Source organism: Rhodanobacter sp. UC4437_H4 (assembly GCF_052978425.1).
Genome location: NZ_CM129673.1, coordinates 3,617,890 through 3,730,690, shown reverse-complemented (window position 1 = coordinate 3,730,690; position 112,801 = coordinate 3,617,890). Strand labels below are relative to the sequence as shown.

The window sequence follows — 112,801 nt, the reverse complement described above, 5'->3', positions numbered from 1 at the left end:
CTCGCGGCTCCACTCGAACCAGTGCGCCACGATCGCGCGCAGCCGCGGCAGGCCGCGCGGCTGCTTCAGCGCGGGCAGCAGCACCCGGGTCACGAAGCGCTGGCGGCCGGTGTCGAGCACGGCCAGTTGCAGGTCTTCGCGCGAGCCGAAGTGGGCGAACACGCCGCTCTTGGACATGCCCACGTCGCTGGCCAGGCCGCCGATCGACAGGCCTTCCAGCCCGTCGCGACGGGCCAGCGCGTAGGCGTGGTCGAGGATGGTGTCGCGGGTGGCCGCGCGCTTGCCGGGGCGGGTTGCGAGTGTCATGGCGGAAAAATAGCACGACCGTTCGTTCTATATCAAATGACACTCACACAGTCTCGGCGGACCTTGCGGCTATGCTTCACCACTGCACGCCATGGAGGATTCCGCATGAAAATCCGCAACCTGGGCATTCCGCTCGCCACTGCCCTGCTGGCCGCCTGTGTCACCTCGCCGACCGGCCGCTCGCAGCTGATGGTGGTGTCGGACAGCCAGATGAGCCAGATGGGGCTGGCCGCTTTCAACGACATGCGCAAGCAGGGCAAGTTCGTCGACGCGCCGCGCGAGCGCGCGTATGCCACCTGCGTGTCCCGCGCGCTGGTCGCGGTGCTGCCGCCGCCGTGGAATACCCAGCAGTGGGAAGTGCAGATCGTTGGTGACGACACCGCCAACGCGTTCGCCCTGCCCGGTGGCCGGATCGGCGTGAACAAGGGCATGTTCAAGCTCGCCGACAACCAGGACCAGCTGGCCGTGGTGCTCGGCCACGAGCTGTCGCACGTGGTGGCACGCCACGGCGCGGAGCGCGTGTCCGACAACATGGCGGCGCAGGCGGCGGTGGCCGCCGGCACGGTGTACGCGGGCAGTCGCGGCGGCGACGCCAACACCGCGGCGGCGCTGCTCGGCGCCGGGGCGGAACTGAGCATCCTGCTGCCGTTCTCGCGCACGCAGGAAAGCGAGGCCGATACCTTGGGCCAGCGCTACATGGCGCAGGCCGGTTTCGATCCGCGCGCGGCGGTGGTGCTGTGGCAGAAAATGGGCGCGCAGGGCGGCAGCAAGCCGCCGGCATTTCTTTCCACGCATCCCGCGCCGGGCAACCGCGCCGAGGCGCTGGGTCGGCAGGCGCAGCAGTTGCTGCCGGTCTATCAACACGCACGCGCCAGCGGCCACGCACCGGACTGCCACTTGTGAACGGCGCTTGATCGCCGCCTGAACGAGCCACGCGCGGCGGGTCAACTGCCCGCCGCGCATCCCGTTTTCCATCCTGCCTGCCGCCTGACGCGGCGCCGACGGAGAACGCGATGTTGCGCAGCCCACTCAAGTTTGCCCTGCTGGCCGGTTTCGGCCTGAGCCTTGCCGGCGCGCTGTATGCGCCGCCCGCCACCGCGCACACGCGGGTCGCGGTGGGCGTGAGCATCGGCGTGGCGCCGCCGCCGGCCCGCTTCGAACGCGTCCCGCCGCCACGCCGCGGCTACGTCTGGGCGCCCGGTTACTGGCGCTGGAACGCGCCCGCGCATCGTCATGTCTGGGTCGGCGGCTACTGGGTGCGGATGCGTCCGGGCTACCACTACCGACCGGCGCATTGGGTCCGTCACGGCCACGATTGGCGCTTCCGGCGCGGCTACTGGGGCCGCTGAGGGCGGCGGCCCGCGGCGCTCCATCCGCAGCCGGCTTGACGCGCCGCACCATCGCCGCCGGGGACGACGTACTAAACTTGGCGTTTTGACTGATCGCCCCGGCCCTGGTCGGGGCGATCGATTTCGTCCCTTACCACCATCGAGCGGGCCGCGTGCCTGCACCTTAGTCGGCGAGGCCTGCGGGCAACGTCAATCCATGGAGTCACCGTCGCAATGATTTTTGAAACCATCGCCAAGACCGGCCACGAAGAAGTCGTGTTCTGCCACAACGCCGACGCCGGCCTGAAGGCCATCGTCGCGATCCACAACACGGTGCTGGGCCCCGCGCTCGGCGGCCTGCGCATGTGGCCGTACAAGTCCGAGGCCGAAGCGGTGAACGACGTGCTGCGCCTGTCGCGCGGCATGACCTACAAGAACGCCGTGGCCGGCCTGAACCTGGGCGGCGGCAAGGCGGTGATCATCGGCGATCCGAGCAAGGACAAGTCCGAGGCGCTGTTCCGCTCCTTCGGCCGCTTCATCAACTCGTTGAACGGCCGCTACATCACCGCCGAGGACGTCGGCATCGACGTCAACGACATGGAATACGTGTTCCGCGAAACCGAGTACGTCACCGGCGTGCACCAGGTGCACGGCGGCTCGGGCGATCCCTCGCCGTTCACCGCCTACGGCACGCTGCAGGGCCTGATGGCCACGCTGCAGTTCAAGCACGGCAACGAGGACGTGGGCAAGTACAGCTTCGCGGTGCAGGGCTGCGGCCACGTCGGCGGCGAGTACATCAAGCTGCTGCGCGAACAGGGCGCCAAGGTGTTCGTCACCGACATCAACAAGGAAGCGGTGCAGCGCTGCGTCGACGAACTCGGTTGCGAAGCGGTGGGCCTGGACGAGATCTACGACGTGGACGCCGACGTGTACTCGCCGTGCGCGCTGGGCGGCACGCTGAACGAGCAGACCATCAACCGCATCAAGGCGAAGATCATCTGCGGCCCGGCCAACAACCAGCTGGCCACCGACGAGATCGGCGACGAGCTGAACCGCCGCGGCGTGCTGTATGCGCCGGACTACGCGGTCAACGCCGGCGGCGTGATGAACGTGTCGCTGGAGATCGACGGCTACAACCGCGAGCGCGCGATGCGCATGATGCGCACGATCTACTACAACCTGGGCCGCATCTTCGAGATCAGCAAGTCGCAGGGCGTGCCGACCTACCTGGCCGCCGACCGCATGGCCGAGGAGCGCATCGCCGCGATCGGCAAGATCAAGCTGCCGCACATGGGCAATGGCGGCACCCGCTTCCAGGGCCGCATGCGCGGGCAGTGATCCCGACGGTTGCGCAAGACAAGGGCCGCGTCGCGAGGCGCGGCCTTTTTCATGGCAATCACGCCAGGCAGACGCCGTTGCGGCCGGCGTGCTTGGCCGCGTACATCTGCTGGTCGGCGCGGGCGACGGCTTCCATGAAACCCTCGCCGCGGCGATATTGGGTCACGCCGGCGGAAAAGCTGAAGGGCTGGCCCTCCGCTGCCCGCAATCCGCGCACGCCCCGGAGCAGACGATCGACCGTGGCGAGCGCGTCGACCCCGGCGCTGTCCGGCATCAGCACGAGAAACTCCTCGCCGCCCCAGCGGGCCACCATGTCCGAGCCGCGCAGCAGGTCGCGCACCGTATCCGCGAATGCGCGCAGAACGCGGTCGCCGCCAGCGTGGCCGAGCGTGTCGTTGATTTCCTTGAAGTGATCCAGATCGATCAGCGCCACCGAGAAGATCGTGCCGCTGCGCTCGGCGCGTGCCTGCTCCTGGGCCAGGCGATCCTGCGCGTGGCGGCGGTTGGCGAGTCCGGTGAGTTCGTCGTAGGCGGCGAGCCGCTGCACTTGCTCCAGTGCGCTGGCCAGCGCCACGCGCTGTTCGCGCAGGTTGGAGCGCAGGCGCGAGAGTCGCGACGCCACGTACGAAATCACCGGCAGCACGATCAGCAGCATGCCAAGGGCGGAAATGTCGTCGAGCATTTCCGGCGAGTCCAGCGACCACCCGATGGCGGGGGCGCGCTGCCACTCCATCACCGCGATGCTGACCAGAAAGCTTGCCAGCGCGAAGATGGTGAGCCGGGCGATGCGCTGCCACGGCAGCGAGAACGCGCCGAAGGTGAATACCAGCAGCAGCGGGCACAATGCCAGGTGGCGCGCGCTGCCGGCGGACATGTAGGCGTAATCCACGGCCACGATCGCCAGCACGGTCTGCCATTCGGTGAGCGCCGGATCGGCAAAGCGCAAGCTGAAGCCGCTGCGCAACGCGGCGTAGATGAGCCCCTGCCCGATCGCTTCGATCACGCCCAGGATCAGCAGGTTTTCCCAGCTCATCCAGCCCAGGAAAACGCCGCCTGCAAAGAACAGCGCGCAGCCCGCGGTGGCCACGCAGGCGATCAGCCACTGGCGCAGCCGGATGCGCTGGTGTCGCTCCGACCCCAGGATGATCTTGTCCAACCGCTGCATCAACGTTGTCACGTGGGCCTTGCCACCTCTTGTCGCCGGGGCAGACATGGGGTGCACCATGGGCAACTGTGCCCATGGACAACCTGCAAGGCGGCCCGAACTCTGACGGTTGCCCGCCGTCGTCTTGCGACACGGCAACGGCCGGGGCGGCGAAAACTTTAGCCGGTCCCCGCGCAGCACTCGGTGAAGGCCGCCTGGCGGCACTCCCGCGGCCATTGCGTGGGCACGCCAGACTGTCCATCCCCCTTCCGGCTTTGCGTATGCGCGGCGGTCAACGAATAATCGGGTACGGGAGGTGCCACGGATGCGCAGGATGATGATCTGGCTGGGTTGCGGCATGTTCGCGCTGGTGCTGCTGATGATCAGCGGGCTGTTGCTCGCCGATCGGCTGACCCCGCGCGCCACCGGTGCCCCGAGCAGCGCGTTGCCGATGCAGCCGGCGCAGACCCCGATCGATCGCGAACTGGCCCCGTACCTGGCCGCGCACCCCGGCGAGACCGCGGCGACCCTGCTGCCCGACGGCCTGGACGCGTTCGCCGCGCGCGCCGCCTCCGCGCGCCTGGCCGGGCGCAGCCTGGACCTGCAGTACTACATGTGGCACGACGACCTGGTCGGCCACCTGCTGGCGCGCGAGGTGTACGCCGCGGCCGAGCGCGGCGTGCGCGTGCGCCTGCTGCTCGACGACATCAACACCAAGGGGCTCGACCCGGCGCTGCTGGCGCTGGACGCGCACCCGAACATCGAGGTGCGCCTGTACAACCCGTTCCGCAACCGCAGCGGCGTGTGGCGCCTGCTGGAGATGGTGCAGCGTTTCTTCAGCGTCAACCACCGCATGCACAACAAGGCGTGGATCGCCGACGGCCGCGTCGCGCTGGTCGGGGGGCGCAACATCGGCGACGAGTACTTCGACGCCAATCGCAGCGTGAATTTCCGCGACCTCGACATGCTGTTGCTCGGTCCGGCCGTGGCCGACGCCAGCGCGATCTTCGACGACTTCTGGAACTCCAGCGCCGCGGTGCCGATCGAGGCGCTGAACCCGCAGACACCGGAAAACCTGCACAGGCTGGTGGCCGCGCTCGCCCACGAGTCCGCCGACGCGGCCGCGCAGGTCTACCTTGGCCGCGTCGCCGCCTCGCCTTCGGCGCAGCGCCTGACCAACCACGAGCTGGTGCCGCACTGGAGCGCGAACATCACCGTGGCATCCGATCCGCCGCAGAAGACAAAAGGCGCCGACCGCCGCGGCTGGCTGCAGCCGCGGCTGGCCGCGCATCTCGACGGCATGCATCGCGAGGTACTGCTGATCTCGCCCTACTTCGTCCCCGGCAAGCAAGGCACGGCGACCCTGCTCGGGCTGGCACGCGGCGGCACCCGCGTCGGCGTGGTCACCAACTCGCTGGCCGCCAACGACGTGCCGGCCGTACACAGCGGCTACGAGCGCTATCGCGATCGGTTGCTGGATGGCGGCGTGAGCCTGTTCGAGATCCGTCGCCACGGCCCGGTCGCCACCCACGGCCTGTTCGGCAGCAGCGGCGCCAGCCTGCACACCAAGGCATTCGTGATCGACGGCGCGCGCGGCTTCGTCGGATCGTTCAACCTCGACCCGCGCTCGGCCAACCTCAACACCGAGATGGGCGTGCTGTTCGACGACCCCGGCCTGGCCCGCGACCTGCGCCAGGAATACCTGCGGCTGGCCGCGCCGGTGCTCAGCTACGCGGTGCGCCGCGGCGCGGATGGCTCGACACAGTGGCTGGACCGCAGCACGCAGCCGCCGCAGGTGCTGGAGCACGAGCCCGACACCAGCTGGTGGCTGCGCACGACCACCCGCGCGATCAGCTGGCTGCCGATCGAATCGCAGCTGTAGGGACGCACGGGCCAGGCGGCGCCGCGTGCGCTAAAATCAGCAGCTCGCACCCAAGGAACCACCATGCGCCCGTTCCCGCTCGGAGAGGACATCGACCTGTTGCGCGAATCCGTGCATGCGTTCGCGGAGAAGGAGATCGCCCCGCGCGCCGACCGCATCGACCGCGACAACCTGTTCCCCGCCGACCTGTGGAAGAAGTTCGGCGAGATGGGGCTGCTCGGCGTGACCATTCCTGCCGAATACGGCGGCAGCGGCATGGGGTTCCTCGCGCACATGGTGGCGATGGAGGAGATCTCGCGCGCTTCCGGTTCGGTGGGCCTGTCCTACGGCGCGCACTCCAATCTCGCCGTGCAGAACATCTTCCACAACGGCAACGAGGCGCAGCGGCGCAAGTACATCCCGAAACTGTGTTCGGGCGAGTACGTCGGCGCGCTGGCGATGAGCGAGCCGGGCGCCGGCTCGGACGTGGTCGGTTCGATGAGCTGCAAGGCCGAGAAGAAGGGCGACGCCTGGGTCGCCAACGGCAACAAGATGTGGATCACCAACGGCCCGGACGCCGACGTGCTGCTGGTCTACATGCGCACCGCGCCGCGCGTCGCCGGCAGCCGCTGCATGACCGCCTTCATCGTCGAGAAAGGCATGAAGGGCTTCCACACCGCGCAGAAGCTGGACAAGCTGGGCATGCGCGGCTCCAACACCTGCGAGCTGGTGTTCGAGGATTGCGCGATCCCCGAGGAGAACATCGTCGGCGAGGTCAACGAGGGTGTACGCGTGCTGATGAGCGGCCTGGACACCGAGCGGCTGGTGCTCTCCGGCGGCCCGATCGGATTGATGCAGGCATCGCTGGACCTTGCCCTGCCCTACGTGCGCGAGCGCAAGCAGTTCAACGCGCCGATCGGCACGTTCGGCGTGATGCAGGCGAAGATCGCCGACATGTACACGCGGCTGCAGTCCTCGCGCGGCTTTGCCTACATGGTCGCGCAGCAGTTCGACAACGGCGTCAAGTCGCGCATCGACCCGGCCGCGTGCCTGCTCAACGCCTCGGTCAACGCGGTGCAGGTGGCGCTGGAGGCCATCCAGACCCTCGGCGGCAACGGCTACATCAACGAGTTCCCCGCCGGGCGCCTGCTGCGCGACGCCAAGCTGTACGAGATCGGCGCCGGCACCAACGAGATCCGCCGCATGCTGATCGGCCGCGAACTCTTCCACGGCAAGGCATGAACCACATGCGCCGACAAAGGCATCGGCGCCGGCACATCGAACCGAATTCCGCCGCATGTTGATCGGCCGCGAACTCTTCCACGGCAAGGCATGAAGCAAGGCGCCGAGGGAAGGCGCCAGACATGAAAAGGCCCGCACGACGCGGGCCTTTTCATCACGCATGACTCGCGCGTTTCAGAACGTCCAGTTGAAGCTGATGGTGCCGGTCTGACCCTGCTGGTGCTGGCCGGCGTAGCGGTCGTAACCCAACTGCAGGCTGGCCGCCGGGCTCATTTGCCAGTCCAGCGTGGTGCCAAGCACGCTGCCGTAGCGCGCCAGCCCGATGCCGCCGACCGGGGCAAACTGGTTGACGCCGCTGAAGCTGGCGTCGACCCACTCGCCACGCAGGCCGAAACTCTGCTGCCACAGCAGGCGCGTGCGCAGGCTGAGGCTGCCGCCATGCGCCAGCGCCCACGTGCGCGTGGCGCGCACGCCCAGGCCGGCCTGCCACAGGGCGGTGGTCTGCGCTCCCGACTTCAGTCCGAAGCCATAGGCGCCGACCTCATTGAAGCCATCGCGTTGCAGCTGGGCGTACTGCATGTCGACGTACGGCGTCAGCTCGGTGCGACCCAGCGCAAGGCGGTAACCGCTCTCGCCATAAGCCACGCCGTAGCGGCCATTGACGTTGCTGGCCACGCCGGTGACCTGGTTGCCCAGTTGCACCTGGCGACGCATCATCTCGCGATAGCTGCCAAGCCCGAAGCGGCCCATGGTGTACCACGAGCCGTGGATGATGCCGCCGTACAGCATGCCTTCCAGCGCGTGGCTGCGGCCCTGGTCGGCACTGCCGGCCAGCCGGCCCAGCCCCTCGCTCTGGCTGATCGCGTAACCAGCCACCGCATTGCCGCCGCCGAACCGGTAATCCTGGCCGACCAGCCAGCCACTGAGATCGACGCCGACGTTGCTGTAGCCGCTGCGCGACAGGTCGCCGTGATAGCCGAGGTTCTGCGTCCAGCCACCGGGCTGAGGGTTGTCGACCAGCGTATCGAAACGATCCGACAACGCGCGCGTGCCGGCGTTGATCGCCTCCAGCGTCATCGCGGCACTGGCCGCGTGCAGTTGGCCGGACAGGCTCTCCAGCGAATTCTGCAGCGCCGGGATGCCCTGCGTGTGCTGCAGGTTGCCGGCGCCCTCGATGAAGCCCAGCGATGCCGGCGCGATCCCCGACGGCGCCGCCGGACCCAGTTGGGTGTTGATCTGGTCGAATGCCGTCTGCACGCGCTGGGCCGCACCGTAGGACGCGGCGGTATAGCCCATCCCCTGCACGGCCGTGGCTTGCACCTGGGTCACGTTGAGCCAGGCGTTGTTGCCGTCGTAATTGAGCGTGGCGGTGAGCAAGGTGACGTTGGATGCCTTGTTCAGCGCACTGAACGTCCCGGTGAGGCCGCCGGTCGCGGTGAGCACGTCGGTGTGCGTGTTGACCGTGTAGCCGGAGTCGTAGCCGGTGACGTACAGGTCGCCGCCGTTGAGCGTGGCGGTGCCGGTCACGCGCAATGCCGAACCCAGCGAAAGCGCCAGTCGCCCGCTGCTCTGCTGGGTGTAGTTCCCAGCCACGTTGACGTCGCCGCCGGCCACGGCCAGCACGCCGGCATTGCCCACGTTGCCGCCGATATCGTGGGTCTGGCTCAGCGTGCCGGCGGTGCCGATGTTGACGCTGCCGCCCAGCGACTTCGCCGTGAGCGTGCCGCCCAGCACCTGGGTCATGCCGGTGTAGCTGGCCGCCTGGGTCAGGTTGAGCGTGCCGGTGCCTTGCTTGATCAGGCCGCCCGCGCCGGAGATCGGGTTGTTCCAGTTGGAGCTGCCGGTAAAGCTGACGGTGACGTCGCCCCAGTTGAACTTCGCCGGGCCGTCGACCGCCCGCCCGACGTTCAACGCGCCGTAGCCGAAGACCGGGTCCGGGCCGGCGGCGCCGAGATCGTCGGCGGTGCCGAGCAGGGTCTGCCGCACCAGATCATTGGTGAAGTACGGGAACGCCTGCCACACCACGGCTGCGGCGCCGGAGATTTCCGGTGCAGCGAACGAGGTGCCCTTGACGATCCAGTAATCCGGGCTCGTCGTGCTGGCCGTTGCATCCTTGTCCAGCACGATCACGTCGCCCGGCGCGGCCAGGCAGTAGTCCATCGCCTTGCCGCAGGCGTTGGAATAACTGGCCAGCTGAGTCGGGTGCAGGCTGTCCAGCGCCACCGCGACCAGCCAGCCCTGCTCCAGATCGGGCGACAGCGTGGGCAAGGCGGCGATGTCGCTGGGATCAGTCCTGGATTCGTTGCCCGCGGCGAACACCACCAGGCCGCCGTGCTGCACCACGAAGGGTCGATAGGCGGCAGCGAAAGCCTGGTTGATCGAGGCGTCGGTGGTATCCCAGTAGATGCCGCCCCATGAATTGTTCATCACCTGCACGCCGGCATTGATCAGCGCCGGGTTCAGGGTCTGCGCGAAAAAGTCCGCGTCGGCGGCGGTGACCTTGTTGCCCTGGCCCGAACCGTCGTCGGTCGGCTCGGTGTCGCTGATGATGCGCGCCGATACCAGTTTGGCCCCGGGGGCGATGCCGCCCGGGAACTTGTCGAAAGCCGCGCCGGCGGCAATCTCCGATACCCAGGTGCCGTGCCCGACCACGTCGTCGATGGAGGTGTTGTTGAGCGTCGGGTCGACGTAGATCAGCTCCTGCGTGACCCGACCGGCCACGGTCGGATTGCTGCGCATGATGCCGCTGTCGACGATGCCCAAGGTGATGCCGGCGCCGGTGAAGCCCTTGCTGTGTGCGGCGTAGGTGTTGGTGAGACCGAGCTGGGCGTCGATCGGCGGCTGATCGGCCGGCGGCGGTGCCGGTGGTGGTGCCGGCGGCGGAGCGGGTGGTGGCCCGGATGGAGTGACCGGCGGCGCCTTGACCATGCCGCCGCCACCGCCGCAAGCACCCAGTGCAAACGCCAAGGCCGTCACCAAGGCGACGTTGCGTCGACGCATTCCCGCCACAGTCCTGCTCATGTTCCTTCTCCCGTCTCGTTCAGCACGCCGACCGCCAACGCTCGATCGCGGCAGTAGTATCCCCCCGGATCGGCGTATCTTCGCACAACAAATGTCATGAAAAACGCGCCGATATGTGCGCTTCGTCTACTGCCGGGGCCATTTGCCGTTGCCGGGAGCGCACTGCGATAATCCAGAGGTTCATTCCGGGCATTTGGCCCGTCGATTGCCACCTTTCAGTACCCCAGCGGAGTGTCATCATGTCGGACGTAAGCATCGTCATCACCGGTTCCAGGCGCACCGCCATCGGCTCCTTCCTCGGCCAGTTCACCGGCGTGCCCACCCCGAAGCTCGGCGCCACCGCGATCCGCGCGGCGCTGAAGCAGTCCGGCGTGGCGCCGGCCGAGGTCAGCGAGGTGATCATGGGCTGCGTGCTGCCGGCCAACCTGGGCCAGGCCCCCGCGCGCCAGGCGGCGCTGGCCGCCGATCTGCCGGCCGGCACCGGCTGCACCACGATCAACAAGGTGTGCGGCTCGGGCATGAAGGCGATCATGCTCGGCCACGACCTGATCAAGGCCGGCTCGGCCAGCGTGGTGGTGGCCGGCGGCATGGAGTCGATGACCAACGCACCACACATGGTGCAGGCGCGTACCGGCATCCGCTACGGCGATGGCCAGCTGGTCGACCACATGGCCTGGGACGGCCTGACCAACCCCTACGACGGCAAGTCGATGGGGGTGTTCGCCGAATCCTGCGCCGACAAGTACCACTTCACCCGCGAGGAACAGGACGCCTACGCGATCGAATCGGTCAATCGCGCCAAGGCAGCCCAGGCGAGCGGTGCGTTCGCCGACGAAATCGTCCCGGTCACGGTCAGCGGTCGCAAGGGTGACGTGCTGGTCGACACCGACGAGCAGCCCGGCCGCTCCGACATCGCCAAGGTGCCCACGCTCAAGCCCGCGTTCCGCAAGGAGAACGGCACCGTCACCGCCGCCAGCTCGTCCAGCATCTCCGACGGCGCTGCCGCGGTGGTGCTGATGTCCGCCGACGACGCGGCCAGCCGCGGGTTGAAACCGCTGGCCCGCATCGTGGCCCATGCCACCCATTCGCAGGAGCCGGAATGGTTCACCACCGCGCCGGTCGGTGCGATCCGCAAGGTGCTTGAAAAAGCCGGCTGGAAGGTCGAGGACGTCGACCTGTGGGAGATCAACGAGGCATTCGCGGTAGTGGCGATGACGCCGATGAAGGAGCTGGGCATTGCGCACGACAAGCTCAACGTCAACGGCGGCGCCTGCGCGCTCGGCCACCCGATCGGCGCCAGCGGTGCGCGACTGGTGGTGACGTTGATCAACGCCTTGAAAACGCGGGGATTGCGTCGCGGCGTCGCCTCGCTGTGCATCGGCGGCGGCGAGGCGACGGCGATTGCGGTGGAGTGCACCGACTGACACGACAAGGCGCCGTCCATCCCGCCGCCTTCACCTGACGCTTGCGTAAATCGTTTTGCCGGCAAGGCCCGCAGCACCATGAAAGATGTGGCGCAATGCCGGCGAAAGCGCTATTAATACACGGCCAAACGGCATTCCACGGCAAAGGAGATCACCCATGAAGTTTACGCGTACCCTACTCGCCGCCGCGCTCGTCGCGCTGTTGGCGGCATGCAGCAACGGCGCGCAGGATTCCGCGCAGGACGCCCAGAAGTCGGCGGACACGGCGCAGCAGGCGGCAGACCAGGCGCAGCAGGCTGCTTCGGAGGCCCCGAACACGGCCACCGAACAGGCTGCCGGCCAGGCCGCCACCGCCGCTTCCGCTGCGGGCGAGGCGGCCACCCAGGCTGCCGGCGCCGCCAGCGCCGCTTCCGCGATGGCTCCGGCCGCTGCCGGCACCTCGCATGACGCGATGTCCATGGCTAAGGATGCCGCCAGCAATGCGGCCGACGCGGCCAGCAACGCTGCCGACGCCGCCAAGAGCGCTGCCAGCAACGCGAAGGACGCAGCCGAGAAAGCCAAGGACGCCGCGAAGGGTCACTGATCCCCAGCTGGCTCTCGGCAACAGAAAAAACGGTCGCCTCGTGCGGCCGTTTTTTTTGCCCTTGATATCCAGCCGCCTTGCCTTGCGCCGGCCACCTTCCGTTTTGGGTGGCACGCCACCGCCGGTTATGATCCAGAGTTTGGCAACCCGCCGTTTCCCGCTTCCCGTGAATCCCTCCATGAATGTTTTCGCGACCCAGATCGACCCCCGCTCACCCGAGTTCCAGGGCAGCACGACCCAGTTGCGCGCCATGGTCGACGACCTGCACCGCGAACTGGCGCGCAACGCCGAGGGCGGCGGCGCGAAGGCACGCGAGAGGCACGTCGCCCGCGGCAAGCTGCTGCCGCGCGAGCGCATCCGCGCCCTGCTTGATCCCGGTTCGCCCTTCCTCGAACTGTCGCCGCTGGCCGCACACGGCATGTACGACGACGCCGCGCCCGGCGCAGGCATCGTCACCGGCATCGGCCGCGTGCACGGCGCCGAGGTGGTGGTGGTCGCCAATGACGCCACCGTCAAGGGCGGCACCTATTTCCCGATGACGGTGAAGAAGCACCTGCGCGCGCAGGAAGTGGCTCTGGAAAACCGCCTGCCCTGCATCTACCTGGTCGACTCCGGCGGTGCGTTCCTGCCGCTGCAGGACGAGGTGTTCCCGGACAAGGAGCACTTCGGGCGGATCTTCTACAACCAGGCGCGGATGTCCTCGCTCAACATCCCGCAGATCGCGGTGGTGATGGGCTCATGCACCGCCGGCGGCGCCTACGTGCCGGCAATGAGCGACGAGACGATCATCGTGCGCGAGCAGGGCACCATCTTCCTCGGCGGCCCGCCGCTGGTGAAGGCGGCCACCGGCGAGGTGGTGGACGCCGAGACGCTGGGTGGCGCGGACGTCCATACGTCCATTTCCGGCGTGGCCGACCACTTTGCCGAGAACGACGCGCACGCGCTGTCGATTGCACGCGACATCGTGGCCCACCTCAACCGGAAGAAGGACATGCCGCTGGCGCTGCGCACACCGGTCGAGCCGAAGTATCCGGCCGAGGAACTGTACGGCGTGATCCCGCAGGACACCCGCCGCCCGTTCGACATCCGCGAGGTGATCGCGCGCATCGTCGACGGCTCGGAGTTCCACGAGTTCAAGGCGCGCTACGGCAAGACCCTGGTGTGCGGCTTCGCGCACATCCACGGCTACCCGGTGGGCATCGTCGCCAACAACGGCATCCTGTTCGCCGAGAGCGCGCTGAAGGGCGCGCACTTCATCGAGCTGTGCAACCAGCGCAACGTGCCGCTGGTGTTTTTGCAGAACATCACCGGCTTCATGGTCGGCAAGAAATACGAGCAAGCCGGCATCGCCAAGGACGGCGCCAAGATGGTCACCGCGGTCGCCTGCTCGCACGTGCCGAAATTCACCGTGGTGATCGGCGGCAGCTTCGGCGCCGGCAACTATGCGATGTGCGGTCGGGCCTATGGCGCCCGCTTCCTGTGGATGTGGCCGAACGCGCGCATCTCGGTGATGGGCGGCGAGCAGGCCGCGAGCGTGCTGGCCACGGTCAAGCGCGACGGCATCGAGGCCAAGGGCGGCGAGTGGTCGGCCGAGGAGGAGGAAGCGTTCAAGGCACCGTTGCGCGAGCAGTACGAACGCCAAGGCCACCCGTATTACGCCAGCGCGCGGCTGTGGGACGACGGCATCATCGACCCGGCCGATACCCGGCGGGTGCTGGGACTGGCGATCTCCGCCTCGATGAATGCACCGATCGAGCCGCAGCGCTATGGCGTGTTCCGCATGTAGCCAGGCGGACCGCCCTCAATCGCCGGCTTTTTCGCCGCGCAGGCGCACGTCGTCGGCAAGCATCTCGGTGCGTTCGGCTTCGGCTTCGCGTTGCGACTCGAAGAAGCGCTGCACCTGCTGGCACACTGCCATGGTGTTTTCACGCGCGATCGCCGAGACCAGGAACCACGGTTGGGTCCAGCCCAGTTTGTCGACGATGCCTTGCGCCACGGCCTGGCGTTCGCCCTCCGGCAGCACGTCGGCCTTGTTGAGCACCAGCCAGCGCGGGCGCTCGAGCAACTCCGGATTGAACTTCTGCAGCTCCTGCTCGATCGCGCGGACCTGATCGGCCACGTCGGTGCCGTCGATCGGCGCGATGTCGACGATGTGCAGCAGCAGGCTGGTGCGCGCCACGTGGCGCAGGAACTGGATGCCCAGCCCCGCCCCCTCTGATGCGCCCTCGATCAGGCCGGGGATGTCGGCGATCACGAAGCTCTGGTCGGTGCCCAGGCTGACCACGCCAAGATTCGGGTGCAAGGTGGTGAACGGATAGTCTGCCACCCGCGGGGTCGCTGCCGACACCGCGCGGATGAAGGTGGATTTGCCCGCATTGGGGAACCCCAGCAGGCCCACGTCGGCCAGCAGGCGCAGTTCGAGTTTCAGCTCGCGCACCTCGCCCGGCGTCCCTGGCGTGGCCTTGCGCGGGGCGCGGTTCACCGAACTCTTGAAATGGATGTTGCCCAGCCCGCCCTTGCCGCCTTGCGCCACCAGCATGCGCTGGCCGTGGGCGGTCAGGTCGCCGATCACCTCGTCGGTGTCGACGTTGGTGACCATGGTGCCCACCGGCACGCGGATCGTAGTGTCCTCGCCGCCCTTGCCGTACATCTGGCTGCCCATGCCGTTCTCGCCGCGATGCGCCTTGAAGCTGCGCTGGTGGCGGAAATCGACCAGCGTGTTCAGGCCCTCGTCGGCCACCAGCCACACCGACCCGCCCGAGCCGCCGTCGCCGCCGTCGGGGCCGCCGAACGGAATGAACTTCTCCCGCCGGAAACTGATGCAGCCATTGCCACCGTCACCGGCCAGGACCTTGATTTGCGCTTCGTCGACGAATTTCATTGTTGAGGGCCGGGAATAGGGAATGGGGAATCGGGAATAGGAAAAGCTGGCGCTCTGGGTAGGGTACGGGAGTTGCAGAAACCTCGCTCTTGCCATTCCCTATTCCCTATTCCCTGCTCCAAAAACAAAAACCCCGCCGAAGCGGGGCCTTCGTTGCCGCGTCGCGAAGAGCTTACGCCTGCACGACGTCGACGAAACGGCGGTTCTTGTCGCCGCGGACAGCGAACTGGACCTTGCCGTCGACCAGCGCGAACAGCGTATGGTCGCGACCCAGGCCGACGCCATTGCCCGGATGGAACTGGGTGCCGCGCTGGCGCACGATGATGTTGCCGGCTTCGATGGCCTGGCCACCGTAGACCTTGACGCCGAGGTATTTCGGGTTCGAATCGCGACCGTTGCGGCTGGAACCTACGCCTTTTTTATGTGCCATGACTCAATGCTCCAGGTGCTCAGGCGTTGATGCCCGTGATCTCGATTTCGGTGAAATGCTGCCGATGGCCCTGCTGACGCTTGTAGTGCTTGCGGCGGCGGAACTTGATGATGCGGATCTTGTCGGCACGGCCGTGCTTGCGCACGGTGGCGCTGACGGTGGCGCCCTCGACGACCGGCGCACCGATGGTGACCGACTCGCCGGTGCCGACCAGCAACACCTGGTCGAAGCTCACGCTGGCGCCTTCATCGGCAGTCAACAGCTCCACGCGCAGCACGTCACCCTGCTGCACACGGTACTGCTTGCCACCGGTCTTGATGACTGCATAACTCATGGGAATGCCCTTCTGTCGTTATTCTCTTGGGTATCGCCAAGGCCCTGCGGGTCTGGCGAACCGCGGATTATAGCGATGGCAACACGGCCTGGTCAAATAGTGAGCAGACCCTCGAAACGCCCGCCCGGCGCTCAGTGGGCCACGGCCGGCGACGGCGCGGTGCCGCTGGCGGCGGGGCTGGCCGGGCAGCGGCCGGTGGCGTCCAGCGTACCCTTCTGCTGCAACTCCCGGATCATCTGTTCGCCGCGCTCGTGCCCCCATTGCTGGCCGACCTTCATGCCCTCGGCCATCGTCTGCGGCATCTGGGTGATCACCTTCTGGCCCAGCGCGGACTTGTAGAACTTCAGCAGGCCGGCCACATCGGCGGCGGTGAAGTGCTGCTGGTAGACCGGAACCATCCTGTCCAGCAGCTGCTCGGTGCCGGCCGCGTCGATGAAGCCCTGCCAGTAGGACGCCGGCACGCAGGGCACGGCCTGGCCCATCACGCCGGCCATCTGCGTGTTCATCTGGCTGAACATCTGGCTCAGGTGCATCACCTCGAACAGCTGGCGTACCTGCCTGGCGCTGGGTTGCGCCGCCATCGCCACGCCGCTCGCGCCCCATGCCAACACGGCCGCAGCCGCCATTCCCGCCCATCGGTGCATGCCGGTTCCCGGTCGAGTGAAACCGCCATTTAGCCACAGCCGCCGCGTCGGGGGAAAGCACGGCGCGGCTCCTGTCGAGTGAACTATCCAAACTACTTGGTATAGTAATGAGTCCCCCCCATATACGGCGTCCATGGACACCATTCGCATCCGCGGCGCACGCACGCACAACCTCAAGAACATCGACCTCGACCTGCCGCGCGACCAGTTGATCGTGATTACCGGCCTGTCCGGCTCGGGCAAATCCTCGCTGGCGTTCGACACCATCTATGCCGAAGGCCAGCGCCGCTACGTGGAGTCGCTCTCCGCGTACGCACGACAGTTCCTGTCGATGATGGAAAAGCCCGACGTCGACCACATCGAAGGCCTGTCGCCGGCGATCTCGATCGAGCAGAAATCCACCTCGCACAACCCGCGCTCCACCGTGGGCACGATCACCGAGGTGTACGACTACCTGCGCCTGCTGTACGCCCGCGTGGGCACGCCGCGCTGCCCCGACCACGGCATCCCGCTGGAGGCGCAGACGGTAAGCCAGATGGTCGACGCCACGCTCGCGCTCGACCCCGGGCAGCGCTACATGCTGCTGGCGCCGGTGGTGCGCGAGCGCAAGGGCGAGCATGTGCAGGTGTTCGAGCAGCTGCGCGCACAGGGTTTCGTGCGCGCCCGCGTCGACGGCGCGGTGTACGACCTCGATGCGGTACCGCCGCTGGGGCTGCGCATCAAGCACACCATCGAGGTGGTGGTGGATCGCTTCCGCCCGCGCGAGGACATCAAGCAGCGCCTGGCCGAATCGTTCGAGACCGCGCTGCGGCTCGGGGACGGGCTGGTAATCCTGGCCAACATGGATGCAACCGACGCCCCCGAGCAGCTGCTGTCCTCGCGCTATTCCTGCCCGGTCTGCGACTACTCGCTGCCGGAACTGGAGCCGCGGCTGTTCTCGTTCAACTCGCCCATCGGCGCCTGCCCGGCCTGCGACGGCCTGGGCGTGACCCAGGTGTTCGACGCCGCGCGCGTGGTCGGCCACCCGGAGCTGTCGCTGGCCAACGGCGCGGTGCGCGGCTGGGACCGGCGCAACGCACACTATTTCCAGCTGCTCATGTCGCTGGCCGCGCACTACGGCTTCGACGTCGACGCGCCGTGGCAGAAGCTTCCCGCGGACGTCCAGAAGGCCATTCTCTACGGCAGCGGCAAGGAACAGATTGCCTTCCGCTACATCACCGAGCGCGGCGGCAAGGTCACCCGCGAGCACGCGTTCGAGGGCATCGTGCCGAACCTGGAACGACGCTACAAGGAAACCGAATCCGCCGCCGTGCGCGAGGAGCTGGCCAAGTACATCAGCGACCAGCCCTGCCCCGCCTGCGAAGGCCAGCGGCTGAACCGCTCGGCGCGCAACGTGTTCGTCGCCGACCACGCGCTGCCCTCGCTCACCGCGCGCTCGATCGATGATGCGCTGGCGTTCTTCCAGGAGTTGAAGCTCAGCGGCTGGCGCGGCGAGATCGCGGTGAAGATCGTCAAGGAGATCCGCGAGCGGCTCACCTTCCTCAACGACGTGGGCCTGAACTACCTCACGCTCGATCGCCAGGCCGATTCGCTCTCCGGCGGCGAGGCGCAACGCATCCGCCTCGCCTCGCAGATCGGCGCCGGCCTGGTCGGCGTGATGTACGTGCTGGACGAACCGTCGATCGGCCTGCACCAGCGCGACAACGAGCGCCTGCTCGGCACGCTCACGCGCCTGCGCGACCTCGGCAACACGGTGATCGTGGTCGAGCACGACGAGGACGCCATCCGCATGGCCGACCACGTGCTCGACATCGGCCCCGGCGCCGGCGTGCACGGCGGCGAGATCGTGGCGCAGGGCACGGTGCAGGACATGCTCGACTCGCCGCGCTCGGTGACCGGCCAGTTCCTCTCCGGCGTGCGCGCGATCGAGGTACCGAAGGAACGCCGCCAGCCTGTCGACGACGCGTGGCTGCATCTGAACGGCGCCAGCGGCAACAACCTCAAGCAGGTCGACTTGGCGATCCCGGCCGGCCTGTTCACCTGCGTCACCGGCGTGTCGGGTTCGGGCAAGTCGACCCTGGTCAACGACACCCTGTTCCGCCTCGCCGCGATCGAGCTCAACGGCGCCAGCGCTCAGCCGGCGCCGTTCAAGTCGGTCACCGGACTGGAACTGTTCGACAAGGTGGTCGACATCGACCAGTCGCCGATCGGCCGCACGCCACGCTCCAACCCCGCCACCTACACCGGCCTGTTCACCCCGCTGCGCGACATGTTTTCGCAGGTACCGGAGGCGCGCTCGCGCGGCTACACGCCGGGCCGCTTCAGCTTCAACGTGCGCGGCGGCCGCTGCGAGGCGTGCGAAGGCGACGGCATGATCAAGGTGGAGATGCACTTCCTGCCCGACGTCTACGTGCCTTGCGACGTCTGCCACGGCAAGCGCTACAACCGCGAGACGCTGGAGATCCTGTACAAGGGCCACACCATCGCCGACGTGCTCGACATGACGGTGGAGGACGCGTTGAAGCTGTTCGAGAACGTGCCGACCATCGCGCGCAAGCTCGACACCCTGCGTGCGGTCGGCCTCGACTACATCAAGCTCGGCCAGAGCGCGACCACGCTGTCCGGCGGCGAGGCGCAGCGTGTGAAGCTGTCCAAGGAGTTGAGCAAGCGCGACACCGGCAACACCCTGTACATCCTCGACGAGCCCACCACCGGATTGCACTTCCACGACATCGAGCAGCTGCTCGACGTGCTGCACCAGCTGGTCGACCAGGGCAACACCGTGGTGGTGATCGAGCACAACCTGGATGTGATCAAGACCGCCGACTGGGTGGTCGACCTCGGCCCCGAAGGCGGCGCCGGCGGCGGTCGCATCCTGGTCGCCGGCACGCCGGAGACCGTGGCGGCCACAACCGGGTCGCACACCGGCCACTTCCTCGCACCGCACCTGAAACCGGTCAAGCCGAAAAAGCCGGGTACCACCACGCGGGTCAAGGCCGCCACCAAACACATTGCCTCGGCCGACAAGTACAAGCCGATGCGCGGACGAAAGAAGAAGCCCACATGAGTACTCGCACCCCCAACCCGTCGCCAGCCGACACGGACACCGGCGCGGGCAAGCCGCTGTTCGTCGCCGCCATCGGCGTGCGCTGGCGCGATCTCGACGCGTTCAATCACGTCAACAATTCCAACTACCTCACCTACCTGGAAGAGGCGCGTCTGCAATGGCTCAGCCATGTGCCGGGCCCGTGGTTCGACGAGCACGCCATGCCGGTGATGGCCGCCAGCCAGGTCAACTACCGCCGCCCGATCGCGTGGCCCGCGCAGTTGCAGGTGCAGCTGTTCTGCGAGCGCATGGGCAACAGCTCGATGACGATCGCGCACCGGGTGATCGACGCCGAACGGGCCGACACCCTTTACTGCGACGGCAACGTGGTGATGGTCTGGATGGACCCGGCCACCGGCAAGCCGGTGCCGCTGCCAGAGGCGATCCGCCGCGCGGTGGAGTAAACGGCCCGTGCATGCCGCCGCCCGCACCTTCTTCACGGTCAGCGCAACCGGCGCCCATCGGATCGAAACGATCGCCGGCGCGCGCCATGCCTGGCGCTTCCGGCTGCATTTTCATGCCGGCGACGAAGTCGTGCGGATGTTGGCGGGACGGGCACGACTGCGCTTCCCCGATACCTGCAGAGACGTGGTCGCCGGCGATACCGTCGTGGTGCCGGCGGGTGTGATCCACCGCTTCGAACCGGTGGATGGCGGTGGCTGGGCCTTTGTCTCGCGCTTCGAGCAGCCCGCCGCGAACAGCGACGAGGGCCGCGAAGCGCTCGTCGCGCGGGTCGCGGCCTTGCTGGCCGAACGACCTTCGCTGCACACCGACGTGGAGATGATCGCGCGCACGTGCGCGATTTCCGCCGGCCACCTGTCGCGCACGTTCCACCGCGAGACCGGCACCAGCCTGCACAACTTTCACGTCCTGCTGGCCTTGCACAAGGCCAAGGCCCTCTTGCGGAACCAGGTGCCGATCATCGACGCGGCGCTCGACGCAGGCTTCTGCGACCAGGCTCATCTCAACCGCGAATTCGCGCGGACATTCGGCATGACTCCCGCCGCATTCCGGGCGGCCTGGGCCACTTGCGGATCGATGTCCAGGGCCATGTACAAGGTTCCGGGCAGCGGGTTGTCGTAATACGGCGCCACCGGATGAAAACCCAGCGCGACATAAAGCTGCCGCGCCGCCGCCATCGACGCCAGCGTATCCAGCAGCATGCACGCATAGCCGGCTCGCGCGGCCCACGCGATTGCCGCTTCGGCCAGTTGCCGCCCCAGCGCCTGCCCGCGCGCCGCCGGGCGCACGTAGAGGCGCTTGATCTCGCACACGCCAGGCTGCGGCCATGGCCGCAAGGCCACGCAACCCGGCGTAGCTCCCGCACTGTCGCGCGCGAGCAGGATCACGCCTTCTGGTGGCGCGTACTTGCCGGGCAGTTGCGCCAGTTCCGTGGCCACATTCTGAAAGGAAAGATCGACGCCGAGGCTGTCGACATATTCCGTGAACAGTTGGCGCACGCTCCCGATGTCCTCCGGCAGGCGGGCGGGCGCGATGGTGACGGTCGGGGAGGCGGGCATGCTCGGTCACTCGCGGGAAAGCTCCCGACACGATAGGGAATCCGGACCGCCGGTTCTTGAACGGTTCTGATCGCACGCGCACCCCGCCGACGCGCGCTGCACGCGTGATCGTTATGATGGCCGTTCGGTCCCCACCATGGAATGCACCATGACGACAGCCCGCCACCTCCTCGCCTTCGCCTGTTTCACCGCCCTGGCCGGCACTGCCAACGCGCAGACGGCCGACAGCACGGCACTGAGCTTGTACCGCAGCGACAACCCCTCCCTGTATGCCAGCCAGGGCGGCGACGTCGACGCGGGCTACGCGGTAGTGCGCGAACAGCGCGCGCTGACCCTGGCCGCGGGCACCCACGACGTGACCATCGGCAACTTGCCGAATGCGCTGGACGCCGAGGCGCTGGCGCTGGCCTTTCCCGACAACGATGCCACGGTGATCTCGCAGCGGCTGTTGCTGGCGCAAGGCAACGACGGCGCGTTGTCCGGTCTGGTCGGACAGGAGGTCAACGTGCTGGGCAGCAACGGCGAATCGCTGGCCAACGGCACGTTGCTGCGTGCCGGCAACGGCCTGCTGGTCCGCGGCGTCAGCGGCGTCAGCGGCACCACGCTGGTGCGCGATTACGCGGCGGTGCGCAGCAACGGCGGCAGCTTCCCGCTTGGCTCCAGCCTCAGCCTGCGCGTGGACGTCGCGCGCGCCGGCCGGGCTCGCGCCGTGCTCAGCTATCCCACCGCCGGCCTGGGTTGGCGCGCTGCGTATGTGGCGACGCTGCAGCCGGGCAATGCCTGTCGCATGCAGTTCGAATCGCGCGCCAGCATCGCCAACCGCAGCGGGCGCGACTGGCAAGACGCCCAGCTCACCCTGATCGCCGGCGAGCCGAACATGGCCAGGGATTCCGGCCCGCGCCCGATGATGGCGATGGCGCGCGGCTACAGCGCCAAGGCCGAGGCGATGCCGCAGCAGGACAGCCTGGGCGATTACCGCAGCTTCACCCTGCCCGACAAGGTGAGCCTGCCCGACGGCAGCGTCAGCCAGGTGCCGCTGTATGCCACGCGCACGATGGATTGCGAGCGCACCACCTTGCTGGAGAACGGCAATGCCTTCGAGCCGCAGCAGCCTGTCATCCAGCGCGACTTCCAGCAAGGCGTCGGCGCCATGGTCAGCACCCTGCAACTGAAGGCCTTCGACAGCCTGCCTGCCGGTTACCTGCGCGTGCTCCAACACGACCGCCACGGCGTGCCGCAGTTCATCGGTGAAGGCCGCATCAACGACACGCCCAAGGGCAGCGACGCCACGATCACCCTGGGCACGCCGTTCGACCTGCGTGCCGAACGCACGCGCACCAGCTTCCACGTCGACAAGGACGGCCGCACCCTCGACGAGGCCTTCCGCATCGAGCTCAGCAATGCCGGCGACAGCGCGCGTACCGTGACGGTGCGCGAGCATCCCTCGCGCTGGCGCGAGTGGAAGCTGGTCTCCTCCAGCAGCAAGCCCACGCAGCAGGGCGCCGACACGCTCGAGTTCCGGGTAGAAGTGCCCGCCAACGGCAAGGCCACGCTGAGCTATGCCGTGCGCTACAGCTGGACCGCCGACCAACAGCCGCAGTAACCGAACGGAGTCGATCATGCTCAATCTCATCACGCACGACCATGCCATCCGTGAAATCCAGCTCGCCCGCCCGCCGGTCAACGCGCTGAACCTGGAACTGCTGCAGGCGCTGCGCAAGGCGATCGACGACAGCGTGCGCGACGACGTGCCCGGCATCGTGCTGTCCGGTGCGCCCGGCCTGTTCTCCGCCGGCGTCGACGTGCCCGCCCTGCTGCAGCGCGACCGCGCCGGGGTTCGCGAATACTGGCGGGAATTTTTCGCCCTGTGCGGCGCGCTGGCGCGCGCGCCGATCCCGCTGGTCGCGGCGATCACCGGTCACAGCCCGGCCGGCGGCGCGGTGCTGGCGCTGTTCTGCGACTACCGGGTGATGGCCGACGGCCCGTACCGGATCGGCCTCAACGAGGTGCAGGTCGGCCTGATCGTGCCCGAGGCGATCCAGCTGGCGCTGCGTCGCGTGGTCGGCACCTACCGCGCCGAGCGACTGCTGGTGGCCGGCGCCATGATCGAATCGGCCGACGCGCTGGCTTGCGGCTTCGTCGACGAAACCACCGCCGTCGAACAGGTCACCACCCGCGCGCTGCGCTGGCTGGACGAACTGCTGGCGCTGCCGAAGCACGCCATGCTCACCACCCGCCGCCTGGCCCGCGCCGATCTCGCCAACGCCTACGCCGACCTGGACGCGTTGCCGCTGGACGACTTCGTCGAAGCGTTCTTCCACCCGGAGACGCAGGCCACCTTGCAGGCGCTGGTGGCGCGGCTGAAGAGCAAGAGCGAGAAGTGAGTAAAGAGGAGTGAGGAGTGAGGTCGAGCATCCGCTTCCACTCTCTTTGCTCACTCCTCTCCGCTCACGCCTCGCCTGTTGCCACTGGTCGCGACGGGTCGCTGACCCAGCCGCTCCACGATGGCGCGTACAGCCGCGAGCCGTGCAGGCCGGCGTGTTCCATCGCCAGCAGGTTGTGGCAGGCGGTGACCCCGGAGCCGCACATGTGCACCACCTGCGAGGGTTCGGTGGCGCCGAGCACGGCGGTGAACTCGGCACGCAACTGCACCGCCGGCTTGAAGTGGCCATTGGCATCGAGGTTGTCGGCGAACGGGCGGTTCAGCGCGCCGGGGACGTGGCCGGCGGCGCGGTCCAGCGGCTCGGTATCCCCGCGGTAGCGCGGCGCGCCGCGCGCGTCCAGCAGTTGGCCCGAGGCGCCATCGGCGACGGCCCGGTGATCGAGCAGCAGCTGGCTGGCGTCGTAGCGCAGCGAAACATCGCTGGACGGTCGCGGCGCGGGCTCGCCGCGCTCGACGGGCTTCCCCGCCGCCGTCCAGGCGGCCCAGCCGCCATCCAGCACCGCGGCGGGAATACCCGTCAGGCGCAGCAGCCACCAAAGCCGCGCGGCCGCCAGCGCGCCGCCGGCGGCGTCATAGGCCACCACCTGCATGCCGTCGCGCCAGCCCCAGCGCGACAGCAACGCGCTGAACGCCGCCTCCAGCGGCAGCGGGTGGCGGCCCAGACCTTCGGCCTGGCGCGACAGGTCGGACAGGTCGCGATCGAGACTGGCGTAGATTGCGCCGGGCACATGGCCCTGCGCGTAATCACGCGCGCCGCCGGCGGGGTTGGAAAGCTCGAAGCGGCAATCCACGATCAGTACGTCGCGTGGCGTCAGCGCGGCCAACGCGTCGACGTCGATCAGGGTAGTTTTCAGGCTCATGTGCGGTCCATCCTCTCCAGCAGGTTGCAAAGCATCGCGGCGGTGGCGCCCCAGATGCGGTGTCCGGCGTGGACGAATTCCACCATCGGCCGCTGCTGCCCACGGAACTCCATCGTGTAGCGACGCAGGTTGGCCGGGTCGAACAGGAACGTCAGCGGCACCTCGAACACCTCGGCCACTTCATCGGGCGACGGATACAGGCGGGCCTCGGCCGCGATGCTCGCCACTACCGGCGTGACGCTGTAGCCGCTGATTGTCTCGAAGCGATCGAGGAAACCCAGCGGCTTCACCAGCGCGCGACTCAGGCCGATCTCCTCCTCGCTCTCGCGCAGCGCGGTATCCACGGCATCGGCATCCCGCGGCTCGCTGCGCCCGCCCGGAAACGCCACCTGGCCGGCATGGGCCGGCAGGCGCGCGTCGCGCACGGTAAACACCAGCCGCGGCTGCACGCCTTCGCGGATGCCGAGCAGCACGGCGGCCGGCAGGCGCGCCTGGTCGCCGAGCCATTCGTTCACCTCGGCGTGGTTCCAGGCCGGACCTTCGGGCGGCGCGGACAAGGGCCGCAGCGCCTGCACCAGGGTATCCATCATGGCCGGCGACCGGGCAGCAGCACGTCCATCACGTGGCGGCGTTCGGGATCGCTCATCGCGCGCCAGCGGCCGATTTCCTCGCCGCTGCGGCGGCAGCCGATGCAGTAGCCGTGGCTGTCCAGTCGGCACACGCCGGTACAGGGAGTCAGGGGCGGAACTGGCTGCGGCGCGGGATCGTTCGGCATGTCGGCGCATGTTAGCACCGGCCGGATTCAGCCCCTCAGCCCCGCGGCGGCTTGATCTCGATCAGTTCGATCACGAACTGCAGCGCCTCGTTGGGCCCGATGCGCGGCAGCGCGCCCTCCTCGCCGTATGCGAGCCGCGAGGGGATCACCACCTTCCAGCGATCGCCCACGCGCATGCGCGGGAGCACGTCGCGCCAACCGGGAATGACCTGGTCGACCGCGATCGTCGCTGGCGCGCCATGCGCCCAGGTGCTGTCGAACTCGGTACCGTCCACCAGCATGCCGCGGTAGTTCACCACCACCGTGCTGGTCAGGCTCGGGTGCACCTTGCCGCTACCCTGGTGCACCACCGCGTACTGGATGCCGGAAGGCAGCTGCACCACGCCCGGCTTCTTGCGGTTTTCCGCCATGAACGCCGCGCTCTTGCTCGCGTTCGCCGCAGCGATGCGCTTGAACTCGGCCAGGGCGTCGCTGTGCATCTGTTGCTGCAGGCGTTGCAATTGCGCCTGCATCTCGCCAATCGGCACGCGCGGCTGGTGACGCGCGTAGGCGTCCGCGATCGCGCGCTGCAGGGTGGACAGATCCACCTCGGGCGAGCCGCCGGCGAAGCGGCTGCCGATCTGGTAGCCGATCGCATAGGACAACTTGACCTTGTCGGGTTTCGCCGTGCTGGCGGCTTGCGCGGGCGCGCCAGCCTGTGCCGCATGCGCCGGCAGCATGCCACCCGGCAACACGCCGATCAGCAGCCACGCCGCCAGATGTGTCACGCCTTTCGCCATCGAATCCATGCCCGCCATGGTGAGTTATCGCGGCCCCGCACGCGTGCCGCTGATGCATACGCGAGTTGAGAACCCCGCCATCGGCAAAGGTTCCCGCTGCTACCATCGGCGGCCTGCACTCACAGGAACCGGCCATGGCCTATCGCAATCTGGAACTCGGCAACCGCGGTGCGGTGCGCACGATCGTAGTGAACCGCCCCGACAAGCTCAATGCGCTGGATCGGCAGACGCTCAACGAGCTGACGCTGGCCTTTGCCCAGGCCGCGCAGGACGACGCCGTGCGCGTGGTGGTGCTCGCCGGCGCCGGCGAAAAGGCGTTCGTGGCCGGCGCCGACATCAGCGAGATGAGCGGCTGCAGCAGCGTGCAGGCGCAGGCGTTCTCGCGCGCCGGGCAGCGCCTGATGAGCAGCATCGAACGGCTGGGCAAACCGGTGATCGCGCGCGTGCAGGGTTTCGCGCTGGGCGGCGGCATGGAGCTGGCGATGGCCTGTCACCTGCGCGTGGCCAGCGAAAAGGCGAAGTTCGGCCAGCCGGAAATCAACCTCGGCCTGATCCCCGGCTTCGGCGGCACCCAGCGCCTGCTGCGCCTGGCCGGGCGCAGCGCCGCGCTGGAACTGTGCCTCACCGGCAACCCGGTCAACGCGCAACGCGCGTACGAACTGGGCATCGTCAACCGCGTGGTGGCACCCGAGGCGCTGGACGAAACCGTGGAAGCGCTGGCCGACCAGCTCGCCGCCGCCGCGCCGCTGGCCGCCGCCGGCATCCTCGATGCCGTGCTGCGAGGTGGCGAGACGTCGCTCGACCAGGGGCTGGAATTCGAGACGCAGGGTTTCGCGCTGATGTTCTCCACCGAGGACATGCGCGAGGGGACGCGCGCGTTCCTGGAGAAGCGCAAGGCCGCGTTCAAGGGGCAATGAGCCCCCCGACAAAGTTACGGGTCAGTGCCCGCCGCGGTATTTCTTTTCGCCGGCGGTAATGGCGACGTCCAGCCGGTTCTCCGGTGGCGCCAGCGGACAAGTCGCGAACGAGGTGAACGCGCAGGGCGGGTTGTAGGCCTTGTTGAAATCCAGCACTACCTTGCCCGGATGGTCGAGACCGCCGGCAGGCAGCGCGGCGTAGAGGAAACGCGCGGCGCCGTAGGTTTCCTTGCCGGAGGTGCGATCGGCCAGCACGAAGAACAGCTCGCCGCCCGGTTCCTCCTGGTACGGCAACAGCTCGAAGGTGTGGCCGTCGCGCTGGAACACCGCCTTGCCGGGCACCTTGACCGTGTCGATGGTGCCGATCACCGAGCCCATCGCCAGGTCGTGCGGTGGCGTGAACGGGACCCAGTCGGCCTCGATGCGCCAGGCGTCGTCGATCGGGAAATAGTCGATGCCGAGAAAATGCCGGCGCGACTCGGCGTCCTCGTCCTTCACCCGCAATGCCTTGCGGCCATCGCGCTCGATCACGTAGAAGCTGGCCTTGCCGAAACGCACGGTGGTGGGATCGGCATCGGCGGCGGCGTGCATGTCGTCGACCAGCGCGGCTTCGGTCACGGCCTTGCCGTCGACGGTAGCGCCGCTGGCCGGGTCGAGCGCCAGGTGCAAGCCGCCATCCGGCGCCAGCGTCACCGTACCCAGGTGCGCGGGACCGGCCTTCAGCACGATGTCGTTGTCGGCGGCGCTGCCCACGCGGTTGGCGCCCTCGTTCAACCATTCCAGCCCGATCAGGCTGAGCCATCCCGTCGGCGCGGTGAGCCGCGCCACGCGGGCGGCGCGCCATTGCTCGATCTGCTGCGTGTAGGTGGCGCTGGGTGACGGGACATCGGCGGCAGACACGGTGGCAACTCCGGAAAGCATGGCAAGGACGAAGGCGGCGGTACGCAACATGGGGACGATCCCGCATCGGTGAAAGCATCGAGTATGCGCAGCAGCGCGCGCCGTCGGCAAGCCGCCGTCCGAAACGGCCCCGAGCCCCGGCGTGACGCGCAGCGCCCTTGCTCCCGCGAATCCCCAACCCCGGCTCTCACCGCCCCCGCATGAACAACTTGTCCAACTCGCCCAACGACAACTGCGCCCACGTTGGCCGCCCGTGATTGCACTGGCCGGAGCGCTCGGTCTCTTCCATCTCGCGCAGCAGCGCGTTCATTTCCGGCAGGGTCAGGCGGCGCCCCGCGCGCACCGAGCCGTGGCAGGCCATGGTGGAAAGCAGTTCGTTCTCCAGCTCCTGCAGGCGGCGCGAGCTGCCGTGCTGGGCCAGTTCAGCCAGCACGTCGCGGGCCAGTTGCGCCACGTCGGCCCCGTCGAGCAGCGCGGGGATGCGCCGCACCACGACGCCCGACGGGCCGCTGCGCGAAAGCTCCAGGCCCCACTCGGCCAGCGCGTCGGCATGTTCCTCGGCGGCGGCGGCCTCCCTTGCGCTCACCGCGATGCCGAGCGGCACCAGCAGCAACTGCGAACGCAGGTTGCTGCACACGCGACCGGCCTTGAGCTTCTCGTAGGTGATCCGCTCGTGCGCCGCATGCATGTCCACCAGCACCAGCCCGGCAGCGTTCTCGGCGAGGATGTAGATGTTCTTCAGCTGGGCAATCGCGAAACCCAGCGGCGGCGCCTCGCCGGGTTCGGGCTCGGGCATCGGCACCGCGTTGGCGGCGGTGCCAAGCAGCGCGGCGTAATCGGCCAGCGGCTCGTCGCGCACGCCCAGCGACAGCCGGCTCTGGCTCGCGCTGGCCGGCCATGCCGCCGGCATCGGCATCGGCATCGGTGCGGCCGCGGCCATGCGCAGGCCGCCCTCGGCCTCGTGCGCGGGCGACCCCACCTGCCCCGCGCGCGTCTGCGCCAATGCCTCGTGCAGGGTGCGGAACAGGAAATCGTGCACCAGCCGCTGCTCGCGGAAACGCACCTCGTGCTTGGCCGGGTGCACGTTCACGTCGACCCCGGCCGGGTCGAGTTCGAGGTACAGCACGAAGGCGGCGTGGCGACCGTGGAACAGCACGTCGGCATACGCCTGGCGCACGGCGTGGGCGACGATGCGATCACGCACCAGGCGCCCGTTGACGTAGAAATACTGCGCATCGGCCTGCGCCCGCGACGCGGTCGGCAAGCCGACCCAGCCGGACAACTGCAAGCCGGCGGCGGCGTGCTCGACGCGCAGGCTGCGTTGCGGGAATTCCGCGCCGAGCACTTCGGCCACGCGCTGCAGTGCGGCCTGTTCGTCGCGCGCCGCCTTCCACACGCGCACCGGCTTGCCGTTGTGGCTGAGTCGAAACTCCACCGAACTGCGCGCCAGCGACAGCGACTTCAGCAGATCGTCGATGTGCGCGAATTCGGTGCGCTCGGCGCGCATGAATTTCTTGCGCGCCGGCACGTTGTAGAACAGGTCGCGCACCTCCACGCTGGTGCCCGGTGGGTGCTGCGCCGGGCGTGCGGCCTGCAACCGGCCGCCATCGACCTCGATACGGAAGGCGGCCTCCTGGCCGGCGGTGCGCGAGACCAGCGCGAAGCGCGACACCGACGACACCGAGGCCAGCGCCTCGCCGCGAAAACCCATGCTGGCGACGTGTTCGAGATCGTCGAAGCTGCCGATCTTGCTGGTGGCATGCGAGGCCACCGCCAGCGGCAGGTCGTCCAGCGCGATGCCGCCGCCGTCGTCGCGCACGCGGATCAACCGCGCGCCGCCAGCCTCGATGTCCACCTCGATGCGCGTGGCGCCGGCGTCGAGGCTGTTCTCGACCAGTTCCTTGACCACCGAGGACGGCCGCTCGATGACCTCGCCGGCGGCGATCTGATTGATGAGTTCGGGAGGAAGCGCACGGATGTTGGCCATCCGCGGACTTTAGCAGCCTGCCGTCGGAAGGCGGATCAGCCGGACGGGATCGTCAGCACCGCGCCGGCCTGCACGATGTTGCTGCGGATCTGGTTGGCGGTCTTGAGCGCGCCCACGCTGATTCCGTATTGCTGCGCGATGCCGCTGAGGCTTTCGCCGCGTGCGACCTTGTGCGTATCCGCGGCGCCACCCGTCGCCTTGACAGCGCTGCCGGCGGACGTGTCGACGGTTGCCACGCGCACACCGCGGCGCCTGGCCGCCTGCGCGGCGAACCAGGTGCCCGGCGGCGGCGTCGATTCGAAATAATTCCTGACGCCGGACATCACCGCGTTGGCCAGCAGCTTCTGGTGCGACGGGTCGCGCAGCTTGCGCTCTTCGGCCGGGTTGCTGATGAAGGCCGTCTCCACCAGGATCGAAGGCACGTCGGGCGAACGCAGCACCACGAAGTTGGCGCGCTCGACATGGCCACGATGGGTCGGGCCGAGCTTGGCCAGCGCGCGCAACACATTGCCGGCCACCTCGTCGCTGGCCTGGATCGCCCAGCCCTGCTGCAGGTCCAGCAACACCTTGGCGAGGCCGTCGTCCTTGTCGTCCAGGCTGATGCCGCCGATCAGGTCGGCGCGGTTCTGCCCGTCGGCGAGCCAGCGCGCAGCCATGCTGGTCTTGCCGCGCGGCGACAGCACCCACACCGACGAGCCGCGGGCGTCGTCGCTGGTGAAGGAGTCGGCATGGATCGACACGAACAGGTCGGCGTTGTGCTCGCGGGCGATTTCGTAGCGGCGCTTGAGCGGGATGAAGGTATCACCATCGCGAGTCAGCACCGCCTTCATGCCGGGCTGCCGGTTGATCTCGGCAGCGAGGTCGCGCGCCACCGCCAGGGTGACGTTCTTCTCCAGCGTGCCGGCCGGACCGTGGGCGCCCTGGTCCTTGCCGCCATGGCCGGCGTCGATCGCCACCACCACGGCGCGCTGTCCGTTGAGCATCGCCGCAGCCTGCTCGGCGGCGACCCGGCGGCTGCGCGTGGGGTTGCTGTAGTTGACGGTCGGGACCGGCGCGCTGGCAGCGGGCGCCTCGGCGACCGGCGGCTTGGCGCTCGGCGCGCTGCCCGGGTACAGATCCAGCACCAGCCGGTAATTTTCGCCGGCGGTGGGCTTGAGCACGAAACTCTTGAGCGTGCTGGCGGGATCGACCATGGCGATCAGTTGCAGGTCGTCGCCGCGACGCGCATGGCTGATGCCACGAAACAAGCCTTGTGCCGCCGGCGCGGAGAAGCCGCCCGCAGCCTGACTGTCGCGCAGGTCCACCACGATCCGGCCGTCCTTCTGCGCGATCGTGTAGTGCAGCGGACCGTCCGCATCGAGCACTACGCGGGTGTACTGCGAACCTGCCCAGACGCGGGCGTCCTTGACCTGGGCGGCTTGCGCCGCGCACGGCAAAAACGCCGCCAGCATCACTGCGACGCCCCAACCGGCCAGCTTGTTCAGATAACCCCGCATGGGCCGCATTGAAACGCAGTCGCCATCTGAATGCAAGCGGGTTTTCCTTTTAATATCCGCCACCTGCAGTGCATTCATCAGGGGATATCAAGTTATCGGCCGCAAGTGCCACATTTCGAACAGCTCCCTGCCCGATTCGGCGACCGGAGAAAACCCAAGCAGAAATAGTCACTTGGAGTGTCAGGACAGGCGCGAGAGCAACTCGTCGCCACGCACGGTATCGGCACGCAGGACGGCCTGGCGACCGGTCCCGGCGTAATCGAGATGAACGTGGAGATCCGCCGCCGGCAAGGCGCCGGCACCGCGTTCGGGCCACTCCACCAGCACCAGCGCAGCCGGGTCGGCCAGCGTGTCCAGGCCCAGCCACTCCAGCTCGGCGGGGTCGGCAATGCGGTACAGGTCGAGATGCCAGGCCGGTCGCTGCGCGGTCGCATAGCCCTCGACCAGGCTGTAGGTCGGGCTCTTGACCCGCTCGCCCACGCCCAGCGCCAGCAGCAGGGCCCGGGCGAAACTGGTCTTGCCGGCGCCGAGCGGGCCATGCAGGTAGACCACCAGGCCGTGATCCAGCAGGCCGGCCACGCGTTGCGCCAGTGCGGCGGTCGCGGCCTCGTCCGGCAAGCTGCGGGAAAGCTCGTTGGACATGGTCCCGTTCATTCGTCGGTTTCACAGGGAACGGCATTGCCGAGCCGCCGCAGCGGCAGCAGCAGGTCACTGGCCAGCAAGCCGCGCTCGCCCTCGCATGCGGCGAGGTCGCCGGCCCGCGCATGCAGGCCGACGCCGAGGCGTGCCGCCTGCCAGGCGTCGCAGCCTTGCGCGAGCATCGCCGCGACGATGCCGGTGAGCAGGTCGCCCATGCCGCCGGATGCCATGCCGGGGTTGCCCCACGGACAGACGTCCAGACGTCCATTCGGATCGGCCACCAGGCTGCCGGCGCCCTTCAGCACCACGACGGCATCGAAGCGCGCGGCCAGCTCGCGCGCGGCCGCGAAACGGTCACGCTCGACCGCCTCCACGGAACGGCCGAGCAATCGCGCCGCCTCGCCCGGATGCGGTGTCAGCACGGTCGGCGCGGTGAATCGCCGAGGCTCCTTCGCCAGCAGGTTGAGGCCGTCGGCGTCGAGCACCAGCGGCTTGCGGGCATCCAGCGCGGTCAGCCACAGCGCATGCGACCACGCGGACTGGCCGAGCCCCGGGCCGAGCGCCAGCGTGTCGGCACGCTCCAGCAGCGGCCGCAGCGCCTGCGGGCCGTCCACGCCGTGGGCCATCAATTCCGGTCGCGCGGCGTTGAGCGCGCCCACGTGTTCGGCATGCGTGGCGACGCTGACCAGGCCGGCACCGGCGCGCAGTGCCGCCGCGCCGGCCAGGTGCACGGCGCCGGCCATGCCCTGCCCGCCACCGATCACCAGCACATGGCCATAATTGCCCTTGTTGGCATAGCGACGGCGCGGCGGCAGGCTCGCGGCAACAAGCAGATGCGCGTCCGGCGCCACCTGCGCAAACGCACTGGCCGGCACGCCCAGCGTCGCCAGCTCCAGCACGCCCGTGCAGTCGGCCGCGCGACCGGTGTGCAGGCCGCGCTTGTCGGCGATGAAAGTGACCGTGAGATCCGCGCGGATCGCGGCACCGGGGCACTGCCCGCTGTCGGCGTCCAGCCCGGACGGCACGTCGAGCGCCAGGACGGGGATGCCGCTGCCGTTGATGCGTTCGATCAGCGCCGCGGCAGCCGGCTCGGGCGCGCGGTTCAAGCCGATGCCGTACAGCGCATCCACCTGCACGTCGGGCTCCGGCAATTCGTGCAGTGCGTCGACGGCATGCACTGCACCGCCGGCGTCCACCCACGCGGCACGCGCCGATGCGGCATCGCCGCGCGACGTGTCGGCCAGCGCCACCATGTCGACCTGCAGGCCCGCTTCGCGCGCCAGCACGCCAAGCAGGAAGCCATCGCCGCCGTTGTTGCCCGGGCCGCAATGCACGCGAAGCCTGCGCGCCCGCGGCCAGCGCCGGCGCAGGCTGCGCAGGGCATCGCTGGCGGCACGGCGCATCAACTCGCTGCCGGAGATGCCCAGTGCATCCAGCGCGGCGCGATCGATCCGCCGCATGTCGTCGACGGTGTACAGGTCGCGGGGCGAAGGTTCGGACATGCGGCGAATTATAGGGGTGCGACTAGACTATGCGGATGTCCGTGTCGTCCGCTTCCGCCTCAACCGATTACGCCGCGCTCGCCCGCGACATCAAGCGCTGGGCGCGCGAACTGGGGTTTGCCGAGACCGGCATCAGCGGTGTCGACCTCGCCGAGGATGAGCGGCATCTGCAGCGCTGGCTCGATGCCGGCCGGCACGGCGAGATGGAGTACATGGCCAGACACGGCAGCAAGCGCACCCGCCCGGCTGAACTGGAACCGGGCACGCAACGCGTCATCTCGGTGCGCATGGATTACGCCCCACCCGGCACCGCCAACGCCTGGGACGTGCTCGGCGACGGCGAGGCCGGCTACGTCTCGCGTTACGCGCTGGGCCGCGACTATCACAAGCTGATGCGCAACCGCCTGCAGAAATTGGCCGAGCGCATCCGCGCCGCGGTGGGCGAGTTCGGCCATCGCGCCTATGTCGATTCCGCGCCGGTGATGGAAAAAGCGCTGGCGCGCAACTCGGGGCTGGGCTGGATCGGCAAGCACACCGTGCTGATCAACCGTCATGCCGGCTCGTACTTCTTCCTCGGCGAGCTGTACACCGACCTGCCGCTACCGGTGGATGCACCGGCCAGCGCGCACTGCGGCACCTGCACGCGCTGCATCGAGGTGTGCCCGACCCAGGCAATCACCGGGCCGTACCAGCTCGACGCCAAACGCTGCATTTCGTATCTCACGATCGAGCTCAAGGGCAGCATTCCCGAAGAGCTGCGCGCGCCGATGGGCAACCGCATCTTCGGTTGCGACGACTGCCAGCTGGTATGCCCCTGGAACAAATTCGCGCAGGTCGCCACCGAGGCGGATTTCGCGCCGCGGCACAGCCTGGACGGCGCGAAGCTGGTCGAGCTGTTCGGCTGGAGCGAGGAGGAGTTTCTCAAACGTACCGAAGGCATGGCGATCCGCCGCACCGGCTACGAAGGCTGGCTGCGCAACATCGCCGTGGCGCTGGGCAACGCGCCGCCCGGCGATGCCATCGACGCCGCCCTCGCCAGCCGCGCCGAGGATGCCTCGCCCGTGGTCCGCGAACACGTCGCATGGGCACGGGCGCAGCAGGCCAGCCGGCGGCGCGACGGCTGAGCCGCTGTTGTCAGCCGGCGACCCGAAGCTGGCGCATCGACGGTCGCTCACGATAGAGCCGGCAGGCCAGGTCGATCACGACGATCAGCACGACCACGCCCAGTGCCCCGCGCGCGCCATCATCGGTGGCCTTGGCCTGGAACATGCCGCCGACGGCGATCCACCAGAGCAGCAGCGCCACCCAGGCCAGGCTCGAGAGCATGCCCAACCGCCGCAACAAACTCGACCAGCGTCCCTGCCTGTACGCCGACAGTTGCAGCGCGAACGTGGCGCCCCACAGCAACAGCACCGGCCAGGCACGCCGGGACAGGAAGCCGTCATCGAAGGCAAACACCTGCGGCAGGACGCCCGGCAGCATCGGCGCGACCCACGGCAGGCTGACCATCAAGGCCACGCCGAGCACGAACCACACCAGCCCGAACAGCATGACAGGCCGATTGACCCGCTCCGGATCGACCATGCGCGGCCGCCATGCCGGCTGCCAGCCGTGGCTCCGAATCAACGCCGCGACCAGCGCCGACATCACCATCAGCCCGGGCCACCACAACGCTCCCAGGCCGGCACTGAACCACCACGCCACCAGGGGCTGGTCGCCGCCGAACACGCGTGGCAAGGTCAGTGCCCATTGCAGAGCCACGCCACCAAAGGCAAACAGGGCGAACGAACGGGTCTGCATCGCCGGGATGACAACCGCGCCGGCGGGGTGGTAACGCTCGGCCACCTGCGCAGGCGTGCCGAACTCCCGCAGCATCGCCAGCACCATGGCGTCGTCGGCTGGCGTACCGGCCGATTGCGCGCGATCGGCCAGCATCTCGCCAAGCAGGCCGTGCAACTCCAGCCCGACCTCCTGGCGCTCGCGGCCGGGCAGGCGGCGCATCACTTCGGCAACGTAAGTCCGGATCACGTCGTTCGGATTCATGCGGTGTCTCCCTCCAGCAGGCCAGCCATGGTCCCGACAAGGGCGTGCCACGAGGCCGTCAGTTCGGCGAGCAACGCCTCGCCCGCGTCGTTCAAGCGGTAATAGCGCCGCGGCGGGCCATCCTCGATGCGCCATTCCGAGGCCAGCACGCCCTGTTTTTCCAGGCGCCGCAGCAAGGGGTAGAGCGTGCCCTCCTCGATCGGCATGCCGCGCCGGGCCAACGCCTGGCGCAGCGAATAGCCGTACTGCACCTCGCGCAGCTGGGACAGCACGGCGACGACGAGCACGCCACGGCGCAGTTCCAGCTCCAGTTTGGGCAACGGATTGTCGGAGGAGTCAGCCATGCACGGCACCGTAGTGTTTGGCGCACTCTACATAGCAACACACAGTACGTCAACGCCAAAAGCGGACCCGGCGGGACCGCCTTGCGTGGAAAGGAGACAAGGGCGCGACCCCGCCGCCGCTGGATGGTGCGGCGTCAACGCGACGCAGAGGGTGACAGCTGCCGCAGCGGAAGCGTCAGGCGGCGGCCATCTGCTTGGGGATCGAGCGGTTGGTGTGGCTGATGCGGTTGCCTTCGCCAGCGGCGATGTACACGCAGGTGGGCTGGAATTTCTCCAGCTCCGCCTCGTTCAGCTGGGCGAAGGCGGCAATGATGACGATGTCGCCGGGCTTGGCCCGATGCGCGGCGCTGCCGTTCACCGAGATGATCCCCGAGCCTTCCTCGGCGCGCAGCGCGTAGGTGACGAAGCGCTTGCCGTTGTTGACGTTCCACGCGTGGATCTGCTCGTACTCGCGGATGCCCGACGCATCCAGCAGCAAGCCGTCGATCGCGATCGAGCCTTCGTAGTGCAGCTCGGCGTGCGTCACCGTGGCGCGGTGGATCTTGGCCTTGAGCATGTTCAGGTGCATGACGTTGTTCCCGCGGTGCTCCGCAAAGTCGGCGATTATCGAACCGATGGCGCTGCGCTGCAACATCAACGGCCCGCCCACGATATGTGCGGGCGGCTCAGTCCAACAGCAAGTTGTCGATCAGCCGGGTGCCGCCCAGCCGCGCGGCGATCAGCGCCACCAGCCCGTCACGCTGGCCATCGTCCGGCTCGGCGAGATCCCCGGCCCGGCGGATCGCCGCGTAGTGGGGCACGAAGCCGGCGCGGGTCAGCTGGGCTTCGGCCACCTGCTCCACGGCGCGCCAGGCGTGGCCCTGGCCCAGCAAGTCGCGCATTTTCAGCAAGGTGTCGTGTATCAGCGGCGCCCGCGCACGCTCCTGCGCCGAAAGGTACTGGTTGCGCGAACTCAGCGCCAACCCGTCGTCGTCGCGCACGATGGGCGCGGCGATCACCTTCACTGGCAGCGACAGGTCGCGCACCATGCGCTCGATCACCTTGAGCTGCTGGAAATCCTTCTGCCCGAACACGGCCAGGTCCGGATTGACCAGGTTGAACAGCTTGCACACCACGGTGGCCACGCCATCGAAGTGCCCGGGCCGGTGGGCACCTTCCAGCGTGGCGGTGACCTGCGGCACGCGCAGGTTCACGCTGAGCGCGGCGCCGTAGGGATAGATCGTGGCGACCTCGGGTGCAAACAGCAGGTCGCAACCTTCGTCGGCCAGCGCCGCCTGGTCGTGCACCAGGGTGCGCGGGTAGCGCTCGAAATCCTCGCCGGGGCCGAACTGGGTCGGATTGACGAACACGCTCGCCACCACCCGATCGGCACGCGCCCGCGCCAGCCGCACCAGCGACTGGTGGCCGGCGTGCAGATTGCCCATGGTCGGCACGAAGCCGACCGTCTGGCCCTTGCTGCGCCAGCCGCGAACCGCGGCGCGCAACGCCGGCGCATCCTGAACCGTTTGCATGGTGGAAACTCGTCAGCTCAGTTGAAACAATGTTCCGGCGCCGGAAAGGCACCGCTGCGCACGTCGTCCGCATAGGCGCGGATCGCCGCTGCCACAGAATCGCGGCCGGCGAGAAAATCCTTGCTGAACTTGGGGCGCTTGCCGGGCGTGACGCCGAGCATGTCGTGGATCACCAGCACCTGGCCATCGCAATGCGGGCCGGCGCCGATGCCGATCACCGGGATCTCCACCGCCGCGGTCACGCGCCGGCCCAGTTCGACCGGCACGCCCTCCATCACCAGCAATTGCGCGCCCGCCGCCTGCACCGCCAACGCGTCGGCCACCAGTTGATCCGCCGCGGCCTGCTCCCGGCCCTGGACGCGGAAACCGCCGAAGCGGTGCACGGATTGCGGGGTCAGTCCCAGATGCGCGCATACCGGCATGGCCCGCGCGGTCAGCGCGGCGATGCCCTCCAGCACGTGCGCGGCGGCGCCTTCGAGCTTCACCATCGCCGCACCCGCTTCACCGACCAGCCGCGCACCGGCCGCGAGCACGTGGGCGACGTCGCGATCGGCCATGAACGGCAGGTCGGCCACCAGCAAGGTGGCGGACAAGCCGCGCGCCACGGCTGCGGTGTGGTAGACCATCTGGTCGAGTGTCACCGGCAAGGTGCTGGCGTGTCCTTGCACCACCATGCCGAGCGAATCGCCGACCAGCGCCACGTCGATGCCCGCCGCTTCCAGTTGCCAGGCGAAGCTGGCGTCGTAGGCCGTCAGCATGGTGATGCGCTGGCCTTGCGCCTTCATCGCGCGCAGGCCCGGCACGGTCACCGGCTTGCGGTCGGGGAGATTGGCGTTCTGCACGTACACGGGGGTTTCCTGGTCGGCGAGGGTGACTGCCGATTATGGCGCAAGCAGCCGCTCGCAACCGGCCGGGTCGACCCGCACCAGCAGCTCGGCCACGCGCCCCTGGCCGGGCAGGTGCAGATCCGGTACGACATCGTTCAGCGGCAACAGCACGAAGGCACGCTCGGCCAACCGCGGGTGCGGCAGGGTCAATGCCGGATCGTCGCGACGCACGCCCTCGACATGCAGCAGATCCAGGTCGAGCGTGCGTGGCCCGTTGCGTTCGGCGCGGACGCGGCCGGCGCGCTGCTCGATCGCCAGCAGGTGCTGCAGCAGCGCTTCGGGCGACAGCGTCGTCTCCAGCTCGGCCACGGCATTGATGAAGGATGGTTGATCGAGCACGCCCCAGGGCGGCGTGCGGTAAAGCGGCGAACGCTGCAGCACGCGGGTGCCGGGCAGGTCGGCGAGCGCGGCGAACGCGTCGAGCACCTGCTGGCGCGGTTCGCCGAGATTGCTGCCCAGCGCCACGTAGGCCAGGGTCATTCGGAGGCCGGGCTGTCGCTGCGCTTGCGTCGACGCCGTCGCGGGCGCGGCGGCTTGCGTACCGCCGGCGCGGGAGCTGCCTCTGCCGCGGCCGCGCCGCTGAGCACCGGCAAGGCCGCAGCCAGCACGTCCTGCGGCAGGCGCTGAGCGTGCGCCCACCACTGCCCCAGCTCACGCATCGCCGGCGATTCGTCGGCGCGCAACAACAGGAAATCGAACGCCGCGCGGAACCGCGGATGTGCCATCAGGCGGAACACCCGCTTGCGTTGCACCTGCTCGAAACGCGGCTGCAGCGACCAGATCTCTTCCATGGTGAAGGTGAAGCGCCGCGGGATCGCCACCCGCTGGCACTGTTCGCCGACCACCTTGGCAGCCGCGCGCGACCACGCCTCGGCGCTGTCCAGGCCGCGCTCGATGCCGAGTTGGGCCTCGTCGCGCACCTCGCCCCACAGCAGCACCGCGAACAGGAACGCGGGGGTGACCGACTTGCCTTCGCCGATGCGCGCATCGGTGTTGGCCAGGCCCTGCTCCACCAGCGAGCGCAACGCCGCATCGCCACGCTTGAGCGCGCGCGCGGTGGCCGGGAACAGGAACTTCAGCAGGCCGCACTGCTCCAGCATGCGGAAACTCTTCAGGCCGTTGCCGGACAGGAACATCTTCAGCGATTCGTCGAACAGCCGCGCCGGCGCGGCGTCGCCCAGCAGCGGCCCCAGCGATTCGAAAGGCGCCGCCGCCGCCGCGTCGATGCGCATGCCGAGCTTGCCCGCCAGCCGCGCGGCGCGCAGCATCCGCACGGGATCTTCGTGGTAGCGCACCTCGGGGTCGCCGATCAGGCGCAGCACGCGATCGTGCAGGTCCTGCATGCCGCCGACGTAGTCGCGCACGGAGAAATCGCCGATGTCGTAATACAGGGCATTGACGCGAAAATCGCGGCGCAGCGCGTCCTCCTCGATGGTGCCCCAGATGTTGTCGCGCACGATGCGGCCGTCGACGATGTGGCGGTCGCCCTCGCCTTCCTCGCCGGTGCCGCGGAAGGTGGCGACTTCGATGATCTCCGGGCCGAACACCACGTGCGCCAGGCGGAACCGTCGCCCGATCAGGCGGCAGTTGCGGAAGAGCTTCTTGACCTCCTCCGGCGTGGCGTCGGTGGCGACGTCGAAATCCTTCGGACGAAACCCCAGCAACAGGTCGCGCACCGCGCCACCGACGAGGTAGGCGGCATAACCGGCGTCATGCAGCCGGTACAGCACGCGCAGCGCGGCCTTGCTGATGTTCGCCCGCGAAATGATGTGCTGGTCGCGCGGAATGATCCGCAGCGCGGGGGTGGGATCGGTGCCTGGTGTGGGGTTCAAGCGGTTGGAATCCTTGCGGGACGCAGGCGCCCCGTGCTTGCCATGTTCACGATGCCGAGCATCAACAAATAGCCGCGGCAGGACGACGATCTGCGCGCCTGCGCGGCAGGCTTCGACGCGCGTCGACCGGGCGTTGCCGCGCGAAGCAATTCCGCTATACTAGCGCGCTTCGCCGCACAACGCTCCCTTCGTCTAGTGGCCCAGGACACCGCCCTCTCAAGGCGGGAACACGAGTTCGAGTCTCGTAGGGAGCGCCATTTGGTTGTGCAATCTTCCATGATTGCCATGGTCTGGAAGGAGTGCGGTAGCCCAAGGTTACCGGCTATCGGCTGGATCAAAAGCAGCCATCCATGGCCGCACTGTCTGTCACCTGTGCGATCATCCCCGATCGCGGTTGTCCGGGAACATCCGGACAGCAGGGAGTTCCGGGCCTTCGGCCGGATCAGAAGCGGCCATCCATGGCCGCACTTTTCAAAAGAGCCCTCTGCCGAACCCCGCGAGAGCCCTTCGGTGTACTTTGCCGTGGATCTGCGTCGTTTTTCAGAAGAGCGTTCCATCTGCCCCTTCCTACAGCCGAGTTGACTTCATGACTTTCGTCGTCATCGACAACTGCATCAAGTGCAAGTACACCGATTGCGTCGAGGTGTGCCCGGTGGATGCCTTTCACGAAGGCCCGAACTTCCTGGTGATCGACCCGGACGAGTGCATCGACTGCACCCTGTGCGAGCCGGAGTGCCCGATCAACGCGATCTACCCGGAGGACGACGTGCCGGTGGGGCAGGAGCCGCTGGTGGCGCTCAACGCCGAGCTGGCCAAGAGCTGGCCGGTGATCACCGAGCGCAAGGACGCTCCCGCCGACGCCGGCGACTGGGAAGGCAAGCCGGACAAGCTGGCGCTGCTCGAGCGCTGAACCGGCCTGCCGTCACGATGTCGAAACGAAAACGCCGCCCCTCCGGGCGGCGTTTTCGCATGCGTGGCGCGCTTGCGATCAATCCAGCTTCGACTTCAGCCGATCGATCACCTTGGCCACCGCGCCCAGCGAATCGCTCTGCGCGCGGATCTCGCTGCCGGCGTCGCCGCGGCTCTCCACGTTGATCTGTACCTGGTGCATGCCGCCACCGGCGGTGCTAGCAGAATCATCCCGGTGTCGGCCGAACAGTCGCGAGAAGAAACCGCGCTTCTTGCCGGTGGCGGCCGCCGTCACGCTGACCACGTAGGAGTGCGTGGCGTCGTCGTGGCTGACCAGTTGGCCCGCCTTGCCGTCGGCCAGCACCTTGCCCACCTGCTGGTACACGCTGTCGACCGTGCCCTCGTGCACGAAGCCGTCGGAGATCTGCCCTGCCTGGCCCGGCACGCCCGCCACGGAGGCAGTCGCGCCGTCCGCCGTCGGCTGGTTCGCGCCCGGCGGCGGAATCACCAGGGCGTCGCTGGTGGAGGGACGATCCATGCTGGGCGGAATCTCCAGCGGCGCCTCCTGCCGGGCCTTCTGCCAGGCGCTGTGCGAACGGAACATGCCGCAACCGGAGAGCAGCAGGCCGGCGAGCGCGACGGCCGGCAAGGCCACGAGGAGCGAGGTTTTCTTCATCGAATCGGATTCCGTGAGTGAGCCAGGCCCGGATCAGCGGGCACCGGTGTCTAGGATGACAGACTGGACAGCGCCTGGTGCAAGCGGGCGCGATCCGGGCCGTCGGGCAGTTCCACCAGCGGCAACCGCGGCCGGGCCGAGCCCAGCCCCAGCGGCGGCAGTCCAGCCTTGACCGCGATCGGATTGGGCGCGCAGTCCAGCGCGTGCAGCAAGGGTTCCAGTGCATCCCGGCACCGTGCCGTGGCCGCCTCGTCGCCCGCCGTGGCGGCGTCGCACAGGGTGCGGAACGGCCGCGGCACCAGGTTGGCCACCACCGAGACGGTGCCCGCCGCACCGGCAAGCATCGCCACACCGGCGCTGGCGTCGTCACCGGACAGATAGACGAAATCCGCGCGCGCAAGTTCCGCCAGCGCGGCGATCCGCGGCGCATCGCCCCGCGCTTCCTTGATGCCGATGATCGCCGGATGCTCGCTCAGGCGCGCCACCGTCTCCGGCAGCAGGTCGCAACCGGTGCGACCGGGCACGTTGTAGAGCAGCACCGGCAAGCCGCCTGCATCGGCGACCGCGGTGAAGTGTCGCCACAGGCCCTCCTGCGTGGGGCGCACGTAGTACGGCACCACCACCAGTGCCGCATCCGCGCCCAGCTCCTGCGCACGACGCGTGGCAGCGATGGTCTTCGCGGTACCGGCCTCGCCGGTGCCGGCAATCACCGGCACGCGACCTGCCACGCGCTCGATCGCGAACGTCAGCAGGCGGTCGAACTCGCCCGCCTCCAGCATGTGCGCCTCGCCGGTCGAGCCGGCCACCACCAGCGCCTGGGTGCCGCCGGCGATCTGCTGTTCGATCAGGCGGCCGAACGCCGCCAGGTCGAGGCTGTCGTCGGCCGCGAACGGCGTGACCAGCGCACAGATGCTTCCACGAATGTCCACGTGCTCGATTCCGCTGCAACGGCAAGCCCTGCATGTTACTTGCCGCTTCGCAAGACGGGCAAGTAAGCTCGATGGGAGTAACCTGATGCTTCCGCATCGGGCGGAATGCTGCCCACAGGTGGACCTCCTTGAAATCTCCCTCCACTGCCTCGCACGCGGCCGGACGCACGACTGGCGACAGCCAGTTGCTGATCCAGGCGCTCACCCCGGCCGACAAGTCGCCGCTGCTGGCGCTGGCCCGCCGCATTGCCGACGCCGGCTGCAACCTTTCCGAATCGCGCGTCTCCACCATCGGCACCGAGGTCTCGCTGATGCTGCTCGCCAGCGGCGCCTGGGATGCGCTGGCCAAGCTGGAAACCGCACTGACCAAGCTGGCCCGCGACGAAAGCCTGCGCCTGGTGCACTACCGCACCGGCCAGCGCGGCAACAGCGCGCAGCTGCCTTACCTGGTGGAAGTGGTGGCCGCCGATCGCCCCGGCATCGTCGCCCGCATCGTGGAGTTCTTCGCCCAGCACGAAATCAGCGTGGAGCAGTTGAACTCCACCCGCTATCGCGCCATGCAGACCGGCGCGGAGATGTTCCAGGCCCAGTTCACCATCGGCATCCCGGCGGACATCCACATCGCCGCCTTGCGCGACGATTTCCTGGAACTGTGCGACGGCATGAACCTCGACGCGATCATGGACCCGGTGAAGTTCTGAAGTGTTGCCGTCCGCCGAGCATCGCGCGAACGCCTTGCCCTGACAAGACCTGTCATCCGCCACCCCGGGCGCGCTAGTCTGTGGCCGTGGCCCTGCCGGAGGACGTCAGCATTGCAGAACCGCGAGTCGATTCACGCCAGCCGGCCCCGGCTTGCCCGGTCGCCTCGCCGCCGCACTGTCGTCATCCGCGCCACGTCTCCCTTCCATCCCACCGCAAGCACGGCCGCGCAGGCCGCGCAGGATGCCCCATGCCCGCCATCGGCAAGAAACTTCCCGCACTGAAAGGCACCACCGGCGACGGCACCGAGCTGAAGCTTTCCGACTACCGCGGCCAATGGCTGGTCGTGTACTTCTATCCGAAGGATTCGACCCCCGGCTGCACCAACGAGGCCAGGGACTTCCGCGACTTGCACGCGAAGTTCCGCCAACGTCACGCGCAGGTCATCGGCGTGTCACGCGACTCACCGAAATCACACGCCAACTTTGCCGCGAAGCAGGAGCTGCCGTTCCCGCTGATATCCGACGCCGACGAAACCTGGTGCCAGGCCTTCGACGTGATCCACGAGAAGGTGCTCTACGGCAAGCGCCACCTCGGCATCGTGCGCAGCACCTTCCTGATCGACCCCGACGGCAAGCTCGCCGCCGAATGGCGCGGGGTGAAAGTCCCCGGCCACGCGCAGGCCGTGCTTGACGCGATCCCCGCCGCCTGAGTCATTCGCCCTGATGAGTTGTCGCCATCCGCTTTGCCCACCCACCAGCGAGGACACTTCCGCATGACCGGAAGCAAGCGCATCTACGCTCTCGACACCAACGTCCTGCTGCATGACCCGACCTCGCTGTTCCGCTTCGAGGAACACGACGTCTTCATCCCCATGACCGTCCTGGAGGAGCTGGACGAGAAGAAGAAAGGTGCTTCGGAAGTCTCGCGCAACGGCCGCCAGGTCAGTCGCTTCCTCAACGAACTGATCGAGGCCGGCAAGCAGCACGACCTGGCGGAAGGGCTGGAACTGGCCAATCCGCAAGGCGTCAAGCTCAAGCGCGGCGGCTCGGCCGGTCGCCTCTATTTCCAGCATCGCATCACCAGCAACGGCCACACCAAGGCCGACAACCAGATCCTCGCCGCGGTGATCGAGCTGCGCGACCAAAACCAGGATCGCGACGTGATCCTGGTCACCAAGGACATCAACCTGCGCATCAAGGCCGGCATCAACGGCCTGGTTGCGGAGGATTACGAGAACGACCGCGCGCTCGACGATTTCTCCCTGCTCTACACCGGCTCGACCGAACTGCCGGCGAACTTCTGGGAGCTGCACCCGGAAGTGCACTCGTGGACCGATCACGGCCGCACCTATTACCAGCTCGATCGCCGCGAGGACGAGGCGTGGCATCCCAACGAGTGCCTCTACCTGCCCGGCGAGAACGAGATCGAACTGCGCGTGCAGAAACTGGACGACGAGCACGCGACGCTCATGCTTCTGGACGACCACTCGCACGCCAACCATCACGTCTGGGGCATCGGTGCGCGCAACCGCGAGCAGAACTTCGCGCTCAACGCGCTGATGGACCCGGAGATCGACTTCGTCACCCTGCTCGGCAACGCCGGCACCGGCAAGACCCTGCTGGCGCTGGCCGCCGGCCTGGCCCAGGTGATGGACCAGCAGCGCTACCGCGAGATCATCATGACCCGCGCCACTGTTTCCGTCGGCGAGGACATCGGCTTCCTGCCCGGCACCGAGGAAGAAAAGATGACGCCGTGGATGGGCGCGCTCACCGACAACCTCGAAGTGCTCGCCAACCCCGAGGACGGCGGCAGCTGGGGCCGCCAGGCCACCAACGACCTGCTTGCCTCGCGCATCAAGATCCGCTCGCTCAACTTCATGCGTGGGCGCACCTTCCTGTCACGCTACCTGATCATCGACGAGGCCCAGAACCTCACCCCGAAGCAGATGAAGACCCTGATCACCCGCGCAGGCCCCGGCACCAAGATCGTCTGCCTCGGCAACGTCGAACAGATCGATACTCCCTACCTCACCGAAACCACCTCCGGGCTTACCTATGCGGTGGATCGCTTCAAGAGCTGGGAGCATTCGGCGCACATCACGTTGCGGCGGGGAGAGAGGTCGCGGTTGGCGGACTTTGCGGCGGAGATGATGTAGGAGCTGGCTTTCGGTTTTCGGCGTTCGGAAGCCCGGTAGCGGAATACCTGCCAGGCAACACCACTCCTGCCATCATGGTGAACACCCGATGCGCTGCGCGCGGTTGACCAGCCGCGACGCGGAACGCAGGTTGGATTTGCCGGTGTCCAACGATCCATTGCCGGCACGTCCATGGGAAATCGTGCCAAACAGTTGGGGGGCAAGCCTTGAACGCGGTGACCCGTCGAGGCTGGCCAACCTGGCTGCGGAAACGGCGCACGCGCGAATCCGCATCCGGTGGCTGAAGAACGTGATCGCACGTGGTACCGGCCCCGTCACGTAGAATGTGTTGCCGTTGCCAAAGCCAAGACTGAGTTTTCGCCTCTCACGACCAAGCAAGGACCGCCATGTCAACCGCACTTTTGATGCAACTGTTCCAGATCATGCTGGTTCTCGGCCTGGGCACGGCGTTGGCGGTTTCCGCCATACGGTTGATGTGGATTGCCGGCAGTTTCCTCAAGCGCAAATCGCGCCTGTTGCCGTAAAGACAAGTCGCACGAAATGGCGTCCGGCCGGGCCGCCGTCAACTGATGTTGCCATCGGTCGAGTAGAATCACGACATTGCTGGCTCCGTGGTTCCTCTGCCCATGTTCGTGACGCCGCGCCTCATCCTGTTGCTCTTGTTCGCCTTCTTCGCACTGTGCGTGCTGCTGGTGCATTTGCGCGGGCGGGTGCGGTTGCGTTTCGACCGCCAGCTGGTGGATCACTCGGCAGTGTTCGCGCCGTACAACCTGCTGATGTACGCGTTCTCGGCGGTGCCGGCCAAGCCGATACTCGACCGCCGCGGATTTCCCGAGCTGGATTTGCTGCAGGCAAACTGGGAGACGATCCGGGCCGAGGCGCTGCACCTGACGGACCGGGGACACATTCGCGGCACCACGAAGAACGACGACGCCAGTTTCAACAGCTTCATCAAGCAGGGCTGGAAGCGCTTCTACCTCAAGTGGTACGGCGAGCCGCTGGCGTCGGCGCAGGCGTTGTGTCCGAAGACGGTGGAACTGCTCAATGCGATCCCCGGAATCAAGGCGGCGATGTTCGCCACGCTGGCGCCCAACAGCAAGCTCAATCCGCATCGCGATCCGTTTGCCGGTTCGCTGCGCTATCACTTGGGCCTGATCACGCCGAACTCGCGCGACTGCCGCATCTTCGTCGATGGCGAAGAGCACGCCTGGGGCGACGGCAAGGACGTGGTGTTCGACGAGACCTTCGTGCACTGGGTGGAGAACAAGACCGACCAGACCCGGGTGATCCTGTTCGCCGACGTGGAGCGCCCGCTGCGCACGCGCTGGATGAGTGCGATCAACCATCGCGTGGGCGCGTTCATGGGCAAGATCACCGCTTCGCCCAACAGCGACACCGGTACCGAGAAGACCGGCTTCGTCAACCGCCTGTACGCGTGGAGCCAGCGCAAGGGCGCCATGCATCAATGGAAGGCGGCGTTCAAGCGGCGTCACAAGAAGCTGTACAAGGCCGGAAAATACGTCGGCATCCTTGTGCTGTTGTGGCTGATTTTCCTGGCTCCCTGGCCATTGCTCCGCTAGCGGTCACGTTTCGCTCCGTCCATGCGTCCTGGCAGCATCCTTTCCCCGGAGTGCCTCATGGATTCGCAAACCGCCCTGTTCCAGCAACACCGCCAGCGCCTGTTCGGCCTGGCCTACCGCATGCTCGGCACGCCCGCCGACGCCGAGGACGTGCTGCACGATGCCTGGCTGCGCTGGCACGCACAGAATGTCGCCGCGCTGGACGACCCGGAAGCCTGGCTGGTCACCGTGACCACGCGCATCGCGCTGGATCGCCTGCGCCGGGCCAAGACCGAACGTGCGCACTACTCCGGCCCCTGGCTGCCGGAGCCGCTGACCGTGGATGCCGACCAACCCGAGGCGCAACTGGAACGCGCCGAAAGCCTCACCCTCACCTTTCTGCTGTTGCTGGAGCGGCTGAGCCCCGAGGAGCGTGCCGCCTTCCTGCTGCGCGAAGTGTTCGACTACAGCCACGCCGAAACGGCCTCGATGCTGGAAATCAGCGAAGACGCCTGCCGCCAGCGCGTGCACCGGGCGAAGCAGCGGCTGCGCGAGGATCGACCGCGCCAGACGATGCCGAACGCCGACATCCAGCGGCGCCTGCTCGAACGCTTCATGCAGGCGCTGCAGCAGCCGGACATGCCCACGTTGCGTGCCTTGTTTGCCGAAGACGCCATGAGCGTATCCGATGGCGGCGGCCTGGCGCGGGCCACCCTGCACCCGCTGCACGGCGCCGAGCGGCTGGCCCGGCTGTACATGCAGATCGCGCTGCAGCAGCAGCGCCATGGTGGCGTGCGCCACGAAATCCGTCAGCTCAACGGTACGCCGGCCCTGTTCGGCTGGCAGGGCGACACGCTGGTCTCGGCCAGTTGGATCGACGACGACGGCGAACGCATCACCGCCGTGCATGCCCTGCGCCACCCCGGCAAGCTTGCCCGGCTGGCGGCGGTCACGAAATCGACGGCGCCCACGTCCTTGCACTGAACGGCCGGTCCCGGCCGCACACCGCAAGGAGAACCCCATGCCTCGTTTCAACATCAACAAGCGCCTCGACGCCGTGAAGCCCCTGTTCGCCCTGGGCGAATACATCAAGAACTCCGGCATCGAACAAAGTCTGATCGAACTGGTACAGATGCGCGTTTCCCAACTCAACGGTTGCGCCTACTGCCTGGACATGCACAGCAAGGATGCCCGCGCCGCCGGCGAGACCGAGCAGCGCCTGTACGTGCTGCAGGCCTGGCGCGAGGCGCCGTTCTACAGCCCGCGCGAGCGTGCCGCGCTGGCCTGGTGCGAGGCGGTGACCCGGCTCGACCCGGTGCACGGCGTGCCGGACGAGGTCTACGAACAAGCCCGCACCGAATTCAGCGAAGAACAGCTGATCGACCTCAACATGGCAGTGATCGCGATCAACAGCTGGAACCGCATCGCCATTCCCTCTCGCGCGGAACCCGGTCACTACCGGGCGGCGCAACACTGAACCGGCGGCGCCTCGCGCAAACCGTGCACGGCAAGCCTGCCTCGCGATGCGCGCCAACGGCGTATCCCGTCAACGGCATGACACCGGCCGGGGCACCACCATCCCGCGCCGATCCAACGAAAAGGCCGCGGCATGCCGCGGCCTTCATTGCGCCCAGCGGCGTCCCGGATCAGGCCGCGAGGCGCTTCACGATGGCGTCGGCGAAGCTGCCGGTGCTGCCCTTGCCGCCGATGTCCGGCGTCACGCTGTCGCGATCGTTCGTCATGGTGTCGCGGATCGCGGCGCGCAGCTTGTCGCCCTTGGCCACCATGTCCAGGTAGTCGAGCATGTCGGCCGCGGCCAGCAGCAGCGCGCAGGGGTTGGCGATACCCTTGCCCGCGATGTCCGGTGCCGAGCCGTGCACCGCCTCGAAGATCGCCGCGTGCTCGCCGATGTTGTCGCCCGGCGCCAGGCCGAGGCCGCCGACCAGGCCGGCGCACAGGTCCGAGAGGATGTCGCCGAACAGGTTGGTGGTGACGATCACGTCGAACTGGTACGGGTTCATCACCAGCTGCATGCAGGTGTTGTCCACGATCATCTCGTTGAACTCGATCTGCGGGTATTCCTTCGCGATCTCGCGCGCCACGTTGAGGAACAGGCCCGAGCTGGTCTTCAGGATGTTCGCCTTGTGCACCGCGGTGATCTTCTTGCGGCCCTTCTTCACCGCCAGCTCGAACGCGTAGCGCACGATCCGGCTGCTGCCCTTGCGCGTGTTGCGCGCCACCGACTCGGCGATCTCGCCGTCGGCGGACAGGGTTTGCCCCTCGGAGCGGTAGGCGCCCTCGGTGTTCTCGCGCACGGTGATGATGTCGATGTTCTCGTAGCGCGACTTGGTACCGGGGAAGCTCACCGCCGGGCGCACGTTCGCGTACAGGTCGAAGTGGCGGCGCAGGGTCACGTTGACCGAGGTAAAGCCGCCGCCGATCGGCGTGGTCAGCGGGCCCTTCAGCGCGACCTTGTGCTCGGCGATCTTGTCCAGCGTGGCCTTGGGCAGCAGGTCGCCGTGCTTCTCCAGCGCGACCATGCCGGCGTCGACGAAGTCGTATTTCAGGCCGCAGTCCAGCGCGTCGAGCACGCGCAGCGTGGCGGTCATGATCTCCGGGCCGATGCCGTCGCCCGGGATCACGGCGATGGTGTTGTTCATGGGGGGACTCCTTGGGGGCTGATCGCATGCACGGCGCGCAAGGCGCGCGTCAAGACCGCCCATTATCGCTCATGCGCCCCAATGCCGGACACCCGTCCGCCGCGCAAGTCGTTGCAAATCCTCGCATGGAGCGTTGCGGAAAGCCGCATGCGCGCGGGCGTCTCAAGCGTGGTCGGCGCACTCCGGCGCACCGGACTCGCCGTTCTCCAGCTGGTCCAGGAAATCCACCGCGCGGCGCAGATGCGGGATCACGATCGAGCCGCCCACCACCAGGCCCACGCTGAACACCTCGAAGAACTCGTCGCGCTGCACGCCGGCTTCCTTGCACCGGGCCACGTGGTAGCTGATGCAGTCGTCGCAGCGCAGCACCATCGAGGCGACCAGGCCCAGCATCTCCTTGGTCTTCACGTCCAGCGCGCCGGCCTTGTAGGTCTGCGTGTCCAGCGCGAAGAAGCGCCGCACGACCTGGTTGTCCTCGGCCAGGATGCGCTCGTTCATGCGTTGGCGGAACGCGGTGAATTCGGCCAGCTTGTCGCTCATGCGCCCGCCTCCAGCAATTGCGCCAGTTTGCCGCTGCGGTCGGCCGCCGCTAGGTCGTCGAAGCCACCGACGTGGTGATCGTTGATGAAGATCTGCGGCACGGTGCGCGCGCCACCGCTGCGCGTCAGCATCGCCTCGCGCTGGGACGGGTCGGTGTCCACGCGCACCTCGGTCCACTCCAGCCCACGGGCCTTGAGCAGGTTCTTGGCGGCCACGCAGTAAGGACACACCGCGGTGGAATAGACCTCGATCTTCGACATCACGACAACTCCGCAAAACGGGGGAACCGCCTGTAAATGGGGCGTCCGGGACAACAGGCAAGGTGGGAACCGACGCCGCCCGGGGCGGTCACAATGCTATTGTCGCCCAAGAGCGTGGGCGGTAGAAATCTTCCGGGCTGCAAAAGCGTCTGCGCGGTCCATATTTCCGCCGATTCTTGGCCCATGGAACCACCATGGGCCGGCGAATCGCCAAAAATCTGTCCTCACGCAGCCACTTTTTCGCCTCGAAAGTTTCTACCGCCCACGCCCCTAGCCATGGCCATGACACCACGACGACCCGCCCGGCGTGTTCTGACTGCGCTGCTCTGCGCCGGCCTGACCTGCATGGCCAGCGCGCAGGACGACGTACGCCTGCCCGACCTGGGCAGCTCGGCCGACGCGCTGATCTCGCCGCAGGAGGCGCGTGATTACGGCGCCTCCATGCTGCGCCAGATGCGCGCGCTGGACATGGTGGTGGACGACCCGCTGCTGGACGACTACGTCAACGATCTCGGCCATCGCCTGGCATCCAACTCCGACAAGCCCAAGGACCACTTCGCCTTCTTCATCGTGAAGGACCCGGAGATCAACGCCTTCGCCGCGCCGGGCGGCTACATCGCGGTCAACTCCGGGCTGTTCGTCATCACCCGCGACGAGAGCGAACTGGCCGGCGTGATCGCGCACGAGATCGGCCACATCACCCAGAACCACCTGCAGCGGGCATTCGAGGCCTCGCGCAAGGATGCACCGCTGATGGCGCTGGTGCTGCTGGGTGCGGTACTGGCCGGCGCCGGCAGCCACAGCGGCGACGCGCCGATGGCGGTGCTCGCCGGCGGCCAGGGCCTGATCGCGCAGCGTTCGATCAACTTCACCCGCAAGGACGAGATCGAGGCCGACCGCGTCGGCATCCAGACCCTCGCCAAGGCCGGTTTCGACCCGGAAGCGATGGCGGCCTTTTTCCAGCGCATGCAGGACGTGCTCAGCACCGGCGCCGGTGGCGACGACGTGCCCGTCCTGCTGCAGACCCATCCGGTGACAAGCATGCGCATCAGCGACGCCAAGGCGCGTGCCGGCGCACTGGTGGCGGCGCAGAAGCTGCGGCCCTCGGGCACCGTCATGGACGTGCAGCAGTGGCAGCAGCACACCGCGCCGATCGCCTTCGTCAAGGACCCGACCTCGCTGCTGGACACGCCCAGGCCCGGCCCGCTCGACACCTACCAGCTGATGCGCGAACGCGTGCGCGTGCTGGCCGGCGACGCCACCCGCGAAGCGACGTACTACGGCTCCAACCTGCAGGACCGGCCTGCGTTCGACACCCCGGCCAACCATTACGGCTACGCGCTGGCACTTACCCGCAGCGGCCGCGGCGCACAAGCGGTGGCGCAGTTGCAGCCGTTGCTGCGCGACGCGCCGGACAACCTGATCCTCAAGCTCGCGCTGGCCGATGCCAGGTTGCAAGCCGGCCAGCGTGCCGCGGCGCTCGCCATCTACCAGGACCTCAACGAACAATCGCCGCGCAACCGCGCGGTGGCGCTGGCCTACGCCAAGGCGCTCACCGCCGGCGGCGACAAGGCGCAGGCCGGCCTCGCCGCCAGCTTGCTGCGCCCCCTGCTGGACGACGCCAGCGAACCGGAGATCTACAGCGCCTACGCCCGCGCCAGCGACGCAGCCGGCGACAACGTGCGTGCCGGCGAGGCGTTCGCCGATGCCAGCTATTACTCCGGCCGCCCGTTCGACGCGATGGAACAACTGCAGCGTCTGCTCAAGCGCAACGACCTGGATTACTACGCCCGCGCACGCATCCAGGGCCGCATCACCGAACTGACGCCGCTGCTGCTGGAGCTGCGCAAGCGCCGGATCGAGACCAAGGACAACCCGGACAGCCAGCAGCACGCACAACCGTTCGGCCCGTGCATCGAGCCCGCCTGCCGCGGCAGCGCGCCAGTCTCCGCCTGGCGGCAGGATTGATCCGCCGCTGAAGGTCCTTTGCGCGCCGGCGCATCATGCATCGTCCACCGCCATGGGCCAGAATGGGCCATGTCCAGACCTTCCGCCCGCGTACCCGCCATCGACCTTGCCGCCCCGCAGCTGTACTTCAGCCGCGAGCTGGCCGCCCTGGAGTTCAACTTCCGCGTGCTGGCGATGGCCCGCGATGCCGGCGTGCCCCTGCTCGAACGCGTGCGCTACATGAGCATCGTGGCGAACAACCTCGACGAGTTCTTCGAGGTTCGCGTGGCGATGCTCAAGCATCACCACGCCTACGGCTCGGCCGCGCCGGGCCCGGATGGCGTGCCCTCCGGCGAATTGCTGGCGCGCATCCGCAGCCGCGTGCTGGACCTGGTGGCCGAGGTCTACGCCGCCTGGCAGGAACAGATCCGCCCGCAGCTGGAGCAGGAACACATCCATATCCTCACCCGCAAGCAGTGGACGCCGCGCCAGCGACGCTGGCTGCAGGGCTATTTCGAGCACGAGGTGCTGCCGGTGCTGTCGCCGCTGGGGCTGGACCCGGCGCATCCGTTCCCGCGCATCCTCAACAAGACGCTGAACATCGCGGTCGTGCTGAAGGGCCGCGACGCCTTCGGCCATGAAGGCCATCTGGCCTTGGTGCGCGCACCGCGGTCGCTGCCGCGGATCATCCGCGTGCCGGCCGAGGTCAGCGGCCGTGGCCATCACTTCGTGTTCCTGGCGGAGTTGCTGCAGGCTTTCGTCGACCTGATGTTCCCCGGCCTCAAGGTGCTCGGCTCGTACCAGTTCCGCGTCACCCGCAACAGCGAGCTGATCGTCGAGGAGGCGGAGGTCGAGAACCTCGCGCTCGCCCTCAGCGAGGAGTTGCTCGGCCGCGGCTACGCGCGCCCGGTGCGGCTGGAGATCGCCGAGGATTGCCCGCAGGCGATCACCGCGCTTCTGGTGGAGAAATTCCAGCTCGGCGAGGCCGACGTCTACCGCTGCGACGGCCCGGTCAACATCATCCGCGCCGGCCTGATCTACGACTGGCTGGACCGTGCGGAGCTGAAGTTTCCGCGCTTCACCCCGCAGTTGCCGCCGTCGCTGGACAGCAGCCTGAACAAATTCAAGGTGATCGCCAAGGGCGACGTGCTGCTGCACCATCCCTACCAGAGCTTCGCCGCGGTGATCGACCTGCTGCGCCAGGCCGCCGCCGACCCGCAGGTGCTGGCGATCAAGCAGACCCTGTACCGCGCCGGCGAGGACACCCCGCTGGTCGACCTGCTGGTGGAGGCCGCGCGCCACGGCAAGGACGTCACCGTGGTGATCGAACTGCGGGCGCGCTTCGACGAGGAGGCCAACATCCGCCTGGCCACGCGGCTGCAGGAGGCCGGCGTGCAGGTGGTGTACGGCGTGGTGGGTTACAAGACCCACGCCAAGATGATGCTGATCGTTCGCCGCGAGGGCGACACCTTGCGCCGCTACGCGCACCTGTCCACAGGCAACTACCACCAGGCCAACAGCCGCGTGTACACCGACATCGGCCTGATGACCGCCAACCCCGAAATCGGCGAGGACTTGCACAAGGTGTTCCAGCAGCTGTCCGGACTGGGCCCGGTGATCGAGCTGAAGCGCCTGCTGCATTCGCCGTTCACGCTGTATCGCGGCGTGCTGGCCCGGATCGAGCGCGAGACCGAACACGCCCGCGCGGGGCGACCGGCGCGTATCGTGGCCAAGCTCAACGCGCTCAACGAGGCGAAGGTGATCACCGCGCTGTACACCGCCTCGCAGGCCGGCGTGGAGATCGACCTGATCGTGCGCGGCGCCTGCACCTTGCGACCCGGCCTGCCCGGCGTCTCCGAGCGCATCCGGGTGCGCTCGATCGTCGGGCGTTTCCTCGAACACAGCCGGGTGTACTGGTTCGCCAACGATGGCGAGGCGGAAATCTACTGCGCCAGCGCCGACTGGATGGAGCGCAACCTGATGCGGCGGATCGAGATCGCCTTCCCCATCCTCGATCCGCAGCTGGCCGCGCGTGTCTACGACGAGACGCTGGCCAACGGCCTGGCCGACAACACCCAGGCGTGGCTGCTCGACAGCGACGGCCGCTACACCCGCGCCGAGCCCGGCGACAACCCGCCGTACAGCGCGCAGCAGACGCTGCTGGAACGACTGTGCCCGTGAGCCGCCTGCAATGCGCGCACGCGTGCGAGAATCCGCACTTCGCGATTGCCGGAGCGCCGGATTGAGCGCAGTCGAACAAACGCCGATCCGCGATGGCGAACTGATGGCCGCCATCGACATGGGCTCGAACAGCTTCCACATGGTGGTGGCGCGCATGGAGCATGGCGAACCGCGGGTGATCGACCGCCTGCGCGACACCGTGCGCATGGCCGCCGGCCTGCGCGCCGACGGCAGCCTGGATGCCGAACGGCGCGCGCGCGCACTGGCCTGCCTGGCCCGCTTCGGCCAGCGCATCGCCGGCTTGCCCACCGCGCGCGTGCGCGCCGTGGCGACCAATACCGTGCGCCAGCTCGCCTCGCCGCAAACCTTTCTGACCGCGGCGGAAGCCGCGCTGGGCCACCCGATCGAGGTGGTCTCCGGCCGCGAGGAGGGCCGCCTGATCTTCCTCGGCGCCGCGCACGACCTGCCCGCCTCGCGCGAGCCGCGGCTGGTCATCGACGTCGGCGGCGGCAGCACCGAATTCATCATCGGCCGCGGCCTCGCGCCGTTGCACACCGAGAGCGTGCAGGCCGGCTGCATCGCCTCGACCCTGCGTTTCTTCCCCGGCGGCAAGATCACCCGCGCGCGCTGGCAGCGCGGCCTGAGCGAGATCGGCGTGCTGCTGCAGCAGTTCGCGGAGGACTATCGCGAATCGGGCTGGCAGGATGCGTTCGGCTCGTCCGGCACCACCAAGTCGATCGGCGCGGTAGCACTGGCCATGGAGCTTTCCGACGACGGCATCACGCCCGCGGCGCTGGCCGCCCTGCGCGATGCGCTGATCGAGCAGGGCCAGGTCGGCACGCTCAAGCTGCCGGGCCTGGTTCCCGAACGCACGCCGGTGTTCGCCGGCGGCGTGATGATCATGGAAGCGGCCTTCACCGCGCTGGGCATCGAGCGGCTGCGCGTGTGCGAAAGCTCGATGCGCGAAGGACTGCTGTGGGACCTGCTCGGCCGCGCCGGCGGCAGCGACCCGCGCACCGCCAGCATCGACGCGCTGGCGACCCGCTACGGCGTCGACCGCGCGCAGGCACGGCGAGTGGAAGCGACGGCACTGATGCTGTTCGACCAGGTCGCGCGCAACTGGAAGCTCGACGCCGATGCGCGTGAGTGGCTGTCCTGGGCCGCGCGGGTGCACGAGATCGGCTTGGCCATCGCGCACAGCCAACATCATCGCCACGGCGCCTACATCCTGCGTCATGCCGACCTGGCTGGCTTCTCGCGGCAGGAGCAGGAATTGCTGGCCGCGGTGATCGAACTGCACCGGCGCAAGCCGGACAAGTCCATCATCGCCAGCCTGCCGCTGCGTTATCGCGCGCTGGCGAAGCACATCACCGCGCTGTTGCGTCTGGCCGTGCTGTTCCGCCGCGCCCGCCGCGCCGAGTCGCTGCCGCAGATGCAACTGGCAGCCAGCGCCCGCTCGCTGCGCCTGAAACTCCCGCCGGGATGGGGCGAGCAGCACCCGCTCACCGAAGCCGACCTGCAACAGGAAAAGGCGCCGATGACCGAACTTGGGGTGAAACTGGATCTCGCGAACAAGTGATCCGCCTTTTTCGCGGCATGCCGATGCCATGCCGCGTATCATGGACGCCCGCCTCGTGAATGCCGGTCCGGATCGCTCGCTGCCATGCTCAAATCCCTGCTGATCGCCCTGCTCCTGCTCGTTCCGTTCGGCGCCGCCGCGCAGGCGGGCAAACCTGCACCGGCCACATCGAGCGCCGCGCCCGTCGCCGCACCGCCGCACGTGCTGCTGCACACATCGCAGGGCGATCTCACGCTGGAGCTGTATCCGGACAAGGCGCCCAAGAGCGTGGCCAACTTCCTGCAGTATGTGCGCGACGGCTTCTACGACGGCACCCTGCTGCACCGGGTCATCCCCGGCTATCTGGTGCAGGGCGGCCTCTACACCCGCGACCTGCAGCCCAAGCGCACGCGCCCGGCCATCGCCAGCGAGGCGGACAACGGGTTGTCGAACCTGCGCGGCACGATCGCCGTCGCCCGCGGCGCCGATCCCAATTCCGGCACCGCGCAGTTCTTCTTCAACCTGGTCGACAACCGCCGGCTGGATTTCGTCGGCAACCAGAGCGGCCTCACCTGGGGCTTCGCGGTGTTCGGCAAGGTGACCAAGGGCATGGACGTGCTGGACAAGATCGCCGCCCTGCCCACCCGCCCGCTGGGCCCGTTCGCCGGCGACGTACCCGAGCCACTGGTGGTGATCGAGAAGGCCAGCGTGATCGGCGAAGAGGTTCAGGCGCCGGCGAGCAGCGCCAAGGCGCCGGCCAGGGCAGCATCTGTCACCAAGCCGACCAGCAAGCCGGCGGCGAAGCAGTCCGGCGGGAACTGATCGGCATGGCCACGTTGTTCATCGCCGACCTGCACCTCGATCCCGCACGCCCGCAAATCACCCGCCTGTTCGAGAATTACCTCGCCAGCGACGAAGTGCGAAGCGCCGACACGCTGTACATCCTCGGCGACCTGGTGGAAGCCTGGATCGGCGACGACGATGATGCCGAGTTGCCGCAGCGCATCGCCGAGGCCATCCGCGCCGTGCACGATGCCGGTGTGCCGGTGCATTTCATGGTCGGCAACCGCGACTTCCTGCTCGGCGAAACATTCGCCACCCGCGCCGGCATGACCCTGCTCGACGACGGCACCGTGCGCGACATCCAGGGCCGGCCCACCTTGCTGATGCACGGCGACACGCTGTGCACCGATGACCTCGCCTACCAGGCCGTGCGCAAGCAGGTTCGCACGCCCGAATGGCAGGCGCAGATCCTGGCGATGCCGCTGGAGGCGCGCCGCGCGTTTGCCGCCAAGGCCCGCGCCGACAGCAAGGCACACACCGGCAGCACCATGGAAAGCATCATGGACGTCAACGCCGAGGCGGTCGCCGCGGCACTGCGCGGAGCGGGCGTGACGCGGTTGATCCACGGACACACGCATCGGCCAGCCATCCATCGTTTGGAACTGGACGGAAAGCCGGCCGAGCGGATCGTGCTGGGGGACTGGTACGAACAGGGGTCGGTGCTGGTGGTGGACGGCGAGCGCGTGGAGCTGCGTGGATTGGCGACGGGGTGAGGCCCCATGGGCCAGAAACTCGACATCAAGGATTGATTCCCCGAACCGTTCGGGCTGAGCGTAGCGCTGGAGGCCCGCAGTCGAAGCCTCGGCGCGACCTGCCAAGCAAGAGCTCGCTTCGATGGAATGCGTCGTGGCGTAGAGGGCGCGGAGATTGTGAATCCCACCCACGGGACTCACCCCTTCGCGCTGTGCGCTACGGGGCCAGCCTTCGGCTGTCCAAATTCGTTCCAGACGAATTTGTCGCTCGCGGAGGCAGGATGCCGGAGCGAACAGCGGCAAAGCCGCTGGCCCGAAGGGTGAGGCGCAGGATGCGCCGAGTCACCGGAGAGTTCGTCCACTGCCTCTCTCCGCCAGATACGCAAAACGCCCGCTTCGACGGAGCACGTGGTTACTTGGTCGTGCACCAGGGATTGTTCGGCCCATCCATGGGCCTCACCCCTTCGCGCTGCGCGCTACGGGGCCAGCCTGCGGCTGTCCAATTTTGTTCCAGACGAATTTGTCGCTCGCGGAGGCAGGATGCCGGAGCGAACAGCGGCAAAGCCGCTGGCCCGAAGGGTGAGGCGCAGGATGCGCCGAGTCACCGGAGGGTCCGTCCACCACCTCTCTCCGCCAGATACGCAAAACGCCCCTTCGATGGAGCGTCTGATTGCGTGGTTGTGCGCGAGGGATTGTTTGGCCCATCCATGGGCCAAACCCCTACGCGCTGCGCGCTTCGGGGCCAGCCTGCGGCTGTCCAAATTCGTTCCAGACGAATTTGTCGAACGGTTGGTCCGTCCACCATCTCTCTCCGCCAGATACGCAAAACGCCCCGTTCGGGGCGTTTTGCGTATCTGGCGGAGAGAGAGGGATTCGAACCCTCGATCAGGCTTTTGACCCGATACTCCCTTAGCAGGGGAGCCCCTTCGGCCACTCGGGCATCTCTCCGGGGTTTTGCCGCATGACTGCGGAGCCGGCAAGGATACTGATCGGCGCGGCCCAGGTAAAGTCTTGAAACGGTGGTCAGTGGTCGCCGCTGTCGTCCGGAGCGCTGCCGGCGTCGTGTTCACCGCGGATTCGCTGGTAGATTTCCTCGCGATGGACGGCCACGGTTTTCGGCGCGTTGATGCCGATGCGTACCTGATTGCCTTTCACGCCAAGAACGGTGACGGTCACCTCGTCGCCGATCATCAGGGTCTCACCGACCCGGCGGGTCAGAATCAACATGATTGCTACTCCATAAAATGCTGCTGGTCACAGGCTTGCGGATTGACCCTGCCTCACCCCTGAGCGTGAGTCCATCCGCGGCTCGACGTTTTTGATCCGTCGAAGGCCCTACCGCCTTCCCGGCTCACAGCCAAAACACTCCTTAAGCGTCCTGACTGGCGGCTTTGCGCCTTTTGGCGAAAAACCGACCTCCGCGGATACTAACTGAGCACGATTCCCCGGTGCAATCGGCGCTGCAGCAGTCGTTAAGCCGAATCAACGCGAGGAAACCCAGTCGGCAAGACCCGCCAGGATCGCCGGCAAGTCGGCGCTGTCGGAACCGCCGCCCTGGGCCATGTCGGGTCGACCGCCGCCCTTGCCACCGATCTTCGCCGCGACATGGGCGACCACGTCACCGGCCTTGATCCGGCCCAGCGCCTTGCCGTGTACACCGGCGATCAGCGCGACCTTGCCGTCGGCAGCCCCGGCCAGCAGCACCACGCAATCGCCGAGCTGCTGCTTGAGCTGGTCGACGCTGTCGCGCAGCGACTTTGCGTCGAACCCTTCCAGGCGCGCAGCGACCACCTTGATGCCGTCGACGTCTGCAGCCGAGGCAGTCAGGTCGGCAGTGGCGGAACCGGCGGCCTTGCTGCGCAGCGAATCCAGTTCGCGCTCGAGTTTCTTCTGGCGATCGAACAACTGGCGCAGTTTTTCCACGGCGTCGTCGCCGCTGCTGGAGAGCAGACGGGAGAGATCGGCGAGGCGGCGCTCCTCCTCGGCGACATGCGCGAGCGCACCGTCGCCGGTGACCGCCTCGATGCGACGCACGCCGGAGGCGACGCCGGATTCGCCGACGATCTTGAACAGGCCGATGTCGCCGGTGCGGTTGACGTGCGTGCCGCCGCAGAGTTCGGTGGAAAAGTCGCCCATCTTCAGCACGCGCACTTCATCGCCGTACTTTTCGCCGAAGAGTGCCATGGCACCAGTGGCGATCGCCTCGTCGTAACCCATGCGGTGCACCTCGGCGGCCGCGTTGCGGCGCACCTCGGCGTTGACCATCGACTCGACGCGAGCCAATTCCCCATGGCTTACTGGCTTGGGGTGCGAGAAATCGAAACGCAGGCGCTCCGGCGCCACCAGCGAGCCCTTCTGGGTGACGTGGGTGCCGAGCACCTCGCGCAGCGCCGCATGCAGCAGATGCGTGGCCGAGTGGTTGAGCACGATCGCCTGGCGGCGCGCGGGATCCACCTGGGCGTCGAGCAGGTCGCCGCTGCGCAGCGGTTGCGTGCCGTGCCAGTGGCCGGCGTGGCCGAAGAACACGCCGCCCATCTTCAAGGTGTCGTCGACCGCGAAACGGCCGGACGTGCCGGACAACGTGCCGGTGTCGCCGACCTGGCCGCCGGATTCGGCGTAGAACGGCGTGCGATCCAGGATCAGCAATCCTTCCTCGCCCTCGCCCAGCCGGTCGACATGGCGACCGCCGCGCACGATGCCAAGCACCTTGCCGCCGCGGTCTTCCAAGGCCTCGTAGCCGAGGAACACGGTAGGCGGCAGTTGGCTGGCCAGCTCGGCCGGCATCTGTCCCCTCGCCTCGAACTTGCCGGCGGCGCGGGCGCGTTCGCGCTGCTCGTTCATGGCCTGCTCGAAGCCGGCCATGTCGACGTCGAGGCCGCGCTCGCGTGCGATGTCGGCGGTGAGGTCGACCGGGAAACCGTACGTGTCGTAGAGGCGGAACGCCTCGGCGCCCGGGATGGTCTTGCCGGACTTCGCCGCGGCCTCGTCGAACAGCCGCATGCCGTGTTCCAGCGTTTCGCCGAAACGCTGCTCCTCGGTGCGCAACGCATCCTCGACGATGGCCTGCTTCTCTTTCAGCTCCGGATAGGCCTCGCCCATCTCCTCCACCAGCGGCGCCACCATCTTCCAGAAGAAGTCGCCGCGCACGCCGAGCATCCAGCCGTGCCGCAGCGCGCGGCGGATGATCCGGCGCAGCACGTAGCCGCGCCCCTCGTTGGAGGGCAGCACGCCGTCGACGATCAGGAAGGAACAGGCGCGGATGTGGTCGGCAATCACGCGCAGCGACTTGTTGGCCAAGTCGGGCGTGCCGGTGAGTTCGCCGGCGACGCGGATCAGGTGCGCGAACAGGTCGATCTCGTAATTGGAATGCACGTGCTGCAGGATCGCGGCAAGCCGCTCCAGGCCCATGCCGGTATCCACGCACGGCGCCGGCAGCGGGCTCAGCGTACCGTCGGGGGCGCGGTCGAACTGCATGAACACCAGGTTCCAGATTTCGATGTAGCGGTCGCCGTCCTCATCCGGCGAACCGGGCGGACCACCGGCGATGTGCGCGCCGTGGTCGTAGAAGATCTCGGTGCACGGGCCGCACGGGCCGGTGTCGGCCATCTGCCAGAAATTGTCGGAGGCAAACGGCGCGCCCTTGTTGTCACCGATGCGGATGATGCGCTCGACCGGCACGCCGATCTCGTCGCGCCAGATCGCGAAAGCCTCGTCGTCGGTGTGGTAGACGGTGACGGTGAGCCGCTCCGGCGGCAGCTTGAACACCTGGGTCAGCAGCTCCCACGCCCAGCCGATCGCCTCATGCTTGAAGTAGTCGCCGAACGACCAGTTGCCGAGCATCTCGAAGAACGTGTGGTGGCGCGCGGTGTAGCCGACCTGGTCCAGATCGTTGTGCTTGCCGCCGGCGCGCAGGCAGCGCTGCACGTCGGCCGCACGCACGTAGCCGGGTTTCTCGCTGCCGAGGAACACATTCTTGAACTGCACCATGCCGGAGTTGGTGAACATCAAGGTCGGGTCGCTGGCCGGCACCAGTGAACTGGACGGCACGATGGCGTGGCCCCGGGCGCGGAAGAAGTCGAGGAAGGCGGAACGGATTTCGGAGGTTTTCATGCGGATCGCGGTGGCTGGCGGCAGGGGGTCACACCGGCTTGGCGCCAATCGCTCCGCCACCGCCGGGTGGCGATGGATGTCAGGGAAGATCGTCGGCGTCGTCCACTTCGGCGTGGGTAACACGTCGTACTGTGGCGGCGGCAAAGCCGCGGCGCAAGAGGAACTGTGCCCGGCGGGCGCGTTCGGCGGGGTCATTCGTGCCCGCGCCACCGTAGCGCCGGCGCAGTTGGGCGGCGGCCGAGGCGTCCCAGTCGACCTCCGCCGCGTCCAGCAACTCGCGGATGCGGGCGTCGGCCAGGCCGTGGCTTTTCAGCTCCTGGCGCAGGCGCATGGGTCCGTAGCCCTGGGCAATCCGGCTGCGCAGCAGCACTTCGGCGAAGCGGTCGTCGTCCTGGTAGTGCTGCTCGCCCAAACGATCCAGCGCCGCAGCGGTTTCCTCGCCCTCGTAGCCGCCCTGGCGCAGCTTGGTCTTCAGTTCCTTGCGCGAATGCTCGCGGCGGGCGAGCAGGCCCAGCGCCTTCTCGTAGGCGCTGCGTTGGGGTTTGGTCGGGTTGCCCGCGCCAGGACGCTTGTTCATGTCATGGCCATGCGAACGCATACCGGGTACGGGCAAATTCCCCCCGCCGTTCTGCCTGGGCGTGGCGTGGCGGAGCCGAAGGGCGACCCTTCGACTCCGATCCTGCGGATCCACGCCCGGGCGGACCGGCCGGGAAGACATGCATCGTCGCGCCGAGATACGGCACCTGGCCAAAACGCGCATGGCCCGGGCGAGCCGGGCCATGCGCATGCAACGGAACGTCAACCATCACGGCTCACGCTTCCTCGAGCGCCTCTTCGGGACCGGCCGCGGCCGCCTTGCCCACCGGCACCAGCAGGCGTTCGCGCAGCTGCTTGTCGATCTCGTTGGCGATGGCCGGATTGTCGCGCAGGAACTGGCGCACGTTCTCCTTGCCCTGGCCGATGCGGTCGCCGTTGTAGCTGTACCAGGCGCCGGACTTGTCGATCAGGTTCTGCGCCACGCCCAGCTCGATGATCTCGCCTTCGCGCGAGGTGCCCTCGCCGTACAGGATTTCGAATTCGCACTGGCGGAACGGCGGCGCCACCTTGTTCTTGACCACCTTGACGCGGGTTTCCGAGCCGATGATCTCGTCGCCCTTCTTCACCGCGCCGATGCGGCGGATGTCCAGGCGCACCGAGGCGTAGAACTTCAGCGCGTTGCCGCCGGTGGTGGTCTCGGGGCTGCCGAACATCACGCCGATCTTCATGCGGATCTGGTTGATGAAGATCACCAGGCAGCCGGACTTCTTGATGTTGGCGGTGAGCTTGCGCAGCGCCTGGCTCATCAGGCGCGCGTGCAGGCCGACGTGGGAGTCGCCCATTTCGCCCTCGATTTCCGCCTTCGGGGTGAGCGCGGCAACCGAGTCGACCACCACCATGTCCACCGCGCCCGAGCGCACCAGCATGTCGGCGATTTCCAGCGCCTGCTCGCCGGTGTCGGGCTGCGACACAAGCAGGTCGTCGACCTTGACGCCGAGCTTTTCCGCGTAGGTCGGATCGAGCGCGTGCTCGGCATCGATGAACGCGGCAGTGCCGCCGGCGCGCTGGCAGCTGGCGATGGCCTGCAGGGTCATGGTGGTCTTGCCGGAGGACTCCGGGCCGTAGATCTCGACTACGCGGCCGCGCGGCAGGCCGCCGACGCCCAACGCGATGTCCAGGCCCAGCGAACCGGTGGAAACCGTCTCGATCGCCTCGTTGACGCGGTCACCCATCCGCATCACGGCGCCCTTGCCGAACTGCTTCTCGATCTGGCCGAGGGCGGAGGTGAGCGCCTTGCGCTTGTTGTCATCCATCGTTGGTATTCCGGTTGGGCGGTGAGTGGGAGGCATGATGCCCGGATCGAATCTCACGGGTTGCGATCATGCGGGCTCGGCCGCGCGCGGCAACGGGCCATGATCGGAACGTGCAGTATCCCACACTCGTCAAGCCGGTCCGGCAGCGCGCGGCGCCTCATTCCGTCAGGGTTTTCCGCAAGCCTTCGAGCGCCGCCGCCACGGTTTGCCGGCGCACGGCCTCGCGATCGCCGGAAAAATGGAACAGCCGCGCATGGGCGTAACCGCCGCGGCGTTTCCAGCCGATCCAGACCGTACCGACGGGTTTGCCCGGCATGCCGCCGGTCGGACCGGCGATGCCGGTCACCGCTACCGCCACGCCGGCACCGAAGCGCGCCAGTGCGCCGGCCACCATCTCCAGCACGGTCTCTTCGCTGACCGCGCCGGCATGCTCCAGCGTGCGCGGGTTGACCCCGAGCAGGGCCTCCTTGGCCTCGTAGCTGTAGGTGACCACGCCGGCGTCGAACCAGGCCGAACTGCCCGGCAGGTCGGTCAGCGTCTTGGCGATCCAGCCGCCGCTGCAGGATTCGGCCGTGACCAGCATCAGGCGGCAGCGCTGGACCTCGCTGGCCACCTCGCGTGCCAGCGCCAGCAACTCGGCATCGGTAGGAACGGACGACAACTCCATGCGAGACTCCCGGACTTGAGCGCAACTCTGCGCCACGCGCAGAGGCACGTTCTACCCGTTCTACCCGTTCCACGCGACCACGCCAAGACCCGCATGAGCCAAGACGACCTCACCAAGCACACCCCGTTCATGCGCCAGTACCTCTCGGCCAAGGCGGAGCACCCGGACGTGCTGCTGTTCTTCCGCATGGGCGATTTCTACGAGCTGTTCTACGACGATGCGCGCAAGGCGGCGCGGCTGCTCGACATCACGCTGACCCAGCGCGGGCAATCGGCCGGTGCGCCGATCCCGATGGCCGGCGTGCCATACCACGCGGCGGAGAACTACCTGGCGCGGCTGGTGCGCCTGGGCGAGTCGGTGGCGATCTGCGAGCAGATGGGTGACCCGGCACTGGCCAAGGGCATCGTCGAGCGCAAGGTGGTGCGCGTGGTCACCCCCGGCACGGTGACCGATGCCGCGCTGCTGGAGGAACGCCGCGACAACCTGCTGCTGGCGATCGCCGCCGGCGCGCGCGGCGATTACGGGCTGGCCTGGGTCGATCTTTCCAGCGGCCGTTTCCTGCTCAGCGAAGTGCCCAGCGCCGAGGCGCTGGCCGCCGAGCTGGCACGGTTGCAGCCGGCCGAGACCCTGGTCGGCGAAGACGTGGCCTGGCCGAAGCTGGTCAGCGCCCTGCCCGGCCTGCGCAAGCGTCCGCCGTGGCATTTCGACAGCGACGCGGCGCAGCGCGAACTGAACCGTTTCTTCGGCACCCACGACCTCGGCGGTTTCGGCGTGGACAAGCTGCCGCTGGCCGTGGCCGCCGCCGGTTGTTTGCTCGGCTACCTCGAGGAAACCCAGAAGAGCGCGCTGCCGCACCTCACCGGCATGGCCGTGGAAAGTGCCAGCGAGACGATCGCGCTGGACGCGGCCACGCGGCGCAACCTGGAGCTGGACACCCACCCGAGCGGGCGCATCGAACACACCTTGCTCGGCGTGCTCGACGAAACCGTGACGCCGATGGGCGCGCGAGCGCTGCGCCGCTGGCTGAACCGCCCGCTGCGCTCGCACGACGTGCTGCGCCGGCGCCATCAGGCGATCGGCATGCTGATCGACAGCCGCCGCGGCGCACCCCTGCGCGAGCAGTTGCGCGGCATCGGCGATCTCGAACGCATCCTCGCCCGCGTGGCGCTGCGCTCGGCGCGCCCGCGCGATCTTTCGACCCTGCGCGACGGCTTGCTGGCTGCACCGGAGTTGCAGCAGCGCATCGACGGCCTGGACAGCCCGCTGCTGCATGCCCTGGTCGAACGCATCGGCGACCACGCGGACACCGCCACCCTGCTCGCCCACGCCATCGTCGAGCAACCGCCGGTACTGCAGCGCGACGGCGGCGTGGTGGCCGACGGCTACGACGCGGAACTCGACGAACTGCGCCGCCTGTCCACCCATGCCGACCAGTACCTGGTCGAGCTGGAGGAACGCGAGAAAGCGGCCAGCGGCATCAGCACGCTCAAGGTCGGCTACAACCGCGTGCACGGCTACTACATCGAGATCAGCCGCGCGCAGTCGGACAAGGCGCCCACGCATTACACGCGCCGGCAGACCACCAAGAACGCCGAGCGCTACATCACCGAGGAACTGAAGGCGTTCGAGGACAAGGTGCTGTCGGCGAAGGAACGCTCGCTGATGCGCGAGCGCGCGCTGTACGAGGCGCTGCTCGACACGCTCACCGAGAAACTCGAACCGCTGAAAATCGCCGCCGCCGCGATGGCCGAACTGGACGTGCTGGCCACCCTGGCCGAGCGCGCCGAAGCGCTCGACTGGAGCGCCCCGCAGCTCACCGACGAACCGGGCATCGCGATCGAGCGCGGCCGCCACCCGGTGGTCGAGAAAGTCCGCGACGAGCCGTTCGAGCCGAACGACCTCAGGCTCGACGACACCCGCCGCATGCTGGTGATCACCGGCCCGAACATGGGCGGCAAGTCCACCTACATGCGCCAGAACGCGCTGATCGTGCTGCTTGCGCACATCGGCAGCTACGTGCCGGCGGCCAGCGCGGTGATCGGCCCGATCGACCGCATCTTCACCCGCATCGGCGCCGGCGACGATCTTTCGCGTGGCCAGTCCACCTTCATGGTGGAGATGAGCGAGACGGCGAACATCCTGCACAACGCCACTGCCGACAGCCTCGTGCTGATGGACGAGGTCGGCCGCGGCACCAGCACCTACGACGGTCTGGCGCTGGCCCGCGCCGCCGCCGTGCACCTGGCGCGGCACTGCCGCGCGTACACCTTGTTCGCCACGCATTATTTCGAGCTGACCGAACTGGCCGGCGAGTTCCCGGCGATCGCCAACGTGCACCTGGATGCGGTCGAGCTGCACGACCAGAAGCGCGGCGAGCAGCTGGTGTTCATGCACGCGGTGAAGGACGGCCCGGCCAACCGCAGCTTCGGTCTCCAGGTGGCCGCGCTGGCCGGCCTGCCGAAATCGGTGATCGCCGATGCGAAGCGCACGCTGGCCGAACTCGAACGCGGCATGCACCGGCACGCCAGCGCAGCGCCCTCCGCTGAAGTTTCGCCGCAACTGGGATTGTTTGCGCCGGCGCAACCCTCGACCGCCCAGCGCGAGCTGGAACGCATCGATCCGGATACGCTGACGCCGCGCGAGGCGCTGGAAGCCCTGTACCGGCTGAAATCGCTGGACTGAGCCGGCGCGCTGTCAAGCCACGCGATGCAGCGGCAGCGGCGCCTCGGTCGTTCCCGGCGTCCCGGCATCGGGCATGGCGATGTCGGGAATGCCGTCCAGCGCCTCCGCCGACAAGGCAGACAGCAGCGTGTTCTCCGCCACCGAGGTATCGCGGGCGGGCAACCGCCCGGCGGCCACCAGGCTGCCGATGCGCTCGTACACGTCGTCGCGGTCGAACGGCTTTTTCATGAAGTCGTCCGCACCGTAACGCTGCAGGTAGAACTGCTCGGTGGCCTGCTGGTTGCCGCTGATCATGATGATCGGGATGTCGCGCGTGGCCGGATCGTGGCGCAGCGCGCGCAGCACGCTGAAACCGTTCATGCCGGGCATCACCACGTCGAGGAAGATCAGCGCCGGCAACTCGCTGCGCGCCAGCTCGATCGCCGCCGCGCCGTCGGCCGCCTTCAACGGGTGGTAGCCATCCTGGCTGAGCATCTTGCCGAGCACGGCGCAGATCGTGGGCGAATCGTCCACTACCAGCATGCGCGCGCCCTGCGTGGTCTGCACGTGTTGCGGCTCGACCGCATGCCCGCCCAGCAGGCGCTTGATGAAGCCGATGCCACTGATGCGTGCCAGTCCGTCCATGCCTTCTCCCCGGGTCGTGAGTGGTGCGCGCGGGGCGCACTCGTGGATACGTCGCGCATGCTCGCGCAGAGCGACGCAGCAATGTGCGACGCAGTACTCAGCCTGAACTTGTCAGCGCAAGCCCTTGATCTTCCGCAATTGCCGGCGTGCCTGCTTGTCGGGTCGATGTGCCGGATGATCGAGTGCCGCGCCGCTCAGGCGACGCTGTTCGCGCAATACCTCGGCAGCCTCGCGGCTGGCTTCGGTTTCCCGATACAGCCATTGCGCCTCGCTGGCCGGCCCGCGCCGCCAGGCCAGCGCGAGCACGTCCAGTTCCAGTCGCTCGTGCCCGCGATTGACCTGCATTCGATCGCCGACACGCACGGCGCGGGAAGGCTTGCAGCGCGCGCCATCGAGTTCCACGCGCCCGGCCTCGATCGCCGCGCGGGCGAGGCCACGGGTCTTGAAGAAGCGTGCCGCCCACAGCCAGATGTCGAGACGCAGCTCGCCGCGTTCCTCGGGCATGCCGTTCAGTTCGTTTCGCCCGGAGGCGGCACCAGGTCCTGCGGATCGGGCATGGCGATGTCCGGAATGGCCGCCTGCTCGTCGGCGCTGAGCACCGGCTCGGCCGCCGCCACCGGCACGCTGGTGCGCGGTCGCACCACCAGGCGGCCGGACTGGGTCAGGTGCTGCAGGCGCGCAAACACCTCGCCGCGGCCGAACGGCTTTTTCATGAAGTCGTCGGCGCCGAATCGCTGCACGTAGAACTGCTCGGTGGCCTGCAGGTTGCCGCTGATCATCACGATCGGGATGTCGTGGGTGAGCGCTTCGCGGCGCAACGCGCGCAGCACGGCGAAGCCGTTCATGCCGGGCATCACGATGTCCAGGAAAATCAGGTCGGGCAATTCGTTGCGGGCCAGCTCGATCGCGCTCTCGCCGTCGGCCGCCTTGAACACCACGTGGCCGTCCTGGGTGAGCATCTTGCCCAGCACCGCGCGAATGGTCGGCGAGTCGTCGACCACCAGGATGTGCGCTTCCTTGGGCACGCCACTGCGCGGCACCGCACGACGCTCGCCGTGTTCGTTGCCGAAAATCCGCCGTATCAGCTCAAAGCCGGACATGACGCGAGCCCCTTCCCCCGGGAAATCCCCGCCCAGTCTCGACGCAGCGCGGCCGCGACGCAAGCGTCCGCACCGCGTCGCTCACCACGCCGCGCCGACCATCAGATAGTTGGCCAGCGGGACGGTCAGCAGCGACAGCACGATGCCGGCGCCCAGCACGGTGTTGGCCAACGCCGGGTCGAGCTCGTACTCGTCGGCCAGGATCGCCGCCGACACCATCGGCGCCATCGCCGCCTGCAGCACGCCCACCGTGAGCACCAGGCCCTCCACGCCCGCCGCCGTGCCCATCAGCCAGCACAGCAGCGGCGCCAGCAGCAGCTTCCAGCCCAACCCCCAGGCGGCCGCGCCGAGCTGACGCTGGCCGGGATGGAACTTGAACTGCAAACCGACCGAGAACAGCGCCAGCGGCGTCAGCGTGGCCCCGATCGGCGCGAACACCCCGTCGAGCCACTCCGGCCAGCCACCGAGGCGGCCCACCGCTATGCCCAGCAACAAGGCCAGGAACGGCGGAAACGAAAACACGCGGCGCAGCATCGGGCGCAGCTGCGGCGTGCGTCCGGAATAAAGCGACGCCACCACGATGCCCGCCGACGCCAGCACCGGAAACGCGCCCAGCTGATCGGCGACCACGGCCAGCGCCAGGCCGGCCTTGCCGTGCAGCGCCTGCACCATCGGATAACCCATGTAGGCGGTGTTGCCCAGCCCGCACACCAGGATCAGCGAACCGGTGCGCTGCCGCGACCAGCCCAGCCGCGGGCCGAGCAGGCCGAACAGCAACCAGGCGCCGCCGAAGGTGAGCCACATCGCGGCCACCACGAACCACAGGTCGGCGTTGAACTTCAGCTTCGGGATCAGCTCCAGCACCAGCGCCGCCAGCGCCACGTTCAGCACCCACCAGTTGATGCCTTGCACGATGCCCGCCGGCGGCCGCGCGAAACGCGCCACCAAGACGCCGAGCAGCAGGCAGACGAACAGCAGCAGCAAGGCACTCATGGGATGCGCACGGACCCGGGCAAAGAGCGTCATTAGACGCGAAAAACACCGTCGGCCGAAAGGCGCAGCGGCTGGGCGATAATCGTGCCGATGCCAAAGCCGACCGCCCCTGCAGACCCCGATCACCTCGTGCACGGCCTGGCCGGCGACGATATCGCTCCCGACTGGCCGGCTCTCGTCGCGCCGGAACTGCAGGTGCTGCTGAGCCGCTTTCCGCAAACCGGCGCCTTGCGGCGAGTCGTCTGGCACAGTCCGCGCCCGCTCTCGGCGGCCTGTCTGGTCGACACCGAAGCCGGCACGCTGTTCGTCAAGCGCCATCATCATCGGGTGCGCTCGGCCGCCACGCTGACGGAGGAACACCGCTACATCGCGCACCAGCGCCGGCACGGACTGCCGCTGGCCGACGTGTTGCGCGACGCCGACGGCGACACCGCCATCGCCATCGGCGACTGGGTCTACGAAGTGCATCGGCGCGCCGCGGGCATCGACCTGTACCGCGAGCTGGTCTCGTGGCAGCCATTGCCGAACCCGTTCCACGCGCGCCGCGCCGGCCGCATGCTGGCGCGGCTGCACGACGCCGGCGCCGACTACGCGGCGCCCCAGCGCAGCACCCACATTCTGGTGGCACGCAGCGAGCTGATCGCCGCTGCCGATCCGGTGGCGGCACTGGAATCGCAGTTGCCGCAGCGACCCGGCCTCGCCGATTACCTGCGCGGCCGGCCCTGGCAGCGCGAGTTCGCCGACCTGCTCGCGCCATGGCACGCGCGCCTGCAGCCAGCGCTGGCCCGGCAACCACGGCTGTGGACGCACGGCGACTGGCACGTCTCCAACCTCTGCTGGAGCGGCAGCGGCGACGACGCCGACATCACCGCCGTGCTCGATTTCGGCCTGGCTGCGGCGAACTGCGCGCTGTTCGACCTCGCCACCGCGATCGAGCGCAATGCGGTCGCATGGCTGGCGCTGGATACCGGTGCGGCGGCGATCCATCCGTCCATCGCCCGCGCGCTGATCGAGGGTTATCGGGAAATCCGCCCACTCGCCCGCGACGACCTGCAACTGCTGGCCAACCTGCTGCCGCTGGTGCACGTGGATTTCGCCCTGTCCGAAGTGGAGTACTTCCACGCCATCACGCAATCGACCGCGAGCGCCGACGTTGCCTACGACACCTTTTTGCGCGGCCATGCGGCGTGGTTCTGCACATCCGCCGGGCAGGCTCTGTTGCAAACCATCCGCGCCCTTGCCACCGGCGCGCAGGGCGATTCGGCAGGCCGCGCCCATTCGTGTTTCAATACGCATTCTTGAAGCGGGGGTGCCCGGCAAAACGCCGGGCTGAGAGAGTCCCTTGGAACCTGATCCGGTCAATACCGGCGTAGGGAGCTTGCAGAGTCGGATCGTTCTCGCGAACGTACCGGTTCGCCGTCGCTTCGTCCGCTACCCGAAGACGACGACGATGACCCGCACTCCCCTCGCCCTGGCCCTGCTTGCCGCCCTTGCCGCCAACGGCGCGGCCGCCACCGGCAGCGCCGCCCCGCAACCCGATACCCCGCAGGCCGTCGACCTGGCCACCGTGCAGGTGCGCGGACAGGCGCCGGAGCACCCGCGCGACAGCGGCCTCGACAGCTACGGCCGCGCCACGCTGCACGACACGCCGGCGTCGATCACCGTGGTGGCGCGCCAGCAGCTGGACGACCGGCAGATCCGCACGCTCAGCGAACTGGCCCGCGAGGATGCCGCGCTGGGCGACAACTACGCGCCGGTCGGCTACTACCAGGACATCGCGATCCGCGGCTACGTGCTGGACCCCGCTACCGGCTTTCGCAGCAACGGCCTGACCATCGCCGGCGAGCAGAAGGTGCCGCTGGAAGACGTGCAGCAGGTGCAGATCCTGAAAGGCCTGGCCGGCCTGGAAGCCGGCGTGATGGAGCCCGGCGGCGTGGTCAATTACGTCAGCAAGCGGCCGGCCGACGTGCGCAGCGTCACCCTGGGCACCGATTCGCACGGCTCGCGCCACGTCGCAGTCGACGTCGGCGGCTGGCTCACGCCGCAGTTCGGCGTGCGCGTCAACGCGGCCCACGAGGACATCCATTCGTATGTGCACCACGCCAACGGCCGACGCAGCATGCTGGCGCTGGCGGCGGACTGGAAGATCAGCGAGCGCACCACGCTGGAGCTGGACGGCAACTACCAGACCAGCGGCCAGCGTTCGGTGTCGGGCTACCAGTTGCTCGGCGGCACGACGCTGCCGCCCCACCCGGACGCCAGGCGCATGCTGGGCTATCAGCCGTGGCAGCAGCCGGTGGGTATCCAGTCGTCCAACAGCAGCGTGCGCATCGAGCATGCCTTCAGCGACGACTGGCACCTGCGCGTCGCCGGCGGCCACAGCCGCAGCGTGATCGACGACAACGTGGCGTTCGCCTACGGCTGCTTCTACGCCAGCGAATGCGCCGACGGCAGCGTGCCCGGCTGGTTCTTCGCGCCCAACGGCGACTACGACATCTATGATTTCCGCAGCCCCGACGACACCCGCGTCAGCGACGAGGCCCGCGCCGTGCTCGAAGGTCGTTTCGCTACCGGCGCGCTGAGCAATGAGCTGAGCCTCGGCGCCAGCGCGTTCCGCCGCACCATCGACCGCCGCGCCTATGTCTACGACTACGTCGGCACCGGCAACATCGACCAGGCCGACCCACCCATCTTCGCGCCCTCGCCGAACCAGCCCGGCCCTTCGGTGCGCCGGCTCACCAGTTGGCAGCATTCGCTGTTCGCGCTGGATCGCATGCACCTGGGCGAGCGCTGGCAGCTGATCGCCGGCGCCCGACTGGCACGCCTGCACGAGCGCAGCTACGACGACAGCGGTGCGCCCGAGCGCACCACCCGCTTGCGCAAGGCGTTGCCGCAGGCCGCCGTGTTGTGGCAGCCGAACGCACCGACCACCGTATACCTGAGCTACAGCGAAGGCCTGTCGCTGGGCATCGAGGCGCCGTACTGGACCAGCAACGGCGGCAGCACGCTGGGGCCGCGGCTGTCGCGCCAGCTCGAAGCCGGCGTCAAGCTGCAGGCCACCGATGCGCTGGCGCTGAGCGGCGCGCTCTACCGCATCCACCAGCCCTTCCAGTTCGCCCGGCCGGACGGCACGCCCGCGGGATTCACCTTCGTGCAGCAAGGCGATGAAGTGCATACGGGTGTCGAGCTGGGCGCGAACGGCCGGCTCGGCGACAACCTGCGCGTGATCGCCAGCGCCAGCGTCATCCAGGCCCGCGCCGAAGGCAGCGGCACGCCCGCGTACGAGGGCCACCAGTTGACCAACGTGCCGCGCCTGCGTACCGCCGTATTCCTCGACTACCGCCTGCCGTCCGCGCCGGCGCTGAGTCTGCTCGGCGGCTGGCGCCACGCATCGGCCAACGTCGCCACGCCCGATGGCGCCGTGCGCGTACCGTCGTACGACGTGTTCGACGCCGGCCTGCGCTACACCACGCCGTGGCGCGGCCACGCGCTGACCTGGCGGTTGTCGGTGGACAACGTGTTCAACCACTTCTACTGGCGCGACACCGGTTCGGCCGGCGGCGATCGCTACCTGTTCCCGGGTGCGCCGCGGCTGGCGCGGCTCTCCGTCAGCTACGACTTCCAGTGATCTGGATCGAACTCGCCGGCGCGCTGATCAGCGCCTGGGCCGTCTGGCTCACCGCCAGGCGGCGGCCCTGGTGCTGGCCGGTCGGGTTGGTGTCGGTGCTGGTCTACGGCTGGATCTTCATCGACGCCAGGCTGTATTCCGACGCCCTGCTGCAGCTCGCCTTCGCCGGCCTGATCGTCTACGGCTGGCGACGCTGGCTGCAGCACCTGGACGACGACGGTCGCGTCCAGCTCGCCCCGCTGCCGCTGATGCAGGCGATCGTCCACCTGACCATCGGTACCGTCGCGGCATTGTTGCTCGGCTATTCGATGCATCGGTGGACCGATGCCGCGCTGCCCTGGCTAGATGCGGCACTCACCGCCTTCAGCCTGGTCGCGCAGTGGTGGCAGGGCCGCCGCCACATCGCGGCGTGGTGGCTGTGGATTGCGGTGGACGTGATCTATGTCGGCGAATACATCTACAAGCACCTGCTGATCACCTCGGTGCTCTACGCCGGCTTCGTGGTGCTGGCGGCGATCGGCTTGCGCGCGTGGCGGCAAGCCGGGCGCGCCGCTGCGGCGGCTTGATTTCACGGCACACGGTGCCCGTCGGGGCACAATGGGCGATTCCGCAACCAGGACGAAACAACATGCCCGACCTGTCCCGTTTTCCGATCACCGCGCGCTGGCCCGCGCGGCACCCCGAACGCATCCAGCTGTATTCGCTCAACACGCCCAACGGCGTGAAAGCGTCGATCATGCTGGAGGAAACCGGGTTGCCGTACGAGCCGCACCTGGTCGACATCACCAACGACGAAAGCCACACGCCGGAGTTCCTGTCGATCAACCCCAACGGCAAGATTCCCGCGATCATCGACCCCGACGGCCCCGGCGGCGAGCCGCTGGCGCTGTTCGAATCCGGCGCCATCCTGCTGTACCTGGCCGACAAGACCGGCAGCTTCATTCCCGCCGAACCCGCGCGGCGCTGGGAGTGCATCCAGTGGGTGTTCTTCCAGATGGCGTCGATCGGCCCGATGTTCGGCCAGCTCGGTTACTTCAACAAGTTCGCCGGCAGGGAGATCGCCGACAAGCGCCCGCGCGAGCGCTACGTCAACGAATCGAAACGACTGCTCGCCGTACTCGAGGCTCGCCTCGCGGGCCGCGACTGGATCATGGGCGACGACTACGGCATCGCCGACATCGCCACGCTGGGCTGGGTGAACAACCTGATCACCTTCTACGAGGCGCGCGAGCTGGTCGACTACGACCGCCTCGTGCACGTGCCCGCCTGGCTGGAGCGCGGCATGGCGCGGCCGGCGGTGGCTCGCGGCCTGCAGATCCCGCGGCGCGGCTGAACCGGGCGCCTGCGGGCTGGACGAAGGTACGCGCCGGGGGCAAGCTTCCAGTCACGCGGCATCCAGTCGCGCTGCCGCAAAGTGGCCATCACCATGAACGACTCGATCGCCTCATCGTTGCTGCCCGGCCTGGCGCTGGCCTTGTGGTTGCTGGCCCCGGCGGCCGGCGCCCAGAACATCTACAAGTGCCCGCAGGCCGGCGGCGGCGTAGCCTATACCGATCACCCCTGTGCCGACGGCAAGGGCCAGCTGCTGCACCAGGCCGACGACAGCGAGGTGATCGACCGCTACCTGCGCCTGGGCCAGCACGACCTCGCCAGGCAGTACGCCCACGCGCGCCATCTCGACGCGTTGTACGAGGAGCGCGTGGCCGCCTATCGGCAGGCGCAGGAGGACGCCGAACAACGCCGCTACGACGAGGCGCTCGCCGCGCAGCAGCGCGAGGATGCCGCGCGCCGGCAGGCGCAGCTCGACCAGGAGGCCGAGCGCAACCAGTTGCAGGTCGAGAACGACACCCTGCGCCAGCAGAACGACCAGTATCGCGAGGCGTTGTCCCAGCCGGTGGACGACTACGCGCCGCTCTACTGGGGGGCGCCGGCGCCGCCGTATCGACACCGCCCGCACGACCACGACGGCGATCACGGCCATCGCTGGACGCCGCCCCCACCGCCGACCTACCAGCCGTGCACGCAACTCGCCGGCGGCCGGGTGCAGTGCTGAGGCCGCCTCCGGACCACCGCCGCCGCTGAGGCGCGCAGGCGCCCGATTCAGCGCGCCGCTTGCGGTATGTCGGCACCCTGGCGGCGAACCCCCGGATCATCCAGATGCTCGGCCTTCCACACCATCGCGCGATGGATGCGCTGCCAGCCACTGGGATGGTCGAAGAACAGGAACTCCTCGACCGGACCGGGATGCATCTTGCGGTACTCGGACAACTGCACCGCGACATGCGCAAAACCATCCGGCTGGCGTGCCGCGTTCAGGCCGAACGCGTCGGCCTCGGCCTCCATGCTGCGGGTGATGGTGTTGTTCACCGGCGTCATGAAGAACATGAAGATCGCGAACAGCGCCGCGATCAGCGGCAAGCCCGCCACGTCGCCCACGTCACGCAACTGCCAGCGTTCGCCCCAGCGCTGCTGCGCCCAGCCGAAGCCCCAGCGCACGAAGGCGAAGCCGATCACGATGATGACGCCGAAGAACACGATGCCCTTGTAGATGTGGTTGAGCACGTAGTGGCCCATCTCGTGCCCGAGCACGGCCTTGATCTCTTCCGGCGAGCTGCGCTTGAGCAGGTTGTCGTTGAGGCTGATGCGGGTGGTGCCGAACATGCCGCTGACGTTGGCGCTGATGCGCTTGCTCTGCCGCGAGGCGTCGAACCAGTACACGTCCGAGGCGGGGATGCCGTTGGCGCGCGCCATCGACAGGACCTGCTCCTTCAGCGGGCTCTCCGGCAGCGACTGGTAGGTATTGAACAGCGGCGAGATGTAGACCGGCGCGATGGTGGCCATGAACATCACGAACACGATGGCCACCCCCGCGCCCCACAACCACCAGGTGCGCGTGGCGCGCCGGATCACCGCATAGATCAGCACCAGCGCCAGCGTGCCGAAGATCAGCCCCACCGCCAGCCCCTTGGCCTGCTCACCCAGCCAGCCGCCGAGGCCCAGATTCGACAAGCCGTACTGGTGCTCGCGGAAATAACCTTCGTACAGCGCCCACGGCAGGGTCAGCACGGTCGTCAGCACGATGTATTGGATCGCGTAGATCGCCGTCTGCAGCCAGCGCCAGCGGGTGAGTCGCTCGGCCAGGTTGCGCATGCGCGCCGAGAGCCGCGTGCCGAGCAGCAGCCACGCCACGCCCAGGGCCACCAGCAGATCCCAGCCGGTCAGCCAGTAACCGCCCTCGAAGTAGGCATCGGAATTGGCTCGCTGTGCCGGCGTCAGCTCGGCCATGTAGGCCTGGGTGGCAGCATCGGCGTCGAACGCCGCCGCCGCGGATACCGCCGGCGCCGGAGCCGCTGGGGTGGACGAAGGTATTGCTTGCGCGTGGATCGCGCCGACGACAAACCATGCAAGCAGCAGCACGCCGATCAGCTTCTTCATGACTCCCCCATCCCCATGTGGAGCCAGCACGCTAACCCAATCGCCGGAAGCCCGCCACCACGCCCGTCGCCGCGCCGGTCGCCTACAATGCGGGACACGACCCGCCGGATCGATCCATGCCCCCGCTCCGCCTCAAACGCTATCTGCTGACCGGCCTGCTGACCTTCATCCCGCTGTGGGTGACCTGGCTGGTATTCAATTTCGTGCTGGGCGTGCTGGCCGGGATCGGCGCGCCGATGGTCGAGGCCCTGCTCGGCACGCTGGCGCTGGTGGCACCGCGTGCCGCCGAGTCGCTGAAGATGGAATGGCTGACCTACATCGCCGCCCTGCTGATCACGCTGGGCTCGCTGTACCTGCTCGGCTTCGTGGCGAACCGGGTGATCGGCCAGCGGTTCCTCAACGCATTCGATGGCCTGCTCGCGCGCATCCCGCTGGTGCAGACCATCTACGGCGGCACCAAGAAGCTGATGGCGGTGCTGCAAAACAAGCCCAGCGGCATGCAGCGCGTGGTGCTGGTGGACTTTCCGCGGCGCGGCATGAAGGTGGTGGGCTTCGTGACCCGGGTTATGATCGAGGAAGGCAGCGGCCGGGAGATCGCCGCGGTGTACATCCCGACCACGCCCAATCCCACCGGCGGCTATCTGGAACTGGTGCCGGTGGACGAGCTCGTCCCCACCGACTGGACCATGGACCAGGCCATGGCCTTCATCATTTCCGGCGGTGCGGTGGCGCCGGACAGCCTGCCGGCCGCACCGGGCCGGCACACCCTCACCCCCTGACCTTTGACACTGTTTGGCCCATGGCCTTTGGCCTAGCGTGAAGGGCTGCGTCCGCGCGCCCGGGGAGCCTTTGCGCGCGGCCATGTCCGCAACCTCAACCGCCCAGTTCCACCCATCGAGGGATATCCATGACCAAGCAGTACCTGAAGCCCCTGGCCCTTGCGGTCAGCCTGGCCCTGACCGTGAGCGCCTGCGGCAAGCAGGATGCCACCCCGGCCGATGCACCGGCGCCGACCGCCAGCACCGCACCGGCCGCCGCCGGCAGCACCGCCGCCACCGACAGCAAGAGCATCTTCGACGTCAGCGAGCTGGGCGCGCCAGCCGAGGCGTGCACGGACTTCAACCAGTTCGTCAACGCCAAGTGGGTCGCCGCCAACCCGATCCCGAACGACCGCACCCGCTGGGGCGCATTCGACAAGCTGGCCGAGGACAGCCTCAACACCCAGCACACGATCGTCGAGAACGCCGCCAAGGGCGCCGACCAGGCTGCCGCCGGCTCGATCGAGCAGAAGATCGGCAACCTGTACAAGTCGGGCATGGACGAGGCCGCCATCGACAAGGCCGGCTTCGACCCGATCAAGCCCAAGCTGGCCGAGATCGATCAGCTGAAGAACGGCAACGACGTGGCCGCCTTCCTCCGCAACAGCTTCGCCCAGGGCGACATGCTGGTGTTCCAGTTCGGCGCCGGCGCCGACTTCAAGCACGCCGAAACGCAGATCGGCTACACCTTCCAGGATGGCCTGGGCCTGCCCACCAAGGACTACTACACCGACCCGAAGCATGCCGACCTGCGCAAGGCCTACCTCGACTACATCGCCAAGACGCTGGAGCTGACCGGCGTGTCCGCCGCCGACGCCAAGAAGCAGGCCGATGAAGTGATGGCGTTCGAGACCAGCCTGGCCGCCGCCTCGCTGGCGCCGGTCGAACTGCGCACCCCGGAAAACCAGTACCACTTCGTGAGCGTGGCCGAAGCGGACAAGATCACCCCGCACTTCAGCTGGGAGAACTTCTTCAAGGCCCAGGGCGTGACCATCGACAAGGGCTTCTCGCTGTCGCAGCCGAAGTTTTTCGCCGAGTTCGACAAGCTGCTGGCCAGCGCGCCGGCCAGCCAGTGGCAGGCGTACCTGCGCTTCCACACCATCGACGGCGCCGCCGATGCGCTGAGCAAGCCGTTCCGCGACAACCGCTTCGCCTTCTACGGCAAGACCCTCTCCGGCCAGCCGGAGCAGAAGCCGCGCTGGAAGCAGGTGCTGAATGCGGTCAACGGCTCGATGGGCATGGCGCTGGGCGAGCTGTACGTCAAGCAGGAGTTCACCCCCGAGGCCAAGCAGCGCGCCGAGGAACTGGTCACCAACATCCGCAACGCGCTGAAGGCGCGCATCCAGAACCTCGACTGGATGAGCGACGAAACCAAGGCCAAGGCGATCGCCAAGTGGGACACCTTCCTGCCCAAGATCGGCTACCCGGACAAGTTCCGCAGTTGGGACGGCCTGACCATCGTGCCGGACAACTACTACGCCAACCTCGAAGCAGCGTCGAAGTTCAACTACGACTACGACATCGCCAAGATCGGCAAGCCGACCGACCGCAAGGAATGGGGCATGACGCCGCAGACGGTCAACGCGTACTACAACCCCACCGACAACACGATCAACTTCCCGGCCGCGATCCTGCAGCCGCCGTTCTTCGACGCCAGGGCGGACGACGCGATCAACTACGGCGGCATCGGCGCAGTGATCGGCCACGAGGCCAGCCACGGCTTCGACGACGAGGGCAGCCAGTTCGATGGCGCCGGCAACAACGTGAACTGGTGGAGCAAGGCCGACCGCGCCAAGTTCGACGCCCGCACGGCCAAGCTGGTGCAGCAGTTCAACGACTACACGCCGATCAAGGACAAACCCGATGCGCACGTCAACGGCAAGCTGACCCTGGGCGAGAACATCGCCGACCTGGGCGGCCTCAACGTTGCCTACGACGCCTTGCAGGTCGCGCTGAAGCAGCACCCGGCCGAAGCCAGCCAGACGATCGAGGGCTACACCCAGGACCAGCGCTTCTTCCTCAACTGGGCGCGCGTGTGGCGCGGCAACATCCGCGAGCAGCAGGCGCTGCTGCGGCTGAACACCGACCCGCACGCACCGGCCTCGCTGCGCGCGATCGGCGCGCCGTCCAACATGCCGGCGTTCGCCACGGCGTTCCAGTGCAAGCCGGGTGACGCGATGGTGCGTCCGGCCGACAAGCAGGTGAAGATCTGGTAACCGCGCTCGTCGCAGCCGTTTGGCAACCCCGGGCCCCGCATGCGAATGCGGGGCCCTTTTGCATGCCCGGCGCGGGCGTTCGCCCCTGACCTTTGACACTGTCTCACCCATGACGTTTGGCCTAGCGTGGAACGGCATGGCCGCGGCTTTCCAGCCGTCGAATACCGGCCACCCGGGCACTCACGCAACGCCTGCGGGCGAACCACCCATGGAGGCAATCCGCATGACCAAGACCCTTCTCAAACCGCTTGCGCTTGCCGTCAGTGCCGCGCTGGCGCTCACCGCATGCGGCAAGCAGGAATCCGCCGACACGGCGGCCGCACCCGGCAGCACCGCCAGTGCCGCCAACGCTTCCAGCAGTGGCGGTGCCACGGCGGCGGCACCCAGCGTGTTCGACGTCAGCGAGCTGGGGCCGGCCACCGAGGCCTGCACCGACTTCAACCAGTTCGTCAACGCCAAGTGGGTCGCCGCCAACCCGATCCCGGCGGACCAGACCGTGTGGGGTTCGTTCAACCTGCTGCGCGAGAAGAGCCTGGCCGACCAGCACGCCCTGGTCGACGCGGCCGACAAGAACGCCGACAGCGCCGCCGCCGGCTCGATCGAGCAGAAGATCGGCTGGCTGTACCGCTCCAGCATGAACATGGACGCGCGCAACAAGGCCGGCTTCGAACCGCTCAAGCCCTACCTGGCGAAGATCGACGGGCTGAAGTCGAACAAGGACATCCCGGCCTGGCTCAACCAGTCCTTCGCCAAGGGCGACGCCGCAGTGTTCCGCTTCGGGGCCCGCGCGGATTACAAGAACGCCAAGATGCAGATCGCCTACGCGGTGCAGGGCGGCCTTGGCCTGCCCACGCCGGACTACTACACCGATGCCAAGTACAAGGACGTGCGCGCCGAGTACGTGAAATACCTGGCCAAGCTGTTCGAACTTACCGGCACGCCGGCCAGGGACGCGGCTACCCAGGCCGACCTGGCCATGAAGTTCGAGACCGAGCTGGCCAGGCATTCCATCCCGCGGGTAGAGATGCGCAAGCCGGAGAACCAGTACCACTTCGTGACCGTGGCCGAAGCGAACAAGGTCACCCCGCATTTCGACTGGAACGACTTCTTCAAGGCCCAGGGCGTGACCATCGACAAGGGCTTCTCGCTGTCGCAGCCGAAGTTCTTCGCCGAGATGGACAAGCTGCTGGCCAGCGCGCCACTGGCGCAGTGGAAGGCCTACCTGGCCGCCCACACGATCTCCGGCGCGGCCGACGTGTTGTCCGAGCCGTTCGTCGACGCACGCTTCGATTTCTACGACAAGACCCTGCGCGGCCAGCCGGAACAGAAGCCGCAGTGGAAGCGCTCGCTGGCGGCGGTCGACGACGCCATGGGCCAGGCGCTGGGCCAGCTCTACGTGGCCAAGTACTTCCCGCCGGAAGCAAAGCAACGCGCCGAGGAGCTGGTCACCAACGTGCGCAACGCGCTGAAGGCGCGCATCCAGAACCTCGACTGGATGAGCGCCGAGACCAAGACCAAGGCGATCGCCAAGTGGGAGACCTTCCTGCCCAAGATCGGCTACCCCGACAAGTGGCGCAGCTGGGACGGCCTGAAGATCGCGCCGGACAACTACTTCGCCAACATGGAGGCGGCGCAGCAGTTCGACTACGACTACAACATCGCCAAGATCGGCCAGCCGACCGACCGCCACGAGTGGTTCATGACGCCGCAGACGGTCAACGCGTACTACAACCCCACCGACAACACGATCAACTTCCCGGCCGCGATCCTGCAGCCGCCGTTCTTCTATGCCAAGGGCGACGACGCGATCAACTACGGCGGCATCGGCGCGGTGATCGGCCACGAGGCCAGCCACGGCTTCGACGACCAGGGCAGCCAGTTCGACGGCAGCGGCAACCTGGACAACTGGTGGACGGATGCCGACAAGAAGCAGTTCGACGAGCGCGCGCAGAAGCTGGTCGACCAGTTCGACAACTACGCGCCCCTGCCCGACCACCCGGACCTGCACGTCAACGGCAGGCTGACCCTGGGCGAGAACATCGCCGACCTGGGCGGCCTCAACATCGCCTACGACGCGCTGCAGGCCGCGCTGAAGGACCACCCCGCCGAGGCCACGCAGAAGATCGACGGCTACACCGAGGACCAGCGCTTCTTCCTCAACTGGGCGCGCGTGTGGCGAGGCAGCATCCGCGACAAGGCGCAGATGGTCTACCTCAACGCCGATCCGCACTCGCCGATGAAATTCCGCGCGATCGGTGCGCCGTCGAACATGCCGGCGTTCGCCCAGGCGTTCCAGTGCAAGGCGGGCGACGCCATGGTTCGCCCCGCCGACAAGCAGGTGAAGATCTGGTAACCGCCGGCGCGGCGGCAGGCGCAACGCCTCGCCGCCGCTGAAACACCGGCAAGCAAGAAAACAAGAGGCCCCGCACGCTGCTGCGGGGCCTCTTGCCGTGCGGGGGTCGGTCGGTCGCGGACGAGCTTCGCCAACTCAATTAGTTATTGCAAATCATTCTCATTGGCAATATTGTGTGCGCCTTCGCGGCCATCGCCGTCACTCCATTCGATCGACGGCGATGGCTGTCGCGCGCGCGGGACGGGGACTGGCCAGATTCCACATGACGCAAAGGACCCCCGCATGAGCCCGATCAAGAGCAGGAAACACCCCGCTCGCCGCACCCTCCCCGCGATGGCGCCCGGGCTGCTGACCACCGCCCTGCTCGGCAGCCTGGCTCTCGCCCCCGCGCATGCCGCCACGCCCGCCGACGCGGCAGCCGCGGACGCCACGCTCGTCGCGCAGGCGCGCAACCTGCCGCGCGTGCAGGTGCGAGGCAGCGCCGGCGTCGACTACCGCATCGACGAGCTCTCATCGCACAAGTTCACCCAGCCGCTGCTGGACACCACGCAGACCATCAGCGTCATCGGCCGCGACCTGATCCAGCAGCAAGGCGCCACCACGCTTTCCGAGGCGTTGCGCAACAGCCCCGGCGTGGGCACCTTCTACGCCGGCGAAAACGGCGCCACCAGCACCGGCGACACGATGTACATGCGCGGCTTCGACAGCTCAGGCAGCATCTTCGTCGACGGCGTGCGTGACCTCGGCTCGGTCTCGCGCGACGTGTTCAACATCGAGCAGATCGAAGTCACCAAGGGCCCGGACGGCACCGAATACGGCCGCACCGCGCCGACCGGCGCGATCAACATGGTCAGCAAGCGCCCGCAGCTGGACAACGCCATCTCCGGCTCGCTGGGTTACGGCAGCGCCAGCCAGCAACGTGCCACCGCGGACTGGAACCAGGCGATCGGCGAAGACGCTGCCTTCCGCCTCAACGTGATGGGCCAGGACAGCGGCGTGCCGGGGCGCGACCGGGTGCAGAACAACCGCTGGGGCGTGGCGCCGTCGCTGGGCCTCGGCCTGGGCAGCGCCACCCGGATCTATCTCGACTACCTGCACGTGAAGCACGACAACGTGCCCGATGGCGGCGTCTCCACCATCGGCCTGCCCGGCTACGCCAGTCCCGATCCGACGCGGCCGTTCCTGTCCGACGCCGCTGCGGTCGACCCGCACAACTTCTACGGCACCCGGCAGGACCACGACGACGTGCAGGTCGACATGTTCACCGCGATCGTCGAACACGATTTCTCCGATCACCTCGCCGTGCACGACACCTTGCGCTGGGGCCGCACGCGCCAGGATTACCTGCTCACCTCGTTCACGGCCACCGCGGCGCACCTGTCGACGCCGGACCCGGATGACCCCTCGACCTGGACGGTGGCGCGCAGCAACCCGACCTTCAAGCACCAGACCAACCGCATCCTCACCAACCAGACCAACCTCACCGCCAGCTTCGACACCGGCGCGGTCGGCCACGACCTCAGCGCCGGCATCGAGCTCAGCCGCGAGCAAGCCGCGACGCAGGGCATTGCCCCGCTCTCCGGCAGCACCTGGCCCCCGGCAAACCTGTACCGGCCCGACCCCGACCAGGGCGGCCTGGCCTACGCCCGCAACGGCGCCCACGGCAACGGCAAGACCGATACCGTCGCGGCCTACCTGTTCGACACGCTCAAATTCGGCGAGCGCTGGCAACTCAACGCCGGCGCGCGGCTGGACCATTACCGCACGCGGTTCGTCAGCACCGACGTCTGCGGCGGCCGGCGCGGCCCGGCCTGCGGCAGTCACCCGGCCGGCACGGTGCTGCCCAGCGTGGACGCGCGCCTCTCCGGCAACCTGCCCAATTACAAACTCGGCGTGCTGTTCAAGCCAGTCGCCGCCGGCAGCATCTACGCCAACTTCGCCATGTCGCAGGAGCCACCGGGCGGCAACACGCTCACCCTCAGCAACGCGTCGAACAGTGCCGACAATCCCGACCTCGACCCCCAGCGCGCGCGCACCGTCGAGCTGGGCACGAAGTGGAGCGTGCTGGGCGACAGGCTGCTGCTGACCGGTGCGCTGTACCGCACCACGGTCAGCAACGACCTGGTGCAGGACCCGACCGATGGCCTGTACTACCAGGTCGGCAGGAAGCGCGTGCAAGGCGTGGAGATCGGCGCGGTCGGCAGGATCACCGACCGCTGGGCGGTGAGCACCGGCTATACCCGCATGGACGCCAAGGTCATCCGCGGCAGCGCGGTGACCAGCGACGGCTCCGCCGACCTGCCGTACACGCCGACCAGCGCGTTCACCGCGTGGACCACATACCGGCTGCCGTTCAACCTCACCCTCGGCGGCGGCGCACGCCATGCCGGCGGGATGAAGCGCGGCAGCGACGGCGCGGTCGGCACGCCGACCTTCACCCGCGGCTACTGGGTATTCGACGCGATGGCCAGCTTCGAGGTGAACACGCACCTCGACCTGCAGCTCAATGTCTACAATGTCTTCGACAAGCACTACATCGCGGCGATCAACAAGAGCGGCTACCGCTACACGCCGGCCATGCCGCGCTCGGCGATGCTCACCGCGCAGTTGCGCTTTTGACCCGCCGACCCACGCCACCACTTCCCGCGGGTGACCCATGCTGCTGCACATTCCCGGTGTACTGAGCCCCGAACAGATCAGGCGGATGCGCGAGTCGCTCGACGCGGCGCCGTGGGTCGACGGCCGCGAAACGGTGGGTGCGCAGGGCGCGCGGGTCAAGCACAACCAGCAACTGCCTGACGCCTCGCCGCTGCGTCGGCAACTGGGCGAAACGGTGCTGGCGGCGCTGGCCGCGCAACCGCTGTTCCACGCCGCCACGCTGCCGCTGCGCATCCTGCCGCCACGCTTCAACCGCTATGCCGACGGCGGCCAGTACGGCTTCCACGTCGACGGCGCGGTGATGGCCCTCCCCGATGGCGGCGGGCAAATGCGCAGCGACGTCTCGTGCACGCTGTTCCTCGGCGAACCGGACGAGTACGAGGGCGGCGAACTGATCGTCAGCGACACCTACGGCGAGCACGAGGTGAAACTGCCGGCCGGCGACCTGATCGTCTACCCGTCCAGCAGCCTGCATCGGGTGGCCCCGGTGACTCGCGGCGCGCGGGTGGCCTCGTTCTTCTGGGTGCAAAGCCTGGTGCGTGACGACAGCCAGCGCCGGCTGCTGTTCGAGCTGGACACCTCGATCCAGGCATTGACCCGCACCGGCGCCGACCACGCCGCCGTGCTGCAACTCACCGGCGTCTACCACAACCTGCTGCGGCAGTGGTCCGTCACCTGATCGTCGCAGCGGTTCCCTCGGCGCGGCGCACGGCGGATAATCGTCGACCCCCGACGCCGATGGCTGCACGATGTTCGTACCCGGTCAACGCTGGATCTCCTCCGCCGAACCCGAGCTTGGCCTCGGCACCGTGCTGCGCGTCGAAGGACGCGGCGTGCAGGTGCTGTTCGCCAAGGCCGGCGTGCTGCGCCCTTACGCGATCGACTCGGCGCCGCTGCTGCGCGCCGAGTTCCGCGCCGGCCAGCGCGTCGCCGGCAAGGGCATCGCGTTCCTGGTCGAGCGCGTCGAGATCAAGGACGAGCTGCTGATCTACCGCGGCGAAGGCCGCGAACTGCACGAAGGCCAGCTCGACGACGAACAGAGCGTGAGCCAGGCCGACGACCGCCTGATCGGTGGGCGCACCGACAGCGTGGCGCAGTTCGAGCTGCGCCTGGAGGGTCTGAAGCGGCGCGCCGAGGCGCGCCGTTCGCCGATGTGGGGTCTGGGTGCCGCGCGCATCGGACTGGTGCCGCACCAACTGCGCGTGGCCGGCATCGCCTCGGCGCGCCGCCCGCCGCGCGTGCTGCTGGCCGACGAAGTGGGACTGGGCAAGACCATCGAGGCGGGCATGATCGTCGCGCGCCAGCTCGCCACCGGCCGCGCCTCGCGCGTGCTGCTGCTGTTGCCCGACACGCTGGTCTACCAGTGGTTCGTCGAGATGCTGCGCCGCTTCAACCTCAGCTTCGCGATCTACGACGAGGAACGCTGCGAGGCCCTGGAGCAATCCGGCGACGCCGGCAACCCGTTCGAGGACGAGCAACTGGTGATCGCCGACTTCGGCTTCCTGGAAAGCTCGCCGAAATACACGCAGCAACTGCTGGACGCGCCGTGGGACCTGCTGGTGGTGGACGAAGCGCATCACCTGGCCTGGTCGCCGGAAGCCGCCAGTCCGCGCTACACGATGGTGGAGCAACTGGCCGCGGCGATCCCCGGCGTCATCCTTCTCACCGCCACCCCGGAACAGCTCGGACGCAGCGGCCACTTCGCCCGCCTGCGCCTGCTCGATCCGCAGCGCTATCACGATCTGGACGGCTATCTGGCCGAGGCCGACACCTATCAGGCGCTATCGAAGATCGCCGACCGCCTGCTCGACGGCCAGCCGTTGGATGCCGGCCAGCACGCCGCGCTCACCGAGGCCTTCCACGGCGATGCGACGCTCACCGCACTGCTGGCCGATTCCACCAGGCCGGCCCATGCGCGCGAACTGCTGGCCGCGCTGATCGACCGCCATGGCACCGGTCGCGTGATGTTCCGCAACAACCGCGCCGGCGTCGGCGGCTTTCCCAAACGCCTGCCCGAATGGCACCTGCTGGACGCCGACACGGTCGACGACAGCACACGGCAGGCGCTGCTGGCCGAGTTCCACGCCGACATCCTGCAGCCGCCGGCGCTGATCGAGGTCGACTACGCCACCGACCCGCGCATCGATACCCTGATCGCCCTGCTGGAGAAACATCCGCAGGACAAGTTCCTGCTGATCTGCCGCAGCCAGGCCAAGGTGCTGGCGCTGGAAGAAGCGCTGCGCACGAAGAGCGGCGTCGGCGTGGCGCGTTTCCACGAAGGTCTCAGCATCGTGCAGCGCGACCGCAACGCCGCCTATTTCGCCCAGCCCGACGGCGCGCGTTTGCTGCTGTGCTCGGAGATCGGTTCGGAAGGCCGCAACTTCCAGTTTGCGCACCGGCTGGTGCTGTGGGATCTGCCGCTGGATCCGGATCTGCTCGAACAGCGCATCGGTCGGCTCGACCGCATCGGCCAGAAGCATGACATCGCCATCCACATCCTCGCCGTGGCCGACAGCGCCCAGCACGTGCTGGCGCGCTGGTACGACGAAGGCGTCGACGCGTTCCGCCTCAGCCCGGCCGACGGCCGCGAACTGCTGCGCCGCTACGGCGAGCCGCTGACCCGCCTGGCGGACGAGCACGCCCGCGGCGACGACAACCGCGATCAGGAACTCGACGCCCTGCTCGCCGAAACCCGCGCCAGCCACGAGCAGATGGCGGCACTCATCCGCGGCGGCCGCGACCACCTGCTGGAACTCGCTTCCAGCCGCGACCCGCACGCCGACGAATTGCAGCAGGCGTTCCGCCGCGACGATCATGATCCGGGCCGCGACGCCTTCGTGCAGCGCCTGCTGGAGGCATTCGGCATCCACGCCGAGGAGCTCGGCGCGCAAGTGCTGCTGCTCGACCCGCAATACCTGTCCACCGACGCCCTGCCCGGCTTCGCCGAAGGCCCGCAGTCGGTCACGTTCTCGCGCGAGGTGGCGCTGTCGCGCGAGGAGCTGCCGCTGCTGCGGCTGGACCTCCCGCTGGTAGCCGGCGCGCTGGATCTGGCGCTGTCCGGCGAACAGGGCAATGCCGCCTTCATGGTCGACGACGTGCTGGCTCCGCGGACCGCACTGCTGCAGGCGGTTTACGTGCTCGAATGCGTGGCCGATCGCCGGCTCGACGCCGAGCGTTTCCTGCCGCCCTCGCCGCTGGTGGTGACCGTGGACACCCGCCTGGTCGAACGCGCCGACTTCACGCCCAGCGACACGGCGCTGCGCAAGGCCAACGACCGCCACATCGAGGTGGCACGCTACCGCAAGTTCCTCGGCAAACTGGTGCCGCCGATGCTGGAACGCGCCGAAGCGCTGGCCAGTACGCGCGCGCAAGCACACATCGACGACGCCGTGACCGCCGCCACCGAATCGCTGGACAACGAACTCTCGCGGCTGCTCGCCCTGCGCACAGTGAACCCATCGATCAGCGACACCGAAATCGCCGCCGTCACCGACGAGCGCCACGCCCTGCTCGGTGCACTGCCGCAAGCGCGGCTGCGACTGGACGCCGTGCGTTTCGTCGTCAGCGCCGACTTCCTCGCCCTGCGCTGACCCGCCTGCGACGCCGGGCGGGCACCGCCAGCCCGGCGCGTCCGCCTTTGCGATCCCCGATTCCCGGATCTACAGCATCAGCCGCCGCTGCGGCTTGATCGGCAGCTTGCCACGCCAGTACTGGATCAGCACGATGCCGCCGACCATGCCGCCGAGATGGGCGAAATGGGCCACGCCGGCCTGGGTGCCGGTCACGCCCAGCACCAGCTCCACCGCCGCATAGCCGATCACGAAGATCCATGCGGGGATCGGCACCGGCAGGAAGATCAGCATCATCTTCTCGTGCGGATACAGCATGCCGAAGGCCAGCAACAGGCCGAAAATCGCGCCAGACGCGCCCAGCGTGGGATAGAAGCCATGGGTGAACCAGTGCACCACGATCAGCTGGGCCACCGCCGCCACGACTGCACAGACAAAGTAGTAGATGATGAAATTGCGCGCGCCGAAGGTGCGCTCGATGGTGCCGCCGAACATGAACAGCGCGAACATGTTGAACGCGATGTGGGTCAGGCCGCCGTGCATGAAGGCGTAGGTCACCAGCTGCCACGGGCGAAAGCCGATCGAGGCCAGGCCCTGCGTGGTCTGGAACACCTGGTCGGCCCCCCACGGCCACAGCGCGAAATACTGCAGGAAGACCTCGCCGAAGAACTGTTGCAGCAGGTAGACGACGATGTTGGCGATCAGCAGGTTGCGCGTGACCGGCGGCAGATCAAGAGGCATCAGGCGGTTCCGGGGAAAGGGGCTCGACCCCAAGCGTAACGGCGCGCGCGCCCGGCCGCCATGCAGGCGATGTCGCGGGGGTCCGATCGGCCCATGGCGCCGGCCATAAAAAAGCCGCCTTGCGGCGGCTGCAGAACGCACCTGTGCAGGTACTCAACCCTTGTTGTTGGCAGCCAGCGCCATCGCCTCCGGCCGCTTGGCACCGGCGAAACGCTTGGCCCAGTAACCGTCGTCCAGGCTGGAGATTTCCACCGACTTGCCGGCGCTCGGCGAATGGATGAAACGTCCGCCGGAAATGTAGATGCCCACATGCGAGATGCGGTGACGGCCATGGGTGCGGAAGAACACCAGGTCGCCCGGCTTGATGTCGGCGCGATTGATCTTGACCCCGGCCAGGAACTGGCTGGCGGAGGTGCTCGGCAACTGCAGGCCGATCGCGTGCGAGAACACGTAGCGCACGAAGCCGCTGCAATCGAAACCGGTGGCCGGATTGCGGCCGCCGCGCACGTAGCGGATGTCGCGCAGACCCATCGCCGCGGCCAGCAATGCCTTGCGCAGGTCGGTGATGTTCTGCGTGGCGACGCGGGCTTCCGGAGTCCGGGCAGTCGTGATCGCCGGCTCGGCCGCAGCCGCCTGCGTGTCCGCCGCCTGGGGCAGCAGGTCGCTGGCGTTGTCGGGCAGTACCGACTGGCTCAGGCGAACGGCCGGGCTGAAGCTGGGGAGCGGCTGCAGCAGCGGCGCGGCCACGCTAACGGAAGCCGATGCGCTGAAGGCAGTGTCGAGATTGGCGGCGCGAAGGGTTCCGGAAAACAGCAGCGCAGGCACAAGCGCAGCAAGCACGATCAATCGCTGGGTTGGCATGCAGGAAAATCCCGGATATTCACGGAGTTGGCCATCACCGCAAAGCGGCAACGACGTGACTGAGCCGTGAAAATACCAAGCCAGGGCCCCTCGTATGTTGGATTGAGGTTAAGTGAACCCTGCCGTTTCGGTATTTCGGGACGCACCGCACATTTTACACAAGTTACTGATAATAAAAGGATTTACTTGCCATCTGACGACTCGGGCCAGTAGTGCGAGTCCGGATAGGGTCGCCGGCCGAAGATCGCGGTGCCGATCCGCACCTCGGTCGCTCCCTCGGCGATGGCGAGCGGAAAATCACCGCTCATGCCCATGGAAAGTTTTGGCAAATCATGCCCTTGCAAAACCGCTTGGTCGCGCAGCTCGCGCAACCGACGAAAGCAGCCGCGCACCTCGACCGGATCGGTGGAGTGGATCGCCAGGGTCATCAGGCCGCGTACGCGCAAGGTGGCGTAGCCGCGCAGGGTGTCGAGGAAGCCGGGCAGCTGTTCAGGCGGCAGTCCGTATTTGCTGGGCTCGGTGGAGGTCTTCACCTGCACCAGCACGTCGATCGCCCGACCCTCGTGCTGCAGGCGGCGATCCAGCGCCTCGGCCAGTTCCAGGCGATCCAGCGACTGCACTTCGCTGGCCAGCCGCGCCACGTCTTTTGCCTTGTTGGTCTGCAGGTGGCCGATCATCACCCAGGCGATGCCGCAGTCGACCAGCAGCGGTGCCTTGTCGCGGATCTCCTGCACCTTGTTCTCGCCGAAGCGATGCATGCCCAGCGCCACGCCCTCGCGTATCAGCTCCGGACCGAAGGTCTTGCTGACCGGCAGGATGGATACCTCGGCCGGGTCGCGGCCGGCGGCCCGGCAGGCCTCGTCCACCCGGCGCCGGATATCGGACCAGTTGGCGGCGAGGTGGGAATGGGTGGTCATCTTGCGGACTCCGCGGGAGAAAAAGGAGTGAGAAATGAGGAGTGAGAGATGAGCGGACGCGTGCGATGCGGCTATCTCTCACTCCTCACTACTCACTACTCACTCCTCGCCCTCAGCCTTGCGCGAAGTGCTTCGCCACCACCTCGGCCACCACCATGCTGACCTTCTTGCCGGTGGGGATGTGCAGGAACTCGTTCGGGCCGTGCGCGTTGGAATGCGGACCGAGCACGCCGGTGATCAGGAACTGCGCCTTGGGGAATTTCTCGCCCAGCATGCCCATGAACGGGATGCTGCCGCCTTCGCCCATGTAGGTGGCCGGCGCGCCGAAGTAGTGCTGCGAGGCATCGCTGACCGCCTGCTCCAGCCACGGCGACAGTGCGGGCGCGTTCCAGCCCGAGCCGTCCTTTTCCAGGGTGAACGTGACCTTGGCGCCGTACGGCGGGTCCTTCTCCAGCAACTGCTTGACGAACTCGCCGGCCTTGGCGCCGTTGAGCGTGGGCGGCACGCGCAGGCTCAGCTTCACCGCGGTGAACGGGCGCAGCACGTTGCCGGCGCTTTCCAGCGGCGGAATGCCGCCGATGCCGGTCACCGCCAGCTGCGGGCGCCAGGTGCGGTTGAGCACCAGCTCGGCAAGGTTCTTGGTGACCGGCTGCATGCCCTCGGCCCACGGGAACTTGCTGTAGATGTCCTCGCCCAGCACCTCGGCCGACAGTTTGGCCTGGTCGATGCGCTGCTGCGGAATGTCGACGTACAGCTCCTTCGGCTTGATCGTGCCGGTGGCCGGGTCCTCCAGCCGCGACAGCAGCTCGCGCAGGATGCGGAAGCTCGACGGCACCACGCCGGACGCATCGCCCGAATGCACGCCCTCTTCCAGCACCTGCACGGTGAGGTTGCCGCCGGTCATGCCGCGCAGGGACGTGGTCAGCCACAGCTGGTCGTAGTTGCCGCAGCCCGAATCCAGGCACACCACCAGCGACGGGCTGCCGATGCGCTCGGCGAGGTGATCGACGTAAAACGGCAGGTCGTAGCTTCCCGATTCCTCGCAGGCCTCGATCATCACCACGCAGCGCGCATGCGGGATGCCCTGCTCGTGCAGCGCCAGCAGCGCGGCCAGCGAGCCGAAAATCGCATAGCCGTCGTCGGCGCCGCCACGGCCGTACAGCTTGTCGCCCTTGAGCACCGGCGTCCACGGACCGAGACCATCAGCCCAGCCTGTCATCTCCGGCTGCTTGTCCAGGTGGCCGTACAGCATGACGGTGTCGTCGCCCTGGCCGGGAACTTCGATGTAGATGAGCGGCGTGCGCCCTTCCAGCCGCACCACTTCCAGCGAGGCACCCGGCAACTGGCTGAGCTTGGAGCGCGCCCAGGTTTCCATCAGCTTCACGGCCGCATCCATGTAGCCGTGCGCCACCCAGTCCTTGTCGAACATCGGCGACTTGTTGGGAATGCGGATGTATTCGACCAGTTGCGGCACGATCTCCGCATCCCACAAATCGCTGACGAAACGGGACAGGCGGCTGGTATCCATGGGCAACTCCAACGTGGCGAACAATCGCTCATTGTAGCAGCGCACCCGCAGCGGCACCGACGTCGCGGGCGGCCGTCGCCCACACGAGCGGGGGCGCAAGCCGCACGTCGGGGCAACCCGGGGTCCGGCTGCGCGGCCATGCGGTGGCGCGCATGGTGAGGGCGCGGCGTCGACCGCCGCGATCCACCCGCCAACCCGCCATTTCACGGAGGAAAGACCATGTTCCACAAGCTCGCCGCCATCACCCTCGCGCTGGGCCTCGCCGCCCCGGGGCTGCTGTTCGCCGCCACGCCGGTCAACATCAACAAGGCCGATGCCAAGGTCATCGCCAAATCGCTCGACGGGATCGGCGCGACCCGCGCCGAGGCCATCGTGGCCTGGCGCGAGGCGCACGGCCCGTTCAAGAAGGCCGACGACCTGAAACATGTCAAGGGCATCGGCAAGGCCACGATCGAGCGCAACCGCAGCGCGATCCTGTTCGCCGACGACGGCGCCGCCGGCAGCGACACCGCCGCCGTACCCAAGCCGCGACGCGGCAAGGCGGCCGCCAGCGAGTAATCCCGGCGGCGACGGGCGCAAGCGGTGCGCGCCCTGCACCGCTTGCGCTACACTCGCGCGCCGCATCCGCCGCCGCGCCGACATGATCCTCCCGCGTTACCACATTGCCGCCTCCGCCATCGCCGGTGCCGGCAAGGGTCTGTTCCTCGACGAGGCGGTGGCCGCGGGCCGCATCCTTACAGCACCTGACGGCATCGAACAGACCTACCGGCAGGCCGACATCGAGGCCTCCGACGCGCTGCGCAGCTTGTGGCACGCCAGCGCACGCTGGTTCGAGGACCGCTACACGCTGTCGCCGGAATGGCCCGACGAGTGCTTCATCAACCACAGCTTCACGCCGAACGGACTGTGGCACCTGGGTTTCGTGTTCGCCCTGGCGGACCTGCCCGCCGGCAGCGAAATCACCGTGGATTACCGCCACCTGCTGCCTCCCGGCCAGGCCGAGGACTTTGTCGATGCGGCCACGGGTGAGACAATAACGGGGTTGTCCTGGCAAGAGAGCCTCGTCAGCAGTACCCGCGCCCTGGCCGAACTGCTGGCTCCCGCTCGATCCGGGTCGTGATGGTTGATGGTGATGGTTGAGATTCCTACCCTTGAGACGCCGCGGTTGCGCCTGACCGCGTTGAGCGAACGACACTTCAACGACTACGCCGCGATGCTGGCCGATCCGGACAGCACCCGCTGGGTGGGCGACGGCCAACCGCTGGACCGCACCAACGCCTGGCGCTCGCTGGCGATGCTGTTGGGCCACTGGCAGTTGCGGGGTTTCGGCATGTGGGCGCTGGAGCTGAAGGAGACCGGCGAGTTCGTCGGCCGCGCCGGCCTGATGTATCCGGACGGCTGGCCGGACCTGGAGCTTGGCTGGATGCTCAAGCCGACGCATCGCCACCAGGGCTATGCCACCGAGGCGGGCAATGCGACGCTGGATTTCGCCTGGACCCAGTTGCGCGCGCCGCGCGTGATCAGCCTGGTGCGCATCGGCAACGAGGCCTCCGACCGGCTGGCCGAGCGGCTCGGCGGCGAACACATCGAGAACATCGACTTCTACGGCAGCAACAGCCACGTGTTCGCCTACTACCCGCCGCATCGCGAACGCCACCGCGCCTACGCCTGAGCGGACGTCAGTAGACGTCGCGGCGATAACGCCCCTGCTCACGCAACTGCGCGACCTGTCCCGCCCCCAGCACGTCGCACAACGCCGCATCGACGCCGGGGGCCAGCCCGTCGAGGCTGCCGCAGACGTAGATCGCCGCCCCCTCGTCGACCCAGCGCCGCAGCTCGTCGCCGGCTTCGCGCAGACGCTGCTGCACATGGATGCGCTCGCCCTGGTCGCGCGACCAGGCAAAATCGGCGCGCTCGATGGCGCCTTCGCCGATCCAGCGCTCGATGTCTTCCCGGTGGAGGAAGTCGTGCGCACGATGACGCTCGCCGAACAGCAGCCAGTTGCGCGTCCGGCCGACGGCGATGCGCTGCTTGAGCAGGGCGCGCAAGGCGGCCAGGCCCGTGCCATTGCCGATCAGCACCAACGGGCGCGCATCGCGAGGCGCATGGAAGTTGACGTTGCTGCGCACGCGCAGCGCGATCTCCGCGCCGATCGGCGCGTGCTCGGTAAGCCAGCCCGAGCCCAACCCGGGATAGCCGCCACGCGCACGCATCCGGCGCACGATCAACTGCAGCGTGCCGTCCCGCGGCAGCGAGGCGATCGAGTACGCGCGATGCGGCAGCTGTTGCAATATCGCGGCGACGCCTTCCTCGTCCAGGCCGTCGACCTCGCCCGGCTCGGGCAGGCGACAGCGCGCCAGCAAGGTCGCCAATGGCAGCCGCTCCCGGTGCCCGAACGGCACCACGACGCGGCCATCCAGCCCCCGCGCCGCCAGCCATGCCGCCACCGCTTCGGCGGCATGGCAAGGACCGATCTCGGCCAGGTCGCCGGCCTGCCAATCGGCACGACCTTCCAGCGGCTTCATCGCCAGATGGAAGCAGGGTTCACCCACGCTGCCCGGATTGAGCAGGCGGCGCTCGACCAGTTGCCAGCGCTGGTATTTCGGCGCCTGCCAGTCCGGCAGATCAGGCGCGCCGCCGAGCATGGCCAGGTGATGCTGCCAGTGGCGCAGGCTGGCGTCGTCCTCGCTGTCCACCTCCACCGGATCGAACAGCGCCTGCGCGCCGCTGGCCTGCAGCCAGCGCTGGAGCTGGCGGCCGAAGCCGCAGAAGTCCTCGTAGTCGCTGTCGCCCAGGGCCAGCAGGCCGTAATGCAGGCCGGCCAGTGACGCCGGCTGTTGCATCAGCTTTCGGCTGAACCTCTGTGCCATGTCCGGTGGCTCGCCATCGCCGGTGGTGCTGACCACGAACAGCACGCGGCCGGCCTGGCGCAGGTCGTCCAGCGCCAGATCGCCGATGCCGATCATGCGAGTGGGCAGACCGGCCAGTTGCAGGCTCTGCGCGGTCTGCCGCGCCAGTTGTTCGGCGAAACCGGTCTGGCTGGCGTACACCACGCGCAACATCGCGTCAGCGGGCCGAGCCTCGATGCTGCGGATGTCGCCCGCATCGCGCGTGGCGGGCGACTCTGAGGCCGCCATGTCCGTCACGGCGACCGGCCGGCGTGGCGCGGCATGGCGCCGAAAGCGCAACAGGCCGAACAGATCCAGCGCCGAAATGATCCAGTGCCACGGGTACAACTGGCGCGTGCAGAAGGTACCGCGCTGCAGTTGTGCGTTACCGACAGAAGAGGTGGGTTGATTCATGGCGATCCGTGTTCCGCGCGCCAGCCCTTCCCGCGGCAACTTGCGTGGGCGCGAAAGACGGAACCGGCGCGGTGCCGGGCAAATGATCCGGTCGCATCATTAGACAGTAAACAAGAATCAATCGCAATACGGAACGTCAGGGAACGCAGCATTCCCCATGGGCGAAATGGCTGCCCCGACCGATGAGCAATGCACCACGGACGCGGCGCCACACGCGCCAGCGCTATCGTCCGGCGTGATACAAACGGGTACCGCGCGCGCCCCTCGCAACCGCCGTGCCCGCGCCGGCAGTCAGCTCAACCCGATCTGCTTCATCGCCTTGCTCTTGATGCCTGCGAAGAAACCCTTCTTCGCATGCGTCCCCTTGTTGCTGCTCAGCCCCTCCAGCTGCAGGCGGGAACCCATGATGTTCTTGTTGGCGATCTTCAGCAGCGGGTCCATCTGCTTCTTCTTCATCAGCTCGACCTTGTCCATCCAGCCCGGCAGGCCGATGTCGGCGACGAACATGTTGGCGACCGCCGAGGTGTCGGCGCAGGTGAGCAGGTAGCAGCCGAGGATCGGGCACTCGCCGAACACCGTGAGATCCAGCGTGTTGGGCGCCGCCAACCGCTTGTTGCCGGCACGCATGTCCTTGATGTCCAGGCCCAGCGAGAACAGCTGGAGGCCCAGGCTGGCCAGCGTGTTGGCCACGCCGATCGCCGCGGTAGTGGCCGTGCCGAAGTCGGCGAACAGACCGCCGATCTTCGCTCCCGTCGCCACCGTCTGCTGGCCCAGTTTCACCGAGTGCTGGGCCAGGTCGCGCTTGATGATCGCCTGGATCGCTTCGGCCGCCGCACTCGGGTCGCCCATGCGGAAGCCATTCTTGTATTCGTCGCTCTTGTAGAGGTTGTAGCCGTCCTGCGCCACCGCCTTGCCCGCCTTGGCCAGCTTCACCGTGCTGGTGACCACGCCGAGGTAGGGCGTCACCTCCGACACCAATTCGTGCAGCACCTCGCCGCCGATCGCCTCGATCACGTCGTGGATGTTCTCCACGTCGGCGCATTCCACCATGAAGTTCTCGAACGCCTCCTTCATGCCCGGCACGCTGGCGACCTTGCTTGCCGTGCTGCCGCCCTTGGCAAGCTTGTCGACGCCCGACTTCAGCTTCTTGCCGGACGACAGCAGCGACTTGCCCGACGACAGCATGCTGGCACTGCCGAACTTGAGCTTGGTGCCCCCGAACATGTTGACGACGAGCTGGCGGCGTGCCTTGGCGAGCTCGCCCATGGCGATGAATTCGGCGCGGCTCAAAGGTGTGGAAGGCATGATCGCTGTCCCCTCAAGTAATGTCTCATGACTCGTGGCGCCCCGTGCTTCTCCGTGCCCATCGAACAGGCGGAGATGCCACCGGCATCAAAAAAAGCGTGAACCCGGCCCCGCGATTGCTTATTCAACAAGGCGAACCTGATCCCGTTACTGACCACAGAACCAAACTAGATCAACCCTCCACGATAGAGCTCCGTATTCACCGCCACGCCACCCGTAGCCCCATACCGATTCGTGATGACTAGTTGAGACCCGCTGAAGTCGTAAATGAGCTTTCCATAATTGGAGGTCTGATTTCTGTCGGGAAACAGATTCATCATCCACTGCGCGCGTACCGGTGAATATGGAATATAACGAAGCGCAAAACGCTCCACCTCGTTGGTGGGAGCGGCATTAGGATTGTTTGCAAACTTCATCATTACGTTGTTTCCAAAGTCCGCGTTGCTCATTTTCAGTCTCTGGAGCAGCTCCGCCTTTTCAATCTCAATCTGCTGCTTTTGCGGGCTGTTCTGCAACGCTGCCACCTCCTGCTTCTTGTCGACGTACAGCACTTGATCCTCGTTTTCGCATGTGTGCTTGAGGTCGCCATCGTTGGAAACCGCCCCGGTCCAAGCCACCATCCGAATGTTTCTTGCGCCACACAATTCGCGGAAGAACTTGTAAGCAAAGCTGCTGGCCAACTCGCCGGAGGGAATCATGCCTTCATGATTCAGACGGACGTTCCTACAACGCGCGCCGTAGCACATCACGAGGCTGATTCTGTATTTCTCGTCTCGTATTGGCATGAGAAGCTTGGCCAGGCGCCCGAGTTGCTTGAACGTACAGACAGAACCCCCGCTTGTGGAAAACCCTTCATCGGTGTCATCCGGCTTGCCGTGCAACACGAAAACGACCGTCCGCGACTTCTCGATATGCTTGCGGATGTCCTTGACGTCATCCTTGGATAAGGTGCCAGCCGCGTCCCTTGCAATGAGTTCCTGGCATGGATAGAAGACCATCCTTGCTCGCCCTTTTGTAACCTCTCGCTTGGCATAGACCTGCGCCGTGCCCGCGGCAGCCGCACCTGCACCAAACTTGGAAGGATCTCGCCCCCCTTTCACCTTGCCAGTCGTCACTTGCGGACTGCTGTCTTCGAAATTGAGAATCGTGTAGTAATTCATGATGGCTGAATCCCTCTAAACATTGGCTGCCTTCCGCAAGTCGAGAGGTGGGGCGCAGGTCGGTCCCATGCAGATGTTCGATCAGTGCGAGCGAGATGAGTTCTGGCCAGTCGGGCACTTTTACCCAAACCCGTAAGAGAACTCCCCATCCGTCACACCGACCTGCACTTTCGCCACTTCCTCGCCCGCAATCATCCTGGTGAGAAACGCCCGCGAGATATCCGGCAACATGGAGTTGGTCAAGATCGCATCGATCATGCGGCCGCCCGACTCGGTCTCGGTGCAGCGCTCGACCACCAGCTTCACCACGTCCTCGCTGTACTCGAACGGGATCTTGTAGCGGGCCTCGACGCGCTTCTTGATGCGGTTGATCTGCAGCTTGACGATCTTGCCCAGCATCTCCGGGCTCAGCGGGTAGTACGGGATCGTCACCAGGCGGCCCAGCAGCGCTGGCGGGAAGATCTTCAGCAGCGGCTCGCGCAGTGCCTTGGCCATGCCCTCGTGATCGGGCATCAGCTCCGGGTCCTTGCACAGGCCGGCGATCATGTCGGTGCCGGCATTGGTGGTGAGCAGGATCAGGGTGTTCTTGAAGTCGATCTGGCGGCCCTCGCCGTCTTCCATCACGCCCTTGTCGAACACCTGGAAGAAGATTTCATGGACGTCCGGATGGGCCTTTTCCACCTCGTCCAGCAACACTACCGAATACGGCTTTCGACGCACCGCTTCGGTAAGCACGCCACCCTCGCCATAACCGACATAGCCCGGAGGCGCGCCCTTGAGCGTGGAGACGGTGTGCGCCTCCTGGAACTCGCTCATGTTGATGGTGATGATGTTCTGCTCGCCGCCGTACAGCGCCTCGGCCAGCGCGAGCGCGGTTTCGGTCTTGCCCACGCCGGAGGTGCCGGCGAGCATGAACACGCCGATCGGCTTGTTCGGGTCGACCAGGCCGGCACGCGAGGTCTGGATGCGCTTGGCGATCATCTCCATCGCGTGGTCCTGGCCGATGACGCGCTGGCCCATCAGCTTGGCCAGGTTCATCACGGTCTCGACTTCGCTCTTGACCATGCGACCGACTGGGATGCCGGTCCAGTCCGAGACCACCGAACCCACCGCCTGCTGGTCGACCGAGGCCAGGATCAGCGGATGCTCGCCCTGCAGTTCGGCCAGTTGGCCCTGCAACTCCTGCAGTTCCTTCAATGCAGCAGCGCGATCGTCGCCCGCAAGGGCGGCCTCTCCCGCCGATGCCTCCTTTGCTTCGGCAACCTGGTTGGCCGACTCTTCCAGCGCACTGCCGGTGCCTTCTACCGGCGCCGAAGAACCGCGCAACTTCGAGCGGATGTCGAGGATCTTCTCGACCAGATCCTTCTCCTTGATCCAGTTCGCCTCCAGCGTTTCCAGTCGTGCCTTCTGCGTGGCCAGCTTCTCGTTGGCGGCTTCTTCGCGGGCGGTGACGTTGACGCCGACGTTCTTCTCGCGGGCGATGATGCCCAGCTCGGTCTCCAGCGCCTGGATGCGCTTGCGGGTGTCGTCCACCTCGGCCGGCACGGCGTGCTGGCTGATCGCCACGCGGGCGCAGGCGGTATCGAGCAGGCTGACCGACTTGTCCGGCAACTGGCGCGCGGGAATGTAGCGGTGCGACAACTTCACTGCCGCCTCCAGCGCCTCGTCGAGGATCTGCACCTTGTGGTGCTTCTCCATCACGCTGGCGACGCCGCGCATCATCAGGATCGCCTTCTCCTCGCTGGGTTCGTCGATCTGCACGGTCTGGAAGCGGCGGGTCAGCGCGGGGTCTTTCTCGATGTGCTTCTTGTACTCCGCCCAGGTGGTGGCGCCGATCGTGCGCAGGTTGCCGCGCGCCAGTGCGGGCTTGAGCAGGTTCGCCGCGTCGCCGGTGCCGGCCGCGCCGCCGGCGCCGACCAGGGTGTGCGCCTCGTCGATGAACAGGATGATCGGCTTGGTGGACGACTGCACCTCCTCGATCACCTGCTTCAGGCGGTTCTCGAACTCGCCCTTCATGCTGGCGCCGGCCTGCAGCAGGCCGACGTCGAGCACGCGCAGTTGCACGTCCTTCAGCGGCGGCGGCACGTCGCCGATGGCGATGCGCATGGCAAAGCCCTCGATCACCGCGGTCTTGCCCACGCCGGCTTCGCCGACCAGCATCGGGTTGTTCTGGCGACGGCGCATGAGGATGTCGACCAGCTGGCGGATCTCGTCGTCGCGACCGACGATCGGGTCCATCTTGCCGTCGCGCGCCTGCGCGGTGAGGTCGATGGTGAACTGCGCCAGCGCTTCCTGCTTGCCCATCTGTGCCGGCGACATCGCGCCGCTTGCCTCGCCCGGCGCGCTGCCACCGCCCATGCGGAAACCGTCGTTCGCATGCTGCCCGTCCTCGGGCGAGCCGCCGACCACCTCGGCGAACTTCTCCACCAATGCCTCGGGCTTGATCTTGTCGAACTCGGCCGAGATGTTGACCAGCGCATTGCGCAGGTTGCGCGTGCGCAGGCAGCCGACGATCAGGTAACCGGTGCGCACCTGCGCCTCGCCGAACATCAGCGTGGCGAACACCCAGCCGCGCTCGACCGCTTCCTCGACGTTGCTGGACAGATCGGAGATGGACGAGGAGCCGCGCGGCAGCCGGTCCAGCGCATCGGTGATGTCGCGCGCCAGGTTCGACGGGTTGAGGTTGAACTGCTTGACGATGCGGTGCAGGTCCGAATCCTGCAACTGCAGGATCTGGTGGATCCAGTGCACCAGTTCCACGTACGGATTGCCGCGCAGCTTGCAGAACACCGTCGCGCTTTCGATGCACCGGAAAGCGAGCTTGTTGAGTTTCCCGAACAGCGCGCCGCGACTGATCTCGGCCATGTCATTGATCCTCTGAGTTGATTGCCAATCCCATCATGTCTGTTGCCACGTCGACCCGGCCGCCAGCGGCTATCCCACCGGTTGCAGCACGACCTCGTCGACGTCGTCGTCGTGCCGGGGCGAGCCCATCCACGTCGTCAGGCCCATCCGTCCTTCGCGCCCCAGGCGCGTCACCGGGACATCGGCCTTCTTCAGTACCAACTGCACATCCCAGGCTTTTTCCTCGCCGACGTAGGTTTTCACCGCGGCCACCAGTTGCCGCAGCGCTTCGCCGCCGGGCAGGAAGTTGTTGAACTGGGCGCGGGTGAGCGGCCCCAGGCGCAGGCGGAAACGCTGCTGGCTGCCGCGCACGTATTCGCCGGTGACCGTGGTCAGGCCCAGTGCTGCAACCTCGCGCGAGGCGCCCAGGCGCAGCTGCGAGGCGGACGGCAGGCGCATCCATTCGGCGATGAACTCGACGACGCCCACCGGCACGCGGAAGAAGCGCTCCAGCATGCCCTGCAGGCCTTCGGCATTGCGCGCCTGCTGCAGCAGGCGTGCGGCGAAGAACCGCTTGAACTGGTCCGGCAAGGCGTCGCGATCGCCCAGATCCGGCGTGGCCAGGCCGACCAGCGCGCCCATGTACAGCTGGAAACGATCCTCCTCGGGGCGATCCAGCTGCACCGTGGGCTGGGCGTCGGCCCAGCTGCGGTAGAACAGGCTCATCATGCGATGGTGGAAGATGTCGGCGAACGCGCGGAAGGTGGAATCCCGCGCGTTGATCTCGCGGTCCATCGCGTATTCGGTCAGGTGCAGCGGCAACGGCCCGTTCGGGCCGAACAGGCCGAAGAACAGGCCACGCATGCGCGCCGGGCGGCCGCCGCCACCGGGCTGGTAGCTGTCCACGGTGCGTGGCGCAAAGGCCAGCGAAGGGGTCTGGCCCAGGCGCACGAAATCGTCGCTGACCTTGGTCGACTGGCCCAGCCGCGGACGCTCCGGGAATGCGCACTCCAACCGCCGGAGCGCTTCGAAGAACTCGAAGGACTCGGGATGGTCGCGCAGCGCGTTCTCCAGCGCTACAGCGTCTGCCGTGTTCCCAGCCGGGCGGGCCATCGGGCGACCTCGTTGCGTTCCAGCGTGCGCAGAACGGTTTCAGTGAAGGAGTTGATCGATACGTAACGGGTAAAGAACTGCTGCATCACCGCGCCCAGCAGGAACGCTCCGGTGCCCTCGAAGGCGCCGTCGTCACAGGTCAGGGTGATCTCCAGGCCGCGGCCGAAGGTGATCGGCCCGGGCAACGGGATGCGTCGCACGATGGATTGCGAACTCACCGCCTTGAGCCCCTCGATCTGGCGCAGTGCGCTGGAGTCGAACTCGTCGCAGTACAGGGTCAGCATCTCGCGCAGTGCCGCGGCGCCTTCGCCCGCGTTGTTTTCCAGCAGCGACACGTAGTTGAGCTGCAGGTGGCTGAGCAGGCGCCACGCGGTCTCGCCGGTGGCGACCGAGGCACGCGGCTTGGTCGGACCGGCGACGCAGCGGATCGATTCCACCGGCGCGCCCGTCTCCAGGGTGAAGTCGGTGTGCGACTTGCCGACCGGCATCTGCAGCGGCAGGTCGCGGTTGGTGCACATCAGCTGCATGCCGATCTGGCGCAGCTCGGTGGAGTACGGCGCCTCGCTGGAGTCGACCAGCGAGATGAACATCTCGTTGCCGATGTAGCTGGAGCGCGCACCCTGGCGCTTCTGCCGGGAGGACAACAGCCGCGGCTCGCGGCGGATCGTGTAGTAGGCCGAGTGCCGCGCGTGCCAGGTGCGCTCGTCGCAGCCGTAGAACGGCAGGAAGCGCTGCTCCGGCTCCTGCCGGTCGCCGAACCCCTCGACGTTGCCGATGCTGTGGATTTCGAAATCCATCGGCCGGGTGCGATCGGCGAGGATGTGGTATTCGCTGGTGCCCTGCGTCAGGTGGATGCGATCGGCACGCCGCGGGAACAGGTTGATCGCCGGCGTGCAGAACAGCCGGAAGTTGCTGACGTCGACGGCGTTGTGCAGGCTGGCCACGCTGCGGTCGAACAACACCACGATCTCGAACTCGTTGCCCTTGGCCCGCGCCAGCAGCGACCGCAGGCCGGTGAACTCGGCGAACAGGAAGCGCTCGGGGCAGGCGAAATACTCCTGCAGCAGCCGGTAGCCGCTGAACGAGCGCCCGGAGTAAGGGATCAGCGCCTCGTCGTCGTCGTAGCCGCGACGCTCGATGTGGCTGGCGTCGTGGTTCTCGTTGATCGCCCCCGACGCGCCCTGCGCGCGGACCTGGTAGCCGACCGCATTGCCGAGCAATTGCTCGTACAGGCGTTTGGGCAGTTCATCGGCGCCGGCAAGGAATATCGGCAGCCGGTCCAGCGCCAGCATGTTGGCCTGGGCACCGGCGGTGACGCGGAACTTCAGGCGCAGGCCGGCGCGTACGGTCTTGCCGGCCGGCAGCACCACCCCGGCGGCGGCGATCGCGGCGGGGGTCTCGAAATACTTCGCCTCGGCCAGCTCCAGCGGCCACAGGGTAACCTCGTGGGCGGTGCGGTATTCGCAGGCGGTGCGGTCGTCCTTGCCGATCATGCTGCGCAATGCCGTGTGCCGGGCCACCTTGTGGCCGGCCAGCAGGCCGCTTTCCTTGAGGTCCGGGTGCATCTGCACCACGGCCATCGAGGGCACCGGCGCCAGGTAATGCGGATAGATCATCTCCAGCAGGTGCTGGGTGAACACCGGATACTGCGCGTCGAGTTTGAGCTGCACGCGCGCGGCCATGAAGGCAAAGCCTTCCAGCAGGCGTTCCACGTAGGGGTCGGCGCACTCGAAGCCTTCCAGGCCGAGGCGGCCGGCGATCTTCGGATACTCGCGGGCAAACTCGCCGCCCATTTCGCGTACGTGTTGCAGTTCCCGGTTGTAGTAGCGCAGCAGTCTCGGGTCCATGGGCGATCAGCCGAAGCCCTCCGACACCTTGAAGTTGCCGGTCTCCAGGTCGACTTCGGTCTTCAGGTACAGGTTCAACGGAATCGGTTGCGCCCACATTTCCGATTCGATGTTGAAAATCAGCGCCTGGCGATCCATGCGCTTGGTCAACGCGTTGACGTTGACGCGCAGGGTGTTGGCGGTCAGCCGCGGCTCGTAGGCCACGATGGCATCGCGTACACGGCGCTGCAGCGCTTCGGCGTTGATTCCCGACAGCGCCGCACCGGTAAGGTCGGGGATGCCGAAGTTGAGCACCGAGCGGGAAACCTCGGGATATTCCTCGAGCTCGACATTCGCCTCCAGGCTCACGCAATTCAGCAGCCAGGAGATATCGCGGGTGACGCATTCGCGCAGTCGGGACACCGAGATCACGCGCTTCTCGCGGCTTTCCTCCAGCTTGCCCGGCTCGTCGTCGGTCAGGCGATCGAGCAGCGAAGGCTGAAGTCGTTCCTGGGTGGTGAGCTCAGCCATGGAAAGTCGGCACTCCGGCTCAGGCGACGTCGAAGGTGATCAGTCGCGCGTCGAGCAGCGGATAGTCGGCCACGTCGGTGGCCAGCATGCGCTGTCCCAGACCGATCTGGTCGCTGCCCTGCTCCACCCAGTCGGTCTTGCGCCCGAGCACGATGTCCTGGTCCTCGGACCGTTCGCTGCCGGCGTAACGCCCCGGAATGAAGCCGATGGCCTGGCCGCCATTGCTCCATGTCACCTGGGTGGGCACCCAGATCTTGTCGCGCAGGTCACTGGGGGCCTCGAATTTCAGCTCGCGCAGGCGCGAGAACGGTACCCAGGAGTAGCCGCCGTTGACGATGATCTCCAGGCACGGCCCGATGCGGGGGTCGGCATCGGCGATCCACTCGAACGCGGCGCCGTCGATGTTGCCCGCCACCGCGGGAGCCTGTTCCAGTGCCTGCTCGCGCAGCGTCGCGGCCTGCTCGTGCCTGCCTTCGGCGCCGAGCTTGAGCGATTGCAGCAGCCACGCCAGCCAGGGTTCCGGCTCGCCGATGATCACCGGCATGCGTTTGCCGGCGAAGACGTCGGCGCGCACCAGTTCGCCCTTCAGCGCCTCCGAATAGGCACCGACCATCATGGCGTTGAGCGGGTCGAGTTCGCCGCAGACGCTGAGCTGGTTCTGTGCCCGCTCCCATTGTCCGAGCAGCGCCAGCAACTGGAATAAAAAAACCCGGCGCTTGGCATCTGCCGGGTTGTTGCGTACTTCCGCCGTGAGCAGTTGCAACGCTTCGTCCGGCCGGCCTTCTTTGAGCTTGCTTTCGGGTGTCATGTCGTCTCTCGATGCCGGCGCCCCGTCGGCAGCGGGGCCGCGGGTGCGGGAAGGTCGCCGTCACCCCGACCGGACGATCCCGGGTGCAGGCGGACAAACGCCGCTGGTCGCACCCGGAAGTCCGGGGTGCGACAAGCCGTTGCATTCGTCCCCTGCACCTGGACCGCCGGACAGCAGGTTCCGGCGAAGCCTGGTCAGGCGCCAGCTCAGCTCGCCGCGACTTCCTCGACGCTGTACCCGACCGTGCCGGCCGAAGCCACCACGCCCTTGTCGTTCTGGGCGAAGTACTCGACGTCGAACTTGGCGAAGCTGATCGAGATGTTCTCCGTCAGCATGTCCTCACCGCCCGAGCCGCCGGTGGAATAGCTGGTCACCATCGCGCTGGTCAGCTTGATGGTGAAGTAGTCCTCCTGCTTGCCGCCGGCCTTGGACACGAACAAGGTCGCGGTGCCGATGTGCGCGCCGGTGACCAGCGCCTTGATGAAGGACGTGGTGCTCTTGTCGAGGTACTTGGTGAAGCTGATGTCCTGCACGTTGGCCTTGCCCGCGCCGCCGCCGGTGCCATGGCCGAAGGAACCGCTCTGCGACATCCCCCAGGACCAGGCCAGCAGCTGGATCTGGTCCTTGTGCTTGGTGTGCTTGGATTCGCCGGTGAAGGTGACGTCGCCGCCCTCCAGCTTCAGGTGCATGTCTAGTGCCATGAGAATTCTCCTTGTCTGTTGAAATCAGGTGAACCGGACAGTTCTCGCTCGGAGGAAGCTGCTCGGCGATTGACTGGTACTGCCAGTTGAAACCGTGGAACGAACCTGCGAGAAACTTCCGGGTCAGCTCTTGGCCGCCGAAGGAAGACGGGACACCAGCCTCAGGGAAACGGTCAGGCCCTCCAACTGATAATGCGGCTTGAGGAAAAACTTCGACGTGTAATACCCAGGTGCTCCTTCCACCTCTTCCACCACCACCTCCGCGGCCGACAAGGGTTTGCGGGCCTTGGTCTCTTCGCTGGAGTTGGCCGGGTCGCCGTCGACGTACTGGTTGATCCAGGACGCCAGCCAGCGCTCCATCGCCGTACGATCCTTGAAGGAGCCGATCTTGTCGCGCACGATGCACTTCAGGTAATGCGCGAAGCGGCAGCAGGCGAACATGTACGGCAAGCGCGCGCCCAGTGCCGCGTTGGCGGTGGCGTCCGGATCGTCGTACTCCTCCGGCTTGCTCAGCGACTGGGCACTGATGAACGCGGCCATGTCCGAGTTCTTGCGATGCACCAGCGGCATCATGCCCATCTTGTCCAGCTCGGCCGAGCGGCGATCGGTGATCGCGATCTCGGTCGGGCACTTCATGTCCACGCCGCCGTCGTCGGTCGGGAAGGTGTGTGCGGGCAGGCCTTCCACCGCGCCGCCGGACTCGATGCCGCGGATGCGCGAGCACCAGCCATATTCCTTGAACGAGCGGTTGATATTCACCGCCATCGCGTAAGCCGCGTTCTGCCAGGTGTACTTGGACGAGTCCGCGCCGGCAGTGTCCTCCTCGAAGTTGAACTCCTCCACCGGATCGGTGTTGGCGCCATACGGCAGGCGGGCCAGGGTGCGCGGCATGGTCAGGCCGATGTACTTGGCATCGTCCGACTCGCGCAGCGAGCGCCACGCGGCATAGTCCGGCGTGGAGAACACCTTGGCCAGGTCGCGCGGGTTGGCAAGCTCGTTCCAGCTGTCCATGCCCATCAGGGTGGAAGCCGCGGCCGAGATGAACGGCGCGTGTGCGGCAGCCGCAACCTGCGCGATGCCGGCAAGCAGCTCGACGTCGGGCGGGCTGTGGTCGAAGTAGTAGTCGCCGACCAGGCAGCCATAGGGCTCGCCGCCCAGTTGGCCGTACTCTTCCTCATACAGCTTCTTGAAGATCGGGCTCTGGTCCCAGGCCGTGCCCTTGTAGCGTTTCAGGGTCTTGCCCAGCTCCTTCTTGGAGATGTTCATCACGCGGATCTTCAGCAGCTGATCCGTCTCCGTGTTGTTGACCAGGTGATGCAGGCCGCGCCACGCGCTTTCCAGCTTCTGGAAATCGGGGTGGTGCATGATCAGGTTGATCTGCTCGCTGAGCTTGCGGTCGATCTCGGCGATGTAGGCGTTGATGGTCTGGGCGACGTCGTCGGAAACGATGTCGGCCTTGTTCAGCACCTGCTCGGCCAGGGTGCGCACGGCCGATTCGACCTCTTCCTTGGCGCGGTCGCTCTTGGGTTTGAACTCCTTGCTCAGCAACGCAGCGAAGTCGCCGGCGTCGAGAGTCTGTACGGCGCCTTCCTGTTCGGCTAGCTTTTCGGTGGCCATGCGTGCTTACTCCCCGTCTTTGTTGGTGTCGTCGGCGGGCTTGGGCGCCGAAACCAGCGACTGCAGCAGCGCCGGGTCCTTGAGTGCCTGGGCAATCAGGTTTTCAGCGCCTGCCTTGCCGTCCATGTAGGTATCCAGGTTGGCAAGCTGCGTGCGCGCCTCGAGCAGTTTCGCCACGGCGCCCACCTTGCGGGCGACCGCCGCCGGCGAGAAGTCGTCCATGCTCTCGAAGGTGATGTCCACCGCCAGGCTGCCTTCGCCGGTGAGCGTGTTCGGCACCGCGAAGGTCACCCGCGGCTTCATCGAATTCAGGCGGCTGTCGAAATTGTCGACGTCGATCTCCAGCGCCTTGCGATCCTCGATCGGCGGCAGCTCGCCCGCATTGGCACCGGACAGGTCCGACATCACGCCCATCACGAAGGGTACCTGCACCTTCTTCTGTGCGCCGTAGACCTCGACGTCGTACTCGATCTGCACGCGGGGCGCACGATTGCGCGCGATGAATTTCTGACTACTTTGCTTGGCCATGCGACTCTCCCGGTGGGCATGCTTGGGTTTTCGAGATGCAGCATTCATCCGCCCCGGCGCGGCCGGGACCAGCCCGGCGGCAACGGAACGAAAAGTCATTGAAGGCAGGTGCGCAGACGCGGCGGCGACCTTGCACGGTCGTGACCGAGACATCGTGCGCGCGGCATTGGCGATCGGCAGAAAGATCGGGCGACACGGCAACGCGCCCGCGCGAACCGCGTCGACGTACGGGAGCAAGGCACGATTCCGATGGCGACTGTGCACGCAAGTCCATACGTCCCCTTCGTTCCCCCCGGCGGTTCGGCAGTGGCGGCATGACATGCGCCGCGACGCATGCAACGTCTCGGCACACCATCCGACTTTACTGAAGCACCACATCCCGCCGTCGCACGTCGAAACCGATGACCACCCCACCTCGGCGTTGGACTTGGCGTAGCTGCGTGCCCGATCTCCTCGTCGCCTCACGGCGCGCCCGGACCCGAAGATCGCTGGCAGCCGGAGTACGATCGACCGTCCGGGCAATCTACATCCGTGAAGAGATTGCTGCAAGCTGAATCGACGGAATTCCGCCGATCCGCGAGGGAGCGGCGAGAGGGCATCGAATCGCGCGGCCGGCGAGGGCACGCGCAGCGGACGCGAACGTGTTCGGCGAACGAATCAGATGGCCGCGCGGCCAGCGACGAGCGCGCCGTCGTCCCACGAAAAAGGGGAACCCTGGCCGGATTCCCCTCTCGGTTCCACTCGATCGGTGGATCATGGAATTGGTGGGCGGTACAAGGATCGAACTTGTGACCCCTACCATGTCAAGGTAGTGCTCTACCGCTGAGCTAACCGCCCGTCGCCACGGCCAGGCCGTGCGAGCCGCGCAGTATACGGGAGCCGGCGGCGCCCGACAATATCCCGCCGCCCGGCTCAGCGCAGGGCCTGCTCGCGCAACTGGTGGATCTGGTCGCGCAGCCGGGCGGCGTCCTCGAACTCCAGGTTCTGGGCGTGCTTGTACATCTGCGCCTCCAGCTTCTTCAGCAGGGCAGCCGCCTGCGCCGCGCCGAGACCGGCGTAATCGGCGCCCTGCTCGGCCACCGCGCGGTCGCGGGTGCGCGTCTTGCCGCCACGCCGGTTGCCGACCTCGCTGCGCGCGCCCTCCATGATGTCGGCGATGCGCCGCACCACGGTTTTCGGGGTGATGCCGTGCACCTCGTTGAAGACGATCTGCTTCTCGCGGCGGCGGGCGGTCTCGTCCATCGCCGCCTGCATCGAGCGGGTGACGTTGTCGGCGTACAGGATCGCCTTGCCGCGCACGTTGCGGGCAGCGCGGCCGATGGTCTGGATCAGCGAGCCGGTGGAACGCAGGAAGCCCTCCTTGTCCGCGTCGAGGATCGCCACCAGTGATACCTCGGGCATGTCCAGGCCCTCGCGCAGCAGGTTGATGCCGACCAGCACGTCGAACTCGCCCAGGCGCAGGTCGCGGATGATCTCGCTGCGCTCCACCGTCTCGATGTCCGAGTGCAGGTAACGCACCTTCACGTCGTGCTCGGACAGGTACTCGGTGAGGTTCTCGGCCATGCGCTTGGTCAGCGTGGTGACCAGTACGCGGTCGCCCATCGCCACGCGCTTGTGCACCTCGCTGAGCAGGTCGTCGACCTGGGTGCGCACCGGGCGCACCTCGACTTCCGGATCGACCAGGCCGGTCGGGCGCACCACCAGCTCGGTCACCGCATCGCCGGATTTGTGCAGTTCGTAATCGCGCGGCGTGGCGGAGACGTAGATCGCCCGCGGCACGCGCTCCTCCCATTCCTCGAAACGCAGCGGCCGGTTGTCCATCGCCGAGGGCAGGCGGAAACCGAACTCCACCAGGGTCTCCTTGCGTGAGCGGTCGCCCTTGTACATCGCGCCCAGCTGCGGCACGGTGACGTGCGACTCGTCCACCACCAGCAGGCCGTCGGCCGGCAGGTAGTCGAACAGGGTCGGCGGCGGCTCGCCCGGCGCGCGGCGGGTCAGGTGGCGCGAGTAGTTCTCGATGCCCTGGCAGTAGCCGACCTCGGCCATCATCTCCAGGTCGAAGCGGGTGCGCTGCTCCAGTCGCTGCGCCTCGACCAGCTTGTTCTCCCTGTACAGATATTCCAGCCGGTCCTTCAGTTCGACCTTGATCGTCTCGATCGCGTTGAGCACGCTCTCGCGCGTGCTGGCGTAGTGCGTGCGCGGGTAGACGGTATAGCGCTGCACCTTGCGGATCGTCTCGCCGGTGAGCGGATCGAACAGCGCCATCTTCTCCACTTCGCCATCGAACAGCTCGATGCGCAGCGCCTCGGTCTCCGACTCGGCCGGGAACACGTCGACGATCTCGCCGCGCACGCGATAGGTGCCGCGGCGCAGCTCCGTTTCGTTGCGGGTGTACTGCAGCTCGGTCAGCTGGTGGATCAGCTTGCGCTGGTCGATGCGTTCGCCGGTGGCCAGGATCAGGCGCAGTGACAGGTAGTCCTCCGGATTGCCCAGGCCGTAGATCGCCGAGACGGTGGCCACGATGATCGAATCGCGGCGCGACAGCAGCGCCTTGGTCGCCGACAGCCGCATCTGCTCGATGTGCTCGTTGATCGAGGCGTCCTTCTCGATGAAGGTGTCCGACGCCACCACATAGGCTTCCGGCTGGTAGTAGTCGTAATAGCTGACGAAGTACTCCACCGCGTTGTGCGGGAAAAACTCGCGGAACTCGCCGTACAGCTGCGCGGCCAGCGTCTTGTTCGGCGCCATCACGATGGTCGGGCGCTGGATGCGCTCGATGACGTTCGCGATGGTGTAGGTCTTGCCCGAGCCGGTCACGCCGAGCAGGGTCTGCGCGGCCAGGCCGGCCTCGAAACCCTCGGCCAGGCGCTGGATCGCCTGCGGCTGGTCGCCGGCGGGCTGGTAGGGGGCGGCGAGTTGGAAGCGGTCGGTCATCAGCTGCAGATGTGGGCGGGACGGCACATTTTAAATCCGGCCTGCTGACATGCCGCGTCAGCAGAGTCCGACGCCGCGGGCGGCATCGGGCTGCTGGCTGGCACGGGCCATCGTCCTAGCATGCCGGTTCCGGCACAGCGCAGGATGCGAGATGACGACGACGCCATGGAAAGCGAACCGCGGTTTCAGCCTGATCGAACAAGTCATGGTACTGGCCATCGCCGGCATTCTGACCGGCATCGCGTTGCCGCCGCTGCACCATGTGTTGAGCCGCAATCGACTGCAGGCGGCGCAAAGCGACTTCATCGCCGCCTTGCGACACACGCGCAGCACCGCGGTGATCACCGGCAAACGCACGCTGTTCTGCCCCAGTGCGGATGGCAGCCGATGCAGCGAAGACAACCGCTGGGAACATGGCTGGCTGCTCGGACAGGACCTCGACGGCGATCACCAGCCCGATGGCCAACCCGCCCGCACCGGGACGGCCTATGACCTGGGTCTGCGCATCACCAGCAGCAATGGCCGCCACGAGGTGCGCTTCCAGCCTGACGGCAGTGCCGGCGGCAGCAACCTGACTTTGCTGTTCTGCGAGCCGGGGCGGGGCAGCCAGGCGCTCAGCGTGGTGGTGTCCAATGCCGGCCGGGTGCGCGGCGCCCCGGCCACAGCCGCACAGGCCGCGCGCTGCCAACAAGGCGGCTGACGCGCGAAGTCAGCGGTCGTCGCGCGTCCAGATCGCGCCGTCTTCCTCGCGCACCGGAAAGCTGGCGATCGGGACATACGCCGGCGGCCTGGTCACCGCACCGGTGCGCAGGTCGAAGCGCGCGCCGTGGCGCGGGCATTCCACCTCGAATCCGAACACTTCGCCGCCAGCCAGTTCGCCGCCATCGTGGGTGCAGGTGTCCTCGACCGCATACAGCGCGCCGTCGATGTTGTACACAGCGATCGACGTGTCGCCGTCCCACACCACCTTGTATTCGCCGGGCAGGAAATCGCTGCGCGTGCCGACCCTGATCCATCCGTTCATGCAAGCACCTCGGTGAACTCCTTGACCAGCACCTCGAAACACAGGTCGGCTCGACGCGGAATGCCGAAACGCTCGTTGCCGTACGGGAACGGCTGCCGTTCGCCGGTGCGCCGGTAGCCGCGCCGGCCATACCAGGCGATCAGCTCCTCGCGCTGCACGATCACCGTCATGCGCATCGCGCTGCAATGCCACTGTTCGCGCGCGATGCGTTCGGCCTGGGCCAGCACCTGCTTGCCCAGGCCGTGGCCCTGCTCCGCCGGGTCAACCGCGAACATGCCGAAATAGCCGGCCGCAGCTTGCCGCTCGACGTGGCAGCTCGCCACCAGCGCACCGTCGCGGAACGCCAGCAGCACGCAGCTGTCCGGCCGCGCGATCAACGCCTCGACATCGGCCGCGTCGGTGCGCTGGCCGTCGAGCAGGTGGGATTCGGTGGTCCAGCCGCGCAAGCCCGATTCGCCGCGATAAGCCGATTCGACCAGCGCGACGATGGCAGGGACGTCCGCCGCGCGGGCGGTGCGAAATGCGACGGGGGCGCGTGGCTCTGTCATCCGCGCATGGTAATGCGCGACGTGCCGGCCGGCCATGATCTGCAGCAAGCGCGCACGCCGGATCGACTCATGCCGACGGGGTGGCCAGCCGACGGGCCTCGTAGACCTTGAGGTGCGCATGG

Annotated in this window: 101 protein-coding genes, 3 tRNA genes, 1 pseudogene and 1 riboswitch (2 of these 106 running past the window's edge); of the genes and pseudogenes, 45 read left to right on the top strand and 60 right to left on the bottom strand. The window is 67.6% G+C overall.

The window, feature by feature from the left end; translation table 11 throughout:
- A protein-coding gene (locus ACVCL3_RS16895) for a TetR/AcrR family transcriptional regulator (RefSeq protein WP_447100040.1) crosses the window boundary here: on the bottom strand, positions 1-306 show its 5' portion. Its footprint begins 297 nt before the window's first position; the window shows 306 of its 603 coding nt (coding positions 1-306); it begins with the start codon at positions 304-306; its stop codon lies off the left edge, out of view.
- A 105-nt stretch (positions 307-411) separates the two neighbouring features.
- On the opposite strand from ACVCL3_RS16895, the gene ACVCL3_RS16890 reads away from it, so the two are divergent.
- From ACVCL3_RS16890 to ACVCL3_RS16880, 3 genes are all read left to right on the top strand, one after another.
- Positions 412-1,209 carry a M48 family metalloprotease gene (locus ACVCL3_RS16890; protein WP_447098495.1) on the top strand — a complete coding sequence of 266 codons (798 nt, stop codon included), beginning with the start codon at positions 412-414 and terminating at the stop codon, positions 1,207-1,209.
- A gap of 110 nt (positions 1,210-1,319) precedes the next feature.
- Complete coding sequence (locus tag ACVCL3_RS16885) at positions 1,320-1,655, top strand: hypothetical protein (protein WP_395119528.1); 336 nt, start codon at positions 1,320-1,322, stop codon at positions 1,653-1,655.
- 213 nt (positions 1,656-1,868) lie between these two features.
- The gene (locus ACVCL3_RS16880) at positions 1,869-2,972 is read left to right on the top strand and encodes a Glu/Leu/Phe/Val dehydrogenase dimerization domain-containing protein (protein ID WP_395119529.1); all 1,104 of its coding nucleotides are present in this window, start codon (positions 1,869-1,871) and stop codon (positions 2,970-2,972) included.
- A 58-nt stretch (positions 2,973-3,030) separates the two neighbouring features.
- Here ACVCL3_RS16880 and ACVCL3_RS16875 read toward each other — a convergent pair whose 3' ends face one another.
- Positions 3,031-4,185: a diguanylate cyclase domain-containing protein gene (locus tag ACVCL3_RS16875; RefSeq protein WP_447100039.1), complete on the bottom strand. Its 1,155-nt coding sequence runs from the start codon at positions 4,183-4,185 to the stop codon at positions 3,031-3,033.
- A gap of 265 nt (positions 4,186-4,450) precedes the next feature.
- Between ACVCL3_RS16875 and ACVCL3_RS16870 the strand changes: the two genes are divergently transcribed.
- Together ACVCL3_RS16870 and ACVCL3_RS16865 are read left to right on the top strand one after the other, a co-directional pair.
- A complete protein-coding gene (locus ACVCL3_RS16870; protein WP_447100038.1) occupies positions 4,451-5,998 on the top strand; it encodes a phospholipase D family protein in 1,548 nt (515 codons plus the stop codon).
- A gap of 63 nt (positions 5,999-6,061) precedes the next feature.
- Positions 6,062-7,219, top strand: coding sequence for an isovaleryl-CoA dehydrogenase (locus tag ACVCL3_RS16865; RefSeq protein WP_395119532.1), 1,158 nt, complete (start codon positions 6,062-6,064; stop codon positions 7,217-7,219).
- Positions 7,220-7,393: 174 nt separating this feature from the next.
- Here ACVCL3_RS16865 and ACVCL3_RS16860 read toward each other — a convergent pair whose 3' ends face one another.
- A complete protein-coding gene (locus tag ACVCL3_RS16860) occupies positions 7,394-10,240 on the bottom strand; it encodes a S8 family serine peptidase (RefSeq protein WP_395119533.1) in 2,847 nt (948 codons plus the stop codon).
- 239 nt (positions 10,241-10,479) lie between these two features.
- On the opposite strand from ACVCL3_RS16860, the gene ACVCL3_RS16855 reads away from it, so the two are divergent.
- The 3 genes from ACVCL3_RS16855 to ACVCL3_RS16845 all read left to right on the top strand — a co-directional run bounded on the left by ACVCL3_RS16855 (position 10,480) and on the right by ACVCL3_RS16845 (position 14,033).
- Entirely contained in the window at positions 10,480-11,664 is a 1,185-nt protein-coding gene (locus ACVCL3_RS16855; protein ID WP_395119534.1) for a thiolase family protein, read from the top strand.
- Positions 11,665-11,821: 157 nt separating this feature from the next.
- Positions 11,822-12,247, top strand: a complete 426-nt coding sequence (locus ACVCL3_RS16850) for a hypothetical protein (protein ID WP_395119535.1) — start codon at positions 11,822-11,824, stop codon at positions 12,245-12,247.
- Positions 12,248-12,425: 178 nt separating this feature from the next.
- The gene (locus ACVCL3_RS16845) at positions 12,426-14,033 is read left to right on the top strand and encodes a carboxyl transferase domain-containing protein (RefSeq protein ID WP_447100037.1); all 1,608 of its coding nucleotides are present in this window, start codon (positions 12,426-12,428) and stop codon (positions 14,031-14,033) included.
- 15 nt (positions 14,034-14,048) lie between these two features.
- On the opposite strand, the gene cgtA is transcribed toward ACVCL3_RS16845, so the two are convergent.
- The 4 genes from cgtA to ACVCL3_RS16825 all read right to left on the bottom strand — a co-directional run bounded on the left by cgtA (position 14,049) and on the right by ACVCL3_RS16825 (position 16,518).
- Positions 14,049-15,128 carry an Obg family GTPase CgtA gene (gene cgtA, locus ACVCL3_RS16840; RefSeq protein WP_447100036.1) on the bottom strand — a complete coding sequence of 360 codons (1,080 nt, stop codon included), beginning with the start codon at positions 15,126-15,128 and terminating at the stop codon, positions 14,049-14,051.
- A gap of 172 nt (positions 15,129-15,300) precedes the next feature.
- On the bottom strand, positions 15,301-15,558 hold the full coding sequence (gene rpmA, locus ACVCL3_RS16835; protein WP_395119538.1) for a 50S ribosomal protein L27: 258 nt from the start codon (positions 15,556-15,558) through the stop codon (positions 15,301-15,303).
- Positions 15,559-15,577: 19 nt separating this feature from the next.
- Complete coding sequence (gene rplU, locus ACVCL3_RS16830; protein WP_395119539.1) at positions 15,578-15,892, bottom strand: 50S ribosomal protein L21; 315 nt, start codon at positions 15,890-15,892, stop codon at positions 15,578-15,580.
- A gap of 131 nt (positions 15,893-16,023) precedes the next feature.
- Entirely contained in the window at positions 16,024-16,518 is a 495-nt protein-coding gene (locus ACVCL3_RS16825; RefSeq protein ID WP_395119540.1) for a DUF2059 domain-containing protein, read from the bottom strand.
- 151 nt (positions 16,519-16,669) lie between these two features.
- On the opposite strand from ACVCL3_RS16825, the gene uvrA reads away from it, so the two are divergent.
- The 3 genes and pseudogenes from uvrA to ACVCL3_RS16810 all read left to right on the top strand — a co-directional run.
- Positions 16,670-19,603, top strand: a complete 2,934-nt coding sequence (gene uvrA, locus ACVCL3_RS16820; protein WP_447100035.1) for an excinuclease ABC subunit UvrA — start codon at positions 16,670-16,672, stop codon at positions 19,601-19,603.
- On the top strand, positions 19,600-20,046 hold the full coding sequence (locus tag ACVCL3_RS16815; protein ID WP_447098486.1) for an acyl-CoA thioesterase: 447 nt from the start codon (positions 19,600-19,602) through the stop codon (positions 20,044-20,046). The genes uvrA and ACVCL3_RS16815 overlap by 4 nt, the downstream gene beginning before the upstream one ends.
- 7 nt (positions 20,047-20,053) lie before the next feature.
- A pseudogene (locus ACVCL3_RS16810) lies at positions 20,054-20,611 on the top strand (helix-turn-helix domain-containing protein); the annotation flags it as partial.
- On the opposite strand, the gene ACVCL3_RS16805 reads toward ACVCL3_RS16810, so the two are convergent.
- Positions 20,602-21,162, bottom strand: a complete 561-nt coding sequence (locus ACVCL3_RS16805) for a GNAT family N-acetyltransferase (protein WP_447100034.1) — start codon at positions 21,160-21,162, stop codon at positions 20,602-20,604. The pseudogene ACVCL3_RS16810 and the gene ACVCL3_RS16805 sit on opposite strands and share 10 nt — an antisense overlap.
- Positions 21,163-21,310: 148 nt before the next feature.
- On the opposite strand from ACVCL3_RS16805, the gene ACVCL3_RS16800 reads away from it, so the two are divergent.
- Together ACVCL3_RS16800 and ACVCL3_RS16795 are read left to right on the top strand one after the other, a co-directional pair.
- Positions 21,311-22,765, top strand: coding sequence for a DUF4139 domain-containing protein (locus ACVCL3_RS16800; protein WP_447100033.1), 1,455 nt, complete (start codon positions 21,311-21,313; stop codon positions 22,763-22,765).
- Between the two features lie 16 nt (positions 22,766-22,781).
- On the top strand, positions 22,782-23,546 hold the full coding sequence (locus ACVCL3_RS16795; RefSeq protein WP_447098484.1) for an enoyl-CoA hydratase/isomerase family protein: 765 nt from the start codon (positions 22,782-22,784) through the stop codon (positions 23,544-23,546).
- Between the two features lie 64 nt (positions 23,547-23,610).
- On the opposite strand, the gene ACVCL3_RS16790 is transcribed toward ACVCL3_RS16795, so the two are convergent.
- Genes ACVCL3_RS16790 through ACVCL3_RS16775 form a run of 4 tightly spaced genes read right to left on the bottom strand, consistent with a single transcriptional unit; the run spans position 23,611 to position 26,037 of the window.
- The gene (locus tag ACVCL3_RS16790) at positions 23,611-24,465 is read right to left on the bottom strand and encodes a sulfurtransferase (RefSeq protein WP_447098483.1); all 855 of its coding nucleotides are present in this window, start codon (positions 24,463-24,465) and stop codon (positions 23,611-23,613) included.
- Positions 24,462-25,055, bottom strand: a complete 594-nt coding sequence (locus ACVCL3_RS16785) for an NUDIX hydrolase (protein ID WP_395119547.1) — start codon at positions 25,053-25,055, stop codon at positions 24,462-24,464. The genes ACVCL3_RS16790 and ACVCL3_RS16785 overlap by 4 nt, the downstream gene beginning before the upstream one ends.
- A complete protein-coding gene (locus ACVCL3_RS16780; protein WP_395119548.1) occupies positions 25,052-25,240 on the bottom strand; it encodes a DUF1289 domain-containing protein in 189 nt (62 codons plus the stop codon). The genes ACVCL3_RS16785 and ACVCL3_RS16780 overlap by 4 nt, the downstream gene beginning before the upstream one ends.
- Positions 25,241-25,275: 35 nt before the next feature.
- Entirely contained in the window at positions 25,276-26,037 is a 762-nt protein-coding gene (locus ACVCL3_RS16775; protein ID WP_447100032.1) for an FKBP-type peptidyl-prolyl cis-trans isomerase, read from the bottom strand.
- Positions 26,038-26,153: 116 nt separating this feature from the next.
- Between ACVCL3_RS16775 and ACVCL3_RS16770 the strand changes: the two genes are divergently transcribed.
- Positions 26,154-26,936: an enoyl-CoA hydratase/isomerase family protein gene (locus ACVCL3_RS16770; protein ID WP_447100031.1), complete on the top strand. Its 783-nt coding sequence runs from the start codon at positions 26,154-26,156 to the stop codon at positions 26,934-26,936.
- 21 nt (positions 26,937-26,957) lie between these two features.
- Here ACVCL3_RS16770 and ACVCL3_RS16765 read toward each other — a convergent pair whose 3' ends face one another.
- The 5 genes from ACVCL3_RS16765 to ACVCL3_RS16745 form a co-directional block, all read right to left on the bottom strand.
- Positions 26,958-27,887 carry a DUF1684 domain-containing protein gene (locus tag ACVCL3_RS16765; protein ID WP_447100030.1) on the bottom strand — a complete coding sequence of 310 codons (930 nt, stop codon included), beginning with the start codon at positions 27,885-27,887 and terminating at the stop codon, positions 26,958-26,960.
- Between the two features lie 136 nt (positions 27,888-28,023).
- Positions 28,024-29,823: a DNA mismatch repair endonuclease MutL gene (gene mutL, locus ACVCL3_RS16760; RefSeq protein WP_447100029.1), complete on the bottom strand. Its 1,800-nt coding sequence runs from the start codon at positions 29,821-29,823 to the stop codon at positions 28,024-28,026.
- A 35-nt stretch (positions 29,824-29,858) separates the two neighbouring features.
- Positions 29,859-31,319: an N-acetylmuramoyl-L-alanine amidase gene (locus ACVCL3_RS16755; RefSeq protein WP_447100028.1), complete on the bottom strand. Its 1,461-nt coding sequence runs from the start codon at positions 31,317-31,319 to the stop codon at positions 29,859-29,861.
- 180 nt (positions 31,320-31,499) lie between these two features.
- Positions 31,500-31,961, bottom strand: coding sequence for a tRNA (adenosine(37)-N6)-threonylcarbamoyltransferase complex ATPase subunit type 1 TsaE (gene tsaE, locus ACVCL3_RS16750; RefSeq protein ID WP_447100027.1), 462 nt, complete (start codon positions 31,959-31,961; stop codon positions 31,500-31,502).
- Positions 31,962-31,969: 8 nt separating this feature from the next.
- A complete protein-coding gene (locus tag ACVCL3_RS16745) occupies positions 31,970-33,460 on the bottom strand; it encodes an NAD(P)H-hydrate dehydratase (protein ID WP_447100026.1) in 1,491 nt (496 codons plus the stop codon).
- Between the two features lie 41 nt (positions 33,461-33,501).
- Between ACVCL3_RS16745 and queG the strand changes: the two genes are divergently transcribed.
- On the top strand, positions 33,502-34,584 hold the full coding sequence (gene queG, locus ACVCL3_RS16740) for a tRNA epoxyqueuosine(34) reductase QueG (RefSeq protein WP_447100025.1): 1,083 nt from the start codon (positions 33,502-33,504) through the stop codon (positions 34,582-34,584).
- Positions 34,585-34,594: 10 nt separating this feature from the next.
- Here the strand turns inward: queG and ACVCL3_RS16735 are convergent, their stop codons facing one another.
- The 7 genes from ACVCL3_RS16735 to pcnB all read right to left on the bottom strand — a co-directional run bounded on the left by ACVCL3_RS16735 (position 34,595) and on the right by pcnB (position 40,077).
- Entirely contained in the window at positions 34,595-35,503 is a 909-nt protein-coding gene (locus tag ACVCL3_RS16735; protein ID WP_447100024.1) for a hypothetical protein, read from the bottom strand.
- Positions 35,500-35,847, bottom strand: coding sequence for a PadR family transcriptional regulator (locus ACVCL3_RS16730; protein WP_447100023.1), 348 nt, complete (start codon positions 35,845-35,847; stop codon positions 35,500-35,502). Before ACVCL3_RS16730 ends, ACVCL3_RS16735 begins: the two co-directional genes overlap by 4 nt.
- A 175-nt stretch (positions 35,848-36,022) precedes the next feature.
- Positions 36,023-36,415, bottom strand: a complete 393-nt coding sequence (gene panD / locus ACVCL3_RS16725; protein ID WP_447100022.1) for an aspartate 1-decarboxylase — start codon at positions 36,413-36,415, stop codon at positions 36,023-36,025.
- A 97-nt stretch (positions 36,416-36,512) separates the two neighbouring features.
- The gene (gene panC, locus ACVCL3_RS16720; protein WP_447100021.1) at positions 36,513-37,358 is read right to left on the bottom strand and encodes a pantoate--beta-alanine ligase; all 846 of its coding nucleotides are present in this window, start codon (positions 37,356-37,358) and stop codon (positions 36,513-36,515) included.
- A 17-nt stretch (positions 37,359-37,375) separates the two neighbouring features.
- On the bottom strand, positions 37,376-38,206 hold the full coding sequence (panB, locus tag ACVCL3_RS16715; protein ID WP_395119557.1) for a 3-methyl-2-oxobutanoate hydroxymethyltransferase: 831 nt from the start codon (positions 38,204-38,206) through the stop codon (positions 37,376-37,378).
- 33 nt (positions 38,207-38,239) lie between these two features.
- Complete coding sequence (gene folK / locus ACVCL3_RS16710) at positions 38,240-38,725, bottom strand: 2-amino-4-hydroxy-6-hydroxymethyldihydropteridine diphosphokinase (RefSeq protein ID WP_447100020.1); 486 nt, start codon at positions 38,723-38,725, stop codon at positions 38,240-38,242.
- A complete protein-coding gene (gene pcnB / locus ACVCL3_RS16705) occupies positions 38,722-40,077 on the bottom strand; it encodes a polynucleotide adenylyltransferase PcnB (RefSeq protein ID WP_447100019.1) in 1,356 nt (451 codons plus the stop codon). Before pcnB ends, folK begins: the two co-directional genes overlap by 4 nt.
- A 181-nt stretch (positions 40,078-40,258) precedes the next feature.
- Here pcnB and ACVCL3_RS16700 point away from each other — a divergent pair.
- Both ACVCL3_RS16700 and fdxA read left to right on the top strand, forming a co-directional pair.
- Positions 40,259-40,334, top strand: a tRNA-Glu gene (locus ACVCL3_RS16700).
- Between the two features lie 329 nt (positions 40,335-40,663).
- The gene (gene fdxA, locus ACVCL3_RS16695; RefSeq protein WP_395119560.1) at positions 40,664-40,987 is read left to right on the top strand and encodes a ferredoxin FdxA; all 324 of its coding nucleotides are present in this window, start codon (positions 40,664-40,666) and stop codon (positions 40,985-40,987) included.
- Between the two features lie 78 nt (positions 40,988-41,065).
- Here fdxA and ACVCL3_RS16690 read toward each other — a convergent pair whose 3' ends face one another.
- Complete coding sequence (locus ACVCL3_RS16690) at positions 41,066-41,662, bottom strand: hypothetical protein (RefSeq protein WP_447100018.1); 597 nt, start codon at positions 41,660-41,662, stop codon at positions 41,066-41,068.
- A 50-nt stretch (positions 41,663-41,712) separates the two neighbouring features.
- Positions 41,713-42,591 (bottom strand): 4-hydroxy-tetrahydrodipicolinate synthase, encoded by an 879-nt coding sequence (gene dapA, locus ACVCL3_RS16685; RefSeq protein WP_447100017.1) that lies wholly within the window; start codon positions 42,589-42,591, stop codon positions 41,713-41,715.
- 185 nt (positions 42,592-42,776) lie between these two features.
- On the opposite strand from dapA, the gene ACVCL3_RS16680 reads away from it, so the two are divergent.
- From ACVCL3_RS16680 to ACVCL3_RS16650, 7 genes are all read left to right on the top strand, one after another.
- Positions 42,777-43,292 (top strand): glycine cleavage system protein R, encoded by a 516-nt coding sequence (locus tag ACVCL3_RS16680; protein WP_136258190.1) that lies wholly within the window; start codon positions 42,777-42,779, stop codon positions 43,290-43,292.
- Between the two features lie 248 nt (positions 43,293-43,540).
- Entirely contained in the window at positions 43,541-44,002 is a 462-nt protein-coding gene (locus ACVCL3_RS16675) for a peroxiredoxin (RefSeq protein ID WP_291229068.1), read from the top strand.
- A gap of 63 nt (positions 44,003-44,065) precedes the next feature.
- Entirely contained in the window at positions 44,066-45,448 is a 1,383-nt protein-coding gene (locus ACVCL3_RS16670; protein ID WP_447100016.1) for a PhoH family protein, read from the top strand.
- Between the two features lie 386 nt (positions 45,449-45,834).
- Positions 45,835-45,972: a hypothetical protein gene (locus tag ACVCL3_RS16665; RefSeq protein WP_395119565.1), complete on the top strand. Its 138-nt coding sequence runs from the start codon at positions 45,835-45,837 to the stop codon at positions 45,970-45,972.
- 102 nt (positions 45,973-46,074) lie between these two features.
- Positions 46,075-47,028 (top strand): aspartyl/asparaginyl beta-hydroxylase domain-containing protein, encoded by a 954-nt coding sequence (locus ACVCL3_RS16660; RefSeq protein ID WP_447098469.1) that lies wholly within the window; start codon positions 46,075-46,077, stop codon positions 47,026-47,028.
- Between the two features lie 57 nt (positions 47,029-47,085).
- Positions 47,086-47,991, top strand: coding sequence for an RNA polymerase sigma factor SigJ (gene sigJ / locus ACVCL3_RS16655; RefSeq protein WP_447100015.1), 906 nt, complete (start codon positions 47,086-47,088; stop codon positions 47,989-47,991).
- A gap of 37 nt (positions 47,992-48,028) precedes the next feature.
- A complete protein-coding gene (locus ACVCL3_RS16650; protein ID WP_447100014.1) occupies positions 48,029-48,484 on the top strand; it encodes a carboxymuconolactone decarboxylase family protein in 456 nt (151 codons plus the stop codon).
- Positions 48,485-48,653: 169 nt separating this feature from the next.
- Here the strand turns inward: ACVCL3_RS16650 and ACVCL3_RS16645 are convergent, their stop codons facing one another.
- From ACVCL3_RS16645 to grxC, 3 genes are all read right to left on the bottom strand, one after another.
- Positions 48,654-49,667: an isocitrate dehydrogenase gene (locus ACVCL3_RS16645; protein WP_447100013.1), complete on the bottom strand. Its 1,014-nt coding sequence runs from the start codon at positions 49,665-49,667 to the stop codon at positions 48,654-48,656.
- 162 nt (positions 49,668-49,829) lie between these two features.
- On the bottom strand, positions 49,830-50,207 hold the full coding sequence (locus ACVCL3_RS16640) for a carboxymuconolactone decarboxylase family protein (RefSeq protein WP_447100012.1): 378 nt from the start codon (positions 50,205-50,207) through the stop codon (positions 49,830-49,832).
- On the bottom strand, positions 50,204-50,467 hold the full coding sequence (gene grxC, locus ACVCL3_RS16635; protein WP_395119571.1) for a glutaredoxin 3: 264 nt from the start codon (positions 50,465-50,467) through the stop codon (positions 50,204-50,206). Before grxC ends, ACVCL3_RS16640 begins: the two co-directional genes overlap by 4 nt.
- A 276-nt stretch (positions 50,468-50,743) precedes the next feature.
- On the opposite strand from grxC, the gene ACVCL3_RS16630 reads away from it, so the two are divergent.
- The 5 genes from ACVCL3_RS16630 (at position 50,744) to ACVCL3_RS16610 (ending at position 57,709) form a co-directional block, all read left to right on the top strand.
- A complete protein-coding gene (locus ACVCL3_RS16630; protein WP_447100011.1) occupies positions 50,744-52,435 on the top strand; it encodes a M48 family metalloprotease in 1,692 nt (563 codons plus the stop codon).
- Between the two features lie 69 nt (positions 52,436-52,504).
- On the top strand, positions 52,505-54,595 hold the full coding sequence (ppk1, locus tag ACVCL3_RS16625; protein WP_447100010.1) for a polyphosphate kinase 1: 2,091 nt from the start codon (positions 52,505-52,507) through the stop codon (positions 54,593-54,595).
- Between the two features lie 61 nt (positions 54,596-54,656).
- Positions 54,657-56,174: a Ppx/GppA phosphatase family protein gene (locus ACVCL3_RS16620; protein ID WP_447098463.1), complete on the top strand. Its 1,518-nt coding sequence runs from the start codon at positions 54,657-54,659 to the stop codon at positions 56,172-56,174.
- An 84-nt stretch (positions 56,175-56,258) separates the two neighbouring features.
- Positions 56,259-56,975 carry a peptidylprolyl isomerase gene (locus ACVCL3_RS16615; RefSeq protein WP_395119575.1) on the top strand — a complete coding sequence of 239 codons (717 nt, stop codon included), beginning with the start codon at positions 56,259-56,261 and terminating at the stop codon, positions 56,973-56,975.
- Between the two features lie 5 nt (positions 56,976-56,980).
- Complete coding sequence (locus tag ACVCL3_RS16610) at positions 56,981-57,709, top strand: UDP-2,3-diacylglucosamine diphosphatase (RefSeq protein WP_447100009.1); 729 nt, start codon at positions 56,981-56,983, stop codon at positions 57,707-57,709.
- An 834-nt stretch (positions 57,710-58,543) separates the two neighbouring features.
- Here ACVCL3_RS16610 and ACVCL3_RS16605 read toward each other — a convergent pair.
- The 6 genes from ACVCL3_RS16605 to ACVCL3_RS16580 form a co-directional block, all read right to left on the bottom strand.
- Positions 58,544-58,636, bottom strand: a tRNA-Ser gene (locus ACVCL3_RS16605).
- A gap of 75 nt (positions 58,637-58,711) precedes the next feature.
- Positions 58,712-58,915 (bottom strand): carbon storage regulator CsrA, encoded by a 204-nt coding sequence (gene csrA, locus ACVCL3_RS16600; RefSeq protein ID WP_395119577.1) that lies wholly within the window; start codon positions 58,913-58,915, stop codon positions 58,712-58,714.
- 255 nt (positions 58,916-59,170) lie between these two features.
- On the bottom strand, positions 59,171-61,798 hold the full coding sequence (gene alaS, locus ACVCL3_RS16595) for an alanine--tRNA ligase (protein WP_447100008.1): 2,628 nt from the start codon (positions 61,796-61,798) through the stop codon (positions 59,171-59,173).
- Between the two features lie 79 nt (positions 61,799-61,877).
- The gene (locus ACVCL3_RS16590) at positions 61,878-62,375 is read right to left on the bottom strand and encodes a regulatory protein RecX (RefSeq protein ID WP_447100007.1); all 498 of its coding nucleotides are present in this window, start codon (positions 62,373-62,375) and stop codon (positions 61,878-61,880) included.
- A 235-nt stretch (positions 62,376-62,610) separates the two neighbouring features.
- Positions 62,611-63,648: a recombinase RecA gene (gene recA, locus ACVCL3_RS16585; RefSeq protein WP_395119580.1), complete on the bottom strand. Its 1,038-nt coding sequence runs from the start codon at positions 63,646-63,648 to the stop codon at positions 62,611-62,613.
- Positions 63,649-63,805: 157 nt separating this feature from the next.
- Positions 63,806-64,315: a CinA family protein gene (locus tag ACVCL3_RS16580; protein WP_447100006.1), complete on the bottom strand. Its 510-nt coding sequence runs from the start codon at positions 64,313-64,315 to the stop codon at positions 63,806-63,808.
- A gap of 93 nt (positions 64,316-64,408) precedes the next feature.
- On the opposite strand from ACVCL3_RS16580, the gene mutS reads away from it, so the two are divergent.
- Complete coding sequence (mutS, locus tag ACVCL3_RS16575; protein WP_447100005.1) at positions 64,409-66,997, top strand: DNA mismatch repair protein MutS; 2,589 nt, start codon at positions 64,409-64,411, stop codon at positions 66,995-66,997.
- 12 nt (positions 66,998-67,009) lie between these two features.
- Here the strand turns inward: mutS and ACVCL3_RS16570 are convergent, their stop codons facing one another.
- The 4 genes from ACVCL3_RS16570 to ACVCL3_RS16555 form a co-directional block, all read right to left on the bottom strand.
- On the bottom strand, positions 67,010-67,621 hold the full coding sequence (locus ACVCL3_RS16570; protein ID WP_395119598.1) for a response regulator: 612 nt from the start codon (positions 67,619-67,621) through the stop codon (positions 67,010-67,012).
- A gap of 111 nt (positions 67,622-67,732) precedes the next feature.
- Entirely contained in the window at positions 67,733-68,125 is a 393-nt protein-coding gene (locus tag ACVCL3_RS16565; RefSeq protein ID WP_447100004.1) for an RNA-binding S4 domain-containing protein, read from the bottom strand.
- Between the two features lie 5 nt (positions 68,126-68,130).
- A complete protein-coding gene (locus ACVCL3_RS16560; protein ID WP_447100003.1) occupies positions 68,131-68,721 on the bottom strand; it encodes a response regulator in 591 nt (196 codons plus the stop codon).
- An 81-nt stretch (positions 68,722-68,802) separates the two neighbouring features.
- Positions 68,803-69,714 carry an AEC family transporter gene (locus ACVCL3_RS16555; RefSeq protein WP_447100002.1) on the bottom strand — a complete coding sequence of 304 codons (912 nt, stop codon included), beginning with the start codon at positions 69,712-69,714 and terminating at the stop codon, positions 68,803-68,805.
- A gap of 90 nt (positions 69,715-69,804) precedes the next feature.
- Between ACVCL3_RS16555 and ACVCL3_RS16550 the strand changes: the two genes are divergently transcribed.
- From ACVCL3_RS16550 to ACVCL3_RS16530, 5 genes are all read left to right on the top strand, one after another.
- Positions 69,805-71,016 (top strand): phosphotransferase enzyme family protein, encoded by a 1,212-nt coding sequence (locus ACVCL3_RS16550; protein WP_447100001.1) that lies wholly within the window; start codon positions 69,805-69,807, stop codon positions 71,014-71,016.
- Positions 71,010-71,107, top strand: a riboswitch (TPP riboswitch). It overlaps the preceding gene by 7 nt.
- A gap of 57 nt (positions 71,108-71,164) precedes the next feature.
- Entirely contained in the window at positions 71,165-73,342 is a 2,178-nt protein-coding gene (locus ACVCL3_RS16545; protein WP_447100000.1) for a TonB-dependent siderophore receptor, read from the top strand.
- Positions 73,339-73,908 (top strand): nicotinamide riboside transporter PnuC, encoded by a 570-nt coding sequence (gene pnuC, locus ACVCL3_RS16540; protein WP_447099999.1) that lies wholly within the window; start codon positions 73,339-73,341, stop codon positions 73,906-73,908. Before ACVCL3_RS16545 ends, pnuC begins: the two co-directional genes overlap by 4 nt.
- A gap of 62 nt (positions 73,909-73,970) precedes the next feature.
- Positions 73,971-74,675, top strand: coding sequence for a glutathione S-transferase N-terminal domain-containing protein (locus tag ACVCL3_RS16535; protein WP_447099998.1), 705 nt, complete (start codon positions 73,971-73,973; stop codon positions 74,673-74,675).
- A gap of 93 nt (positions 74,676-74,768) precedes the next feature.
- Positions 74,769-75,395 (top strand): DUF4124 domain-containing protein, encoded by a 627-nt coding sequence (locus ACVCL3_RS16530; RefSeq protein WP_447098423.1) that lies wholly within the window; start codon positions 74,769-74,771, stop codon positions 75,393-75,395.
- 47 nt (positions 75,396-75,442) lie between these two features.
- Here ACVCL3_RS16530 and ACVCL3_RS16525 read toward each other — a convergent pair whose 3' ends face one another.
- Positions 75,443-76,777 carry a M48 family metallopeptidase gene (locus ACVCL3_RS16525; RefSeq protein WP_447099997.1) on the bottom strand — a complete coding sequence of 445 codons (1,335 nt, stop codon included), beginning with the start codon at positions 76,775-76,777 and terminating at the stop codon, positions 75,443-75,445.
- A 116-nt stretch (positions 76,778-76,893) separates the two neighbouring features.
- On the opposite strand from ACVCL3_RS16525, the gene ACVCL3_RS16520 reads away from it, so the two are divergent.
- The 6 genes from ACVCL3_RS16520 to rapA all read left to right on the top strand — a co-directional run bounded on the left by ACVCL3_RS16520 (position 76,894) and on the right by rapA (position 88,412).
- Positions 76,894-77,556, top strand: a complete 663-nt coding sequence (locus ACVCL3_RS16520) for a DUF502 domain-containing protein (RefSeq protein WP_447099996.1) — start codon at positions 76,894-76,896, stop codon at positions 77,554-77,556.
- Positions 77,557-77,684: 128 nt separating this feature from the next.
- Positions 77,685-79,811 (top strand): M13 family metallopeptidase, encoded by a 2,127-nt coding sequence (locus tag ACVCL3_RS16515; protein WP_447099995.1) that lies wholly within the window; start codon positions 77,685-77,687, stop codon positions 79,809-79,811.
- A 223-nt stretch (positions 79,812-80,034) separates the two neighbouring features.
- The gene (locus tag ACVCL3_RS16510; protein WP_447099994.1) at positions 80,035-82,164 is read left to right on the top strand and encodes a M13 family metallopeptidase; all 2,130 of its coding nucleotides are present in this window, start codon (positions 80,035-80,037) and stop codon (positions 82,162-82,164) included.
- 282 nt (positions 82,165-82,446) lie between these two features.
- On the top strand, positions 82,447-84,783 hold the full coding sequence (locus tag ACVCL3_RS16505; protein ID WP_447099993.1) for a catecholate siderophore receptor Fiu: 2,337 nt from the start codon (positions 82,447-82,449) through the stop codon (positions 84,781-84,783).
- A gap of 37 nt (positions 84,784-84,820) precedes the next feature.
- A complete protein-coding gene (locus ACVCL3_RS16500; protein ID WP_447099992.1) occupies positions 84,821-85,501 on the top strand; it encodes a Fe2+-dependent dioxygenase in 681 nt (226 codons plus the stop codon).
- A 70-nt stretch (positions 85,502-85,571) separates the two neighbouring features.
- The gene (rapA, locus tag ACVCL3_RS16495; RefSeq protein WP_447099991.1) at positions 85,572-88,412 is read left to right on the top strand and encodes an RNA polymerase-associated protein RapA; all 2,841 of its coding nucleotides are present in this window, start codon (positions 85,572-85,574) and stop codon (positions 88,410-88,412) included.
- 69 nt (positions 88,413-88,481) lie between these two features.
- Here rapA and ACVCL3_RS16490 read toward each other — a convergent pair whose 3' ends face one another.
- The 4 genes from ACVCL3_RS16490 to ACVCL3_RS16475 all read right to left on the bottom strand — a co-directional run bounded on the left by ACVCL3_RS16490 (position 88,482) and on the right by ACVCL3_RS16475 (position 92,438).
- Positions 88,482-89,132, bottom strand: coding sequence for a rhomboid family intramembrane serine protease (locus ACVCL3_RS16490; RefSeq protein ID WP_447099990.1), 651 nt, complete (start codon positions 89,130-89,132; stop codon positions 88,482-88,484).
- 153 nt (positions 89,133-89,285) lie between these two features.
- Complete coding sequence (locus ACVCL3_RS16485; protein ID WP_395119614.1) at positions 89,286-89,993, bottom strand: C40 family peptidase; 708 nt, start codon at positions 89,991-89,993, stop codon at positions 89,286-89,288.
- Positions 89,994-90,175: 182 nt separating this feature from the next.
- A complete protein-coding gene (locus ACVCL3_RS16480) occupies positions 90,176-90,910 on the bottom strand; it encodes a YggS family pyridoxal phosphate-dependent enzyme (RefSeq protein ID WP_447099989.1) in 735 nt (244 codons plus the stop codon).
- Between the two features lie 112 nt (positions 90,911-91,022).
- Positions 91,023-92,438, bottom strand: a complete 1,416-nt coding sequence (locus tag ACVCL3_RS16475) for a M20 family metallopeptidase (protein WP_447098414.1) — start codon at positions 92,436-92,438, stop codon at positions 91,023-91,025.
- 219 nt (positions 92,439-92,657) lie between these two features.
- Here ACVCL3_RS16475 and ACVCL3_RS16470 point away from each other — a divergent pair, with 219 nt between their 5' ends.
- The 3 genes from ACVCL3_RS16470 (at position 92,658) to ACVCL3_RS16460 (ending at position 94,110) form a co-directional block, all read left to right on the top strand.
- Positions 92,658-92,996, top strand: a complete 339-nt coding sequence (locus tag ACVCL3_RS16470; protein WP_447098413.1) for a ComEA family DNA-binding protein — start codon at positions 92,658-92,660, stop codon at positions 92,994-92,996.
- A gap of 82 nt (positions 92,997-93,078) precedes the next feature.
- Entirely contained in the window at positions 93,079-93,558 is a 480-nt protein-coding gene (locus ACVCL3_RS16465) for an SET domain-containing protein-lysine N-methyltransferase (RefSeq protein WP_447098412.1), read from the top strand.
- Between the two features lie 12 nt (positions 93,559-93,570).
- Positions 93,571-94,110 (top strand): GNAT family N-acetyltransferase, encoded by a 540-nt coding sequence (locus ACVCL3_RS16460; protein ID WP_447098411.1) that lies wholly within the window; start codon positions 93,571-93,573, stop codon positions 94,108-94,110.
- Positions 94,111-94,117: 7 nt separating this feature from the next.
- Here the strand turns inward: ACVCL3_RS16460 and ACVCL3_RS16455 are convergent, their stop codons facing one another.
- From ACVCL3_RS16455 to uvrB, 13 genes are all read right to left on the bottom strand, one after another.
- Positions 94,118-95,740 carry a sulfite reductase subunit alpha gene (locus ACVCL3_RS16455; protein WP_447099988.1) on the bottom strand — a complete coding sequence of 541 codons (1,623 nt, stop codon included), beginning with the start codon at positions 95,738-95,740 and terminating at the stop codon, positions 94,118-94,120.
- Between the two features lie 291 nt (positions 95,741-96,031).
- The gene (locus ACVCL3_RS16450) at positions 96,032-97,045 is read right to left on the bottom strand and encodes a hypothetical protein (protein WP_395119621.1); all 1,014 of its coding nucleotides are present in this window, start codon (positions 97,043-97,045) and stop codon (positions 96,032-96,034) included.
- Positions 97,046-97,212: 167 nt separating this feature from the next.
- The gene (locus ACVCL3_RS16445) at positions 97,213-98,205 is read right to left on the bottom strand and encodes a hypothetical protein (protein WP_447099987.1); all 993 of its coding nucleotides are present in this window, start codon (positions 98,203-98,205) and stop codon (positions 97,213-97,215) included.
- A gap of 120 nt (positions 98,206-98,325) precedes the next feature.
- Positions 98,326-101,070: a type VI secretion system ATPase TssH gene (gene tssH, locus ACVCL3_RS16440; RefSeq protein WP_447099986.1), complete on the bottom strand. Its 2,745-nt coding sequence runs from the start codon at positions 101,068-101,070 to the stop codon at positions 98,326-98,328.
- A 69-nt stretch (positions 101,071-101,139) separates the two neighbouring features.
- Positions 101,140-102,162: a type VI secretion system baseplate subunit TssG gene (tssG, locus tag ACVCL3_RS16435; protein WP_324899059.1), complete on the bottom strand. Its 1,023-nt coding sequence runs from the start codon at positions 102,160-102,162 to the stop codon at positions 101,140-101,142.
- The gene (gene tssF, locus ACVCL3_RS16430) at positions 102,126-104,009 is read right to left on the bottom strand and encodes a type VI secretion system baseplate subunit TssF (RefSeq protein WP_395119624.1); all 1,884 of its coding nucleotides are present in this window, start codon (positions 104,007-104,009) and stop codon (positions 102,126-102,128) included. The genes tssG and tssF overlap by 37 nt, the downstream gene beginning before the upstream one ends.
- 6 nt (positions 104,010-104,015) lie before the next feature.
- Positions 104,016-104,519 (bottom strand): type VI secretion system baseplate subunit TssE, encoded by a 504-nt coding sequence (gene tssE / locus ACVCL3_RS16425; RefSeq protein WP_324899055.1) that lies wholly within the window; start codon positions 104,517-104,519, stop codon positions 104,016-104,018.
- Between the two features lie 19 nt (positions 104,520-104,538).
- Positions 104,539-105,327 (bottom strand): type VI secretion system accessory protein TagJ, encoded by a 789-nt coding sequence (locus tag ACVCL3_RS16420; protein ID WP_324899053.1) that lies wholly within the window; start codon positions 105,325-105,327, stop codon positions 104,539-104,541.
- A 206-nt stretch (positions 105,328-105,533) separates the two neighbouring features.
- Positions 105,534-106,028 carry an Hcp family type VI secretion system effector gene (locus ACVCL3_RS16415; protein WP_324899050.1) on the bottom strand — a complete coding sequence of 165 codons (495 nt, stop codon included), beginning with the start codon at positions 106,026-106,028 and terminating at the stop codon, positions 105,534-105,536.
- Between the two features lie 123 nt (positions 106,029-106,151).
- On the bottom strand, positions 106,152-107,645 hold the full coding sequence (gene tssC, locus ACVCL3_RS16410) for a type VI secretion system contractile sheath large subunit (protein ID WP_447099985.1): 1,494 nt from the start codon (positions 107,643-107,645) through the stop codon (positions 106,152-106,154).
- 6 nt (positions 107,646-107,651) lie between these two features.
- Positions 107,652-108,173 carry a type VI secretion system contractile sheath small subunit gene (gene tssB / locus ACVCL3_RS16405; protein WP_324899045.1) on the bottom strand — a complete coding sequence of 174 codons (522 nt, stop codon included), beginning with the start codon at positions 108,171-108,173 and terminating at the stop codon, positions 107,652-107,654.
- A 762-nt stretch (positions 108,174-108,935) separates the two neighbouring features.
- Positions 108,936-109,010: transfer RNA gene (locus tag ACVCL3_RS16400), tRNA-Val, on the bottom strand.
- Positions 109,011-109,085: 75 nt separating this feature from the next.
- The gene (gene uvrB, locus ACVCL3_RS16395; RefSeq protein ID WP_395119688.1) at positions 109,086-111,107 is read right to left on the bottom strand and encodes an excinuclease ABC subunit UvrB; all 2,022 of its coding nucleotides are present in this window, start codon (positions 111,105-111,107) and stop codon (positions 109,086-109,088) included.
- 49 nt (positions 111,108-111,156) lie between these two features.
- Here uvrB and ACVCL3_RS16390 point away from each other — a divergent pair, with 49 nt between their 5' ends.
- Positions 111,157-111,807, top strand: coding sequence for a GspH/FimT family pseudopilin (locus tag ACVCL3_RS16390; protein ID WP_447099984.1), 651 nt, complete (start codon positions 111,157-111,159; stop codon positions 111,805-111,807).
- 9 nt (positions 111,808-111,816) lie between these two features.
- Here the strand turns inward: ACVCL3_RS16390 and ACVCL3_RS16385 are convergent, their stop codons facing one another.
- The 3 genes from ACVCL3_RS16385 to panE all read right to left on the bottom strand — a co-directional run.
- Positions 111,817-112,131 carry a non-heme iron oxygenase ferredoxin subunit gene (locus ACVCL3_RS16385; RefSeq protein ID WP_395119690.1) on the bottom strand — a complete coding sequence of 105 codons (315 nt, stop codon included), beginning with the start codon at positions 112,129-112,131 and terminating at the stop codon, positions 111,817-111,819.
- Entirely contained in the window at positions 112,128-112,679 is a 552-nt protein-coding gene (locus ACVCL3_RS16380) for a GNAT family N-acetyltransferase (RefSeq protein WP_447099983.1), read from the bottom strand. The genes ACVCL3_RS16385 and ACVCL3_RS16380 overlap by 4 nt, the downstream gene beginning before the upstream one ends.
- A gap of 67 nt (positions 112,680-112,746) precedes the next feature.
- On the bottom strand, positions 112,747-112,801 hold the final stretch of the coding sequence (gene panE / locus ACVCL3_RS16375) for a 2-dehydropantoate 2-reductase (protein ID WP_447099982.1). It continues 881 nt past the right edge of the window; only the last 55 of its 936 coding nucleotides appear in the window; its start codon lies beyond the right edge, outside the window; the stop codon is at positions 112,747-112,749.

Bases quoted from the DNA above. Each gene is read 5' to 3' on its own strand.
- ACVCL3_RS16755 (WP_447100028.1), bottom strand. From the start codon at position 31,319: ATGCGGGGTTATCTGAACAAGCTGGCCGGTTGGGGCGTCGCAGTGATG.
- ACVCL3_RS16800 (WP_447100033.1), top strand. From the start codon at position 21,311: ATGACGACAGCCCGCCACCTCCTCGCCTTCGCCTGTTTCACCGCCCTG.
- rapA (WP_447099991.1), top strand. From the start codon at position 85,572: ATGTTCGTACCCGGTCAACGCTGGATCTCCTCCGCCGAACCCGAGCTT.
- tssF (WP_395119624.1), bottom strand. From the start codon at position 104,009: ATGGACCCGAGACTGCTGCGCTACTACAACCGGGAACTGCAACACGTA.
- ACVCL3_RS16795 (WP_447098484.1), top strand. From the start codon at position 22,782: ATGCTCAATCTCATCACGCACGACCATGCCATCCGTGAAATCCAGCTC.
- ACVCL3_RS16420 (WP_324899053.1), bottom strand. From the start codon at position 105,327: ATGACACCCGAAAGCAAGCTCAAAGAAGGCCGGCCGGACGAAGCGTTG.
- tssE (WP_324899055.1), bottom strand. From the start codon at position 104,519: ATGGCTGAGCTCACCACCCAGGAACGACTTCAGCCTTCGCTGCTCGAT.
- ACVCL3_RS16875 (WP_447100039.1), bottom strand. From the start codon at position 4,185: ATGTCTGCCCCGGCGACAAGAGGTGGCAAGGCCCACGTGACAACGTTG.
- ACVCL3_RS16870 (WP_447100038.1), top strand. From the start codon at position 4,451: ATGATGATCTGGCTGGGTTGCGGCATGTTCGCGCTGGTGCTGCTGATG.
- ACVCL3_RS16385 (WP_395119690.1), bottom strand. From the start codon at position 112,131: ATGAACGGATGGATCAGGGTCGGCACGCGCAGCGATTTCCTGCCCGGC.
- ACVCL3_RS16465 (WP_447098412.1), top strand. From the start codon at position 93,079: ATGATCCTCCCGCGTTACCACATTGCCGCCTCCGCCATCGCCGGTGCC.
- ACVCL3_RS16380 (WP_447099983.1), bottom strand. From the start codon at position 112,679: ATGACAGAGCCACGCGCCCCCGTCGCATTTCGCACCGCCCGCGCGGCG.
- ACVCL3_RS16845 (WP_447100037.1), top strand. From the start codon at position 12,426: ATGAATGTTTTCGCGACCCAGATCGACCCCCGCTCACCCGAGTTCCAG.
- mutL (WP_447100029.1), bottom strand. From the start codon at position 29,823: ATGGCCAACATCCGTGCGCTTCCTCCCGAACTCATCAATCAGATCGCC.
- ACVCL3_RS16815 (WP_447098486.1), top strand. From the start codon at position 19,600: ATGAGTACTCGCACCCCCAACCCGTCGCCAGCCGACACGGACACCGGC.
- ACVCL3_RS16450 (WP_395119621.1), bottom strand. From the start codon at position 97,045: ATGCCTTCCACACCTTTGAGCCGCGCCGAATTCATCGCCATGGGCGAG.
- ACVCL3_RS16890 (WP_447098495.1), top strand. From the start codon at position 412: ATGAAAATCCGCAACCTGGGCATTCCGCTCGCCACTGCCCTGCTGGCC.
- ACVCL3_RS16545 (WP_447100000.1), top strand. From the start codon at position 71,165: ATGACCCGCACTCCCCTCGCCCTGGCCCTGCTTGCCGCCCTTGCCGCC.
- ACVCL3_RS16550 (WP_447100001.1), top strand. From the start codon at position 69,805: ATGCCAAAGCCGACCGCCCCTGCAGACCCCGATCACCTCGTGCACGGC.
- ACVCL3_RS16785 (WP_395119547.1), bottom strand. From the start codon at position 25,055: ATGATGGATACCCTGGTGCAGGCGCTGCGGCCCTTGTCCGCGCCGCCC.
- uvrA (WP_447100035.1), top strand. From the start codon at position 16,670: ATGGACACCATTCGCATCCGCGGCGCACGCACGCACAACCTCAAGAAC.
- ACVCL3_RS16485 (WP_395119614.1), bottom strand. From the start codon at position 89,993: ATGCCAACCCAGCGATTGATCGTGCTTGCTGCGCTTGTGCCTGCGCTG.
- ACVCL3_RS16520 (WP_447099996.1), top strand. From the start codon at position 76,894: ATGCCCCCGCTCCGCCTCAAACGCTATCTGCTGACCGGCCTGCTGACC.
- tssB (WP_324899045.1), bottom strand. From the start codon at position 108,173: ATGGCCAAGCAAAGTAGTCAGAAATTCATCGCGCGCAATCGTGCGCCC.
- ACVCL3_RS16640 (WP_447100012.1), bottom strand. From the start codon at position 50,207: ATGAGCGACAAGCTGGCCGAATTCACCGCGTTCCGCCAACGCATGAAC.
- ACVCL3_RS16460 (WP_447098411.1), top strand. From the start codon at position 93,571: ATGGTTGAGATTCCTACCCTTGAGACGCCGCGGTTGCGCCTGACCGCG.
- ACVCL3_RS16565 (WP_447100004.1), bottom strand. From the start codon at position 68,125: ATGCCCGAGGAACGCGGCGAGCTGCGTCTCGACATCTGGCTGTGGGCG.
- folK (WP_447100020.1), bottom strand. From the start codon at position 38,725: ATGACCCTGGCCTACGTGGCGCTGGGCAGCAATCTCGGCGAACCGCGC.
- mutS (WP_447100005.1), top strand. From the start codon at position 64,409: ATGAGCCAAGACGACCTCACCAAGCACACCCCGTTCATGCGCCAGTAC.
- ACVCL3_RS16480 (WP_447099989.1), bottom strand. From the start codon at position 90,910: ATGACCACCCATTCCCACCTCGCCGCCAACTGGTCCGATATCCGGCGC.
- tsaE (WP_447100027.1), bottom strand. From the start codon at position 31,961: ATGTCCAACGAGCTTTCCCGCAGCTTGCCGGACGAGGCCGCGACCGCC.
- ACVCL3_RS16535 (WP_447099998.1), top strand. From the start codon at position 73,971: ATGCCCGACCTGTCCCGTTTTCCGATCACCGCGCGCTGGCCCGCGCGG.
- ppk1 (WP_447100010.1), top strand. From the start codon at position 52,505: ATGTCCAGACCTTCCGCCCGCGTACCCGCCATCGACCTTGCCGCCCCG.
- ACVCL3_RS16650 (WP_447100014.1), top strand. From the start codon at position 48,029: ATGCCTCGTTTCAACATCAACAAGCGCCTCGACGCCGTGAAGCCCCTG.
- uvrB (WP_395119688.1), bottom strand. From the start codon at position 111,107: ATGACCGACCGCTTCCAACTCGCCGCCCCCTACCAGCCCGCCGGCGAC.
- cgtA (WP_447100036.1), bottom strand. From the start codon at position 15,128: ATGAAATTCGTCGACGAAGCGCAAATCAAGGTCCTGGCCGGTGACGGT.
- ACVCL3_RS16730 (WP_447100023.1), bottom strand. From the start codon at position 35,847: ATGGCTGACTCCTCCGACAATCCGTTGCCCAAACTGGAGCTGGAACTG.
- ACVCL3_RS16765 (WP_447100030.1), bottom strand. From the start codon at position 27,887: ATGTTGCGTACCGCCGCCTTCGTCCTTGCCATGCTTTCCGGAGTTGCC.
- ACVCL3_RS16590 (WP_447100007.1), bottom strand. From the start codon at position 62,375: ATGAACAAGCGTCCTGGCGCGGGCAACCCGACCAAACCCCAACGCAGC.
- ACVCL3_RS16880 (WP_395119529.1), top strand. From the start codon at position 1,869: ATGATTTTTGAAACCATCGCCAAGACCGGCCACGAAGAAGTCGTGTTC.
- ACVCL3_RS16500 (WP_447099992.1), top strand. From the start codon at position 84,821: ATGCTGCTGCACATTCCCGGTGTACTGAGCCCCGAACAGATCAGGCGG.
- ACVCL3_RS16445 (WP_447099987.1), bottom strand. From the start codon at position 98,205: ATGAATTACTACACGATTCTCAATTTCGAAGACAGCAGTCCGCAAGTG.
- ACVCL3_RS16470 (WP_447098413.1), top strand. From the start codon at position 92,658: ATGTTCCACAAGCTCGCCGCCATCACCCTCGCGCTGGGCCTCGCCGCC.
- ACVCL3_RS16510 (WP_447099994.1), top strand. From the start codon at position 80,035: ATGACCAAGACCCTTCTCAAACCGCTTGCGCTTGCCGTCAGTGCCGCG.
- ACVCL3_RS16555 (WP_447100002.1), bottom strand. From the start codon at position 69,714: ATGAGTGCCTTGCTGCTGCTGTTCGTCTGCCTGCTGCTCGGCGTCTTG.
- ACVCL3_RS16660 (WP_447098469.1), top strand. From the start codon at position 46,075: ATGTTCGTGACGCCGCGCCTCATCCTGTTGCTCTTGTTCGCCTTCTTC.
- ACVCL3_RS16885 (WP_395119528.1), top strand. From the start codon at position 1,320: ATGTTGCGCAGCCCACTCAAGTTTGCCCTGCTGGCCGGTTTCGGCCTG.
- ACVCL3_RS16670 (WP_447100016.1), top strand. From the start codon at position 44,066: ATGACCGGAAGCAAGCGCATCTACGCTCTCGACACCAACGTCCTGCTG.
- ACVCL3_RS16570 (WP_395119598.1), bottom strand. From the start codon at position 67,621: ATGGACGGACTGGCACGCATCAGTGGCATCGGCTTCATCAAGCGCCTG.
- ACVCL3_RS16735 (WP_447100024.1), bottom strand. From the start codon at position 35,503: ATGAATCCGAACGACGTGATCCGGACTTACGTTGCCGAAGTGATGCGC.
- ACVCL3_RS16690 (WP_447100018.1), bottom strand. From the start codon at position 41,662: ATGAAGAAAACCTCGCTCCTCGTGGCCTTGCCGGCCGTCGCGCTCGCC.
- ACVCL3_RS16850 (WP_395119535.1), top strand. From the start codon at position 11,822: ATGAAGTTTACGCGTACCCTACTCGCCGCCGCGCTCGTCGCGCTGTTG.
- panD (WP_447100022.1), bottom strand. From the start codon at position 36,415: ATGCACCTGAACATGCTCAAGGCCAAGATCCACCGCGCCACGGTGACG.
- ACVCL3_RS16490 (WP_447099990.1), bottom strand. From the start codon at position 89,132: ATGCCTCTTGATCTGCCGCCGGTCACGCGCAACCTGCTGATCGCCAAC.
- ACVCL3_RS16855 (WP_395119534.1), top strand. From the start codon at position 10,480: ATGTCGGACGTAAGCATCGTCATCACCGGTTCCAGGCGCACCGCCATC.
- ACVCL3_RS16615 (WP_395119575.1), top strand. From the start codon at position 56,259: ATGCTCAAATCCCTGCTGATCGCCCTGCTCCTGCTCGTTCCGTTCGGC.
- ACVCL3_RS16745 (WP_447100026.1), bottom strand. From the start codon at position 33,460: ATGTCCGAACCTTCGCCCCGCGACCTGTACACCGTCGACGACATGCGG.
- ACVCL3_RS16770 (WP_447100031.1), top strand. From the start codon at position 26,154: ATGGCCTATCGCAATCTGGAACTCGGCAACCGCGGTGCGGTGCGCACG.
- ACVCL3_RS16610 (WP_447100009.1), top strand. From the start codon at position 56,981: ATGGCCACGTTGTTCATCGCCGACCTGCACCTCGATCCCGCACGCCCG.
- sigJ (WP_447100015.1), top strand. From the start codon at position 47,086: ATGGATTCGCAAACCGCCCTGTTCCAGCAACACCGCCAGCGCCTGTTC.
- ACVCL3_RS16580 (WP_447100006.1), bottom strand. From the start codon at position 64,315: ATGGAGTTGTCGTCCGTTCCTACCGATGCCGAGTTGCTGGCGCTGGCA.
- ACVCL3_RS16630 (WP_447100011.1), top strand. From the start codon at position 50,744: ATGGCCATGACACCACGACGACCCGCCCGGCGTGTTCTGACTGCGCTG.
- tssH (WP_447099986.1), bottom strand. From the start codon at position 101,070: ATGGCCGAGATCAGTCGCGGCGCGCTGTTCGGGAAACTCAACAAGCTC.
- ACVCL3_RS16390 (WP_447099984.1), top strand. From the start codon at position 111,157: ATGCCGCGTCAGCAGAGTCCGACGCCGCGGGCGGCATCGGGCTGCTGG.
- ACVCL3_RS16775 (WP_447100032.1), bottom strand. From the start codon at position 26,037: ATGGCGGGCATGGATTCGATGGCGAAAGGCGTGACACATCTGGCGGCG.
- ACVCL3_RS16505 (WP_447099993.1), top strand. From the start codon at position 82,447: ATGAGCCCGATCAAGAGCAGGAAACACCCCGCTCGCCGCACCCTCCCC.
- ACVCL3_RS16865 (WP_395119532.1), top strand. From the start codon at position 6,062: ATGCGCCCGTTCCCGCTCGGAGAGGACATCGACCTGTTGCGCGAATCC.
- ACVCL3_RS16415 (WP_324899050.1), bottom strand. From the start codon at position 106,028: ATGGCACTAGACATGCACCTGAAGCTGGAGGGCGGCGACGTCACCTTC.
- grxC (WP_395119571.1), bottom strand. From the start codon at position 50,467: ATGTCGAAGATCGAGGTCTATTCCACCGCGGTGTGTCCTTACTGCGTG.
- tssG (WP_324899059.1), bottom strand. From the start codon at position 102,162: ATGGCCCGCCCGGCTGGGAACACGGCAGACGCTGTAGCGCTGGAGAAC.
- ACVCL3_RS16780 (WP_395119548.1), bottom strand. From the start codon at position 25,240: ATGCCGAACGATCCCGCGCCGCAGCCAGTTCCGCCCCTGACTCCCTGT.
- ACVCL3_RS16825 (WP_395119540.1), bottom strand. From the start codon at position 16,518: ATGGCGGCTGCGGCCGTGTTGGCATGGGGCGCGAGCGGCGTGGCGATG.
- ACVCL3_RS16790 (WP_447098483.1), bottom strand. From the start codon at position 24,465: ATGAGCCTGAAAACTACCCTGATCGACGTCGACGCGTTGGCCGCGCTG.
- ACVCL3_RS16860 (WP_395119533.1), bottom strand. From the start codon at position 10,240: ATGAGCAGGACTGTGGCGGGAATGCGTCGACGCAACGTCGCCTTGGTG.
- rpmA (WP_395119538.1), bottom strand. From the start codon at position 15,558: ATGGCACATAAAAAAGGCGTAGGTTCCAGCCGCAACGGTCGCGATTCG.
- ACVCL3_RS16515 (WP_447099995.1), top strand. From the start codon at position 77,685: ATGACCAAGCAGTACCTGAAGCCCCTGGCCCTTGCGGTCAGCCTGGCC.
- ACVCL3_RS16665 (WP_395119565.1), top strand. From the start codon at position 45,835: ATGTCAACCGCACTTTTGATGCAACTGTTCCAGATCATGCTGGTTCTC.
- ACVCL3_RS16525 (WP_447099997.1), bottom strand. From the start codon at position 76,777: ATGAAGAAGCTGATCGGCGTGCTGCTGCTTGCATGGTTTGTCGTCGGC.
- rplU (WP_395119539.1), bottom strand. From the start codon at position 15,892: ATGAGTTATGCAGTCATCAAGACCGGTGGCAAGCAGTACCGTGTGCAG.
- alaS (WP_447100008.1), bottom strand. From the start codon at position 61,798: ATGAAAACCTCCGAAATCCGTTCCGCCTTCCTCGACTTCTTCCGCGCC.
- ACVCL3_RS16560 (WP_447100003.1), bottom strand. From the start codon at position 68,721: ATGTCCGGCTTTGAGCTGATACGGCGGATTTTCGGCAACGAACACGGC.
- ACVCL3_RS16675 (WP_291229068.1), top strand. From the start codon at position 43,541: ATGCCCGCCATCGGCAAGAAACTTCCCGCACTGAAAGGCACCACCGGC.
- ACVCL3_RS16475 (WP_447098414.1), bottom strand. From the start codon at position 92,438: ATGGATACCAGCCGCCTGTCCCGTTTCGTCAGCGATTTGTGGGATGCG.
- ACVCL3_RS16530 (WP_447098423.1), top strand. From the start codon at position 74,769: ATGAACGACTCGATCGCCTCATCGTTGCTGCCCGGCCTGGCGCTGGCC.
- fdxA (WP_395119560.1), top strand. From the start codon at position 40,664: ATGACTTTCGTCGTCATCGACAACTGCATCAAGTGCAAGTACACCGAT.
- ACVCL3_RS16805 (WP_447100034.1), bottom strand. From the start codon at position 21,162: ATGCCCGCCTCCCCGACCGTCACCATCGCGCCCGCCCGCCTGCCGGAG.
- ACVCL3_RS16645 (WP_447100013.1), bottom strand. From the start codon at position 49,667: ATGAACAACACCATCGCCGTGATCCCGGGCGACGGCATCGGCCCGGAG.
- csrA (WP_395119577.1), bottom strand. From the start codon at position 58,915: ATGTTGATTCTGACCCGCCGGGTCGGTGAGACCCTGATGATCGGCGAC.
- recA (WP_395119580.1), bottom strand. From the start codon at position 63,648: ATGGATGACAACAAGCGCAAGGCGCTCACCTCCGCCCTCGGCCAGATC.
- ACVCL3_RS16455 (WP_447099988.1), bottom strand. From the start codon at position 95,740: ATGAATCAACCCACCTCTTCTGTCGGTAACGCACAACTGCAGCGCGGT.
- tssC (WP_447099985.1), bottom strand. From the start codon at position 107,645: ATGGCCACCGAAAAGCTAGCCGAACAGGAAGGCGCCGTACAGACTCTC.
- panC (WP_447100021.1), bottom strand. From the start codon at position 37,358: ATGCAAACGGTTCAGGATGCGCCGGCGTTGCGCGCCGCGGTTCGCGGC.